Origin of the sequence: Actinomadura livida, assembly GCF_014648675.1 — a bacterium.
Lineage (GTDB): Bacteria > Actinomycetota > Actinomycetes > Streptosporangiales > Streptosporangiaceae > Spirillospora > Spirillospora livida.
Genome location: NZ_BMRO01000002.1, coordinates 540,355 through 652,195, shown reverse-complemented (window position 1 = coordinate 652,195; position 111,841 = coordinate 540,355). Strand labels below are relative to the sequence as shown.

The 111,841-nt window shown below is 73.7% G+C and carries 103 protein-coding genes and 1 tRNA gene (1 of these 104 cut by a window edge); 50 read left to right on the top strand and 54 right to left on the bottom strand.

Annotated elements, in window-relative coordinates; translation table 11 throughout:
* A protein-coding gene (locus tag IEZ03_RS06400) for a GNAT family N-acetyltransferase (protein WP_132045563.1) crosses the window boundary here: on the top strand, positions 1 to 496 show its 3' portion. It extends 110 nt beyond the left edge of the window; only the last 496 of its 606 coding nucleotides appear in the window; its start codon lies off the left edge, out of view; it ends in the stop codon at positions 494 to 496.
* Here the strand turns inward: IEZ03_RS06400 and IEZ03_RS06395 are convergent.
* From IEZ03_RS06395 to IEZ03_RS06370, 6 genes are all read right to left on the bottom strand, one after another.
* On the bottom strand, positions 493 to 1,257 hold the full coding sequence (locus tag IEZ03_RS06395; RefSeq protein ID WP_229808064.1) for an isocitrate lyase/PEP mutase family protein: 765 nt from the start codon (positions 1,255 to 1,257) through the stop codon (positions 493 to 495). The two genes, IEZ03_RS06400 and IEZ03_RS06395, sit on opposite strands and share 4 nt — an antisense overlap.
* Positions 1,258 to 1,402: 145 nt before the next feature.
* Complete coding sequence (locus tag IEZ03_RS06390; protein ID WP_184884915.1) at positions 1,403 to 2,134, bottom strand: aspartate/glutamate racemase family protein; 732 nt, start codon at positions 2,132 to 2,134, stop codon at positions 1,403 to 1,405.
* A gap of 72 nt (positions 2,135 to 2,206) precedes the next feature.
* Positions 2,207 to 4,336, bottom strand: a complete 2,130-nt coding sequence (locus IEZ03_RS06385; protein WP_184884913.1) for an MMPL family transporter — start codon at positions 4,334 to 4,336, stop codon at positions 2,207 to 2,209.
* A 5-nt stretch (positions 4,337 to 4,341) separates the two neighbouring features.
* The gene (locus tag IEZ03_RS06380) at positions 4,342 to 4,575 is read right to left on the bottom strand and encodes a hypothetical protein (protein ID WP_184884911.1); all 234 of its coding nucleotides are present in this window, start codon (positions 4,573 to 4,575) and stop codon (positions 4,342 to 4,344) included.
* 89 nt (positions 4,576 to 4,664) lie between these two features.
* A complete protein-coding gene (locus IEZ03_RS06375) occupies positions 4,665 to 5,351 on the bottom strand; it encodes a response regulator (RefSeq protein ID WP_184884909.1) in 687 nt (228 codons plus the stop codon).
* Positions 5,348 to 6,463, bottom strand: coding sequence for a sensor histidine kinase (locus tag IEZ03_RS06370; RefSeq protein ID WP_229808063.1), 1,116 nt, complete (start codon positions 6,461 to 6,463; stop codon positions 5,348 to 5,350). The genes IEZ03_RS06375 and IEZ03_RS06370 overlap by 4 nt, the downstream gene beginning before the upstream one ends.
* Before the next feature lie 171 nt (positions 6,464 to 6,634).
* On the opposite strand from IEZ03_RS06370, the gene IEZ03_RS06365 reads away from it, so the two are divergent.
* On the top strand, positions 6,635 to 7,006 hold the full coding sequence (locus tag IEZ03_RS06365) for a VOC family protein (protein ID WP_184884907.1): 372 nt from the start codon (positions 6,635 to 6,637) through the stop codon (positions 7,004 to 7,006).
* Between the two features lie 21 nt (positions 7,007 to 7,027).
* Here the strand turns inward: IEZ03_RS06365 and IEZ03_RS06360 are convergent, their stop codons facing one another.
* Entirely contained in the window at positions 7,028 to 7,513 is a 486-nt protein-coding gene (locus IEZ03_RS06360; protein ID WP_184884905.1) for a MarR family winged helix-turn-helix transcriptional regulator, read from the bottom strand.
* A gap of 83 nt (positions 7,514 to 7,596) precedes the next feature.
* Here IEZ03_RS06360 and IEZ03_RS06355 point away from each other — a divergent pair, with 83 nt between their 5' ends.
* A complete protein-coding gene (locus IEZ03_RS06355) occupies positions 7,597 to 9,120 on the top strand; it encodes an MDR family MFS transporter (RefSeq protein WP_229808081.1) in 1,524 nt (507 codons plus the stop codon).
* Here the strand turns inward: IEZ03_RS06355 and IEZ03_RS06350 are convergent.
* The 3 genes from IEZ03_RS06350 to IEZ03_RS06340 are packed head-to-tail and all read right to left on the bottom strand — an operon-like array spanning position 9,117 to position 11,440.
* Positions 9,117 to 9,782, bottom strand: coding sequence for a response regulator transcription factor (locus tag IEZ03_RS06350; protein ID WP_184884903.1), 666 nt, complete (start codon positions 9,780 to 9,782; stop codon positions 9,117 to 9,119). The two genes, IEZ03_RS06355 and IEZ03_RS06350, sit on opposite strands and share 4 nt — an antisense overlap.
* Before the next feature lie 38 nt (positions 9,783 to 9,820).
* Positions 9,821 to 10,249, bottom strand: a complete 429-nt coding sequence (locus IEZ03_RS06345) for a pyridoxamine 5'-phosphate oxidase family protein (protein WP_184884901.1) — start codon at positions 10,247 to 10,249, stop codon at positions 9,821 to 9,823.
* A 51-nt stretch (positions 10,250 to 10,300) separates the two neighbouring features.
* The gene (locus tag IEZ03_RS06340; RefSeq protein ID WP_229808062.1) at positions 10,301 to 11,440 is read right to left on the bottom strand and encodes a sensor histidine kinase; all 1,140 of its coding nucleotides are present in this window, start codon (positions 11,438 to 11,440) and stop codon (positions 10,301 to 10,303) included.
* A 179-nt stretch (positions 11,441 to 11,619) separates the two neighbouring features.
* On the opposite strand from IEZ03_RS06340, the gene IEZ03_RS06335 reads away from it, so the two are divergent.
* Positions 11,620 to 12,258, top strand: coding sequence for a helix-turn-helix transcriptional regulator (locus IEZ03_RS06335; protein ID WP_184884899.1), 639 nt, complete (start codon positions 11,620 to 11,622; stop codon positions 12,256 to 12,258).
* A 33-nt stretch (positions 12,259 to 12,291) separates the two neighbouring features.
* Here IEZ03_RS06335 and IEZ03_RS06330 read toward each other — a convergent pair whose 3' ends face one another.
* From IEZ03_RS06330 to tkt, 9 genes are all read right to left on the bottom strand, one after another.
* Positions 12,292 to 12,624: a cupin domain-containing protein gene (locus IEZ03_RS06330; RefSeq protein ID WP_132045539.1), complete on the bottom strand. Its 333-nt coding sequence runs from the start codon at positions 12,622 to 12,624 to the stop codon at positions 12,292 to 12,294.
* 60 nt (positions 12,625 to 12,684) lie between these two features.
* On the bottom strand, positions 12,685 to 13,893 hold the full coding sequence (locus tag IEZ03_RS06325; protein WP_229808061.1) for a L,D-transpeptidase: 1,209 nt from the start codon (positions 13,891 to 13,893) through the stop codon (positions 12,685 to 12,687).
* 148 nt (positions 13,894 to 14,041) lie between these two features.
* Positions 14,042 to 14,830, bottom strand: coding sequence for a 6-phosphogluconolactonase (gene pgl, locus IEZ03_RS06320; protein WP_184884895.1), 789 nt, complete (start codon positions 14,828 to 14,830; stop codon positions 14,042 to 14,044).
* Positions 14,827 to 15,861 carry a glucose-6-phosphate dehydrogenase assembly protein OpcA gene (locus IEZ03_RS06315; RefSeq protein ID WP_184884892.1) on the bottom strand — a complete coding sequence of 345 codons (1,035 nt, stop codon included), beginning with the start codon at positions 15,859 to 15,861 and terminating at the stop codon, positions 14,827 to 14,829. The genes pgl and IEZ03_RS06315 overlap by 4 nt, the downstream gene beginning before the upstream one ends.
* Positions 15,862 to 15,879: 18 nt before the next feature.
* Positions 15,880 to 17,406, bottom strand: coding sequence for a glucose-6-phosphate dehydrogenase (zwf, locus tag IEZ03_RS06310; RefSeq protein WP_184884890.1), 1,527 nt, complete (start codon positions 17,404 to 17,406; stop codon positions 15,880 to 15,882).
* A gap of 189 nt (positions 17,407 to 17,595) precedes the next feature.
* Positions 17,596 to 19,287 carry a phosphoheptose isomerase gene (locus tag IEZ03_RS06305; RefSeq protein WP_184884888.1) on the bottom strand — a complete coding sequence of 564 codons (1,692 nt, stop codon included), beginning with the start codon at positions 19,285 to 19,287 and terminating at the stop codon, positions 17,596 to 17,598.
* Positions 19,288 to 19,388: 101 nt separating this feature from the next.
* Positions 19,389 to 21,065: a glucose-6-phosphate isomerase gene (locus IEZ03_RS06300; RefSeq protein WP_184884886.1), complete on the bottom strand. Its 1,677-nt coding sequence runs from the start codon at positions 21,063 to 21,065 to the stop codon at positions 19,389 to 19,391.
* Positions 21,062 to 22,177, bottom strand: a complete 1,116-nt coding sequence (gene tal, locus IEZ03_RS06295; protein ID WP_184884883.1) for a transaldolase — start codon at positions 22,175 to 22,177, stop codon at positions 21,062 to 21,064. Before tal ends, IEZ03_RS06300 begins: the two co-directional genes overlap by 4 nt.
* A gap of 21 nt (positions 22,178 to 22,198) precedes the next feature.
* Positions 22,199 to 24,250: a transketolase gene (tkt, locus tag IEZ03_RS06290; RefSeq protein WP_229808080.1), complete on the bottom strand. Its 2,052-nt coding sequence runs from the start codon at positions 24,248 to 24,250 to the stop codon at positions 22,199 to 22,201.
* 694 nt (positions 24,251 to 24,944) lie between these two features.
* Between tkt and IEZ03_RS06285 the strand changes: the two genes are divergently transcribed.
* The 3 genes from IEZ03_RS06285 (at position 24,945) to IEZ03_RS06275 (ending at position 28,255) form a co-directional block, all read left to right on the top strand.
* The gene (locus tag IEZ03_RS06285; RefSeq protein ID WP_229808079.1) at positions 24,945 to 25,868 is read left to right on the top strand and encodes a heme o synthase; all 924 of its coding nucleotides are present in this window, start codon (positions 24,945 to 24,947) and stop codon (positions 25,866 to 25,868) included.
* 95 nt (positions 25,869 to 25,963) lie between these two features.
* Positions 25,964 to 27,199: a PrsW family intramembrane metalloprotease gene (locus IEZ03_RS06280; protein WP_184884879.1), complete on the top strand. Its 1,236-nt coding sequence runs from the start codon at positions 25,964 to 25,966 to the stop codon at positions 27,197 to 27,199.
* A gap of 48 nt (positions 27,200 to 27,247) precedes the next feature.
* Positions 27,248 to 28,255 (top strand): COX15/CtaA family protein, encoded by a 1,008-nt coding sequence (locus tag IEZ03_RS06275; protein WP_229808060.1) that lies wholly within the window; start codon positions 27,248 to 27,250, stop codon positions 28,253 to 28,255.
* 35 nt (positions 28,256 to 28,290) lie between these two features.
* On the opposite strand, the gene polX is transcribed toward IEZ03_RS06275, so the two are convergent.
* The 5 genes from polX to IEZ03_RS06250 all read right to left on the bottom strand — a co-directional run bounded on the left by polX (position 28,291) and on the right by IEZ03_RS06250 (position 33,713).
* A complete protein-coding gene (gene polX, locus IEZ03_RS06270) occupies positions 28,291 to 30,009 on the bottom strand; it encodes a DNA polymerase/3'-5' exonuclease PolX (RefSeq protein ID WP_184884877.1) in 1,719 nt (572 codons plus the stop codon).
* A gap of 60 nt (positions 30,010 to 30,069) precedes the next feature.
* Positions 30,070 to 30,906 carry a proteasome subunit beta gene (prcB, locus tag IEZ03_RS06265; RefSeq protein WP_184884875.1) on the bottom strand — a complete coding sequence of 279 codons (837 nt, stop codon included), beginning with the start codon at positions 30,904 to 30,906 and terminating at the stop codon, positions 30,070 to 30,072.
* A gap of 141 nt (positions 30,907 to 31,047) precedes the next feature.
* Positions 31,048 to 31,986, bottom strand: coding sequence for an EamA family transporter (locus IEZ03_RS06260; RefSeq protein WP_184884873.1), 939 nt, complete (start codon positions 31,984 to 31,986; stop codon positions 31,048 to 31,050).
* 3 nt (positions 31,987 to 31,989) lie between these two features.
* Positions 31,990 to 32,706: an ABC transporter permease gene (locus IEZ03_RS06255; RefSeq protein WP_184890665.1), complete on the bottom strand. Its 717-nt coding sequence runs from the start codon at positions 32,704 to 32,706 to the stop codon at positions 31,990 to 31,992.
* Between the two features lie 80 nt (positions 32,707 to 32,786).
* Positions 32,787 to 33,713 (bottom strand): ABC transporter ATP-binding protein, encoded by a 927-nt coding sequence (locus IEZ03_RS06250; RefSeq protein WP_184884871.1) that lies wholly within the window; start codon positions 33,711 to 33,713, stop codon positions 32,787 to 32,789.
* 231 nt (positions 33,714 to 33,944) lie between these two features.
* On the opposite strand from IEZ03_RS06250, the gene IEZ03_RS06245 reads away from it, so the two are divergent.
* From IEZ03_RS06245 to IEZ03_RS06190, 12 genes are all read left to right on the top strand, one after another.
* A complete protein-coding gene (locus IEZ03_RS06245) occupies positions 33,945 to 35,186 on the top strand; it encodes an arginine deiminase (protein ID WP_184884869.1) in 1,242 nt (413 codons plus the stop codon).
* A gap of 40 nt (positions 35,187 to 35,226) precedes the next feature.
* Positions 35,227 to 36,162, top strand: coding sequence for a carbamate kinase (gene arcC / locus IEZ03_RS06240; RefSeq protein ID WP_184884867.1), 936 nt, complete (start codon positions 35,227 to 35,229; stop codon positions 36,160 to 36,162).
* Complete coding sequence (locus IEZ03_RS06235; RefSeq protein WP_229808059.1) at positions 36,159 to 37,613, top strand: amino acid permease; 1,455 nt, start codon at positions 36,159 to 36,161, stop codon at positions 37,611 to 37,613. The genes arcC and IEZ03_RS06235 overlap by 4 nt, the downstream gene beginning before the upstream one ends.
* On the top strand, positions 37,610 to 38,527 hold the full coding sequence (locus tag IEZ03_RS06230) for a universal stress protein (protein ID WP_229808058.1): 918 nt from the start codon (positions 37,610 to 37,612) through the stop codon (positions 38,525 to 38,527). The genes IEZ03_RS06235 and IEZ03_RS06230 overlap by 4 nt, the downstream gene beginning before the upstream one ends.
* Before the next feature lie 131 nt (positions 38,528 to 38,658).
* The gene (locus tag IEZ03_RS06225; protein ID WP_373293542.1) at positions 38,659 to 39,474 is read left to right on the top strand and encodes a helix-turn-helix transcriptional regulator; all 816 of its coding nucleotides are present in this window, start codon (positions 38,659 to 38,661) and stop codon (positions 39,472 to 39,474) included.
* A complete protein-coding gene (gene sufB / locus IEZ03_RS06220) occupies positions 39,471 to 40,883 on the top strand; it encodes a Fe-S cluster assembly protein SufB (protein WP_132050077.1) in 1,413 nt (470 codons plus the stop codon). Before IEZ03_RS06225 ends, sufB begins: the two co-directional genes overlap by 4 nt.
* Positions 40,883 to 42,031, top strand: a complete 1,149-nt coding sequence (sufD, locus tag IEZ03_RS06215; RefSeq protein ID WP_184884865.1) for a Fe-S cluster assembly protein SufD — start codon at positions 40,883 to 40,885, stop codon at positions 42,029 to 42,031. Before sufB ends, sufD begins: the two co-directional genes overlap by 1 nt.
* Positions 42,028 to 42,345, top strand: a complete 318-nt coding sequence (locus IEZ03_RS06210; RefSeq protein ID WP_184884863.1) for a non-heme iron oxygenase ferredoxin subunit — start codon at positions 42,028 to 42,030, stop codon at positions 42,343 to 42,345. The genes sufD and IEZ03_RS06210 overlap by 4 nt, the downstream gene beginning before the upstream one ends.
* Before the next feature lie 27 nt (positions 42,346 to 42,372).
* Entirely contained in the window at positions 42,373 to 43,134 is a 762-nt protein-coding gene (gene sufC, locus IEZ03_RS06205) for a Fe-S cluster assembly ATPase SufC (RefSeq protein ID WP_184884861.1), read from the top strand.
* Complete coding sequence (locus tag IEZ03_RS06200) at positions 43,131 to 44,450, top strand: cysteine desulfurase (RefSeq protein WP_184884859.1); 1,320 nt, start codon at positions 43,131 to 43,133, stop codon at positions 44,448 to 44,450. Before sufC ends, IEZ03_RS06200 begins: the two co-directional genes overlap by 4 nt.
* Before the next feature lie 97 nt (positions 44,451 to 44,547).
* Positions 44,548 to 45,006 (top strand): Fe-S cluster assembly sulfur transfer protein SufU, encoded by a 459-nt coding sequence (sufU, locus tag IEZ03_RS06195; protein ID WP_184884857.1) that lies wholly within the window; start codon positions 44,548 to 44,550, stop codon positions 45,004 to 45,006.
* Positions 45,003 to 45,347 (top strand): metal-sulfur cluster assembly factor, encoded by a 345-nt coding sequence (locus IEZ03_RS06190; RefSeq protein ID WP_184884855.1) that lies wholly within the window; start codon positions 45,003 to 45,005, stop codon positions 45,345 to 45,347. The genes sufU and IEZ03_RS06190 overlap by 4 nt, the downstream gene beginning before the upstream one ends.
* A gap of 91 nt (positions 45,348 to 45,438) precedes the next feature.
* Here the strand turns inward: IEZ03_RS06190 and IEZ03_RS06185 are convergent, their stop codons facing one another.
* Complete coding sequence (locus tag IEZ03_RS06185) at positions 45,439 to 46,017, bottom strand: hypothetical protein (protein ID WP_184884853.1); 579 nt, start codon at positions 46,015 to 46,017, stop codon at positions 45,439 to 45,441.
* Positions 46,018 to 46,167: 150 nt separating this feature from the next.
* Between IEZ03_RS06185 and IEZ03_RS06180 the strand changes: the two genes are divergently transcribed.
* A complete protein-coding gene (locus IEZ03_RS06180) occupies positions 46,168 to 47,352 on the top strand; it encodes a sensor histidine kinase (protein WP_229808057.1) in 1,185 nt (394 codons plus the stop codon).
* The gene (locus IEZ03_RS06175) at positions 47,349 to 48,017 is read left to right on the top strand and encodes a response regulator (RefSeq protein ID WP_184884851.1); all 669 of its coding nucleotides are present in this window, start codon (positions 47,349 to 47,351) and stop codon (positions 48,015 to 48,017) included. The genes IEZ03_RS06180 and IEZ03_RS06175 overlap by 4 nt, the downstream gene beginning before the upstream one ends.
* A 51-nt stretch (positions 48,018 to 48,068) precedes the next feature.
* Here the strand turns inward: IEZ03_RS06175 and IEZ03_RS06170 are convergent, their stop codons facing one another.
* Positions 48,069 to 48,464, bottom strand: coding sequence for an ABC transporter permease (locus IEZ03_RS06170; protein ID WP_184884849.1), 396 nt, complete (start codon positions 48,462 to 48,464; stop codon positions 48,069 to 48,071).
* Positions 48,465 to 48,531: 67 nt separating this feature from the next.
* On the opposite strand from IEZ03_RS06170, the gene IEZ03_RS06165 reads away from it, so the two are divergent.
* The 3 genes from IEZ03_RS06165 to IEZ03_RS06155 are packed head-to-tail and all read left to right on the top strand — an operon-like array spanning position 48,532 to position 50,645.
* Entirely contained in the window at positions 48,532 to 49,170 is a 639-nt protein-coding gene (locus tag IEZ03_RS06165) for an AIM24 family protein (RefSeq protein ID WP_229808056.1), read from the top strand.
* Positions 49,171 to 49,226: 56 nt separating this feature from the next.
* Entirely contained in the window at positions 49,227 to 49,880 is a 654-nt protein-coding gene (locus IEZ03_RS06160; RefSeq protein ID WP_184884847.1) for an AIM24 family protein, read from the top strand.
* Positions 49,881 to 49,889: 9 nt separating this feature from the next.
* Positions 49,890 to 50,645: an AIM24 family protein gene (locus IEZ03_RS06155; protein ID WP_184890659.1), complete on the top strand. Its 756-nt coding sequence runs from the start codon at positions 49,890 to 49,892 to the stop codon at positions 50,643 to 50,645.
* Positions 50,646 to 50,693: 48 nt separating this feature from the next.
* Here IEZ03_RS06155 and IEZ03_RS06150 read toward each other — a convergent pair whose 3' ends face one another.
* Positions 50,694 to 51,488 (bottom strand): VOC family protein, encoded by a 795-nt coding sequence (locus IEZ03_RS06150; protein WP_184884845.1) that lies wholly within the window; start codon positions 51,486 to 51,488, stop codon positions 50,694 to 50,696.
* A 264-nt stretch (positions 51,489 to 51,752) separates the two neighbouring features.
* On the opposite strand from IEZ03_RS06150, the gene IEZ03_RS06145 reads away from it, so the two are divergent.
* The 3 genes from IEZ03_RS06145 (at position 51,753) to IEZ03_RS06135 (ending at position 54,675) form a co-directional block, all read left to right on the top strand.
* Complete coding sequence (locus IEZ03_RS06145; protein ID WP_132050051.1) at positions 51,753 to 53,351, top strand: ABC-F family ATP-binding cassette domain-containing protein; 1,599 nt, start codon at positions 51,753 to 51,755, stop codon at positions 53,349 to 53,351.
* Between the two features lie 116 nt (positions 53,352 to 53,467).
* Entirely contained in the window at positions 53,468 to 53,680 is a 213-nt protein-coding gene (locus tag IEZ03_RS06140; RefSeq protein ID WP_021596738.1) for a helix-turn-helix domain-containing protein, read from the top strand.
* Between the two features lie 146 nt (positions 53,681 to 53,826).
* A complete protein-coding gene (locus IEZ03_RS06135; protein WP_184884843.1) occupies positions 53,827 to 54,675 on the top strand; it encodes an enoyl-CoA hydratase/isomerase family protein in 849 nt (282 codons plus the stop codon).
* A gap of 68 nt (positions 54,676 to 54,743) precedes the next feature.
* Here the strand turns inward: IEZ03_RS06135 and IEZ03_RS06130 are convergent, their stop codons facing one another.
* Positions 54,744 to 56,666 (bottom strand): Xaa-Pro dipeptidyl-peptidase, encoded by a 1,923-nt coding sequence (locus IEZ03_RS06130; RefSeq protein ID WP_229808055.1) that lies wholly within the window; start codon positions 56,664 to 56,666, stop codon positions 54,744 to 54,746.
* Between the two features lie 278 nt (positions 56,667 to 56,944).
* On the opposite strand from IEZ03_RS06130, the gene IEZ03_RS06125 reads away from it, so the two are divergent.
* Positions 56,945 to 58,930 (top strand): ABC transporter ATP-binding protein, encoded by a 1,986-nt coding sequence (locus IEZ03_RS06125; RefSeq protein ID WP_373293541.1) that lies wholly within the window; start codon positions 56,945 to 56,947, stop codon positions 58,928 to 58,930.
* Between the two features lie 19 nt (positions 58,931 to 58,949).
* Here the strand turns inward: IEZ03_RS06125 and IEZ03_RS06120 are convergent, their stop codons facing one another.
* Positions 58,950 to 59,915, bottom strand: coding sequence for a sulfotransferase family protein (locus IEZ03_RS06120; RefSeq protein ID WP_184884839.1), 966 nt, complete (start codon positions 59,913 to 59,915; stop codon positions 58,950 to 58,952).
* Between the two features lie 122 nt (positions 59,916 to 60,037).
* Here IEZ03_RS06120 and IEZ03_RS06115 point away from each other — a divergent pair, with 122 nt between their 5' ends.
* The 4 genes from IEZ03_RS06115 (at position 60,038) to IEZ03_RS06100 (ending at position 64,082) form a co-directional block, all read left to right on the top strand.
* Positions 60,038 to 60,814, top strand: coding sequence for an SIR2 family NAD-dependent protein deacylase (locus IEZ03_RS06115; RefSeq protein WP_184884837.1), 777 nt, complete (start codon positions 60,038 to 60,040; stop codon positions 60,812 to 60,814).
* 103 nt (positions 60,815 to 60,917) lie between these two features.
* Positions 60,918 to 62,054 (top strand): S66 peptidase family protein, encoded by a 1,137-nt coding sequence (locus IEZ03_RS06110; protein WP_229808053.1) that lies wholly within the window; start codon positions 60,918 to 60,920, stop codon positions 62,052 to 62,054.
* The gene (locus tag IEZ03_RS06105; RefSeq protein ID WP_184884835.1) at positions 62,051 to 62,941 is read left to right on the top strand and encodes a DUF1444 domain-containing protein; all 891 of its coding nucleotides are present in this window, start codon (positions 62,051 to 62,053) and stop codon (positions 62,939 to 62,941) included. Before IEZ03_RS06110 ends, IEZ03_RS06105 begins: the two co-directional genes overlap by 4 nt.
* A gap of 13 nt (positions 62,942 to 62,954) precedes the next feature.
* On the top strand, positions 62,955 to 64,082 hold the full coding sequence (locus tag IEZ03_RS06100; protein WP_184884833.1) for a glycerate kinase: 1,128 nt from the start codon (positions 62,955 to 62,957) through the stop codon (positions 64,080 to 64,082).
* Positions 64,083 to 64,089: 7 nt separating this feature from the next.
* On the opposite strand, the gene yczE is transcribed toward IEZ03_RS06100, so the two are convergent.
* A complete protein-coding gene (gene yczE / locus IEZ03_RS06095; RefSeq protein ID WP_184884831.1) occupies positions 64,090 to 64,746 on the bottom strand; it encodes a membrane protein YczE in 657 nt (218 codons plus the stop codon).
* A gap of 93 nt (positions 64,747 to 64,839) precedes the next feature.
* Between yczE and yczR the strand changes: the two genes are divergently transcribed.
* Positions 64,840 to 66,306: a MocR-like transcription factor YczR gene (gene yczR / locus IEZ03_RS06090; protein WP_229808052.1), complete on the top strand. Its 1,467-nt coding sequence runs from the start codon at positions 64,840 to 64,842 to the stop codon at positions 66,304 to 66,306.
* 38 nt (positions 66,307 to 66,344) lie between these two features.
* On the opposite strand, the gene IEZ03_RS06085 is transcribed toward yczR, so the two are convergent.
* From IEZ03_RS06085 to fdhD, 5 genes are all read right to left on the bottom strand, one after another.
* Positions 66,345 to 66,779, bottom strand: a complete 435-nt coding sequence (locus tag IEZ03_RS06085; RefSeq protein ID WP_184884829.1) for a CBS domain-containing protein — start codon at positions 66,777 to 66,779, stop codon at positions 66,345 to 66,347.
* A gap of 139 nt (positions 66,780 to 66,918) precedes the next feature.
* Entirely contained in the window at positions 66,919 to 68,532 is a 1,614-nt protein-coding gene (locus tag IEZ03_RS06080; protein ID WP_184884827.1) for a phytoene desaturase family protein, read from the bottom strand.
* A 55-nt stretch (positions 68,533 to 68,587) separates the two neighbouring features.
* Positions 68,588 to 70,267 carry an SDR family oxidoreductase gene (locus IEZ03_RS06075; protein WP_184884826.1) on the bottom strand — a complete coding sequence of 560 codons (1,680 nt, stop codon included), beginning with the start codon at positions 70,265 to 70,267 and terminating at the stop codon, positions 68,588 to 68,590.
* 49 nt (positions 70,268 to 70,316) lie between these two features.
* Positions 70,317 to 71,252, bottom strand: a complete 936-nt coding sequence (locus IEZ03_RS06070; RefSeq protein ID WP_184884823.1) for a metal-dependent hydrolase — start codon at positions 71,250 to 71,252, stop codon at positions 70,317 to 70,319.
* Positions 71,253 to 71,405: 153 nt separating this feature from the next.
* Positions 71,406 to 72,218, bottom strand: a complete 813-nt coding sequence (gene fdhD, locus IEZ03_RS06065; RefSeq protein WP_184884821.1) for a formate dehydrogenase accessory sulfurtransferase FdhD — start codon at positions 72,216 to 72,218, stop codon at positions 71,406 to 71,408.
* A gap of 181 nt (positions 72,219 to 72,399) precedes the next feature.
* Here fdhD and IEZ03_RS06060 point away from each other — a divergent pair, with 181 nt between their 5' ends.
* The gene (locus IEZ03_RS06060) at positions 72,400 to 72,723 is read left to right on the top strand and encodes a DUF4333 domain-containing protein (RefSeq protein WP_184884820.1); all 324 of its coding nucleotides are present in this window, start codon (positions 72,400 to 72,402) and stop codon (positions 72,721 to 72,723) included.
* Positions 72,724 to 72,885: 162 nt separating this feature from the next.
* Entirely contained in the window at positions 72,886 to 73,782 is an 897-nt protein-coding gene (locus IEZ03_RS06055) for a sulfotransferase family protein (protein ID WP_184884818.1), read from the top strand.
* 59 nt (positions 73,783 to 73,841) lie between these two features.
* Here IEZ03_RS06055 and IEZ03_RS06050 read toward each other — a convergent pair.
* Positions 73,842 to 73,935: transfer RNA gene (locus IEZ03_RS06050), tRNA-Sec, on the bottom strand.
* Positions 73,936 to 73,961: 26 nt separating this feature from the next.
* The gene (locus IEZ03_RS06045; RefSeq protein ID WP_184884816.1) at positions 73,962 to 75,803 is read right to left on the bottom strand and encodes an AMP-dependent synthetase/ligase; all 1,842 of its coding nucleotides are present in this window, start codon (positions 75,801 to 75,803) and stop codon (positions 73,962 to 73,964) included.
* A 176-nt stretch (positions 75,804 to 75,979) separates the two neighbouring features.
* On the opposite strand from IEZ03_RS06045, the gene selD reads away from it, so the two are divergent.
* The gene (selD, locus tag IEZ03_RS06040; RefSeq protein ID WP_229808051.1) at positions 75,980 to 76,969 is read left to right on the top strand and encodes a selenide, water dikinase SelD; all 990 of its coding nucleotides are present in this window, start codon (positions 75,980 to 75,982) and stop codon (positions 76,967 to 76,969) included.
* Between the two features lie 85 nt (positions 76,970 to 77,054).
* Positions 77,055 to 77,324, top strand: a complete 270-nt coding sequence (locus tag IEZ03_RS06035) for a GlsB/YeaQ/YmgE family stress response membrane protein (RefSeq protein WP_184884812.1) — start codon at positions 77,055 to 77,057, stop codon at positions 77,322 to 77,324.
* Between the two features lie 25 nt (positions 77,325 to 77,349).
* Here IEZ03_RS06035 and IEZ03_RS06030 read toward each other — a convergent pair whose 3' ends face one another.
* Complete coding sequence (locus IEZ03_RS06030; RefSeq protein WP_184884810.1) at positions 77,350 to 79,233, bottom strand: propionyl-CoA synthetase; 1,884 nt, start codon at positions 79,231 to 79,233, stop codon at positions 77,350 to 77,352.
* Between the two features lie 145 nt (positions 79,234 to 79,378).
* The gene (locus tag IEZ03_RS06025; protein WP_184884808.1) at positions 79,379 to 80,809 is read right to left on the bottom strand and encodes an MFS transporter; all 1,431 of its coding nucleotides are present in this window, start codon (positions 80,807 to 80,809) and stop codon (positions 79,379 to 79,381) included.
* A 94-nt stretch (positions 80,810 to 80,903) separates the two neighbouring features.
* On the opposite strand from IEZ03_RS06025, the gene IEZ03_RS06020 reads away from it, so the two are divergent.
* The 3 genes from IEZ03_RS06020 (at position 80,904) to IEZ03_RS06010 (ending at position 84,713) form a co-directional block, all read left to right on the top strand.
* Positions 80,904 to 81,473 carry a MarR family winged helix-turn-helix transcriptional regulator gene (locus IEZ03_RS06020; RefSeq protein ID WP_184884806.1) on the top strand — a complete coding sequence of 190 codons (570 nt, stop codon included), beginning with the start codon at positions 80,904 to 80,906 and terminating at the stop codon, positions 81,471 to 81,473.
* Positions 81,474 to 81,682: 209 nt separating this feature from the next.
* Positions 81,683 to 83,446: a SelB domain-containing protein gene (locus IEZ03_RS06015; RefSeq protein WP_184884804.1), complete on the top strand. Its 1,764-nt coding sequence runs from the start codon at positions 81,683 to 81,685 to the stop codon at positions 83,444 to 83,446.
* A gap of 73 nt (positions 83,447 to 83,519) precedes the next feature.
* The gene (locus tag IEZ03_RS06010) at positions 83,520 to 84,713 is read left to right on the top strand and encodes an RtcB family protein (RefSeq protein ID WP_184884803.1); all 1,194 of its coding nucleotides are present in this window, start codon (positions 83,520 to 83,522) and stop codon (positions 84,711 to 84,713) included.
* Positions 84,714 to 84,772: 59 nt separating this feature from the next.
* On the opposite strand, the gene IEZ03_RS06005 is transcribed toward IEZ03_RS06010, so the two are convergent.
* Positions 84,773 to 85,582 (bottom strand): alpha/beta hydrolase, encoded by an 810-nt coding sequence (locus IEZ03_RS06005; protein ID WP_229808050.1) that lies wholly within the window; start codon positions 85,580 to 85,582, stop codon positions 84,773 to 84,775.
* A gap of 143 nt (positions 85,583 to 85,725) precedes the next feature.
* Between IEZ03_RS06005 and moaA the strand changes: the two genes are divergently transcribed.
* Genes moaA through IEZ03_RS05990 form a run of 3 tightly spaced genes read left to right on the top strand, consistent with a single transcriptional unit; the run spans position 85,726 to position 87,635 of the window.
* Entirely contained in the window at positions 85,726 to 86,715 is a 990-nt protein-coding gene (moaA, locus tag IEZ03_RS06000) for a GTP 3',8-cyclase MoaA (protein ID WP_229808049.1), read from the top strand.
* Positions 86,715 to 87,284 carry a molybdenum cofactor guanylyltransferase gene (gene mobA, locus IEZ03_RS05995; RefSeq protein WP_184884797.1) on the top strand — a complete coding sequence of 190 codons (570 nt, stop codon included), beginning with the start codon at positions 86,715 to 86,717 and terminating at the stop codon, positions 87,282 to 87,284. Before moaA ends, mobA begins: the two co-directional genes overlap by 1 nt.
* Positions 87,285 to 87,332: 48 nt before the next feature.
* Positions 87,333 to 87,635: a DUF6457 domain-containing protein gene (locus IEZ03_RS05990; RefSeq protein ID WP_221480741.1), complete on the top strand. Its 303-nt coding sequence runs from the start codon at positions 87,333 to 87,335 to the stop codon at positions 87,633 to 87,635.
* A gap of 20 nt (positions 87,636 to 87,655) precedes the next feature.
* On the opposite strand, the gene IEZ03_RS05985 is transcribed toward IEZ03_RS05990, so the two are convergent.
* Positions 87,656 to 87,898: a hypothetical protein gene (locus tag IEZ03_RS05985; RefSeq protein ID WP_184884795.1), complete on the bottom strand. Its 243-nt coding sequence runs from the start codon at positions 87,896 to 87,898 to the stop codon at positions 87,656 to 87,658.
* Between the two features lie 82 nt (positions 87,899 to 87,980).
* On the opposite strand from IEZ03_RS05985, the gene IEZ03_RS05980 reads away from it, so the two are divergent.
* Positions 87,981 to 89,402, top strand: a complete 1,422-nt coding sequence (locus IEZ03_RS05980; RefSeq protein ID WP_229808048.1) for a DHA2 family efflux MFS transporter permease subunit — start codon at positions 87,981 to 87,983, stop codon at positions 89,400 to 89,402.
* A gap of 7 nt (positions 89,403 to 89,409) precedes the next feature.
* Here IEZ03_RS05980 and IEZ03_RS05975 read toward each other — a convergent pair whose 3' ends face one another.
* The 3 genes from IEZ03_RS05975 to IEZ03_RS05965 form a co-directional block, all read right to left on the bottom strand.
* Positions 89,410 to 90,720 carry an FAD-dependent oxidoreductase gene (locus IEZ03_RS05975; protein ID WP_184884793.1) on the bottom strand — a complete coding sequence of 437 codons (1,311 nt, stop codon included), beginning with the start codon at positions 90,718 to 90,720 and terminating at the stop codon, positions 89,410 to 89,412.
* Complete coding sequence (locus IEZ03_RS05970) at positions 90,710 to 91,525, bottom strand: tryptophan 2,3-dioxygenase (protein ID WP_184884791.1); 816 nt, start codon at positions 91,523 to 91,525, stop codon at positions 90,710 to 90,712. Before IEZ03_RS05970 ends, IEZ03_RS05975 begins: the two co-directional genes overlap by 11 nt.
* A 132-nt stretch (positions 91,526 to 91,657) precedes the next feature.
* A complete protein-coding gene (locus IEZ03_RS05965) occupies positions 91,658 to 92,188 on the bottom strand; it encodes a MarR family transcriptional regulator (protein ID WP_184884789.1) in 531 nt (176 codons plus the stop codon).
* Between the two features lie 53 nt (positions 92,189 to 92,241).
* Here IEZ03_RS05965 and icmF point away from each other — a divergent pair, with 53 nt between their 5' ends.
* Complete coding sequence (gene icmF / locus IEZ03_RS05960) at positions 92,242 to 95,460, top strand: fused isobutyryl-CoA mutase/GTPase IcmF (protein ID WP_184884787.1); 3,219 nt, start codon at positions 92,242 to 92,244, stop codon at positions 95,458 to 95,460.
* A 6-nt stretch (positions 95,461 to 95,466) separates the two neighbouring features.
* Positions 95,467 to 96,249 (top strand): helical backbone metal receptor, encoded by a 783-nt coding sequence (locus tag IEZ03_RS05955; protein ID WP_184884785.1) that lies wholly within the window; start codon positions 95,467 to 95,469, stop codon positions 96,247 to 96,249.
* Positions 96,250 to 96,280: 31 nt separating this feature from the next.
* On the opposite strand, the gene IEZ03_RS37625 is transcribed toward IEZ03_RS05955, so the two are convergent.
* From IEZ03_RS37625 to IEZ03_RS05930, 5 genes are all read right to left on the bottom strand, one after another.
* Complete coding sequence (locus IEZ03_RS37625; protein WP_221480740.1) at positions 96,281 to 96,889, bottom strand: TetR/AcrR family transcriptional regulator; 609 nt, start codon at positions 96,887 to 96,889, stop codon at positions 96,281 to 96,283.
* A 43-nt stretch (positions 96,890 to 96,932) separates the two neighbouring features.
* Positions 96,933 to 97,688: a 3-oxoacyl-ACP reductase FabG gene (gene fabG / locus IEZ03_RS05945; RefSeq protein WP_184884783.1), complete on the bottom strand. Its 756-nt coding sequence runs from the start codon at positions 97,686 to 97,688 to the stop codon at positions 96,933 to 96,935.
* 29 nt (positions 97,689 to 97,717) lie between these two features.
* Positions 97,718 to 98,869, bottom strand: coding sequence for an acyl-CoA dehydrogenase family protein (locus tag IEZ03_RS05940; RefSeq protein ID WP_184884780.1), 1,152 nt, complete (start codon positions 98,867 to 98,869; stop codon positions 97,718 to 97,720).
* Positions 98,870 to 99,199: 330 nt separating this feature from the next.
* Positions 99,200 to 101,209 carry a substrate-binding domain-containing protein gene (locus tag IEZ03_RS05935; RefSeq protein WP_184884778.1) on the bottom strand — a complete coding sequence of 670 codons (2,010 nt, stop codon included), beginning with the start codon at positions 101,207 to 101,209 and terminating at the stop codon, positions 99,200 to 99,202.
* An 802-nt stretch (positions 101,210 to 102,011) separates the two neighbouring features.
* Complete coding sequence (locus IEZ03_RS05930) at positions 102,012 to 102,344, bottom strand: DUF3099 domain-containing protein (protein ID WP_221480739.1); 333 nt, start codon at positions 102,342 to 102,344, stop codon at positions 102,012 to 102,014.
* A 70-nt stretch (positions 102,345 to 102,414) separates the two neighbouring features.
* Between IEZ03_RS05930 and IEZ03_RS05925 the strand changes: the two genes are divergently transcribed.
* On the top strand, positions 102,415 to 102,627 hold the full coding sequence (locus tag IEZ03_RS05925) for a dodecin (RefSeq protein WP_131952645.1): 213 nt from the start codon (positions 102,415 to 102,417) through the stop codon (positions 102,625 to 102,627).
* Positions 102,628 to 102,708: 81 nt separating this feature from the next.
* Here IEZ03_RS05925 and IEZ03_RS05920 read toward each other — a convergent pair whose 3' ends face one another.
* Together IEZ03_RS05920 and IEZ03_RS05915 are read right to left on the bottom strand one after the other, a co-directional pair.
* Complete coding sequence (locus IEZ03_RS05920) at positions 102,709 to 104,085, bottom strand: metallopeptidase TldD-related protein (RefSeq protein WP_184884773.1); 1,377 nt, start codon at positions 104,083 to 104,085, stop codon at positions 102,709 to 102,711.
* Entirely contained in the window at positions 104,082 to 105,581 is a 1,500-nt protein-coding gene (locus tag IEZ03_RS05915; RefSeq protein WP_229808047.1) for a TldD/PmbA family protein, read from the bottom strand. Before IEZ03_RS05915 ends, IEZ03_RS05920 begins: the two co-directional genes overlap by 4 nt.
* A 161-nt stretch (positions 105,582 to 105,742) precedes the next feature.
* On the opposite strand from IEZ03_RS05915, the gene IEZ03_RS05910 reads away from it, so the two are divergent.
* Together IEZ03_RS05910 and fabI are read left to right on the top strand one after the other, a co-directional pair.
* Positions 105,743 to 106,447 carry a beta-ketoacyl-ACP reductase gene (locus IEZ03_RS05910; RefSeq protein ID WP_132054638.1) on the top strand — a complete coding sequence of 235 codons (705 nt, stop codon included), beginning with the start codon at positions 105,743 to 105,745 and terminating at the stop codon, positions 106,445 to 106,447.
* Between the two features lie 4 nt (positions 106,448 to 106,451).
* Positions 106,452 to 107,234: an enoyl-ACP reductase FabI gene (gene fabI / locus IEZ03_RS05905; RefSeq protein ID WP_184884769.1), complete on the top strand. Its 783-nt coding sequence runs from the start codon at positions 106,452 to 106,454 to the stop codon at positions 107,232 to 107,234.
* A gap of 369 nt (positions 107,235 to 107,603) precedes the next feature.
* On the opposite strand, the gene IEZ03_RS05900 is transcribed toward fabI, so the two are convergent.
* The 3 genes from IEZ03_RS05900 to IEZ03_RS05890 form a co-directional block, all read right to left on the bottom strand.
* Positions 107,604 to 108,242 carry a hypothetical protein gene (locus IEZ03_RS05900; RefSeq protein ID WP_184884767.1) on the bottom strand — a complete coding sequence of 213 codons (639 nt, stop codon included), beginning with the start codon at positions 108,240 to 108,242 and terminating at the stop codon, positions 107,604 to 107,606.
* 120 nt (positions 108,243 to 108,362) lie between these two features.
* On the bottom strand, positions 108,363 to 110,270 hold the full coding sequence (locus IEZ03_RS05895) for a helix-hairpin-helix domain-containing protein (RefSeq protein WP_229808046.1): 1,908 nt from the start codon (positions 110,268 to 110,270) through the stop codon (positions 108,363 to 108,365).
* Between the two features lie 20 nt (positions 110,271 to 110,290).
* On the bottom strand, positions 110,291 to 111,241 hold the full coding sequence (locus tag IEZ03_RS05890; protein WP_132048636.1) for an aldo/keto reductase: 951 nt from the start codon (positions 111,239 to 111,241) through the stop codon (positions 110,291 to 110,293).
* A gap of 130 nt (positions 111,242 to 111,371) precedes the next feature.
* Here IEZ03_RS05890 and IEZ03_RS05885 point away from each other — a divergent pair.
* Positions 111,372 to 111,841: hypothetical protein (locus tag IEZ03_RS05885; RefSeq protein WP_189241163.1), on the top strand; the 470-nt coding region annotated here is incomplete at its 3' end.

Genomic DNA, 111,841 nt, shown 5'->3' with positions numbered 1-111,841 from the left:
CGGCGACCGGACGGTCTCCGCCGCCCAGGTGCGCGAGATCATCGACGCCAGCGAGCGGGACTTCGCCACCGAGGGGTACGGGCTGTGGGCGCTGCGTCCCGCGCGCTGGAGCGGCGGGATCGACGGGCCGGCCCCGGGCGAGCCGCTGATCGGGGTGGCCGGGCTGGGCCACCGCGACGGGCCGCTCGGCCACGGCGTGGACGTCGAGATCCTCTACAGCCTGCAGCCGGACCGCTGGGGCCACGGCCTGGCCGCCGAGGCGTCCCGCGCGGTCCTCGACTACGCCTTCGGCGTGGTCGGCGTGCCCCGGGTCACGGCAGAGATCGACATGGCGAACCCGGCGTCGGCGGAGATCGCGCTGCAGCTCGGGATGCGCCGCGGGCCCGACGGACCGGCCGGTCCCGACGGCGCCGCCTACTACGCGGCCGACCGCTCCCGCTGGGTCGGGTCCAGCCGCGCCGTCGACGCGGTCCCCGGCTCCCTCAGGCCCGCCTAGGGCCGGACGAGCCGCTGGACGTCCCCGTACGACGGCGCGGGGCGGCCGCCGTCATCGCCGGTGACGCCGAGGGCCGCGTTGACGGTGGCCTGGAGCGCGCTGCGGAACAGCAGCGAGCCGGTGCTGACGCGGTGCACGCCGAGGCGGTCCATCCGGGCGTACTCGGTCCGGCCCGGCAGGTACAGCACGTTCAACGGGACGTTCGCGGTGTCGAGGACGGCGCGGATGTCGGCGTCGTCCACGATGCCGGGGACGAAGATCCCGTCCGCGCCCGCCTCCGCGAACGCGCGGGCCCGAAGCAGTGTCTCGTCGCGGTCGGGGTCGCCCAGCCAGAACGTGTCGGTGCGGGCGTTGAGGAAAACCGCCGGCGCGGCCTCCTTCACCGCGGCTATCACGGCGGTCTGGTGGGCGACCGGCGCGAGGGTGCCGTCGGCCCGCCCGTCCTCCAGGTTGACCCCGGCGATCCCGAGCGAGGCCAGTTCGGCGACGAGTGCGGCGACGTCCTCGGCCCGCGTGGAGAACCCGCCCTCGATGTCCACCGTGACCGGGACGGGAAGGCGGGACAGGACCCGGGCCAGCGCCAGCGTCTCCTCCCGCGTGCCCCCGGTCGCGTCGGTCTTGCCCGCCGCCGCGGCGACGCCGAGGCTGGTCGTCCCGATGGCGGGGAACCCGGCCTTGACCAGTGCCGCGCCGCTCGCGAAGTCCCACGCGTTGGGCAGGACCAGCGGATGATCACCGTGGTGCAGTTCGTGGAATCCCACCGGCGGCCCTCCGTCCCGTGTGAACCGCCTGGTTCGCGGCCTGGCGTCCGATGGCGGCATTCCCGCCGGGCCGCGGCGCATGCCGCCGACTCTAGGGCCGCCACGTTTCGACGCCGGCCGAAGTGTCGCGCCGGGGAGCCGGGCCTCAGGCGGCGGAGACCGGGCCGCCGCGCCATTCCGGCAGCGGGTCGCGGCCGGCCGCCACGTCGAAGGCGGCGCGGGCGAGGAGCCGGGTGGAGTCGAGCGTGGGCAGCGGCGAGACGTCGGGCGTCACCAGGAGCGGGATCTCCGTGCACACCAGCGCGACGGCGTCGCAGCCGCGCTCGGCGAGGTCCTCGATGACCCGCACGTACTCCCGGCGGGACTCCTCGGTGAAGACGCCGTTGACCAGTTCCTCGAAGATGATCCGGTGGACGGTGTCCCGGCCGGCGGCGTCCGGGACCTCGGCGGCGATGCCGCGCGCCGCCAGCTCGCGCGGGTAGACCGGGCCGTCCATCGTGTAGCGGGTGCCGAGGACGCCGACGCGCCTGCGGCCGTCCCGCGCGGCCCGGCCGGCGACGACCTGCGCGATGTGCAGGCCGGGCAGCGGCAGGTCGCCGCCGGGCCGTTCGAGGGCGATGTGCGCGGTGTTGTCCGGGCACACGAAGAAGTCCGCGCCCGCCGCCGCCAGGCGCCGGACGCTCTCCGCGAGCGTCGCCCGGATCGGGTCGTGGTCCCCGGCCTCCCACGCGGGCATGCTCCGCGCGAGGGCGATGAGGTCGAGCGTCACGTCGGGATGGTCGTCGGGGCCCAGTTCGCGGAAGCCCTCCTGGCAGAAGGTCCGGAAGCACAGCGCGGCGCCTTCCGCGCTGTGGGCCAGTATGCCGAGGTGCCTCATGGGGCTCCCTTCCGTCGTTCCGGACGATCTTCAACGAGATCCTAGACGTGACGCCCGCCCATCGGCGCCGCGTCAGCTCGGGCGCTCCAGCGCGACCCGCGGGAGGCGCCTGGCCACCGGCCCCGGCAGCCACCAGGCCCACTTCCCGAGGAGCTGCATGATCGCCGGGACGATGAGGCAGCGGATCACCACCGCGTCCAGGAGGACGGCGACCGCGAGGCCCAGGCCGAACTGCTGCAGCATCCGGCCGGGACTCAGGATGAACGCCGCGAACACGACGATCATGATGGCGGCCGCCGCGGTGATGACCCTGCCGGTGGCGGCCAGGCCCTCGCGGACGGCGTGCGCGGGTTCCCCGGTGCGTTCCCACTCCTCGTGGATCCGGGAGACCAGGAACACCTCGTAGTCCATGGAGAGCCCGAACACGATCGCGAAGATCATTACGGGGATGAAAGCCTCGATCGGGCCGGGTTGCGCGCCGAACCGCCCGTCCTGGAAGACCAGCGTGATGGCGCCCAGGGCGGCCGCGATCGACAGCAGGTTGAGCACCGCCGCCTTGATCGGGATCAGCACCGAGCGGAACACCACCATGAGCAGGATCGCGGAGAGCCCGACGACCACGGCGACGAACAGCGGCATCCGCTCCGACACCGAGTCGGCGAAGTCCAGGGTGCCGGCCGTGGGGCCGCCGACGAGGTACTCCGCCCCGGTCTGCTGGGACAGGGCCGGGAGGACGTCGTCGCGCAGGCTGTGCACGAGATCCGCGGTGGCCGCGTCCTGCGGCGCGCTCTCGGGGAACGCGATCACGGTGTGCGCCGCGCCGTCCTTCGACGGCAGCGCCGGGGTCGTGGCCGCGATGCCCTCGGTCTGCTCCAGCGTCGGCTGGAGCTGCGCGGCCGAGCCTTCGGTGACTACGACCAGGGGGCCGCTGAACCCGGGCCCGAACCCCTCCGCGAGCAGGTCGTACGCCTGCCGGCTGGTGGAGGAGGGCGCGTCGTTGCCGGCGTCGGCGAAGCCGAGGCGCATGTCGAGGGCGGGGGCCGCCAGGGCGAGCAGGGCCGCGGTGGCGACGAGCAGCGCGGGGACGGGCCGCCGCTGCACGGCCGAGGCCAGCCGCCGCCAGCCGTCGTCGCCGGTCCGGCCCGGGCGCTTGAGGACGTTCCGCTGGATCCGCTTCCCGAACACCGCGAGCAGGGCGGGCAGCAGGGTCAGCGACGCCGCCATGGTGACCAGCACCATCAGCGCCACGGCGAGGGCCACGCCCTGCAGCGAGCCGAGGCCGAGGACGACCAGCCCCATCAGCGCGATGATCACGGTGCAGCCGGCGAAGAAGACCGTCCGGCCGGCCACGTCCAGCGCGACCCGCGTGGCGGCCGCGGGCTCCGCGCCGTCCCGCAGCTCCTGGCGGTACCGGTAGAAGATCAGCAGCGCGTAGTCCACGCCGACGCCCAGCCCGATCAGCATCATGATCGGCGGGGTGAAGTCGGCGACGGTGAACACGTGGGAGGCGAGCCCGATCAGCCCGACCGCCGCGCCGACCGCGAACACGGCGGTCACCAGGGGGACGGCCGCGGCGATGAGGGACCCGAACAGCAGCACCAGGATGACCAGCGCGGCCAGCATCCCCGCGCCCTCGGCGCCGCCGCCGCCCTCCTCCTGCGCGCCGCGGACGGGATCGCCGCCGAGTTCGATCTGGAGGCCGTCCTGGCTCGCGCCCTGGGCGGTCTCGATGATCTTCGTGACGTGCTCGGACGGCACGTCCTCGGCCGAGCCGTCGAGGGTGACGGTCGCGTAGCCGATGGTGCCGTCCTCGGTGATGGACCCGGGGCCCGGGGGCTGGACGTCGGCGACGCTCGGCAGCGCGCGCACCTTCGCCAGCATCCCGTCGATCGCGGCGCGGTCGCCGCCCAGGCCCTGGCGGTCCTTGAGGACGATCTGGACGGTGGCGCCCGCCTGGAGCGAGCCGTGCTCCTCCATGAGGTCGGCCGCGGCCTGGGAGTCGGTCCCCGGCAGCGAGAAGTCGTTGTGGTAGGCGGAGCCGGCGGCCTGCGACCCGGCCGTGATCGCCACGACCGTCACCGCCCACAGCAGGAGCGCGGCCCAGCGGTGGCGCTGCGACCAGGCGGCCACCCGGCCGAAGACGCCGGTACGGGCCTGCGCGCCCGTGGCGCCCCCGCCGGAGGATTCTGTCTTCGCGGACATTGCGGTCACCCCCCCTGGCGTCCGCCGAGGCGGACGCCGATGACGGCGCCGAGCACGGCGCAGAGGACGGGCACGCCGATGAAGACGGCCAGCAGGGAGCCGGTGCCGTCCACGTCGAGCGTGTGGTCAAGGACGAGATGGAAGAACACGGCCACCGCCTCGGTGAGGACGAACCCCGCCGCCCCGCCGGCGAGGAAGCCGACGACGCCGCCGGTGGCCTGTCTGGACATTGCGCTCATGCCGCCAGGCTCCGATCACGGCATGCCGCGCGGCATCGGCCTCCGGCGGGCACTTGCGGTACCCCGTGGGTTGCGGGGCCGCGGCCCGGCTACCGCGGCGGTTGCGGGTTCCGGGTCAGCCAGCCCGGGTTGACCATGCCGGACTCGTAGGCCAGCACGACAAGCTGGGAGCGGTCGCGCACGTCCAGCTTGGACATGATGCGGCTGACGTGCGTCTTCGCGGTGGCGGGGCTCAGTACGAGGCGGGCGGCGATCTCGTCGTTGCTGAGCCCGGCCGCGACCAGCGCCATGACCTCGCGCTCGCGCTCGGTGAGGGACTTCAGGCGCGGGCCGGGCACGGGCGTCTCGACCCGCCCGGCGAACTCGGCGATCAGGCGGCGGGTGACGGACGGGGTGATCAGCGCGTCGCCCCGCGCCACCACCCGCACGGCGTGGATCAACTCCTCCGGATCGGTGTCCTTCAGCAGGAACCCGGAGGCGCCGGCCCGAAGCGCGCCGTACACGTACTCGTCGAGGTCGAACGTGGTCAGGATGACGACCCGGACGCCGTCCAGCCGCCGGTCGGAGGTGATCCGCCGGGTGGCCTCCAGCCCGTCCGTGCCGGGCATCCGGATGTCCATCAGCGCGACGTCCGGCAGCAGCTCGCGGCACGCGGCGACGGCCTGCTCGCCGTCCGCGGCCTCGCCCACCACCGTGATGTCGTCCTCGTCGTCGAGGATGGACCTGAACCCCGCGCGCACCAGCCGCTGGTCGTCGGCCAGCAGAACCTTGATCATGCAGCTCCGTTCCCATGGGGCAGGCGGGCCCGGACGAGGAAGCCCCCGCCCGGCCCCGGACCCGCGGTCAGCTCGCCGCCCAGCGCGCGGGCCCGCTCCCGCATCCCGTGGACGCCGGACCCGGCCGTGCCGGCGGCGGGGCCCCGCCCGTCGTCGGCGACCTCGATCACGACGTCCCGCGGCCCCCGTTCGATGCGCACGGTGACCGTGCCGGCGGCGGCGTGCCGGACGACGTTGGTCAGCGACTCCTGGACGATGCGGTAGGTGGCCAGCTCCACGCCGGTCGGGGGCGGCTCCCCGTCGCCGGTGATCTCGGCGCGGACCGTGAGCCCCGCCGCCCGCGCCGACTCGACGAGGTCGCCGATGCGGTCGATGCCAGGCACGGGCGCCGTCGGCGCGTCCTCGTCGTCCTTGCGCAGGATCCCGATCGTCGCGCGCAGGTCGCGCAGCGCGTCCCGGCTCGATTCCTTGATCGCCGCGAGGGCGGCCTCGGCCTGCGCCGGATCCCGCTTGAAGCGGTGCAGCGCCGTCCCGGCCTGGACGTTGATCAGCGAGATGTGGTGCCCGGCCACGTCGTGCAGCTCGCGGGCGATGCGCAGCCGCTCGTCGCCCGCCGCGCGCTCCCGGGCCTCCCGCAGGTACACCCGGCGGCTGTGCCGGACCCAGCCCAGCGCCGCCATCGCCACGACCCACCCGGTCAGCATGAACAGGGCGACGCCGTTGACGTCGTCGTTGCCGGAGAGCGTCCCGGCGCCCGTCCCGATGACGATCAGCGCGCCGACGGCGATGGCGGACTGCAGCCGCCCCTGTGCGGCGATCATGTACAGCGCCACGATCGGCGCGATCATCAGCGGGCCGTCGTGCGTGCTCGTGACGTAGTACACGCCCGTGGCCACCACCGACACGAGCGCGGCCGCGAGGGGAGCGCGTTGGCTGAAGAACAGCGCCCCGCAGCCGATGGCGATCAGCACCCAGCTGAGGGCGATGCGCGCCCAGGGCTCGTCCCCGGGGGCGAACACCGAATTGAGGCTGCCGACGGACACCAGCAGCAGGACGCCCACGGCCGCGGCCTTGTCCGTCAGCCGTCCGCGCATCTCCGGCCAGCCACCCATGCGATCAGCCTAGACGGCCTCCCGGCCAGGGGATTCCCCCGCACGTCGCGCCCGCTCCGGCGCCGCCCGCAACTTCTGGAGTACGTCGCGCCGCCCGGCGGCGACCACGGGTGTAGGCCGGAGCCCCTACGGTGTGAGAGGCCGGTGGTGACGAGAATCTGGAGGCGGCCCGTGGCGTGTCGGATCAGTGAGCTCGTGCTCGACTGCCGCGATCCGGAGGCGCTCGCGGAGTTCTGGTGCGCGGCGCTGGGGTTCGTGGTGCTCGGCCGGGACGGCGACGACGTCGAGATCGGCCCCCGCGAGGGGTTCGGCGGGCCGCAGCCGACGCTCGTCCTCAGCCGCAGCGACGATCCCAGGCCGGGCAAGCTGCCGCTGCACATCGACGTCAGCCCCACCGACCGCGACCAGGAGGCCGAACTCGAGCGGCTGCTGGCCGCCGGGGCGCGGCACGCCGACGTCGGGCAGACGGGCGAGGAGAGCTGGTACGTCCTCGCCGATCCCGAGGGCAACGAGTTCTGCCTGCTCCGCAAGCGCCTCACCTGACCACCGGGGCGTGACCGGCGGTCAGCCGTCGTAGGTGCGGACGAAGCGGGACAGGAGGCGCGCGAACTCGGCGCGCTCCTCGTCGGTCCAGCCGGCCATGGCCTTGGCGAAGTGCTCGTGGCGGGTGCGGCGGGTGGCGTCCACGACGGCCTGCCCGGCCGGGGTGAGCTCCAGGTGGATGCGGCGGCCGTCCTCCTGGGACGCCACGCGCCGGACGTAGCCGGCCTTGACCGCCTCGGCCACGATGCGGCTGCCGCGCGACGCGTCCACGCCGAGGCGGGCGGCGACCAGGCCGACGCTCATCTCCTGGCCGTCGTGGTCGGGGCCCTCGTCGACGACGTCCACGACGTGCAGGACCTGGACGTCCACCGGGAGGTTGTGCTCGCGGACCGCCGCCTTGCCGAGCCGCTGCCGCGACATGCCGCGCCGCAGCTTGACCATGCTCCGCTCGACGACGTCGACCGCCCGGTCGTCCCCGGCCCGCTCGTGGCCCGCCTCGTCGCGCATGGGGACCAGTCTAGCTAGGTTGCATTCCACATATGCGTGCGCTTAGCATTCATTTGCTCTAAGCATATAACTGTGAGGTGCACATGAATATGGCGTCCGGGCGGACCGCGCCGATGAGCCGCCGGCACCGGCTGGCGGCGTTCGGCGGGCTGATGCTCGCCGGGCTCATGTCCTCGCTGGACGCGACGGTGCTCGGCACCGCGCTGCCCGCGATCGTCGGGGACCTCGGCGGCCTCGACCGCCTCGCCTGGGTGTCGACCGCGTACGTGCTGGCCACCAGCGTCACCGTCCCGCTGTCGGGGCGGCTGGGGGACCTGTTCGGGCGCCGGCCGGTCCTGCTCGTCGGGCTGCTGGGGTTCCTGGCGGGGTCGGCCGCGTGCGGGGCGGCGCCGTCGATGGGCTGGCTGATCGCGTTCCGCGCCGTCCAGGGCGCCGCCGCGGGATGCCTGATGAGCTCGATGTTCGCGGTGACCGGCGACCTGTTCGAGCCGCGGGAGCGGGCGAAGTACCAGGGCTACTCCGCGCTGATCTTCGCGGTGTCCAGCGTCGCCGGGCCGCTGATCGGCGGCCTGCTCACCGACCACGCGTCCTGGCGGTGGGTGTTCTACGTCAACCTGCCGCTCGGCCTGGCCGCCACGGCCACGACCGTGCTGTTCCTGCGGCTGCCCGCGCCGGAGGGCAGGCCGCGGATCGACTACCCGGGGATCGTCCTGCTCGGCGCGGCCGTCACCTGCTTCACGCTGTTCACCAGCTGGGCCGGGACCCGGTACGCGTGGGCCTCGCCCGCCACCGCCGGGCTCGCGGCGGGTTCGGCGGCGCTGTTCGCGGCGTGGATCATCGCCGAGCGCAGGGCCGCCGAGCCCGTCATCCCGCTGCGGCTGTTCCGCGACCGGTCGTTCGCGGTGGCGTGCGCCGTCGCCGCCGCGGGCGGCGCGACGGGCTTCGGGCTCGCCACCTACCTGCCGATGTTCTTCCAGGTCGTCGGGGGAGTGGGGGCGGCGGACTCCGGGCTGCTCGTGCTGCCGATGATGACCGGCCTCGTCGCCGCCGCCGTGCTCGCCGGACGGCACATCTCCCGGACCGGCCGCTACCGCCGGCTGCCCGCGGCGAGCATGGCGCTCAGCGCCGCCGGGGTCGGGCTGCTCGCGACGATGGACGCCGGCACCCGCCTGTTCACCGCGGGCTGCTACATGGCGCTGCTCGGCTTCGGGGCGGGGCTGTCCCAGCAGGTCGTCGTCCTCATCGCGCAGAACGCCGCGCCGCACCGCGACCTGGGCGCGGCGAGCTCGGGCGTGTTCGCGACCCGGATGCTCGGCACCGCCGCGGGCATGGCGGTGTTCGGCGGCATCGTGTCGAGCCGGTTCGCCGAAGAGGTCACGCACCGCGTCCCCGGCGGCCAGGTGCCCGCGTTCGACGACGCCGTCCGACCGGAGGTCCTCGCCACCCTCCCCGGACCCGTGCGGGACGGCGTCTTGGAGGCGTTCGCGGCGGCCTTCTCCGACCTTTTCCTCACCGCGCTGCCCGTCCTCGCGGTGGGCCTCGCCGCGGCGCTGCTCCTGCGCGACGTCCCGCTGAGGCCGCGCGGGCCGCAGGCCGGGCGGAACTAGTCGTCGAGGGCGGCGTCGTGGACGAGGAGGGCCACTTGCACGCGGTTGTTCAGCTCGAGCTTGGTCAGCAGCCGCGACACGTACGCCTTGACCGTGGCGACGCTGAGCGACAGCTCCCCGCCGATCTCGCTGTTGGTCCGGCCCTGGCCGACGAGAGCCGCGACGGCGCGCTCGCCCTCGCTCAGCCGGTCCAGCAGCTCCCGCGCGCGGGCCCGGCGCGGGTCGGCGCCGGAGCCGGCGACGTAGGACATCATCTTGCGCAGCACCGCCGGGGACATCATCGGCTCCCCGGCCGCGACCTCCCGGATCGCCCGGATGATGTCCGGCGGCGGGGTGTGCTTCAGCAGGAAGCCGCTCGCGCCCGCCCGCATCGCGCGCACGATGTGGTCGTCGGAGTCGAACGTCGTCAGGATGATGATCTCGGGCGGTTCGCGGCGGGAGCGCAGCAGCTCGGTCGCCGCGAGCCCGTCCAGCCGCGGCATCCGGATGTCCATCAGGACGACGTCGGGCCGGTACTGGTTGACCGCGGCGATGACTTCCGCGCCGTCGGCGACGTCCCCCACGATATCCAGGTCGTCGGCGTTCGACAGCATCATCGACAGGCCGGCGCGGACGAGCGCGTCGTCGTCCACGATCAGCACCCGGATGGGCGGGGAGTCCATTGCGCAACCCTATGGCCTCCGGGGGCCCTTCCCGGCGGCTAGGGGCGGTGCACCCGCCGCCCGCTGACCTCCCGCGCCGCCAGCCGGAACCACGCCTCGCGCTCGCCGCCGGGCCACGGCTCGACCTGCGCGGCGGCCGTCTTCTCCTCGTCGCTCAGCGGGTGGACGCCGCCGCGCAGCAGGACGCTCCACCCCTCGCGGCTCGCCTCGTCGTACCGGTCGACCTCGAACGCCGCCCTGACCTCGCCGCCGACCACCGACGTCAGCAGGCTGCGGTTCAGCCGGCCCGAGACCGACGTGCGGAAGACCACCGCGTCCCCGTCGACGGCGTAGTTCACCGGGACGACCGTGGGCCCCTCGCCGTCGTCGAAGGCGATCCGGCCGATGCCGCCCTCGCCGAGGAGCGCCATGCACTGGGCCCGGTCGAGTTCTTCGAGGTCGGGCGAGGACGAGGAGTTCGCTGCCATGCCGGTGACCCTTCCCTCCGTCCGGCGGGGACATGCGTGATCTTAGGCGGTCTAGAGCGGCAGGCGGGCGCGCAGCCGGAAGCGGCCGTCGCCGGTGCGGCCGTGCTCCAGCGTGCCGCCCAGCAGCGCCACCCGCTCGGCGAGGCCGACGAGGCCCGCGCCCGAGCCGGGCATCGCGAGCGCGGGCCGGTCCGGCGGCAGCGCGTTGACGATCTCGATGTCCAGGTCCGTCCCGGCGTCCAGCCGCACCTCGACGCGGGCGCCGGGCGCGTGCTTGCGGGCGTTGGTCAGCCCCTCCTGGACGATCCGGTAGGCGTGCCGGCCCACGCGGGACGGGACCCCGGCCGGGTCCGGTATGCGCTCGTCCAGCGTGACGCGGCTCCCGGCGCGCCGCGACTCCTGGACGAGCCCGGACACGTCGGCGAGCGTCGGCTGGGGGCGCTGCGGGTCCGCGCCGGGCGTGTCGTCGCGCAGCACGCCGATCACCTCGCGCAGGTCCTCCATCGCCTCGTAGGCGCTCTGCCGGATGACCCCGGCGGCCTCGCGCTGGTCGTCGGGCATGTCCGGGCGGAACTCCAGCGCCCCGGCGTGCACCGCCAGCAGCGAGATCCGGTGCGCGAGGACGTCGTGCATCTCGCGGGCGATCCGCTCGCGCTCCAGGAGCCGGGCCTCCTCGACGCGCAGCCGCTGCTCGGTCTCGGCGGCGACGGCCCGCTCCTTCAGCGACGCGATGAGCATCCGCCGGGACCGGACGAGCATCCCCGTCGTGACCGCCACCGCGTACAGCAGCGCGAACACGACCGCGCCCTCCAGGAGGTCCGGGGCCGACACGAGCCAGAACATTGCGATGATCAGCGTCAGGCTCGTGGCGGCGACCGGCAGGGCGACCCGCCAGGGCCGGAGCATCGCCAGGGAGTACACGGCGACCGCGGCCGTGCCGAAGACCGTCGTCGCCGCCCACTGCAGGACGATCATCGTCACCGCGACGGCGAGCGGGTGGCGGCGCCGGAACAGCAGCAGGATGACGAGGGACACCGCGCCCGCCGCCAGTTCGAGGCCGAGGGAGATCTCCTCCTCGGGGTAGGGCGGGTCCTCGATCGTCGCCTGGAGCAGGAACAGGCCGAGCAGGCCGGCCGCCGCGGTGATCCCCGCGTCCCCGAGCCAGTCGCGCCACGAGCGCCTGAGGTTCACGAGGTCAACGGTAGCCACGCCGCCCGTCCCGGTATGCGTCCGCAGGTCGGCCACCGCGTCGACTTTGGTCGGCAGGCGGGCCGGCCGCCGCCGCTCCTCATTCCACCATTAATACAGTAGTATTCGTAAAAACATGGGACGAGGAGCGCGGCGCCACGGCTGCGGGGAGGGGTGACGGCATGGCGAGCGAGCGCGAACGCCCGCGCCGCCGCGAGGTCCTGGACGTCTTGCGCGACGCCCGCGCCCCGCTCGGCGTCACCGAGGTCGCGGAGCGGCTCGGCGTGCACGCCAACACCGCGCGCTTCCACCTGGACGCCCTCGCCGCCGAGGGCGCGGTCGAGCGCACCGTCGAGCAGCCCTCCGGCCCCGGGCGCCCCCGCACCGTCTACGCCGCGCGCCCCGGGATGGACCGCGGCGGCGCCCGCGGCTACCGGCTGCTCGCCCAGATCCTGCTCAGCCGCCTCGCCGCCGACGGTGCGGAGGGCCGCGAGAACGCCGCGCAGGCGGGACGCGAGTGGGGCCGGTTCCTCGTCGAACGCCCGCCGCCGTTCCAGCGGATGACCGAGGAGGAGGCCGCCGACCGGCTGACCGCCCTCCTGGACGACCTGGACTTCGCCCCGAAGCCCGCCGGGGACGTCATCCGGCTGCGGCACTGCCCGTTCCTCGAACTGGCCGAGGAGTACGGGCCGCTCGTCTGCGACGTCCACCTGGGGCTCATGCAGGGGGCGCTCACCGAGCTGGACGCGCCGGTCGAGGCGCACCGGCTGGAGCCCTTCGCCGAACCCGGCGCCTGCCTCGCGCACCTGCGCCGCGGCTGAGGCCCGGCGCGCCGGTGACCGGCAGGCCCCGTCTCAGCGGGTCTTGGCGACCGTGAGCAGGACGGCCGAGTCCTCCAGGGCCTCCAGGCTGTGCCGCGCGTCCGGGATGATGAGGAGGTCCCCGGAGATCCCGTCCCAGGAGTGCTCCCCGCTCAGCAGCCGGACCCGCCCCTGCAGGACCACGATCGTGGCCTCGCCGGGGTTCTCGTGCTCGGCCAGCGTCGTTCCCGCGGTCAGCGCGATCACGGTCTGGCGCAGGACGCGCTCGTGACCGCCGTAGACGGTGTCGGCGCTGCGCCCGGTGGAGCCGGCCGCGGCGCGCTTCAGCTGGTCACGTGCGTGTGCGTCCAACGAGAGCTTCTGCATGCCCCCAGTCTGCCAGTGATCTCACCGGCCGCACGCGAGGCGGGGGTCATCCCGAGGGCGTCACGTCAGCGGGGTGCCGGTGACCGGCTCGCCGGTCGCGCTGCCCGCCAGCCAGTCCTCCCAGGACTTCGCCCACGGCGTCGGCCCGTTGCCGAACCGGAGCTTGCGGGACGTCCCGGTCACCTTGACGATGTCGCCCCGGTTGGAGAAGTCGTAGAACCACTTGGCGTTCCCCGGCGACATGTTGACGCACCCGTGGCTGACGTTGTCGCTGCCCTGAGAGGTGGTCGACCACGGCGCCGAGTGCACGAAGACGCCGCTGTAGGTGAGGCGGACGTTCCACTTCGTCGGGATCCGGTACTCGCCCGGGTTGCCGGTGGTCGCGGAGTCCATGATGATGTCCTTCGCCTTCTCCTGGACGATCATCGTGCCGGTGTAGCTCTCGTGGCCGGGCTTGCCCAGGCTGACGTTGATGCTCTTCACGGTCTCGCCGTTCTTCGTCACCGTCGCGCGGTGCTTGCGGGCGTCCACGGTGGTGATGTGCCGCTCGCCGACCGTGAAGCTCGCGGTGCGGTCCGCGACGCCGTACACGCCGTCGGCGATCTTCACGCCCGCGAGGTGCGCGGTGACCTTCACCTTCTGCCCGGTCGGCCAGTACTCGCGCGGCCGGAACTGGACCTCCTTGTCGCTCATCCAGTACCAGGCGCCCTGGACCGGCTCCGACATCTGGATCTCCAGGGACTTCTCCACCGCGACCTTGCCGGCCTTCGTGGTCACCGGCCTGGACAGCAGCACCTGGACCGGCATGCCGACGCCCACGGTCTCGCCGTCCAGCGGCGACATCCCGCTCTCCAGCTTCCCCTGGGGCTTCAGCGTCGTGAAGGTGGAGGTCTCGGTGACCTGCTTGCCGTCGTCGCCGGCGCCCTTGGCGGTGACCGTGTACGTCGTCGACGGCCTCAGCGACCACGACGACTTCCACGACGTGCCGTCCTTGGCGAGCGTGCCCTCGGCCTTCGCGTTCTTCTTGCCGTAGGTGAGGGTCACGTCGGTCAGCTTGCCGTTGTCCGCCGTGACGGTGACGGGCTTCTCCGGCGCGACCTGCTTGGTGCCGGTCGCGGGCGTGATGGACAGCGTCACCGCGTCCGAACCCTTGCCGCCGCCCTCGCCGGCTCCGCCCCCGCCGTCGCCGCCGGAGGAGCAGCCGGCGACCGCGATGACCGCCGCCCCGATGACCGCCGCGATCCTCGTCCCGGTCCGACCCTTAGCCACCTGCGAACTCCTCACGCTCGACGCGGGCAACCTCATGGTCAGGGTATGCGCGGTTCAGCGGAAGGCATGCGGGAGTCGCGGCACTCTTTCTGTTCCCCATGGTGGAGCAGCGGTTCCGCCAACCCGGGTCAAGGGCGCGGAGGGCCGCTCAGCGCGCGGGGGAGGGGCCCGCCGGGAGGTGCGACGCCGCGGCCTCGTCCAGCAGGAACAGGGTCCGCTCCCGCCCCCGGGCCGCCGCGACCGGCGCCTTCACCGGGTCCGCTCCCGACAGCCCGAGCCGGACGGCCTCGGCCTTCGAGTCGCCCGCCGCAAGCACCCACACTTCCCGCGCGGCCCGCAGCACCGGGAACGTCAGCGAGATCCGCGTCGGCGGCGGCTTCGGGGCGTCGTGCACGGCCACCGCCGGACGCCGCGTCTCCGCCACTTCCGGCATCCCCGGGAAGAGCGACGCGACGTGCGCGTCCGGGCCCACGCCCAGCATCAGCACGTCGAACGACGGGACGGCGAACGCCGACCTGGGCGCCGCTCCGGGATGCGCGGCGAACAGCAGCTCGTCGGCGTACCGGGACGCCGCGGCCTCCGGGTCGGCGCCGTCCGGCCCGTCCGCGGCCGGCATCGGGTGCACCCGCGCCGGATCCAGCGGGACGCGGTCGAGGAGCGCCTCCCGGGCACCGGTCTCGTTGCGCTCCGGGTCCCCGGCCGGAAGGAAGCGCTCGTCGCCCCACCACACGTCCAGGCGTCCCCAGTCGACGGCGTCGCGCGCCGCGCCGCCGCCCAGCGCGGCCAGGACCGCCGTGCCGACGCCGCCGCCGGTCAGCACGACCGACGCCGTGCCCCGCGCCGCCTGGGCGTCCGCGATGCGGGTGATCAGCCGGGCCGCGGCGGCCTCGGCGAGCACGCCCTGGTCGCGGTGGAGGAGGACCTCGGGAACGCTCATGCCCCGTCCTCCTCGCCGGCCTGTTCCGCGGCCTCGCCGTCCCGCTGTTCGGCGGGGCGCGTCCGCGCCGCCTCCGCCGTCGCCGACAGCGGTTCGCTCGCCACGCCGTCCTCCGTCCCGCCCGCGAGGTCCTTCGCGAACCGGACGGCGGACTCGTGGTACACCTCGTCGGGGTCGAGGCGCCGCAGCTCCTCGGCCAGCAGCTCGGCCATCGGGCGCCGCAGCAGCGACACCTGCCGGTCCGGCTGGCCGGGACGGCACAGCGTCGCGACCCGCCCGTCCGGCCGGTGGATCTGGATGTCGCCGCCCGTCGTGGCCAGCCGGGCGCCGGTGAGGCCGGGGCCCTCGGAGACCGTCCGGCTGATCGGGACGCCCAGCCGGATCGACAGCCACGCCGCCAGCAGCTCCGCGCTCGGGCTGTCCGGCTCTGCCTCGACCTCGCCGCCGACGATCTCGTCGTGCGGCTGGTCCAGCGCGGCGGCCAGCAGCGACCGCCACGACGTCAGCCGCGTCCACGCGAAGTCGGTGTCGCCCGGCCGGTACCCCTCGGCGAGCTGCGCGAGGGTGCCGAGCCGGTCGCGGGCCGCGTAGGAGTCGGTCACCCGCCGCTGCGCCAGCGTCCCGAGCGGGTCCTTGCCCGGGACCTTCGGGACCTTGCCGCCCGGCCACCACGTCACCACGGGCGTGTCGGGCATCAGCAGCGGCACGACGACCGAGTCGGCGTGCTCGGCCAGCGGCCCGTACATGCGCAGCAGCACGGTCTCGCCCGGCCCGGTCTCGCCCATCCGGATCTCGGCGTCCAGCCGGGACGAGCCGCCGCGCGGGTCGCGGGAGATGACGGTCAGCACCCGGCAGGGGTGCTCGCGGGCCGCCTCCGTCGCCGCGCGCACCGCGTCGTACTGCGCCGACTCGTCCGTCACGATGATCAGGGTGAGTACCATGCCGACGGCCGGGCCGCCCATCAGGTGCCGCGACTGCGTCAGCGCGTCCTGGATCTTGCGGGTGGTGGTGCCGGTGAGGTCGATGTTCATCTACAGCCCCCGTTTCCTCTAGAGCCGCCGCCAGGAGCGCCCGTCGCGCGCCATCAGCTCGTCGGCGCAGGCGGGGCCGTAGCCGCCGGACTTGTACTGGTCGAGTCCGCCGCGGCTCGCCCAGTACTCCTCGATCGGGTCGAGGATCTTCCAGGACAGCTCGACCTCCTCCTGGCGGGGGAACAGCGGCGGGTCGCCGATCAGGACGTCCAGCAGCAGCCGCTCGTACGCCTCGGGGGAGGTCTCGGTGAACGACTCGCCGTAGGCGAAGTCCATGTTGACGTCGCGGATCTCCATCGAGGTGCCCGGCACCTTCGAGCCGAACCGGACCGTGATGCCCTCGTCCGGCTGGACCCGCATGACCAGGGCGTTCTGCCCGAGCTCCTCGGTGTCGGTCTCGGAGAACGGCAGGTGCGGCGCCTTCTGGAACACCATCGCCACCTCCGTCACCCGGCGGCTCAGCCGCTTGCCGGTGCGCAGGTAGAACGGCACGCCCGCCCAGCGGCGGTTGTCGATCTGCAGCTTGACCGCGGCGTAGGTCTCGGTGCGGGAGTCGGCGGGGATGCCGTCCTCCTCCAGGTACCCCTGGACGTTCACGCCGCCCTGCCAGCCCGCCGCGTACTGCCCCCGCGCGGTGGCGGTGGCCATGTCGCCCGACACCCGGACCGAGGAGAGGATCTTGGCCTTCTCCGCGCGGACGGCCTCGGCGCTGAACGACGTGGGCTCCTCCATCGCCGTCAGCGCCAGCAGCTGCAGCAGGTGGTTCTGGATGACGTCGCGGGCCGCGCCTATCCCGTCGTAGTACCCGGCCCGGCCGCCGATGCCGATGTCCTCGGCCATCGTGATCTGCACGTGGTCGACGAACGACCGGTTCCAGATCGGCTCGAACATGCTGTTGGCGAACCGCAGCGCCAGGATGTTCTGCACCGTCTCCTTGCCGAGGTAGTGGTCGATCCGGAAGATCGACTCCTCGGGGAAGACGCGGTGCACGGTGTCGTTCAGCTCCACCGCCGACTTCAGGTCGCGGCCGAACGGCTTCTCGATGACGACCCGGCGCCAGGAGTCGGGGGTGCGGTCGGCCAGGCCGCAGCGCTGCAGCTGCTCCACCACCTGCGGGAAGAACTTCGGCGGGATCGACAGGTAGAACGCGTAGTTGCCGCCCGTGCCGCGGGTGGCGTCCAGCTCCTTCACCGCCATCGTGAGGGCGTCGAACGCGCCCGGATCGTCGAACGTGCCGGGAACGAAGTGCATGCCCTCCGACAGGTGCGTCCAGACGTCCTCGCGGAACGGGGTCCGCGCGTGCTCCTTCACCGCCTCGTGGGCGATCTCCCGGAAGTCCTGGTGGTCCCACTCGCGGCGGGCGAAGCCGACCAGCGAGAAGCCGGGCGGCAGCAGCCCCCGGTTCGCCAGGTCGTAGATCGCCGGCAGCAGCTTCTTGCGGGACAGGTCGCCGGTCACGCCGAAGAGCACGAGCACGCACGGCCCGGCCACCCTGGGGAGGCGCTTGTCCCGCGGGTCGCGGAGCGGGTTGGCTGGGTCGGTCACGAGGCCCCCTTCGATCGTGCGTGCTCCGGCGCCGCCCGTGGCCGCACCGTCTCCGGTGCCGCGGCGCCCTGTGGTACTACCCCTTCAAGCATCCTGCCCTCTCGTGCCGGCGTGCCGTCCCGGTCCGCGCCGCCGGCAGCGGCCCGCGGGCGGTGGTGGCCGTCTCCCCCGAGACGACGGCGCTGAACGTCACGGCCGGCGCGCCCCCGCCACCGCCCGCATCGCCTCGGTGAGCCTGCCCGCGCCCTCCACCGGGTCGCGCAGGTGCAGCCGGATCACCGGCAGCCTGCGGTCGCGCAGCGCCCGCAGCTCGGCCAGAGCCCGTGCGAGCTGCAGCTGCGCCAGGCTGTACGGCCGGCCGGGGACGGGGTGGGTGGCGAGCGTGTCGCCCGGCGCAGGGTCGCCCGTGATGATGAGGAACGCGCCGTTGCCGGGCCCGTCCTTGTGCACCGGCCCCGTGGCGTGGGGGTATCCGGGGCCCGGTCCGTAGGCGACGGGACGCCCGGACGCGCGGGCCATGGACGGCGCGAGGTACCGGCCGGAGAAGTCGCCCGACAGGTACGTCATGACCGCCAGGTACCCGTCGTTGGGCACCGACGCGACCAGCCCGCCGAGGACGGTCTGCAGCTCCGCGCCCGGCGGCCACGGGAAGTCGGCGTGCACCTCGATGCCGTCCTCCACGTACACCGGGCGCTCCGCGGTGAGCGGCCCGCCGCCCGCCGTGCGCAGCATCGTCGCGGCGTCGTCCTCGGACTCCTGCACGACGGTGCTGCCCGCCTCGAACGGGTTCACGCCGAGCAGCCACCCGGCGACCGCCGTCGCGTACTCCCACAGCAGGAACTGCGCGCCGAGCGGCGCCCACACCGAGGTGTCGGACTCGTCCTGCGCCGCCGACCGCGGGTTGATCGACACGCCGTGCACGTCGGGGAAGTCACCGCGCCCGCCCGGCGGTTCGAACGCCAGCACGCCGCGGCCCCGCTTGCCGGTGCCGACCGCGAGGAGCTGGGAGATCCAGCCGCTCAGCGCGCCCGGCCCGCCGGCCTCGCGCAGCAGCACCTTGTCGCGGGCCAGGCCGCCCGGCCCCTGCTGCGCGCAGCCGCCGAGGACCGCGCCGAGCAGCAGGCCCGGGTTGTCCTCGTCCTTGCCGAGCGACGGCACCAGCGACGCCGCCTCCTCCAGCAGCCGCTCCGCGTCGGCCCCCGCCAGCACCGCCGGGACGAGCCCGTACGCCGACAGCGCGCCGTAGTGCCCCGGAAGGTAGGGGTCGGTGAGGCCGATCCGGTAGCCGCACTGCCGGGCGAAGTCGTGCAGCGGGCTCCCGTGGTCGGTGATCACCAGGAACCGGCCCGCGATCTCCCGCTCCGACAGGCCCCGCTCCCGGAACGCGGCCGCGAAGATCCGCCGGTAGGCGTCGCCCTCCAGGGACACGCCCGCCTTGCTGGCCAGCACGACCAGCGTCCGGTCGAGCCGCTCCATCGCGAACGCGAGCGCCGCGGTGTCGCCGCCGTCGAGGACGGTCAGCTCGCCCGTGGGCCGGTCGCCGGCGCCCCGCTCCGGAGCCCCGGCGGTGACCGAGGCCGCGTGCGCCTCCATGATCGCCTGGGCGGCGAGGCTCTCCGCCCCCACGCCGATCAGCACGATGTGGTCGAGGCCCGACTGGCGCGCCTCGGCGACCATGCCGTCCACCTGGTTCAGCAGCCCGCGGGAGGCGAACGGCAGGTCGAGCCAGCCCAGCCTGCTGTGGTCGACCGCGCGCCGCCCCCACAGCCGCGGATCTTTGGCGGCGAGCGCGCCGGGGACGCCGCAGCTGACGAGGTAGTCCCTCGCCTGCAGCGCCGAGTCCAGCACGTCGCCGCGCGTCAATACGTCGAATCCGGACACCGATCCCTCCTGGCCCCCATCGTTTCAGGAGAGAACGGACATTGGCGACCTCTCCCTCGATCTTCTTCGCGCCGCGAACACCGCGTCAGGCGAACACCGCGTCAGGCGAGCGCCTCGGTGAGCTGGGCGAGGCCCTCCGCGCGGTCCCGCAGATGGAGGCGGAAGGCGGGAGCGCCCAGCGACCGGACCACGCGCAGATCGCCGAACGCCTGCGCGAGCTGGAGCTCCCCGAGGGAGTACGGCCGCCCCGGGACCGGGACGTCGCCGGTGACGGCGCCGGTGACCTGGAGGAACGCGCCGTTGCGCGGCCCGCCCTTGTGGTATTGGCCGACCGTGTGCAGGTAGCGCGGACCCCACCCGAACGTGACGGGGGCCGGATGCCTGCGGGCCTTGGCCGCCCGCGCCGCCAGCAGCGGCCGCAGCCCGGCCGCCGCCGCGTCGCCGCGGCGGTCCAGATAGGCGAGGACGGCGAGGTAGCCGCCCTCCGGGACGCTCTCCAGCACGACTTCGAGCGCCTCGGTGAGGGTCTGCGCGCCCCGCAGCGCGTCCTCCGCGCCGGCGTGCACCTCCACCGCTCCGGAGACCAGCTCCGGCGGCCTCCGCACGACCGTGGGCGCGGTGCCCTCCTCCGAGCGCAGCAGCGCGGCGGTGCTCTCCGCCGACTGGCCGGTGTCCGGCTCGTCGAACGGGTCGACGCCCAGCACCCGGGCGGCCACCGCCACCGCGTACTCCCACAGCAGGAACTGCGCGCCGAGCGGGCCCGCGACGGTCACGCCGGCCTCGCGCCCGGCACCGGGCTCGTCCGGCCGGCTGCCCAGGATGACGCGGCGCAGATCGGCGGTCAGCTCGAAGCCCGGCGCGTCGACGCTCTCCACCACCACCGGCAGCAGGCCCCTGCCGTCCTTGCCCAGCGCGCCGCCGACCAGCTGCTCCGCCCATCCGGCGAAGCCGTGCAGGCCCGAGCCGTGGTCGGCGATCACGAGCTTGTCGCGGGTGCCGAGCGCGGAGGAGGCCAGCACCGCCCCCAGCGCCAGCGCCGGGTTGTCGTAGGGCTGCCGGAGCACCGCCAGCAGCCGGGACGCGTCGTCCAGCAGCGCGGCAACGTCGACGCCGGCGAGCGCGGCCGGCACCAGCGCCCGCGCGCCGAGCGCGCCGTAGCGCCCGTCGACGTCGGGTTCGGCGGGCACGAGGCGGTGCCCCGCCTCACCGGCGGCCTCCGCGAGCGCGGACCCATCCTCCGCCACGACGACGAACCGGTGCGCCAGTTCGGCGCCGTCCAGCCCGGCCTCGGCGAACGCGCGGCCGAAGACGCGGCGCAGCGAATCGGCCTCGGCGCTCTCGCCGACCACGGCCACGATCGTCCGGTGCAGGTCGCCCGCGAGGACGCCCGACACCTCGTGCGGGTCGGTGGTGTCGAGGACGACCAGCTCCGCCGGCGCGGCCCCGTCCCGGAAGTGGGTGCGGTACATCGCCTCGGCGGCGACCGCGGCACCGCCCGCCCCGGCGAGGACGACCCGGTCCAGGCCGCGGTCGCGGGCCTCGCCCGCCGGCCCGGCCGGCAGGTCCGCCGGCGACCGCGAGGTCTCCGGCAGCTCCAGCCAGCCGAGGCGGCGGGCGGCGAGCGCGGCCGCGTCCGGGCCCCACAGCTTGGCGTTGCGCGACGCCAGCGAGCCCGGCACCCCGTCGGAGACGAGCCGGTCGAGGACCGTCTCGCTCTCGTCGAGCACCGGGCCGCGGATGGTGACCGAGATCCCCCCGGCGGTCACCACCGAGGTCACGCGCCGGCCCCCTTGGACTCCAGCTCGCCGCGGATCGAGTCGAGCATCTCCTTCCACGACACCGCGAACTTCTCGACGCCCTCCTCCTCCAGGACCCGCACGACGTCGTCGTAGTCGACGCCGACGTTCTTCAGGGCGGCCATGTGGGCGCGGGCGTCGTCGTAGGTGCCCCGGACGGTGTCGCCGCGGATCTGGCCGTGGTCGGCGACGGCCACCAGCGTCGCCTCCGGCATCGTGTTGACCGTGCCCGGCGCGACCAGCTCGTCCACGTAGAGGGTGTCGCTGAGGTCGGGGTCCTTCACGCCGGTGGAGGCCCACAGCGGACGCTGCGGGCGGGCCCCCGCGTCCTTCAGCGCCTTCCACCGGTCGGTGCCGGACTTCTCCTCGTAGAGGGCGTAGGCGAGCCGCGCGTTGGCCAGGGCCGCCTTGGAGCGCAGCGCCTTGGCCTCGGCGGATCCGATCTTGTCGAGCCGCTTGTCGATCTCGGTGTCGACGCGGCTGACGAAGAACGACGCCACCGAGGCGATCTTGGAGAGGTCGCGGCCGTTCTCCCGGGCCTTCTCCAGCCCCTCGAAGAACGCGTCGATGACCTTGCCGTAGCGCTCCAGCGAGAAGATCAGCGTCACGTTCACGCTGATGCCCTCGGCCAGCGCCTCGGTGATCGCCGGCAGGCCCGCCTCCGTCGCGGGGATCTTGATGTACAGGTTCGGCCGGTCCACCAGCCACCACAGCGCGCGGGCCTCGGCGACGGTGCGGCGGGTGTCGAGGGCGAGCCGCGGGTCCACCTCGATCGAGACGCGGCCGTCCAGCCCGTCCGTCCGGTCGTACACCGGGCGCAGCACGTCGCAGCCCCACCGGATGTCGTAGGTGGTGATCGCGCGGGACGCCTCCTCGACGTCCACCCCGCGGACCGCGAGGTCGCGGACCTGGTCGTCGTAGGCGGAGCCCTTGCTCAGCGCCTTGGCGAAGATCGTCGGGTTGGACGTGACGCCCACCACGTGCTTGTCCTTGACGAGTTCCGCGAGGTTGCCCGTCCGGAGCCGCTCGCGGCTGATGTCGTCCAGCCAGATCGAGACGCCCTCGTCCGACAGCCGCTTCAGGATCTCACTCATCGTGTCCTCCTCGTCGCGTCTTCAGTTGCCGGTGGTCTCGCCGCGCCCGGCGTGCCGGACCCCGGCCTTGATCAGGCTGGCCTTCGCCGCCGCGACGACCCGCTCGGCGGTGATGCCGAACTGCAGGAACAGCGTCTTGTAGTCGGCGGACGCGCCGAAGTGCTCCAGGCTGACCGACTCCCCGGTGTCGCCGACGTAGGTGCGCCAGCCGAGGGCGATCCCGGCCTCCACCGACACGCGGGCGTGCACCCCGGGCGGCAGGACCTCCTGCCGGTAGGCGTCGGACTGCTCATCGAACCACTCGACGCACGGCATCGACACCACGCGGGTCGGGGTGCCCTCGGCCTGCAGCGCCGTCCGCGCCTCCAGGGCGAGCGCGACCTCGCTGCCGGTCGCGATGAGGATCACCTCGGGCCGGCCGCCGTCGGCGTCCGCCAGCACGTAGCCGCCCTTGGCGACGCCCTCCGCGGACGCGAGTTCGCCGCCGCGCTCCAGCGTCGGCAGCTTCTGCCGGGTCAGCGCCAGGCCGGCCGGGCGGTCGGTGTGCCGCAGGATGGTCCGCCAGGCGACCGCGGTCTCGTTGGCGTCCGCAGGCCGGACGACGTCCAGCCCGGGGATCGCGCGCAGCGCCCACAGGTGCTCGACCGGCTGGTGCGTCGGGCCGTCCTCGCCGAGGCCGATCGAGTCGTGCGTCCACACGAACGTGACCGGCAGCTTCATCAGCGCCGCCAGCCGGACGGCCGGGCGCATGTAGTCGCTGAAGACCAGGAACGTGCCGCCGTACGGGCGGGTGCCGCCGTGCAGGGCGATGCCGTTGCAGATCGCGCCCATCGCGTGCTCGCGGACGCCGAAGTGCAGCGTGCGGCCGTAGCGGTGGCCGGGGAACTCCTTGGTCTGGAACTCCTCGGGGACGAACGACGGCTCGCCCTTCATCGTCGTGTTGTTGCTGTCGGCCAGGTCCGCCGAGCCGCCCCACAGCTCGGGCAGCACCGGCGCCAGCGCCGCCAGGACGTCACCGGACGCCTTGCGGGTCGCGACGTCGGAGCCGGCCTCGAACTCGGGCAGCGCGCCCTCCCAGCCGGACGGCAGCTCGCGGGCCGCGATCCGGTCGTACTCGGCCGCCCGCTCGGGGTTCGCCTCGCGCCACGCGTCGAACGAGCCCTTCCACGCGGCGTGGTCGGCGCGGCCGCGCTGGGTCACCGCGCGGGCGTGGTCCAGGACGTCCTCGGGGACGTGGAACGGCTCGGCCGGGTCCATGCCGAGGATCCGCTTGGTCGCGGCGACCTCGTCCGCGCCGAGCGCGGAGCCGTGGATCTTGCCGGTGTTCTTCTTGTTCGGCGCCGGCCAGCCGATGATCGTCCGCAGCGCGATGAACGACGGGCGGGACGTCTCGGCCCGCGCCGCCGCGTACGCCTCGGCGAGCGCGGCGACGTTCTCCTCGTAGTCGCCGTTCTCCGTCCAGTCGACGCGGTGGACGTCCCAGCCGTACGCGGCGTAGCGGGCCTGGACGTCCTCCGACAGCGCGATCGCGGTGTCGTCCTCGATGGAGATGTGGTTGTCGTCGTAGAGCACGACCAGGTTGCCGAGCTTCTGGTGGCCCGCCAGCGCGCTCGCCTCGTGGCTGATGCCCTCCTGGACGTCGCCGTCGGAGGCGAACACCCAGACGGTGTGGTCGAAGGGGGACTCGCCCTGCGGCGCGTCGGGGTCGAACAGGCCGCGCTCGCGGCGGGCCGCCATGGCCATGCCGACCGCGTTCGCGAGGCCCTGCCCGAGCGGGCCCGTGGTCGTCTCAACGCCGGCCGTGTGCCCGTGCTCGGGGTGGCCGGGGGTGAGGCTGCCCCACTTGCGCAGCGCCTTCAGGTCGTCCAGCGTCATCGGGTAGCCCGACAGGTAGAGCTGGATGTAGAGGGTCAGGCTGGAGTGCCCGCAGGAGAGCACGAACCTGTCCCGGCCCGGCCAGTGCGGGTCCGTAGGGTCGTGCCGCAGGAACCGCTGGAACAGAAGGTAGGCGGCGGGCGCGAGGCTCATCGCCGTCCCTGGGTGCCCGGAGCCCGCTTCCTCGACCGCGTCCATGGCGAGCGCGCGGACGACGTCCACCGCCCGCCGATCCTGGTCGGACCACTCAAACGTGCTGTTGTCCCTGCTCACGGAACGCCAGGCTCCTCTCGAACCGGTAGTACTGAACAATCTGTGGTGCCGCGCGCCCGGCGCGCGGCACATCGTTCGCCGCGCCCGCCCGCGGCGCGGCCCTGTCTCCCGTCGGCCCCGTGCGGCGGCGCTTTCCGCGGCCGGCGGAGCCGCGCCGCGCCCGCAGCGAGCCTATCGCGGGGGAGGGCCGCCGCAGGCTGGCGCGAAACGCGACCGCCGGGGGCCGCGCGTCCGGCCACCGCGGTCCGGCCAGGGGGGTCCCGGCCGTCGGGGCCGTACCGCTCATGCACCCTTGCCCGTAGGCATTCGGGACTAACCCCCCGGACGGGTGATCCAGCGGGTGATCCGGTGACCCGGTGCACGGCTCCGGGAGGGGTCGGACTACAGTGATGGCGCGGTTGACGACACGGCCGCGGCAGCAAGACGCAAGTCGAAGTTGCACCACGCCGAGGCCGGCCCGGAACGCGGGGGCGCCGCCGAGGTGGTACGCGATTTCTCATTCCTAGCCAACGTGGACCCGATTGTGACGGTGCTCAGTAACAAGCGCGGGGTCGAGGCCGAGCTCGACGACCCCGGAGACCTCGGCGACGAGGGTCCGGGGGCGCCTCTGGCGGCTCTCGTGCCGGTGCCCGCGGCGCAGGCGGACGCTCCTCCCAGGACGATCGGCGCGAGCGTGCGGGCCTATGTCGCGCTGACCAAGCCGCGCGTCATCGAGCTGCTCCTGATCACCACCATCCCGGTGATGTTCCTGGCGGCCGGGGGAGTGCCCCCGCTGTCCACCGTGCTGCTGACGCTGGCCTTCGGGACCATGTCCGCCGGCGCCGCCAACGCGATCAACTGCTACATCGACCGCGACATCGACGCCAAGATGCGCCGCACCCGGCGGCGCCCGCTGGCCCGCCACCAGGTCACCCCCGCCCGCGCGCTGGTCTTCGGGATCACGCTGGCGGTGCTGTCCACGGCGGGGTTCCTGCTCGCCGTCAACCCGGTCGCCGCGGCCGGGTCGCTGTTCGCGATCCTGTTCTACGTCTTCGTCTACTCGCTGCTGCTCAAGCGGCGCACGTCGCAGAACGTGGTGTGGGGCGGCATCGCCGGGTGCATGCCCGTCCTCATCGGCTGGGCCGCGGTCACCGGCGGGCTCGCCTGGACCCCGCTCGTCCTGTTCGGCGTCGTGTTCCTGTGGACGCCGCCGCACACGTGGACGCTCGCGATGCGCTACCGCGAGGACTACGCGGTCGCCAAGGTGCCGATGCTGCCGGTCGTCGCCGGGGAGCGGCGCGTCGTCACCGAGAGCCTCGCCTACACGTACGCGACCGTGGCCTGCTCGCTGCTGCTGTGGCCGGTCGCGGGCATGGGCCCGGTCTACGGTGCCGTCGCGGTCGTCCTCGGCATGGTCTTCGTCGCCGAGGGGCACCGGCTGCTGAGGGCCGTGCGCGCCGGGGTGACCGGCGTCCATCTCCGGCCGATGCGGTTCTTCCACCTCTCCAACGTCTACCTGGCGCTGCTCTTCACCGCGGTGGCCGTCGACCCGCTGCTGTTCTGACGGCGGCGCGCCCGGACGGCGGCACCGCACGTAAGGTGATCATCCCCTCGGCGGCGGCTTAGCACTTCGCGCTACCGGCCGTTACGCTTCGCGGCATGGCGCGTGTGGACCCCAAGGCGGTGCTGGAGGGGCGGATCCCGGGCAGACCCCCGGTCGCCCTCATCGTCGGCATGACCGTGTCGGGGCTGTGCGCCGCGATCGCGCTCGGCATCACCGCCCTCTACGGAGGGCCGGGATTCTGGGTCGGCGCGCTGCTCGCGATCGTCCCGATCCCGATGCTGATCGCGCTCGCCCTCACGCTGGACCGCCTGGAGCCCGAACCGCCCCGCGCCCTGGCGTTCTCGTTCATGTGGGGCGCGGGCGTCGCCGTGCTCGGCGCGCTCGTGCTCAACACCGCCGGGCTGCTGTACGTCACCGTCCCGATCTTCGGTGAGAGCGAGGGCCACTTCGTCAGCGCCACCTTCGGCGCGCCCGTCATCGAGGAGACGCTCAAGGGCGCCGCCCTGTTCGTCATGCTCTGGGTCCGCCGCAACGAGATCGACGGCTTCGCCGACGGGATCGTCTACGCCGCCATGGTCGGCCTCGGCTTCGCGATGATGGAGAACATCACCTACTACATGCGGGCGTACGAGGAGGGCGGCACGGAGCAGCTCGGTGCGGTGTTCATCCTGCGCGGCCTGATCATGCCGCTGAGCCATCCGCTGTTCACCGCGATGACCGGCCTCGGCGTCGCCTACGCCGCCACGCACCGGCGCGGGCAGCTCGTCGCGCCGCTCGCCGGGCTGCTGGGCGCGATCGTCCTGCACGGCCTGTGGAACGGCGCGGCCACGCTCGGCGGGCTCGGCGGCCTGGCCATCGTCTACGCGCTGGACTTCTGCATCCTGGTCGCCCTGGTCGCCATCGTCTTCTTCGAGCGCCGGAGCACCGTGCGCCGCATCGAGACCTACCTGCCGACGTACGCCGCGACGGGACTGGTGACGCAGCAGGACATCCGGATGCTGCGCTCCCTCCCGGCGCGTCGCGCCGCCCGCCGCTGGGCCCGCCTTGTCGGCGGTCCGGTAGCCGGGCAGGCCATGGCGGACTACCAGCTCGCGGCGACGGAGCTGGTGCTGCTGCACAAGCGCGCCGACCGCGGCGTCGCCGACCCCAACTGGTTCGTCACCCGCCGCGACGCGCTGCTCAGCCTGATGGGCCTGTCGCGGCAGGCGTTCCTGCGCACCCAGGCGGGCGCCAGGGCGCGGCGGGCTGGAGTCCCGCCGTGGGCGGGGCAGGGCCGGTCCGGGTTCCTGCCGCCCCGGCCACCGGATCCTCCCGGCCCGTACGGCAGGTGACCGGGGGCCGGATCACGGCCACCCGGACCCGGCCATACGATTAGTGCCGTGGCAGAGCGATCGTCGTCGAACCTCCCGTCCCGGATGTGGAACGCCGTGTGGCGCCCGACCTCCGGGTCGCTGCGGCTGATCGCGCTGCTCGGCGTCATCGGCAACGTACTGATCGTCGTCAGCGGCGGCGCCGTCCGCGTCACCAAGTCCGGGCTCGGCTGCCCCGACTGGCCCCGCTGCTCCGGCGACAGCCTCGTCCCCACGCACAACCCCGAGCACCACGTGCTGAACATGTCGATCGAGTTCGGCAACCGGCTGGTCACCTTCGTCGTGCTGGCCGCCGGGCTGCTGGTGTTCATCGCGGCGCTGCGGCTGCGCCCCCGCCGCCGGGAGCTCGTCTGGTGGGCGCTGGCGCAGCCGATGAGCGTCGTCGCGCAGGCCGTCATCGGCGGGATCGTGGTCCTGACGAAGCTGCACCCGACGGCCGTCTCCCTGCACTTCCTCGTGTCGCCCGCGCTGCTGGTCTTCTGCGTGGCCCTGTGGATCCGCGCCGGTGAGGGCGACGCCCCGCCCCGGCCGCTCGCGGGCCCGTGGACGCGCCGCCTCACCGCCGCGCTCCTGGTGTCGTGCGCCGCCGTCCTCGTCGCCGGGACCGTCGTCACCGGTACCGGCCCCCACGCGGGGGACGCCGACTCCCGCCGGTACGGCTTCGACATCACCGACGTCGCCCGCGTCCACAGCACGCTGGCCTGGGTGACCACCGCCCTGACCGTGCTCGTCATCATCGCCCTCTACCGGACGGGCGCCCCCGCGGCCGCCCGCCGCCGCGCCCACGAGCTGGCCGCGCTCATCGTCTTCCAGGGCGTCGTGGGCTACGTCCAGTACTTCCTCGGCGTCCCCGAGGGTCTCGTGCTGCTGCACATGCTCGGGTCGGTGCTGATGTGGATCGCGGCCTTCCGCCTGTTCTTCGCCCTCCGCGACCGCGGCGAGGTGCCCGCCGTCGCACCGCCCGCCGCCGGGGCGCCCTCCGCCCAGAGCAAGAGCGAGAGCCCTCAGCCCGCGTAGCGGGTCGGGCGAGTCGAACCTGCGTCGGTGCCGGGTCAGGTCTTGCGGAGGAAGGCGCGGAGGCGGTCCAGCGGCCAGGTGTTGACGACGTCGTCGGGCGTCAGCCAGCCGCGCTGCGCGGTGCCGACGCCGTAGCGGATGTTGCGGTGGTGGCCCACGGAGTGGGCGTCGGTGTCGACGGAGAACTTCACCCCGTACCGCTTGGCGCGGCGGATCAGGTCGGCGGGCAGGTCCAGCCGGTCGGGGAACGAGTCGACCTCCATGGCGGTGCCGGTGCGGGCGGCGCAGCGGAACACCTCGTCCCAGTCGGCGTCGACGGGCGAGCGGCGGCCGATGCTGCGGGCGGTCGGGTGGCCGATCACGTGGACGTGCGGGTTCTCGCAGGCGCGGACGAGGCGCCGGGTCATGGCGTCCCGGTCCTGGGTGAAGTGCGAGTGGACCGAGGCGACGCAGATGTCGAAGCCGGACAGGAAGTCGGCGTCCCAGTCGACACCGCCGTCCGGGTCGATGTTCAGCTCGGTGCCGTGGAGCAGCGTCATGCCGGGGTACTCGGCCTGGAGTTCGGCGACCCGCCGCCGCTGGGCGAGCATCTTCTCGTCCGTCATCCGCTGCATGAACAGGTTCGGCGCGTGGTCGGTGATCGCGTAGTACTCCAGGCCGCGGGCGTGCGCGGCGGCGACCATGTCCTCCAGGGAGGCGATGCCGTCGGTGAGGTCGGTGTGGCTGTGCAGGTCGCCGCGCAGGTCCTCGACGGTGACCAGCCGGGGCAGCTCGTCCGCCAGGGCCGCCTCGATCTCGCCGGTGTCCTCGCGGAGCGCCGGGTGGATCCAGGGGAGGCCGAGCCGCTCGTAGACCTCCTCCTCGGTCCCGGACACGATCAGCTCGTTCGACTCGGCGTGGAACAGCCCGTACTCCGACAGCTTGAGGCCCGCCTTCACGGCGATCTCCCGGGTGCGGATGTTGTGCGCCTGCGACCCGGTGAAGTACTGCAGCGCGGCGCCCCACGACTCGGGCGGGACGACGCGCAGGTCGACCTGGAGGCCCTTGGCGGTGCGGATCGAGGTCTTCTTCTCGCCGCTCGCGATGACCTCGGCGACGAGCGGCAGCGCGGTGAACGCCGCCATGACCGGCCGCGGGTCGCGGGACGCCGCGAGGACGTCCACGTCCCCGATCGTCTCCCGCATCCGGCGCAGGGAGCCCGCGTGCTCGCAGCGCTCCACCTCCGGCAGCGCGGACAGCGCCGCGACGATCTCGTCGGCCACGCCGGCGGCGGCGTCGACGAGCACGCGCTCGCCGGAGCTGCGCAGCAGTTCGATGCCGTGGAGGATGTTCTCCTCCGTCTTCGGGCCGAAGCCCTTGAGGCCGCGCAGGCGGCCCTCGCGGATCGCGGTGGACAGCTCGTCCACCGAGGAGACGCCCAGTTCCTCGTAGAGGGCGAGGGCCTTCTTCGGGCCGAGGGTCGGGATGGCCGTCAGCGCCCTGACCCCGGCCGGGATCTGGGTGCGCAGCTCCTCCACCTGCCGGATGGTGCCGGTGGTGGTGTAGTCGAGCACCTTCTTGGCGATCGCCTCGCCCACCGTGGGGATCTTGCGCAGCCCGGCCAGGTCGAGGCCGGAGATGTCGTCGGGATGCCCGGCGATGGCCCGCGCGGCCTTCTCGTACGCCCTGATCTTGAAGGCGTCGCCCCCGGTGATCGAGAGGAGGTCGGCCAGTTCCTGGATGAGGTCAGCGGCCTCGTCGTTCGCCCGTGCCATGCCCCGAGTCTAGGAGCCGGCACCGACGTTTCCCGTGCCCGCCGGGCCCGGCCCCGGAGGTCAGCGCAGCGGGGCGAGCGGTCCGCCCGGATTGTCCATCCGGCCGCGCAGGACCTCGTCGGCGATCGCGGACACCTCGTCCTGGGGCAGCCGCCGGTAGCCGTCGGCGGTGACCACCGCGATCGTCGGGTAGATGCGCCGGGACTGGTCGGGCCCGCCGGTGGCGGAGTCGTCGTCGGCCGCGTCGTAGAGGGCGTGCACGCAGACGGTCGCGGCGTCCTCCTCGGAGAGGTCGCGCCGGTAGAGCTTCTTCAGCGCGCCCGTCGCGTAGGGGGAGCCGGAGCCGTCCGCGTGGTAGTCGCGTGCCTCCTGCGGGGCGCCGGTGATGTCGTAGGTGTAGATCCGGCCTTCGCCGGCGTCGGGGTCGTACCCGGCGAACAGCGGGACGACCGCGAGCCCCTGCAGCGCCTGCGCGAGGTTGGCCTGGACGACGGCGCCGAGGCGGCGGGCCTTGCCCGGAAGCGACAGCGGGACCGTCTCCATCTTCTCGTAGTGCTCCAGCTCCACCTGGAACAGCCGGACCATCTCCAGCGCGAGCCCGACCGTCCCGGCGAACGCGACCGCGGAGTACTCGTCGCCGCGCTGCACCTTGTCCAGGTCGCGGTACGCGATGCGGTTGCCCTGGGTGGCGCGCCGGTCGCCGGCCATCATGACGCCGCCCGGGAACGTCAGCGCCAGGACGGTGGTGCCGTGCGGCAGCTCGGGGACGTCCCCCTCCGGCACCCGGTTGACGGGCAGCAGCTCCGGGGAGTGGAGGCGCAGGAGGTCCACGAACGACGCGGGCCCCGCCTCGAAGAACTCGGGCGGTATCCCCTGGTCCTGGCTCCGGCCGATCACGGCGGCTCCTCTCCGTTCCGTCGTCCTGACGATCTCGCGGTCCCGATCCTTCCACGCTGCCACACGGACCTGCCACTCACACGCCACCGCTAGGCCTGTGGCTTGTGGGGGGCGCCCCCACACCCCCCGGTTCGCCGGCGCTCAAGCTTCCGGGGCCTCCGGCGGATTCCGCTGCCCGCGGGTGACGCCCACGCAGGCGGCGACCACGCAGCAGACGGCGACCCACTGGCGGAAGGTGAGGAACTCGCCGAGCAGCAGCATCCCCACCAGCGCGGCGGCCGCGGGCTCCAGGCTCATCAGGATCCCGAACACGCGGGCGGGCATGCGCCGCAGCGCCTCCAGCTCCAGCGAGTACGGGATGACCGACGACAGCAGGCCGACGCCCACGCCGATCAGCAGGAGCTCGGGGTCCAGCATGGCGGCGCCGGCGGATGCCGCCCCCGCGGGCAGCACGACCGCCGTCCCGACGATGCTGGCGAACGCGAGGCCGGTGGTCCCGGAGAACCGCTTGCCGGTGGCGGCGGTGAGCAGGATGTAGGCGGCCCAGCACACCCCGGCCAGCAGCGCGAACGCGACGCCGACGGGGTCCAGGCCCTCGGTGCCGCCTCTGGCCAGCAGCACGACGCCCGCCCCCGCCAGCACGACCCACAGCGCGTCCCGCGGGCGCCGCGACGCCACGATCGCCACCGTGAGCGGCCCGAGGAACTCGATCGTGACCGCAGCGCCGAGCGGGATCCGCGCGAACGACTGGTAGATGGACACGTTCATCAGCGCCAGCGCCAGCCCGAAGCAGGCCGCGATGGCGAGGCTGGACCTGGAGTGGTCGCGCAGCACCGTCCGGAGCGCCTTGCGCGCCAGGAAGCCCAGCACGATCGCGGACGTCAGCAGCCGCATCGACACGACGGCGCTCGGCGGCAGCCGGTCGAACAGGTGCTTGGCGAGCCCGGCGCCGACCTGGACGGAGATGATGCCGAGCACGACCAGCGCGGGCGGCGGCACCGAGCCCAGCGACAGGATCCGGGCGCGCCACGACGGGGCGGACGCCCCGCCGAGCGGCTCGGGCGTCTCAGCGAGTGCCATCGGCTACTCCCACCGGAAGAACCGGGCCGCGAGCGCGAGCCCCGCGACCGCCCACACCGCGAGGACGAGCACGGGGCCGGCCGGGAGCGCCGCGCCGTCGCGCAAAACGTCGCGCAGCCCCTCGGCCAGCGCGGAGATCGGCAGCAGCTCCAGGGCGTCCCGGACCGGGGCGGGGAACTCGTCCAGGGGGAAGACGACCCCGCCGACCGCCAGCAGCAGGACGTAGACGAGGTTCGCGGCGGCGAGGGTGGCCTCCGCGCGCAGCGTCCCGGCCATGAGCAGCCCGAACCCGCTGAACGCGGCCGTGCCGAGCAGCAGCAGGACGACCACCGAGAAGGGGTCGCCGTGCGGCTCCCAGCCGAGCGCCAGCGCCACCGCGCAGATCACCGCGGCCTGCAGCGCCTCGACCGCGACCACGGTGAGGGTCTTGGCGGCGATGAGCCCGGCGCGCGGCAGCGGCGTCGCGCCGAGCCGCTTGAGCACGCCGTAGCGCCGCTCGAAGCCGGTGCCGATGGCCTGCCCGGTGAACGCCGTCGACATGACCGCGAGGGCGAGGATGCCGGGGGTGAGGAAGCCGACGCGGGACCCGGCGCCGAGGTCCAGCAGGGACGTGGCGCCGAACAGGACCAGCAGCACCACCGGGATGATCAGCGTCAGCAGGAGCTGCTCGCCGTTGCGGAGCATCGTGCGCAGCTCGTAGCGCGTCTGGGCCAGGACCATCCCCGGCAGCGGCACGGCGGCCGGTGCCGGGGTGAAGTCCAGCGGCGCCGCCTTCGGGGGCGCGGCCTCGTACGGGGTGGTCACGGGCGCAGCTCCCGTCCGGTCAGCTCCAGGAAGACGTCCTCCAGCGTGCGGCGCTCGATGCGCAGGTCCTCCGTCATGACGCCGTGCGAGGCGCACCAGGCGGTGACGGTGGCCAGCAGCTCGGGGCGGACGTCCGCCTCGATCAGGTAGTGCCCGGCGGGCGACTCCTTCGCGGCGCACCCGGCGGGCAGCGCCGACAGCAGCTCCTCCAGGCCGAGGCCGGGCCGGGCGCGGAAGCGCAGCTGCCGCTCGGCGCCGGTCAGCTCCTCGGGCGCGCCCTCCGCGACGACCTTGCCGTGGTCGACGATGACGACGCGGTCGGACAGGTGCTCGGCCTCCTCCATGTTGTGCGTGGTGAGGACGACCGACACCCCGGCGGCCCGGAGCTCCCCGATGAGCTCCCAGGTCGAGCGCCTGGCCTGCGGGTCGAGCCCGGTGGTGGGCTCGTCCAGGAAGACGAGCTCGGGCCGCCCGACCACGGCGACGGCCAGCGAGAGCCGCTGCTGCTGCCCGCCCGACATGCGGCGGAACGGGGTGCGGGCGTGCCCGGACAGGCCGAGCCGCTCCAGCAGGGCCCGCGGGTCGAGCGGCGCCGCGTGGAACGAGGCGACGAGGTCGAGGAACTCCCCGGCGCGGGCCGTCGCCGGCACGCCCCCCGACTGCGGCATCACGCCCACCCTCGGCTTCAGCGCCCGCCCGTCCGCGGCCGGGTCGAGCCCGAGGACGCGGACGGTGCCCGAGTCGGCCCGCCGGAACCCCTCGCAGATCTCGATCGTGGTGGTCTTGCCGGCGCCGTTGGGGCCGAGCAGCGCGGTGACGGCGCCCCGGGCGGCGCTGAGCGACAGGCCGTCCACGGCCGTGACCGCGCCGTAGCGCTTGACGAGCGAGTCCAGCTCGACGGCGCCGCCTCCGGGGGGTGTCATGCCGACGAGTTTAGATCTGGGGCCTGACCGGTTCGTTCCGGGTCCCGCCGGTGCGCCGCGTGAAGATCGGGTAAAGCCGCCCGGTGCCGGGCCCGGCCGCGCCGGTCCGCCGCACACGGCGCGGTACGCGGCAGTTTCGTTCGCGCGGGCCGGGGGAGGTCACCGCCTGTCGCCGGTGGTCCGCGCCGAGCCGGGGCTTCGCGGCACCGCGGCCGCGCCGAGGAGGTGGGGATGCCGTTTCACGTCGATTCGGAGGTCGGGCCGCTGCGGGGGGTCCTGCTGCACCGGCCGGAGCTCTCGCTGAAGCGCCTCACCCCGTCCAACGCCGCCGGCCTGCTGTTCGACGACGTGCTGTGGGTGCGGCGGGCCGTGGAGGAGCACGAGGAGTTCGAGGACGTCCTGCGCTCCGCGGGCGTGCGGACGTACCTGCTGATCGACCTGCTCAGGGAGACGGTCGAGATCCCCGAGGCGCGCAAGCACATCCTCGACGCGGTCGTCGACCCGCACTTCTACGGGCCCCTGGCGACCGACGCCATCCGCAACTGCTTCGACGCCATGGACCTGGACGAGCTGTCGTCGTACCTCGTCGGCGGGGTCACCAAGCGCGAGATGCTGGAGCGGATGCAGGCGCCGGCGTCCATCGCGTTCCACTCGATCGGGCCGGACGGGTTCATCCTCCCGCCGCTGCCCAACCACCTGTTCACCCGCGACCCGTCCTGCTGGATCTACGACGGCGTCTCGATCAACGCCATGCGCAAGAAGGCGCGGATGCGCGAGACGGTGAACATGGAGGCCGTCTACCGCTGGCACCCGATGTTCGCGGGCGGCCACGACGCCCCTGAGGCGGGCGGCTACCACGTGTGGAACCGCGGTACCCGGATGGCCCCGGCGACGCTGGAGGGCGGCGACGTCCTGGTCATCGGCAACGGCGCGGTCCTGGTCGGGATGAGCGAGCGGACGCAGCCGCAGGCGGTCGAGATGCTCGCGCAGTCGCTGTTCGCCGCCGGCTCCTGCTCCCGGATCGTCGCGCTCCGGATGCCGCAGAAACGGGCGTTCATGCATCTGGACACCGTGATGACGATGGTCGACCACGGCGTGTTCACCACCTACGCGGGCCTGGGGCTCCTGCCGTCCCACACCGTCGAGCCGGGCGACACCGAGAAGGAACTGAAGATCACCGACCACCCCCCTGAGGACATGTACAAGGCGATCGCCGCCGCCCTCGGCGTCGACGACGTGAAGGTCCTCACCCCCACGCAGGACGTGTTCGCCGCCGAGCGCGAGCAGTGGGACGACGGCAACAACGTGCTGGCCCTGGCGCCGGGCGTGGTCGTCGCCTACGAGCGCAACGCGACGAGCAACAACCACCTGACCGCGAACGGGATCGAGGTCATCACGATCCGCGGCAGCGAGCTGGGGCGGGGACGCGGCGGACCGCGCTGCATGACCTGCCCGATCGAACGGGACGCCTGAGGGCACCGCCCCGGGAGGGCCGGGGCACGGGGGAGGGGACATGCGCGTCGTCGTCGCGCTCGGAGGGAACGCGCTGGTCAGGCGGGGGGAGACACCGGACGCCGAACCGCAGCGCGGCAACGTCGACCGGGCGGTCCGGTCGCTGGTGCCGCTCGCCGAGCGGCACGAGCTGATCATCACGCACGGGAACGGGCCGCAGGTGGGGGTGCTCGCGCTGGAGAGCCTCAACGACCCCGGCCTGACCCGCCCGTACCCGCTGGACACCGTCGGCGCGGAGACCCAGGGCATGATCGGGTACTGGATGCTGCAGTCGCTGCAGAACGCGCTGCCCGGCCGCCAGGTGATGGCGATGATCACCCAGACGCTGGTGTCGGCGGTGGACCCGGCGTTCGCCGACCCGGCCAAGTTCGTCGGGCAGCTCTACGGCCGGGTGGAGGCCGAGAAGCTCGCCGCGGAGTACGGGTGGACCGTCCGGCGGGACGGGGAGGGCTGGCGCCGCGTGGTCCCGTCCCCGCGGCCGCAGCGGGTCATCGAGACCCGGCTGATCAGGGAGCTGGTCCGGCTCGGGACGATCGTCGTCTGCGCGGGCGGCGGCGGCATCCCGGTCGTCCGCAACGACGTCGGGCGGCTGGAGGGCGTCGAGGCGGTGATCGACAAGGACCACACGGCGTCGCTCCTGGCGGAGAGCATGGACGCGGACGCGCTGCTGATCCTCACCGACGTGCCCCGGGTGATGCGGGACTTCGGCACCGACCGGGAGAAGGAGATCGTCCACACCACCCCGTACGAGCTGCGGGCCGAGCGGTTCCCCGCCGGGTCGATGGGGCCCAAGGTGGAGGCCGCCGCGACCTTCGTCGAGCGGACGGGCGACATGGCCGCGATCGGGCTGCTCGACCAGTGCGCGGAGATCCTCGACGGAACCGCCGGGACGATCGTCACTCCCAGCGGGACCTGGCCGCTTGCGAGCACGCCGTGACCGCCGGGACCGCGCCGGGCTCGTTCGCGCGCAGCCTCCTGCGGACCAAGTCCGTCGACCGGCTCGTCGCCGAGGGCGGGGCCGGCGAGGGCGGCGAGCTCAAGCGCTCGCTGAGCCTGCTGCAGCTCACCGCCATCAGCATCGGCGCGACCCTCGGCACCGGCATCTTCGTCGTGCTCGGCGAGGCGGTGCCGCTGGCGGGCCCGGCGGTCATGCTGTCGTTCGTCCTCGCCGCCGTCACCGCGCTGTTCTCGGCCCTGTCGTACGCCGAGCTGGCCGGGACGATCCCGGTGGCCGGGTCGTCGTACTCCTACGCCTACGCCACGCTCGGCGAGCTCGTCGCCTGGGTGTGCGGCTGGTGCCTGCTGCTGGAGTACGCGGTGTCGGTGTCGGCCGTCTCGGTCGGCTGGGGCTCCTACCTCAACGCGTTCTTCGACGCCGCGTTCGGCTTCACGATCCCGGACGCGGTCAGCAGCCCGCCGGGCGAGGGCGGGCTCGTCAACATCCCGGCGGTGGTCGTGGTCATGCTGGCCACGTTCCTGCTGCTGCGCGGCGCGTCGGAGAGCGCCACCGCCAACACGATCATGGTGTTCCTCAAGATCGCCGTGCTGCTGTTCTTCTGCGCGGTCGCGTTCACCGCGTTCCGGTCGCAGAACCTCGCCTCGTTCGCGCCGATGGGCTGGGCGGGACTCAGCGCCGCCGGCTCCAGGGTCTTCTTCTCCTACATCGGCTTCGACGCCGCGTCCACCGCCGGCGAGGAGGCCAAGGACCCGCGCCGCGACCTGCCGCTCGCGATCATCATCTCGCTGGTCGTCGTGACCGCCATCTACGTGCTGGTCGCGCTGGCCGCGGTCGCCGCGATGCACTGGACGGAGTTCGACATCAGCGGCTCCGAGGCGTCGCTGGCGGAGGTGCTGGACACGGCGACCGGGGCCACGTGGCCGTCGATCGTCCTGTCGCTCGGCGCGGTGATCGCCATCGCCAGCGTCGTCCTCACCGTCATGTACGGGCAGACCCGCATCCTGTTCGCGATGTCGCGGGACGGCCTCGTCCCGCCCGTCTTCCAGAAGGTGAGCCCGTCGCGGCGGGTGCCGGTCGCCAACACGGTCATCGTGGCGCTGTTCATCTCGGTGCTGGCGGCGGTGATCCCGCTCGGCCGGCTGGTGGACGCCACGAGCATCGGGACGCTGTTCGCGTTCGCGCTCGTCAGCGTCGGCGTCATCGTCCTGCGCCGCACCCGGCCCGACCTGCCGCGCGGCTTCCGGGTCCCGTTCTACCCGGTGACGCCGCTGCTCGGCGTCGGGTTCTGCCTGTACCTGATGGTCGGCCTCGGCGGCGTCACCTGGGTGGTCTTCGGGCTCTGGATCCTCGTCGGCCTGGCCGCGTACTTCCTGTACGGGCACCGGCGGTCGCGCCTGGCGGCCGGACCCTCGGGAAGGACGTCGCCATGAGCGGGCGGAACGCGATGCGGGTCCTGGTCGGATACTCGCCCGACGACCGCGGCGAGGACGCCCTCGCCCTCGCGGCCCTGGTCGCCGAGGCCGCGGGCGCGTCGCTCACGGCCGCGCACGTCTACCCGCCCCCGTGGCCCGCCCACGGCCCCGGCAGGGTGGACGCCGAATGGGTCGCCTACCTCAAGAGCCAGGCGGACGAGGCCCTGGCCCAGGCGGCCGAGCGGCTCCGCGAGCTGTCGGTGCCGCAGGAGCGCCTCACCGTGCGCGCCCACCCCCACCGGGGGAGCGGCCGCGGGCTCGCCGAGGTGGCCAGGGAGGTCGGCGCCGGCCTCATCGTCATCGGCTCGGCCCCGCGCGGGCGGCGCGGGCGCATCGCCATCGGCAGCACCGCCGACCAGCTCCTGCACGGCTCGCCCGCCCCGGTGATGCTCGCTCCCCGCGGCTACGCAGGGAACGCGCCCGGCAAGCTGGAGCGGCTGACGATCGCGTACTGGCGCCGCCGTGACGTCGAGGGGCCGCTGCGCACCGCCGCGGAGTTCGCCGGGGTCCTCGGCCTGCCGATGCGCCTGCTCACGCTCGTGCTGCGGCCTCCAGGGCTCGCGGCGCGGTTCCAGGCCGCCGGCGGCGTCCTGGAGCGGCAGGCGGCGCAGGCCGACGAGGACCTGCGCGAGGCCGCCGGGTTCCTCGGCGGCGGCGCGCCGGTGGAGCGGCTGACGGCCGTCGGGACCGGCATCGACAAGGCCCTCGGCACCGTCGATATGCTGCCCGGGGAAGTGCTGGCCTGCCATTCCAGCCATGACGCGCCGCTGCGCAAGGTCTTCCTCGGCGAGAGCTCCGGCAAGATCGTGCGGGCCGCGCCGTGCCCGGTGCTGGTCCTGCCGCGCGCCGCGGGGAAAGCCCAGGTTAGGTAAGGCTTACCTGCGTGAGCTACGACATCGGCGATCCGGTGTTTCTCGGGAAGGAATTACGGCACACTGATGTTGTGAAATACGTGAGCGAGGACCAGACGCATGCCCGGGCCGCCGTCGTGCGGCCTTCCGGCGTGCCGTCCGGCCCCGGTCACGCCGGCTCCGGCGCGTCGCTGACCGGCGCCGGGACCGAGCGCGACACCCGCGCCCGGGTGGCGCGGCTGATCCTCGAGCACGGGCCCGTCACGGCGTCCGCGCTGGGGGAGCGCGTCGGCCTCACGCCGGCCGCGATCCGCCGGCACCTGGACGTGCTGCTGGCCGAGGGCATGATCGAGGTCCGCAAGGCGCGCACGCCCCAGGCCCGCCGCGGCCGGGGACGTCCCGCGAAGTGGTTCGCCATCACCGACGAGGGGCGCAGCGCGTTCGTGCACGCCTACGACGACCTGGCGACCAGCGCGCTGCGGTTCCTCGCCGAGACGGCGGGCGAGCACGCGGTCGCCGAGTTCGCCCGGCGCCAGATAGCCGATCTGGAGCGGCGCTACCGGCCCGTCGTGCAGGACGCCCCGCCCCACCAGCGGGTCCGCACGCTCGCCGAGGCGCTGTCGGGCGACGGCTACGCGGCCGCCGCGGCCAAGGCGCCGCAGCCGGGCGGCGGCGAGCAGCTGTGCCAGCACCACTGCCCGGTCGCGCACGTCGCCGCGGAGTTCCCGCAGCTGTGCGAGGCCGAGACCGAGGCGTTCAGCCGGCTGCTGGGCACGCCCGTCCAGCGGCTGGCCACGATCGCCCACGGCGACGGGATCTGCACCACCCACGTCAGCTCCCGCTCCCTGAGCGGGAAGGACGGGGGCGGTGATCCCGCCGCGAGCGTCGCCCCTGGCGGGGACGCGGGGGAGCGGTCCCCTGAACGAACACACATAAATGACGAGGAGTCCGGAGGGACGCCCCAATGACTACTGCAGCCCACCCTGAGCTGGAAGGGCTCGACAGGTACAAGTTCGGCTGGGCCGACTCTGACGAGGCCGGTGCCTCGGCCCGCCGCGGCCTGAACGAGGAAGTCGTCCGCGACATCTCGGCCAAGAAGGACGAACCCGACTGGATGCTCGACCTGCGTCTCAAGGGCCTGCGGCTGTTCGACAAGAAGCCGATGCCCACGTGGGGCTCCGACCTGTCGGCCATCGACTTCGACAACATCAAGTACTTCGTGCGCTCCACCGAGCAGCAGGCCACGTCCTGGGAGGAGCTCCCCGAGGACATCAAGAACACCTACGACAAGCTCGGCATCCCGGAGGCGGAGAAGCAGCGCCTCATCGCCGGCGTCGCCGCGCAGTACGAGTCCGAGGTCGTGTACCACAAGATCCGCGAGGACCTTGAGGAGAAGGGCGTCCTGTTCCTGGACACCGACACCGGCCTGCGCGAGCACCCGGAGATCTTCCAGGAGTACTTCGGCTCGGTGATCCCCGTCGGCGACAACAAGTTCGCCGCGCTCAACACCGCCGTCTGGTCGGGCGGCTCGTTCGTCTACGTGCCGCCGGGCGTGCACGTGGAGATCCCGCTGCAGGCGTACTTCCGCATCAACACCGAGAACATGGGGCAGTTCGAGCGGACGCTGATCATCGCGGACGAGGGCTCCTACGTCCACTACGTCGAGGGCTGTACCGCGCCGATCTACAAGTCGGACTCGCTGCACTCCGCGGTCGTGGAGATCATCGTGAAGAAGGACGCCCGCGTCCGCTACACGACGATCCAGAACTGGTCCAACAACGTCTACAACCTGGTGACCAAGCGCGCCGTCGCCTACGAGGGCGCCACCATGGAGTGGGTCGACGGCAACATCGGCTCCAAGGTCACCATGAAGTACCCGGCGGTGTACCTGCTCGGCGAGCACGCCAAGGGCGAGACCCTGTCGATCGCCTTCGCCGGCGAGGACCAGCACCAGGACGCCGGAGCCAAGATGGTGCACGCCGCCCCGAACACCTCCAGCACCATCATCTCCAAGTCGGTGGCGCGCGGCGGCGGCCGCACGTCCTACCGCGGCCTGGTCCAGGTCCAGGACGGCGCGGCGCGCAGCAAGTCCACCGTCAAGTGCGACGCGCTCCTCGTCGACCAGATCAGCCGGTCCGACACCTACCCCTACGTCGACGTCCGCGAGGACGACGTGGAGATGGGCCACGAGGCCACCGTCTCCAAGGTGTCCGAGCAGCAGCTGTTCTACCTCATGAGCCGCGGTCTCACCGAGGACGAGGCCATGGCGATGATCGTGCGCGGGTTCGTCGAGCCCATCGCGCGCGAGCTGCCGATGGAGTACGCCCTCGAGCTGAACCGGCTCATCGAACTGCAGATGGAAGGAGCCGTGGGTTGATGGGACTGGAAACCCGGTCTGATCAGCGGCCGCTCTCGACGCTGCACGACAGGTCGTCGTACGACCTGGGCGACTTCGAGGTGCCCGCGGGCCGCGAGGAGGAGTGGCGGTTCACCCCGCTGCGCCGCCTCCGCGGCCTGCACAACGGCACAGCCGAGCCGCACGGCAAGGTCCTGGTCGAGGCCGACGCGGCGCCGGAGGTGACGGTGGAGAGCGTCGGCCGCGACGACGCCCGGATCGGCAAGTCCTACGTGCCGGCCGACCGCGTCAGCGCGCAGGCGTGGAACTCCTTCACCCAGGCGACGGTCGTGACCGTTCCGAAGGAGGCCGTCGCGTCCGCGCCGACCATCCTGCGCGTGCGCGGCGAGGACGCCTCCTCGGCCGCCTACGGCCACACCACGGTCGTGGTGGAGCCGTTCGCCGAGGCGACCGTCGTGCTCGCGCACCGCGGTTCGGCGACCTACGCCGACAACGTCGAGTTCGTCGTCGGCGACGGCGCCCGCCTCTCGGTGATCAGCCTCCAGGACTGGGCCCACGACAGCGTGCACGTGTCGCACCAGCACGCCAGGCTCGGCCGCGACGCCCGGTTCGTGTCGCACAACATCTCGCTCGGCGGCGACGTCGTGCGGATCTCGCCGTCCGTGGCCTACGACCGGCCCGGCGGCGACGCCGAACTGTACGGGGTGTACTTCGTCGACGGCGGCCAGCACCTGGAGCACCGCCTCCTGGTCGACCACGCCGTCCCGAACTGCCGCAGCCGCGTCGACTACCGCGGCGCGCTGCAGGACCAGGACGCGCACGCCGTCTGGATCGGCGACGTGATCATCCGCGCGGAGGCGGAGGGCACCGACACCTACGAGCTGAACCGCAACCTCGTGCTCACCGACGGGACGCGGGTCGACTCCGTCCCGAACCTGGAGATCCTCACCGGCGAGGTCGCCGGCGCCGGGCACGCCTCGGCGTCCGGCCGGCTGGACGACGAGCACCTGTTCTACCTCCAGGCGCGCGGCATCTCCTTCGACGAGGCGCGCCGCATGGTCGTGCGCGGCTTCCTCGGCCAGCTGATCGAGCGCATCGAGGTCGCCGAGGTCCGCGACAAGGTCATCGAGGCGATCGAGGAGGAGCTGGACCGGGGAGCGGCTCGATGAGCTACATCAAGGTGTGCGCGCTCGACGACGTCCCCGCCGACGGCGCGATCGCCGTCGAGGTGGACGACACGCCGGTCGCGATCGCGCGCAGCGGTGACGACGTGTACGCCGTCAACGACATCTGCTCGCACGCCGAGGTCTCCCTCTCCGAGGGCGAGGTCTACGACGGCACCATCGAGTGCTGGCTGCACGGGTCCTGCTTCGACCTGCGCAGCGGCAAGCCCACCAACCCGCCGGCCACGCAGCCGGTCGCCACATACAAGGTCAAGGTCGAGGGCGGCGACGTCTACGTGTCGCTCGCCGCCGGCGACTAGGCCCCACGACGAAGGAACCACGAGCACATGGCCACGCTAGAGATCCGCGACCTCCACGTTTCCGTCGGCGACGGCGCCGACGCGACGGAGATCCTGCGCGGGGTCGACCTGACCGTGCAGGCCGGCGAGACCCACGCGATCATGGGGCCGAACGGCTCCGGCAAGTCCACCCTGGCGTACGCGATCGCCGGGCACCCCAAGTACGAGGTGACGTCCGGGTCCGTGACCCTCGACGGCGAGGACGTCCTCGCCATGTCGGTCGACGAGCGGGCCCGCGCCGGGCTGTTCCTCGCGATGCAGTACCCGGTCGAGGTGCCGGGCGTGTCGGTGTCGAACTTCCTGCGCTCGGCCGTCACCGCCGTCCGCGGCGAGGCCCCGAAGCTCCGCGAGTTCTCCAAGGAGATGAAGCAGGCGATGGACGCGCTCGCCATCGACCCCGCCTTCGCGCAGCGCAGCCTGAACGAGGGCTTCTCCGGCGGTGAGAAGAAGCGGCACGAGATCCTGCAGCTGGAGATGCTGAGGCCGAAGGTCGCCATCCTGGACGAGACCGACTCCGGCCTCGACGTCGACGCCCTCAAGGTCGTCTCCGAGGGCATCACCCGGTTCGCGTCCGGCGACACCGGCGTCCTGCTCATCACCCACTACACGCGCATCCTGCGGTACGTGAAGCCGGACTTCGTGCACGTCTTCTCCGCGGGCCGCCTCGTCGCCGAGGGCGGGCCCGAACTGGCCGACGAGCTTGAGGAAGAGGGCTACGAGAAGTACACCAAGGCGGGCGCATCCCTATGACGCCGAGCGGAGCGCCCCAGGGGGCGCGGGCGGAGGCCGCGCCGCAGGGCGGCCCGGCCCTCCTGCCGGAGGAGCTGAAGAAGGACTTCCCGCTGCTGCAGCGCACGGTGCGCGGCGGGCGCCCCCTGGTGTACCTCGACTCGGGCGCGACGTCGCAGAAGCCGCTGCGCGTGCTGGACGCGGAGCGCGAGTTCTACGAGCGGCACAACGCGGCGCCGCACCGGGGCGCGCACCTGCTGGCCGAGGAGGCGACGGAGGGCTACGAGCAGGCCCGCGCGTCGATCGCCCGGTTCATCGGCGCGGCGCCCGGTGAGATCGTGTTCACCAAGAACGCCACCGAGGGCATCAACCTCGTCGCCTACGCGATGAGCAACGCCGTGACCGCGGGCCCGGAGGCGGCGCGGTTCGCGGTCGGCCCCGGTGACGAGATCGTGGTGTCGGAGATGGAGCACCACGCCAACCTGGTCCCGTGGCAGCAGCTCTGCCGGCGGACCGGGGCGACGCTGCGCTGGTTCGGCATCACCGACGACGGCCGCCTCGACCTGGCCGACCTGGACGGCCTCGTCAACGAGCGGACGAAGATCGTCGCGCTGACGCACCAGTCGAACGTGCTGGGCACCGTCCCGCCGATCGACCTGATCGTGGCGCGCGCCCACGCCGTGGGGGCGCTCGTCCTGCTGGACGCCGCGCAGTCCGTGCCGCACCAGCCGGTGGACGTGTCCGCGCTGGGGGCCGACTTCCTGGCGTTCTCCGGGCACAAGATGCTCGGCCCGACCGGCATCGGCGTGCTGTGGGGGCGGTCGGAGCTGCTGGAGGCGATGCCGCCGTTCATCACCGGCGGTTCGATGATCGAGGTCGTCCAGCTGGAGGAGTCGACGTTCATGCCGCCGCCGCAGCGGTTCGAGGCGGGCGTCCCGATGACCGCGCAGGCGATCGGCCTCGGCGCGGCGTGCGAGTACCTCGCCGAGATCGGCATGGACCGGGTGCACGCGCACGAGGAGGCGCTGGTCGCCTACTCGCTGGAGCGGCTCACCGAGATCCCCGGCGTCCGGATCATCGGCCCCGGCACCACCGAGGCCCGCGGCGGCGCCGTGTCGTTCACCGTCGAGGACATCCACCCGCACGACGTCGGGCAGGTCCTCGACGACCTGGGCGTCGAAGTGCGCGTCGGCCACCACTGCGCGTGGCCGATCTGCCGCCGCTTCGGCATCCCGGCGACCACCCGCGCGACGTTCTACCTCTACAACACCCTCGCCGACGTGGACGCCCTCACCGACGGGGTCCGGCAGGCCCAGAAGTTCTTCGGTACCTCATGATCCCGGGGGATGGCAGGGGGGGCGTCCCCCCTGAAGGGAACTGTGGAACACGCTGGGCCGGGGCCCGGTTGTAGGGATAAAGGCTTGAAAGGACGACATGCAGCTGGAGGCGATGTACCAGGAGGTCATCCTGGACCATTACCGCAACCCCCTTCACAAGGGGCTGCGGGAGCCGTTCGAGGGGGAGGCGCACCACGTCAACCCGACGTGCGGTGACGAGGTGACGCTGCGCGTCCACCTGTCCGGCGACGGTCAGGACGCCACGGTCGCGGACGTCTCCTACGACTCCATGGGCTGCTCGATCAGCCAGGCCAGCGCCTCGGTGATGGCCGACCTGCTGATCGGGAAGTCCGTCAAGGAGGCGATGGCGGTCGGCGAGGAGTTCCTGACGCTGATGCAGTCGCGCGGCCAGGACGCCGACTTCGACGAGGACGTCCTCGAGGACGCCATCGCCTTCGCCGGGGTCTCCAAGTACCCCGCCAGGATCAAATGCGCCCTGCTCGCCTGGATGGCGTGGAAGGACGCGACCGCCCGCGCACTCGGAGAGGCATCATGACCGACACGCCCGCCACCGGCTCGCCCACCACGGGCACCGTCCCCGAGGAGGACATCCTCGAGGCCCTGAAGGACGTCGTCGACCCCGAACTCGGCATCAACGTCGTCGACCTCGGCCTCGTGTACGGCGTCAACCTCGACGACGAGGTCGCGACGCTGGACATGACGCTGACCAGCGCCGCGTGCCCGCTCACCGACGTGATCGAGGACCAGACGCACAGCGCGCTGGAGGGCCTGGTCAAGGACGTCAAGATCAACTGGGTGTGGCTCCCGCCGTGGGGCCCCGACAAGATCACCGACGACGGCCGCGACCAGCTCCGCGCCCTCGGCTTCAACATCTGACCCCGCGTCCCGGCGCGGATCGCGCGTGTGGAAGGGGCCGCACCCCGGTTCGGGGTGCGGCCCCTTCGCATGCGCGGCTCGCATGGGGCGGTCACTTCGGCGCGGTGTGCTCCGCGGGCGGCCGGGAGGCGTCCGTCCTCTTCGGCTTCGCCGGCCAGAGGGTGTGGCTGACGGGCCAGATCGACCAGATCGCCAGGACCATGCCGAGGCGGCCGAGCCAGGCACTGAGGGCGGCGGTGCGATCGGGGTCGTCCACCAGGGCGATCATCGCCAGGAGCAGGCCGCAGGCGATGGCGGTGGCGAGGGCGGCCTTGCCGAACTCCCGCCACTCGTACCGGGTGCGCGCCCGGCCGTACTTCGGTTTGCCGCGGGGCGGCGGGCCGCCCGCGAAGCGGTGCGCGAAACGCTCGTCGGCCCAGCGGACGATGCTGTGGCCGAACGCGACCGAGTAGCCGAGGTAGGCGGCGGCGAGGCCGTGCCCGGTGCCGGCGGTCGCGCCGCCGCGCAGGTCGATCGCCGTGGCGGCCAGCAGGACGAGGTCGATGAGCGGGACGCACAGCAGGAGCGCCGCGCCGGTCCGCCGCAGCCGCAGCGGGTAGCGGGCGAGGAGCCCGGCCCCGAGGACGACCCAGAAGCCGATCTCGCAGCCGACGATGATCGCGATGAGCACGTGGAATCCCTTCTTGCGTCACTCCAGCGTGGCGCGGCGACGGCGCGGGATCGTCGTCCGGTGTGAGGTTTCGCGGGTCGTCCGAAGGATGTACGGAAGGTCCTCACGCGGGTGGAGCGGGCACCCGCGCGGGGATGCTGAGATGTATCCGTGGACAAGGTCCGACGCCTCACGACCCGCCAGGACGTTCTGATCGCCGCCGCGGCGCTGGCCGGCGGGCTGCTGATGCTCGCCGTGCGCGGCTACTCCATCTGGTCGATGGAGGAGTGGAACCCGTCGCGCTGGGTGCGTCTCGTCCCGCTGCTGGGGCTGTGCTCGGCGATGCTGCTGAGGCGGACCGCGCCGCTGGCCGGGCTGGCCCTGGCGACCCCGTTCAACTTCGCCGACGTGGTCCTCGGCCCGAGCATCGCCACCGCGATGATCTACGGGGACGCGCTGTACGCGGCGAGCCTGTACGGGCGGCGGCGGACGGCGGAGTGGCTGCTCGGCGTGACGGTCCTGGCGTCGCTGGCGGTGACGGCCGGCGTCGGGATCGCGATCGGGCAGGTCGCCGGCGGCATCGTCGGCGGCGCGGTCGCCGGGGTCGTCTGGGTGGGGCCGGTGATGACCGCGATGGCCGTCCGGGAGCACCGCTTCCGGGCGGAGGCGGAGCGGCAGCGCGCCGAGCAGGTGGCGCGGCTGGCCGAGATGGACCGGCTCGCCGCCGTGGACGCCGAGCGCGCCAGGATGGCCCGGGAGCTGCACGACGTGGTCGCCAACCACCTGAGCGCCGTGGCCCTGCACTCCTCGGCCGTGCTGAAGGTGCGGGACCTCGACCCTGCGGAGGTCGCGCGGGCCATGGAGGTCATCCGGGAGAACAGCGTGCGGGGCCTCGCCGAGATGCGCCGCATGATCGGGCTGCTGCGGCAGGGCAACGGCGCGGACCCCGCGGCGCGGCCCCGGCTGACGGAGCTGGAGCCGCTCGTCCGGACCACGGCGCGGTCCGACCTGGCGGCGGAGCTGGAGATCGCCGGTGAGCCGGCCGAGCTGCCCGCGGCGGTCGAGCTGGCCGCCTACCGCATCGTCCAGGAGTCGCTGACGAACGCGCTGAAGCACGCGGGGCCGGGCCGCGCCGCGGTGCGCGTCGAGTACGGGCGGCACAGCGTGGTGATCGACGTGCTGAGCCCGCTCGGGCGGAACGGGTCGCGGCTGCCGGGCACGGGCAGCGGTCTCGTCGGGATGCGGGAGCGCGCGGCGATGCTGGCCGGGGAGTTCGAGGCGGGACCGGACGGCGACCGGTGGCGGGTCCACGCCGAGCTGCCGGTCGACCTGCACGGCGCGGAGCGGGCGTCATGATCGAGGTGCTGGTCGCCGACGACCAGGCGGCGGTGCGGGCGGGGCTGGTGCTGATCCTCGGCGCGGCCCCGGACGTCCGGGTGGCGGGGGAGGCCGCCGACGGGGCGGAGGCGGTGGCGATGGCCCGCGAGCTGCGCCCGGACGTGGTGCTCATGGACGTCCGCATGCCCCGGCTGGACGGCATCGCCGCGACCCGGGAGATCGCGGGCTTCACCGACGTGCTGGTGCTGACGACCTTCGACATGGACGAGTACGTGTTCGGCGCGCTGCGGGCGGGCGCCGCCGGGTTCCTGCTCAAGGACGTCGACGCCGACCGGCTGGTGGAGGCGGTGCGGACCGTCGCGGCGGGGGACGGGATCATCGCGCCGCAGGTCACCCGGCGGCTGATCGGCGCCTTCGCGGGCCGGCCGGCGTCCCCGGCGGAGCCGCCCGGCCTGGCCGACCTCACGCCGCGGGAGCGGGAGGTGTTCGCGTGTCTCGGCGAGGGCCTGTCGAACGGGCAGATCGCGGACAGGCTGCGGATGGCCGAGACCACCACCAAGACGCACGTGAGCCGCATCCTCGGAAAACTCGGGCTCGCCAGCCGCGTCCAGGCGGCCATCCTCGCCCAGGAGACGGCCCTGCCCGGCATTTCGGGGGCGGCCCCTTCCCGAGAGATCCCCTGACGCGGCCGGCGCCGCAGAAACCATCTCAGCGCGGCGGGGAGTCCGTCCGGCTCACAGGCCCCGGCCGCCGGCGAGGGCGGACAGGAGGTAGGTGACGCCCGCCAGGGCGGCCAGCCACGCGTAGGCGGTGATGTCGGCGCCGCGCAGCGCCTGGACGATCAGCGCGCCGACGACCGCGACGGTCAGCACGTCCCCGGTCATCGCGGCGGCGCGCAGGTGCGCGCGGGCCCGGGTGCCGGATCCGAAGCCCTCGCTGAGCGGCAGCGCGGGCTCGTTGCGCCGGTAGGCGAGGTAGGCCGCGTAGCCGGCGAGCGCGGCCAGCGCGACGAGGGCCGTCCCGGACCGCCCGTCGGCGGCGAGCACGGCCCCGACCACGACCCCGGCGCTCAGCACGATCCCGGGTACGGCCCACCGGCCGAGACTGCGGCGTTCGGGAGCGATCCACATGGTGCCATCCTCTCCGATCCGAGCTCAGGGCGTCCCTCAACGCGCCGGGCCTGTATCTTCTCGCTTCGTGGCGCAATTTCGGATGAACGGCTCGAAGATGCTCGCCGTCGACCTCGCCGGCGAGACCATCAGGGCGCTGAACGGGTCCATGGTCGCCTACGAGGGCGAGATGGCGTTCAAGCGGCAGGGCATGACGGGCGGAGAGGGCCTGCGCGGCGCCCTCAAGCGCAGGATCGCCGGTGAGGGCATGACCCTGATGGAGGTCACCGGGCACGGCACGGTGTACCTGGCGAGCGAGGCGGCCGAGGTGACGCTCGTCCAGCTCACCGGTGACACGCTGTACGTGGAGTCGGAGAGCCTCCTGGCCCTTGAGGGGACCCTGCAGACCGGGGTCCACTTCGTCGGATTGCGGGGGATGGGGACCGGCCAGGGGCTCGCCACGACCAAGGTCGACGGGCACGGGACGGTCGCGATCCTCTCGGACGGGGCGGCGATCGCCCTGGAGGTGACGCCCCAGATGCCGCTGTGCGTCGACCCCCACGCCTACGTCTGCCATCACGGGCAGCTCCAGCAGGACGTTGTCACCGACGTCAACTGGCGCACGGTGCTCGGTCAGGGGTCGGGGGAGAGCGTGCAGTTCCGGTACTCAGGACACGGGCTGGTGTACGTACAGCCCTCTGAACGCGGTGGGATTCTGGAGATCTGATGCCGACGGAGTCGGCTCGGGGGGCGTGGGGGGTCGTCCCCCCTCGGGAGGTATAGATGCCGGGCTATCAAGCGATCAACTCGAAGATGCTCCAGGTGCCGATCGGGCCTGGCCAGGAGGTCTACAGCAAGCGCGGGGCCATGCTCGGCTACACGGGGCAGGTGTCGTTCGCCCCGTCCACGACCGCCGGGCAGGGCATCGGCGGCACGATCGGGCGCGCCGTCGCCGGCGAGCGCACCGCGATGATGCACGTCACCGGCCACGGGAGCGTGCTGTTCGGCCACGGCGGGCTGGAGATCACGGTCGTCGACCTGCACGGCGCCGACACCCTCTACGCGGAGGCCGACCGGCTCCTGGTCCACGACGCGTCCCTCCAGGTGGGGACGATGTTCATGGGCGAGCAGGGCGGTGTGCGAGGCATGGTCCGGGGCGCGGTCACCGGGCAGGGCCTGTTCACCACGACGCTCATGGGCCACGGCTCCTGCGCGCTGCTGTCGCACGGCGGCGTGATGGAGATGCCGATCAGCCCGCAGCGCCCCGTGCACGTCGACCCGCAGGCGTACGTCGCGCACCGCGGCCAGGTGGAGAACAGGCTCACGACGGCGGTGGGGCTGCGCGAGATGATCGGGCGGGGCTCAGGCGAGGGCTTCCAGCTCCAGCTGAGCGGCAACGGCGTCGTCTACGTCCAGGCCAGCGAGAGGAAGATCTGACCCGTGGGCATGTTCGGCACGCAGACCTGGAACGCCGGGACGCTCCCGTCCAACGACAACGTCAACCCCTACGCCTTCAGCGTCGACCTCAACGGTCAGTGGTTCGCGCAGAAGGGCAAGATGATCGCCTACTACGGGCAGATCAGGTTCGAGGCGCTGTCGGCGGGGCCGCTGGACTCCCTGGTCGCGCACACCTTCAACTCCCCGCTGTACGCGCAGGACTGGATCGTCGCTCAGGGGCAGGGCAAGCTCGTCCTCGCCGACCGCGGGTTCGACGTCAACTCCTTCGATCTCGACGACGGCAACCTCACCGTCCGGGCCGGGAACCTGCTGGCCTTCGAGCCGGGCCTGGAGCTCAAGCAGTCGATCATCCCCGGGTTCCTGACGCTGATCGGCACGGGGCGGTTCGTGGCGGCCTCCAACGGCCCCGTCCACTTCGTCGAGCCGCCGATCAGGGTCGACCCGCAGGCGCTGCTCGGCTGGGCCGACTGCCCCTCGCCGTGCCACCACTACGACCACACCTACATGCGCGGCGCGTTCGGCGCCGCCCGGATGGCGTTCGGGATCGGCGGGCGGTCCGGCGAGGAGCACCAGTTCGACTTCACCGGCGCCGGCACCGTGCTGATGCAGTCGTCGGAGGTCGTGATGAACGAGGACGTCCTGCTGCGCGACCTCGAAGGCCAGATCGGGCTGGTCGGCACGTCCGGGCTCCAGCGGCTCCACCAGACGATCACCCAGCGGCTCGCGGCCGAGCGTCAGAGCTGACCGGGCGGAGCTGACCGGGCCGGGGGACGCGGCCGGGCGCCCGCCCGGTCACGTCCCCGATTCGGGCGCGGGCTTCATCACGTTGAACGGCACCCCGAACGGGTCGCGGACGGAGGCGTACCGGCCGTACGGGCTGTCCTGCGGCTCCGCGTCGACCGTGCCGCCGCCGTCCCGGACCGCGCGGACCGCCGCGTCGGCGTCCTCGACCGCGAACGTCGTCGTCCAGGACGGGACCGGGTCGCCGCCGCCCCCGAGGACGAGCCCCCGCCCGCCCTCGACGCCGCCGACGTAGCGGCCGTCGGGGCGGCGCAGGACGGCGTACTCCATGTCGCCCGGCATCGGCTCCGTCTCGAACCCGAACAGCGCCCCGTAGAACTCGGCGGCGGGCTCCAGGTCGGGCGTGACCAGTTCGTTCCAGACGAACGACCCCGGCTCGTTCACGATCTCCGACCCGTGGTGCGCCCGGCCCTCCCATAGGGCGAAGTGCCCGCCCTGCGGATCCTTGAGGATGGCCATTCGGCCGAGGTCCATCACGTCCATGGCCGGGACGACGACCTCCGCGCCGGCCTCCGTGGCGCGCTGGACGACGGCGTCGCAGTCGTCGGCGGCGAAATAGACCGACCACCAGTACACGTCGGGCTGGTCCTCCGGGTTCTGCATCATCCCGGCGACGGGCATCCCGCGCAGCGTGCACTGGTTGTAGTGGCCCGCCTCGGGGCCCGAGTCCTGGAACTCCCAGCCGAGGAGCGTCCCGTAGAACGCCTTGGCCCGCTCGATGTCCGGGACGCCGATGTCGAGCCAGTTCGGCGTCCCCTCCGGCGGATTGCTCGTGACCTGCGTCATCTCGCTCACACTCCCCGTGGCGTCCGTCGCTCGCCCCCGCCCCTCATCCTGGCCCCGGGCTGCGGCTTCACACATCGATCTTGCCGGGACAGGCCACGGGCGCCCGCTCGCCGGGCGGGGAGCGGGCCGCGGTCGCGTACACTGGGCGGATGGTTCCGCTCCCGAACTGACAGTGCGCCCCAGCGCGCCCCGGTCGTCCAGGACCGAGAGGCGCGCTTCTTCGTGCCTGTCCTCCGAGCCGTCCGTCAGGGGAGCCCTGTCACTGTGATCATCGCGAAAGACATCGAGCTGCGCGCCGGGCCGAGGCTGCTGATCGAATCCGCCACGTTCCGGGTCAACCCCGGCGACCGGGTGGGCTTCGTCGGCCGCAACGGCGCGGGCAAGACCACCCTCACCAGGGTGCTGGCCGGGGAGGCCCTGCCCGCGCAGGGGGCCGTGACCTCCTCCGGCACCATCGGCTACCTCCCGCAGGACCCCCGCGACGTCGACCTCGCCGAGCTGGCCCGCGACCGGATCCTGTCCGCCCGCGGGCTGGACGAGGTCATCCGGCAGCTGCGCGCCGCCGAGGACGCGATGGCGTCCGCGGCGGGCGCCGACCGCGACAAGGCCGTCCGCCGCTACGGCCGGCTGGAGGAGCGGCTGCACGTGCTCGGCGGCTACTCCGCCGAGGCCGAGGCCGCCTCGATCGCCTCCAGCCTCGGCCTGCCCGACCGGGTGATGACCCAGCCCCTCGGGACGCTGTCGGGCGGCCAGCGGCGCCGGGTGGAGCTGGCGCGCATCCTGTTCTCCGGCGCCGACACCCTCCTGCTGGACGAGCCGACCAACCACCTGGACGCCGACTCCATCGTCTGGCTCCGCGACTTCCTGAAGGGCCACCAGGGCGGGCTCGTCGTCATCAGCCACGACGTCGAGCTGCTGGACGCGGTCGTGAACCGGGTGTTCCACCTGGACGCCAACCGCAGCGTGATCGACATCTACAACGTCGGCTGGAAGAAGTACCTGGAGCAGCGCGAGACCGACGAGCGGCGCCGCAAGCGCGAGACGGCCAACGCGCAGCGGCAGGCGTCGGCACTGCTGTCCCAGGCCGACAAGATGCGCGCCAAGGCCACGAAGGCGAAGGCGGCGCAGCAGATGGACCGGCGCGCCCGGCAGCTCCTCGCGGGCGTGGAGGGCGAACGGCAGGCCGACAAGGTCGCCAAAATCCGCTTCCCGGATCCGGCACCGTGCGGCAAGACCCCCCTCACCGCGGAGGGTTTGTCGAAATCGTACGGATCTTTGGAGATTTTCACCGACGTGGACCTCGCCGTCGACCGGGGCAGCCGCGTGGTCGTCCTGGGCCTGAACGGCGCGGGCAAGACGACCCTCCTGCGCCTGCTGGCGGGCGTCGACGAGCCCGACACCGGGTCGGTCGTGGCCGGGCACGGACTGCGCGTCGGCTACTACGCCCAGGAGCACGAGACCCTGGACGTCGGCCGGTCCGTCCTGGAGAACATGCAGTCGGCCGCGCCCGGCATGGCGCCCGTCGAGGTCCGCAAGATCCTGGGCTCGTTCCTGTTCTCCGGCGACGACGTCGACAAGCCCGCGGGCGTGCTGTCCGGCGGCGAGAAGACCCGGCTGGCACTGGCGATGCTCGTGGTGTCCAGCGCGAACGTCCTGCTGCTCGACGAGCCCACCAACAACCTCGATCCCGCCAGCCGCCAGGAGATCCTGGGCGCGCTGCGGACGTTCGCCGGGGCCATCGTCCTGGTGACCCACGACGAGGGGGCCGTGGAGGCGCTCGCACCGGAAAGAGTGATTTTGCTGCCGGATGGGGTGGAAGACATCTGGAGTGACGAGTTTGCCGATCTGGTGGCGCTCGCGTGACCTGGGGAGTGACTTCCGCAGATCTTTTCTGGCCGAGTGGGTAGCCGAACCGGCGGGAATGACTGATCATGGCGGGGGATAACGCAGCGGTCACCACATCACTACGGGAGGTACTCGTGGCCGAGACCCTTAAGAAGGGCACCCGCGTGACCGGTGCCGAGCGCGACAAGCTGGCGGCGGACCTGAAGAAGAGGTACGACTCCGGCGAGAGCATCCGCGCCCTGGCAGCCGCCACCGGCCGCTCGTACGGTTTCATCCACCGGATTCTGACCGAGTCCGGCGTCAACCTGCGCGGTCGCGGCGGCGCGACCCGGGGCAAGAAGTCCTGAGCGGACACCGGCCCCCGGATGAGCGCACCGCCTGAACCGGCGCCGCGACCGGCCGAGTAAGGTTCGGTCGCGGCGGCGGGACAGGCGCCGGGCCCCGCTCCGTGGACGGCGGGGCGGGCCCGTCGCGCTCATCGAAAGGGAGGCCAATGGCGGACGCGAACACGGACGGGCGGCCGGAAACGGTCACGGACCGCGCGGATGGCGGGACGGCTCCGGGCGGTACCGCTCCGGACGGGGCGGCCCTCAAGGAGGCCGGTCTGCGCCTAGAGGTGGCCGGTGCCGTCGCGACCGTGACGCTGGACCGGCCCGAGCGGCGCAACGCCATGACCTTCGCCACCTGGCGCGGTCTCGCCGCCATCGGGCGCTCGCTGCCCGCGGACGTCCGCGTGGTCGTCCTGCGCGGCGCGGGCCCGAGCTTCTCCGCGGGCATCGACCTCGGCATGTTCTCCGGCGAGGGCGGCGGCGGTGGCTTCACCGACGGCTCCGACGCCGCCGGCACCGACCGGTTCATCGCCGAGTTGCAGGAGGGCTACACCTGGCTGCGGCGCCCCGAGATCGTCACCGTCGCGGCGGTGCACGGCCACGCCATCGGCGCCGGGTTCCAGCTCGCCCTCGCCTGCGACATCCGCGTCGTCGCCGACGACGCCAGGTTCTGCATGAAGGAGCCCGCGCTCGGGCTCGTCCCCGACCTGACCGGCACGAAGCCGCTCGTCGAGATCGTGGGCATCGGGCGGGCGCTGGAGCTGTGCCTCACCGCCCGCACCGTGCACGCCGAGGAGGCCGCGCGGATCGGGCTCGCCGAGATCTCCGTCCCGCGCGACGGGCTGGACGGGGCCGTCCAGGACCTGGTCACCGCGCTGCTGGCGGTGAACCCGGGGGCGGCCGTCGCGACCAAGCGGCTGCTGTGGGGGGCGCCCGGCAACAGCCTCGACGAGCAGTGCGCCGCCGAGCGCCGCGAGCAGATCGGCCGGCTGCGCGAGGTCTTCGGACGCTGACGCGCCCGGCCGGCGGCGGCCCGCTCTGGGAGTCTCCCCGCGGCGGTCCGCCACCGGCCGGGCCAGGACTACCTCAGGGCCTTGCGGTCGCCCCTGGCGAGGGGCAGCAGGACCCGGCTCACGCCCGGCTCCACGGTCACCTTCGTGCCCGCGGGGTACCGGAGCGTGTAGTCGTAGTCGGTGGACAGCACGATCACGCCGAGCCGGTGGCCGGATTCGACCGTGTAGTCGGTCGGCTCGAAGTCCCAGCGGAACGTGTAGGTCCTGCCGGGGCTTATGGGCTCGGTGCGGGCCGGGTCGCGCCGGTTCCGCGCGTCCAGCCACCCCCGCGTGATGATCTTGAAGGGGGCCGTCGCGGTCTCCAGCGCCTGGCGCGTCGTGCAGCCGTCGTCTCCCGGGACGCCCTGGCCGTAGCAGACCCGCTCACCGGTGTCGGTGCGGCGGCCCGTGGGCCGGGCGGCGGTGCCGTAGTCGACGAGCAGCGCCGTCAGGTACGGCGAGCGCCCGTCCAGCGAGGCCCGCAGCGTGATCTTCGGCGTGCCGTTCACCCGCAGCGGGGCGGGCAGCGGCCTGGTCAGGTAGGCCAGGCGGCCGGGATCGGCCGCGTCCTCGTTCGCGAGGAGCTGCTCGGCGGTGCGGGTCTTCCCCTCGTCGGTGAACGACTGCGTCGCGCCGTGCCGGGGCAGCAGGCCCAGCCGACCCGGCTGCCCGGAGGGGCCGGCGTTCAGGCTGAGCGGCACGGTGGTGGTCCCGGGGACCGGCCAGTCGCGCGCCGTCTCCCATGTCCCGTCCGCCTGCTGGACGTCCACGCGGGGCTCGCGCTCGATGCCGTTGCGGATCCCGTACAGGTAGCGGTCGAACCAGCGGTGCGTCTGCCGCAGCCACTCCTCCAGCCGCCAGCGGAACGGCGTCGCGTGGTCGCCCTGGTGCAGCCACAGCTTGCGCGGCACCCCGGCCTCCTTGAGGGCGTTCCACCACTGGACGGAGTTCTTCACCTTGACGTTCCAGTCGTTCACGCCGTGCACGACCATGACGGCGGCCCGCACCTTCCGCGCCTGGCCGACGTAGTCGCGGGCGGCCCAGACCTCGCCGTAGTCGCCGGTCTCCCGGTCCTGCGTCGCCTCGATCTCCTCGATGACCTTCGCGCAGACCTCCGGGTTCTCGCGGGTCAGCACGTACTTGGCGAGGACGTCCAGGTCCTCGCCCTGGAAGCCGCCCGGCGCGACCACGCCGCCGTTCGCGCGGTAGTAGTCGTACCAGCTGGAGATCGCCGCGACCGGGACGATGGCCTTCAGCCCCGGCACGCCCGTCGCGGCGGCCATGTTCGGCAGCGTCCCGTTGTAGGACTGTCCGATCATGCCGACGTTCCCGGTCGACCAGTCCGCCCGGACGGGCGTCCCGTCCGGCGCCCAGCCGCGGGCTCGGCCGTTCAGCCAGTCGACCGCCGCCTTCGCGCCGGCCTGCTCGGCGCGGTCGCCGGACGTCGGGCAGCCGGTGGAGCCGCCCGTCCCGATGCTGTCCAGATGGGCGACCGCGTACCCGCGCGGCAGGAAGTAGTTGTCGTAGTAGCCGGAGAAGACCGCCGCGAGGTCGCGCTGCGGCGCGGCGAACGCCCTGGCCCGGGCGTCGTCGATGTCGACGGGGTGGTTGGTGACGGGGTTGCCGCCGGCCCAGTACGGGCTCGGCTCCACGATCACCGGGACCTTGAGGCCGGCGGTGTCGGTCTCCTTCGGGCGCATGATCCGCATCTGCACCCGGTCCCGGACGCCGTCGCGGTCGCTGTCGGCCGTGGTCTCGATGTCGACGGTCTGGGTCACGGCGTCGGCGCGGGAGAACACCGGCTGGGTCTCGCCGCCCCGCACGGTGAGCGCGGAGTAACCGCCGGAGGAACCGCCGGGGGAGCGCTGGCCGGGCGGGGCGGACGCGCCGGGCACGGCCGCGCCGGCGGGGAGGGCGGTGAGGGTGAGCAGCGCGGCGGTGATGGTGATCACGCCGGCGCCACCGCGCGGGAGGCGTCGTATCACTGGGGCTCCTGGGGGGTATGAGCCTGACGTAAGGGGTTGATCACTTTTACTCCGCGCGTGGAGCGAAGTCCATAAGCGCTTCGCGGGCCGCCGCGCGCACCGCCGGTTACGCCAGGAGCGGACGCGGGAAGGCGGCCCGCCGGACGTGCGTTGTGCCCGCCGGGTACTGAGATGCTTACTTGATTACGTCGATGCGCGCGGCGGCCCCCGCGGCCGCGCGGCGGACCTCGGAGGCGTGTGTGGGAATGCCGGGAATGCCGGGCAACGGCTGGCAGGTGATGGCCTCGTTCCGCAGGGACAGCTCCGTCACCCGGCAGAAGCTCAAGCCCGGCACGGTGAAGCGGATCGCGGGGTACGCCCGTCCCTACGTCCGCGAGCTGGTGCTCTTCCTCGCCCTCAACTCGCTGTCCGCGCTGATCGTCGTCGCCAACCCGCTGCTGCTGAAGTCGATCATCGACAGCGGCATCGTCGCGGGGCGGCAGGGCCTGGTCGTCTGGCTCGCCCTCGCCGTCGCCGGGCTCGCGCTGGTGGAGGCCGTGCTCAGCCTCGTGCAGCGCTGGTACTCGGCGCGGGTGGGGGAGGGGCTGATCTACGACCTGCGCAGCCAGGTGTTCGCGCACGTCCAGCGGCAGCCCGTCGCCTTCTTCATGCGGGCGCAGACCGGCTCGCTCGTCAGCCGGCTGAACAACGACGTCATCGGCGCCCAGCGCGCCCTCACCACCACGCTGTCGTCCGTGGTGTCCAACGTGATCAGCCTGGTCCTGGTGGTGGTCACCATGCTGATCCTGTCGTGGCAGGTCACCCTCATCGCGCTGCTGCTGCTCCCGATCTTCATCCTGCCGGCCAAGTGGGTCGGCAAGCGGCTCCAGCGCGTCAGCCGCGAGCAGATGGTGCTGGACGCCGAGATGGGCTCGCTGATGACCGAGCGGTTCAACGTCGCGGGCGCGATGCTGGCCAAGCTCTACGGGCGGCCCGCCGAGGAGGAGGAGAACTTCTCCGGGCGCGCCGCGCGGGTCCGCGACGTCGGGATCGTCGCCGCCATGTACGGGCGGGTCTTCTTCACCGCGCTGACGCTGGTCGCCGCCCTGGCCACCGCCATGGTCTACGGCGTCGGCGGCGTCCTCGCCGTGAACGGCGCCCTGGAGCTCGGCACGCTGGTCGCGCTCGCCACCCTGCTGACCCGGATGTACGGGCCGCTCACCGCGCTGTCCAACGTCCACGTCGACGTGATGACCGCGCTCGTCAGCTTCGACCGCGTCTTCGAGGTGCTCGACCTCAAGCCGCTCATCCGCGACCGCGACGGCGCCCGCACCCTCGGCGAGGTCCGCCCGTCCGAGAAGGACGGGCCCCTCGACGGCCGGGAGGCGGCCCCGGGCAACGGCGTGCGGCTGACCAAGCCGGACGCCCCGTCGATCGAGTTCGACCACGTCCGCTTCGCCTACCCGTCGGCGGAGGAGGTGTCGCTGGCCTCGCTGGAGTCGATCGCGCGGACCGACACCGCCCCCGGGCGCGCGGTCCTGCACGACATCGACTTCACCGCGGCCCCCGGGCGGATGGTCGCGCTCGTCGGCCCGTCCGGCGCGGGCAAGTCGACGATCACGCACCTGGTGTCGCGGCTGTACGACGTGACCGGCGGCGCGGTGCGGATCGGCGGCGTCGACGTCCGCGACGTCACCCTCGCCTCGCTGCGCGGCGAGGTCGGCGTCGTCAGCCAGGACGCGCACCTGTTCCACGACTCGATCGGCGCGAACCTGCGCTACGCGCGCCCGGACGCGACCGACGAGGAGATCCGCGCGGCGCTGGAGGCGGCGCAGATCGGCGACCTCGTCGAGGCGATGCCCGAGGGCCTCGACACCGTCGTCGGCGACCGCGGCTACCGGCTGTCGGGCGGAGAGAAGCAGCGGATCGCGATCGCGCGGCTGCTGCTCAAGGCGCCGTCCGTGGTCGTGCTGGACGAGGCGACCGCGCACCTGGACTCCGAGTCCGAGGCGGCCGTCCAGCGGGCGCTGCGCACGGCGCTGGCCGGGCGGACGTCCCTGGTGATCGCGCACCGGCTGTCCACGATCCGGGAGGCCGACCAGATCCTGGTGATCGACGACGGCCGGATCGCCGAGCGCGGGCGGCACGAGGAACTGCTGCTCCAGGGCGGCCTCTACGCCGAGCTGTACCGGACGCAGTTCGCGCACCAGCGCGACGAGGAGCGGCCGACCGAGCCCCTCGGGGCTGAGTGACGGGCCCGCGCCCGGCGGCTCAGGCGTCGGCCGGGCGGTAGCCGAGCCGCCGCAGCTCGGTCCCGGCGACCTTCTCGACCTGCGCGACCTGCCGCGGCGTCAGCCGGTCGCGCCACGAGCCGACACCGTGGTCGGCGGCGTCCGGCGCCCCGGCGCGGACCAGCCCGGACAGGGCGGTCTTCGGCAGCGGAGCGTCCAGGTACTCCGCCAGCTCCGCGGTCACCCGGCGCGGCCGGGCCACCATCTCCTCGTAACGGACGGTGAACAGCTGGTCCTCCGGGACCTGGCGGCGCAGCCGCGCGCTGAGCCGCACCGAGCCGCGCCAGCGCAGCGCGCACTTGACCGCCGCCGCGGCGCGCGGCCACCGGTTCCGCTCGGTGTGGTCCTCGACGCCGAGGAAGGGGTTGGGGAACACCGTGTCCAGGTTGGCCAGGCCCGGCTTGAACCAGGCCAGGCAGCGCTCGTCGTCCAGCATGTCGGCGACGACGTCCCGCCCGTCCCGGATCACCTGGACGAGCTGCGCGTCGGGGAAGGCGTCCAGCAGCACGTCGGCGCTGTAGATCAGGTCGGGGGAGGCGTCGGCGAACCGGGCGAGCCCCTGCGGCTCGACGCACGGCTCCTGGCGGGCGCCCTGGTCGGCGGGGCGACCGGCCGCGGCGGGCGGGCGGGGCGGCAGCCCGGCCAGCTCGCGGCAGTCGTCCGGGCACTGCGCGCACGCCCGGCCGGACACCAGCCACGCCTCCGCGTAGGCGTCCCGGATGACCCGCGCCGCGCCCTTCCCGCGCTCCGTCGCGATCGACGGCTGCCGCGCGAACGCGTAGGTGACGCGCAGCACGCCGGGGCGGCTCGTGGTCAGGTGGAACCCGGGGGAGCGCTTGACCGCGCGCGCCAGCGGCACCGCACCCGAGTGCGGCGCCCCCAGGATGAACACCGGGCGGCGCACCTTGGTGCCGTTGATCACCAGGATGTGCGGCGTCGACCTCATACGGGGCCAAGTTTGTCACCTTTTATGGCCCGGTCGGTCCGTGACGCTCCGTAAGGGGCGACCGATACCCATCTGTTAAGCAGGCCCTCCGGCCGGACGGGCATGCCCGTCCGGCGCCTACCATGGGGACGGTGGACGCTCCCCTGACGCTCGCCGAGCTCTTGCCGAACGCCGCGGCGATCACCGTGCTGACCGGCGCCGGGATCTCCACCGACAGCGGCATCCCGGACTTCCGCGGTCCCCAGGGCGTCTGGACGAAGGACCCGGCGGCGGAGGCGATGTCCACGATCGGCGCCTACCTCGCCGACGCGGAGGTGCGGCGCCGCGCCTGGCGTTCCCGCCGCGACAACCCGGTCTGGCACGCCGAGCCGAACGCCGCGCACGCCGCCCTCGTCGAGCTGGAGCGGGCGGGACGGCTCCGCGCCCTGATCACCCAGAACATCGACGGCCTGCACCAGCGCGCCGGATCGGGCGCGGGGACGGTGCTCGAGATCCACGGCACCATGCGGGACGCGGTCTGCCTGGCCTGCGGCCTGCGCACCCCGATGCCCGAGATCCTCCGGCGGGTCGACGCCGGCGAGGACGACCCGCCCTGCGCCGAGTGCGGCGGCGTCCAGAAGTCCGCGACGATCTCCTTCGGCCAGGCCCTGGACCGGGACGTCCTGGACGCCGCCGTCGCCGCGGCGCGCTCCTGCGACCTGTTCCTCGCCGTGGGCACCTCGCTGACCGTGCAGCCCGCCGCCGGGCTGTGCCTGGAGGCCGTCGAGCACGGCGCCCGGCTGGTGATCATCAACGCGGAGGAGACGCCGTACGATGGCCTGGCCGACGCGGTCCTGCGCCGGCCGATCGGGGAGACGCTGCCGCGCCTGGCCGGGATCGCGCTCGGCGGCGGGCGGTGATCCGGGGGCCGATGATCTGTTGGCGGGTCGTGACCGTGCGCCTCTTCCACTGGCGTCCGGATCCTGACAAGCTCTATCCGTCGCGGTGCGAGGAGGGATCGGGTTGAGAAGCGGGGGCGCCCGCGCGGAGGCGGTCGAAGGGACCGCCGACGCGCCCGCCGTCGGCATGCCCGGCGGACGACCGCGAACGCGACATACCCGCAGGTACGGGCGGTTGCGCCCCGGCGACCGGGTCGCCGTCGTCGCGCCCAGCGGCCCCGCCGCGCCCGCCCGGCTGGAGGCCGGCTGCGCCGTCCTCCGTGACCTCGGTCTTGACGCGGTGGTCGGAAAGCACGCCCTCGACCGTGTCAACCTCGGCGCGCCGGGCCCCGTCCGGGACGGCTGGCACCGGCTCGCCGGAAGCGACGCCGACCGGGCCGCGGACCTGCAGGCCGCCTGGTGCGATCCCCGCGTCCGCGCGGTGGTCTGCGCGCGGGGCGGCTACGGCGCCACCCGCGTCCTGGACCACCTCGACTGGGACGCCCTGCGCGCCGCGTCGGACGAGGCCGCCGGGTCCGCCCGCGGCCCGAAGATCCTGCACGGATCGAGCGACGTCACGGCCCTGCACGCCGCTTTTGGAACGCGCCTAGGCGTCACGACGTCCTTCGGCCCGATGCCCGCCGGGGTGCTCGCCGACCTCGGCCCGGCCCCCGCCGACGCAGACACAAGTGCAGACGCGGGGGAGGGCTCCGCCACACTGGACGGCCTGCGCACCGCGCTGTTCGGCGGCACCGTCGCCCTCCCCGGCACGCACGCGCTGCGGCCGGGCCGCGCCGAAGGACCGCTCACCGGCGGCACCCTGTCGCTCCTGACGGCCCTGCTCGGCACCCCGTACGCGCCGCCGCCCGCCGCCGGCCACATCGTCTTCCTGGAGGACGTGGACGAGGCCCCGTACCGGGTCGACCGCATGCTCGTCCAGCTGCTCCAGTCGGGCCGGCTCGACGCCGCCGCGGGCATCGCCCTCGGCACCTGGCGGAACTGCGGCGACCCCGAAGAGCTCGACTCGGTCTTCGCCGCGCGGCTCGGGCCGCTCGGCGTCCCCGTCCTGGCGGGAGTCCCCGCCGGGCACGGCCCCCACCAGCGCACCCTGGAACTCGGCGCGCCCGCCGTCCTGGACACGGCCGCGGTGACCGGCGGCACGGACGCGGCCGCGCCGGACGCGGCCGCGCTCACCCTCCGAGCGCCGGGAGGTGCACGATGAGCGGCCGGCACGCCCGCCCCGACCCATGGGACGACGGGACACTCGACTCGCTGCTCGTCCTGGTGGCCGAGAGCCTCGGCTACTCCTGCCACCACGCGCCCGGCGAGGTCGTCATCCTGGAGGGCGCCAAGCGGCTGCCGGTCAGTATGCGCGACCTGCGGCAGCTCGCGCGGCTGGTGCCCCGCGACGACTGGCCCGCGCTGGTCTCCGACCACGTCACCACGATCGTCACCGCGATGGAGGAGCCGCTCGACCTCAGCGACTTCGACCTCGCCCAGCACCTGCTGCGCACCCGCATCTACCCGGCCGAGGCCGACAACGGCGTCCTGGCCGCCCGGCCGTTCGCGCCCGGCCTGATCGAGGTCGTGGTCGTCGACACGCCCACGTCGGTCCGGACGGTCAGCACCGAGGAGATGAACGGCTGGCCGGTCTCCGGCGACGCGCTGTTCATGCTCGGCCGCGCCAACGTCCGCGGCGACGGGCCGCTCCAGGTGGACGAGCAGGACCTCGGCGGCGTCCGCGTCTCCGTCCTGCACGGCTGGACGTTCTACGCCGTGACCCACCTGGCCTGGCTGGAGGAGTACCTCTCGATCGGCCCGTACGGCGCGCTGGTCATCGCCCCGAACCGCAGCCTCATCGTCGCCCACCCGCTCCGCCTGAACGAGGGGTGCCCGAGGGCCCGCTACCGCGCCGCGGTGGCCGCGGCCAACGAACTGCAGGCCCAGGCGCACCGCGCCTACGAGGAGGGGCCGGGCTCCCTCAGCCCGCACCTGTACTGGTGGCGGGGCGGGGAGCTGACCTACCTCGAGACCCGCTACGAGGGCGACTCCCTGGTCCTGCCGGAGGAGTTCTCCTCGGTCCTCGCCACGCTGGCCGCGGAACACTGAGCGCGGGCCGCCGGTGCGGGTCGTCGTAGCGCCCGATTCGTTCAAGGGCAGCCTGTCCGCCGCGCAGGTCTGCGCCGCCGTCGCGGAGGGCGTCCGCCGCGCCGTGCCCGGCGCCCGGGTGACCGCGGTGCCGATGGCGGACGGCGGCGAGGGGACCCTGGACTGCTTCCGCACCGCCCGCGCGGGCGAGCTGGTCGAGACGGCCGCCACCGACCCGCTCGGGCGGCCGGTGGCGGCGCGCTACGCGCTTTCCGGCGACGGGCGCTCCGCCGTGGTGGAACTCGCCGCGGCGTCCGGGCTGCCGCTCGTCGCGGACGTCCCGCCCGATCCGCTGCGCGCCGACACCACCGGCACCGGCGAGCTGATCGCGGACGCGGTCCGGCGCGGCGCCCGGGAGGTCCTCGTCGCCGTCGGCGGCAGCGCCAGCACCGACGGCGGCACCGGGCTGCTGCGCGCCCTCGGCGTCCGCTTCCTGGACGCCGCGGGCGCCGAGCTGCCGCCGGGCGGGGCGGCGCTCGCCCGCCTCGCCCGCATCGACGGCTCCCGGCTGCCGCACGCGGTGCGCGCCACCCGCTTCCGGGTGGCCTGCGACGTGACCAGCCCGCTCGTCGGGCCGGCCGGCGCCGCCGCCGTGTTCGGCCCGCAGAAGGGCGCGTCCCCCGCCCAGGTGCGGGAGCTGGACGCCGCCCTCACCGTGTTCGCGGACGTGCTGGCCGCCCACTCGGGCGTCCGGGTCCACGACCTGCCCGGGGCGGGCGCGGCCGGCGGCACCTGCGGCGGCCTCGTGGGCCTCCTCGGCGCCGAGCCGTCCCCCGGCGCGCCCCTGGTGGCCGAGGCCGTCGGCCTTCCCGCCGCCCTCGACGGCGCCGACCTGGTGCTGACCGGGGAGGGGCGGGTGGACGGGCAGAGCGCGGCGGGCAAGGTCGTCTCCGCCGTCGCCGCGCTCGCCGCGGAGCGCGGCGTCCCGTGCGTCGCCCTGGCCGGCGGGGTGGCCGGGCCGCTGGACGAACTGCACGCGCTCGGGCTCACCGCCGCGTTCAGCATCGCCGACGGCCCCCGCGACCTGGCCGGGCTCAAGGCCGGGGCCGCGCCGCTGCTGGCCGCGCTGGCCGAGCAGGCCGTCCGGCTCTTCGCCCGCTGATCCCGGGTCAGGAGCGGCTGGGCTCCGCCTGCGCCGCCGGGCCCGTCTCGGCCGGTGCCGTCTCGGGCGTCGCCTCGGGGGTCCGGGGCCGGATGGTCAGCGCGGGCAGGAAGACGTGCGTGAGCGGGCCGATCGCGACCGCGTACAGGACCGTTCCGACGCCGACCGTTCCGCCGAGCAGCCAGCCGCTGGCGAGCACGGTCAGCTCGATCCCCGTCCGGACCGCCCGGAGCGAGTGGCCCCGCGCGGCGATCCCGGTCATCAGGCCGTCGCGCGGCCCCGGGCCGAGCCCGGCGCCGATGTAGCAGCCGGTGGCGAAGCCGCCGACCAGCACGGCGGTGATCAGGTAGGCCCAGCGCGCGCCGGCCGCCTCCGGCGCGGGCAGCAGCCAGAGGAACAGGTCGGCGAAGACGCCGATGAGCAGGGCGTTGCTGACCGTCCCGATCCCGGGCCGCTGGCGGAGCGGGATCCACGCGAGCATCACCACCGCGCCGGCGATGACGACCCAGGCGCCGATCGACAGGCCGAGGCGGCGCGACAGTCCCTCGTGGAGGACGTCCCAGGGCCCGTTCCCGAGGCCCGACGACACCTGCAGGGCGATCCCGAGCCCGTACAAGGCCAATCCCGCGTAGAGCTGCACCAGGCGGCGCACCATCAAGGCCATTTACCTACTCCTCGCAACGATCGGCCAGCTATCGATCCACTCTGACGGAAAGTGGCCTGGTAATGATAGGTCCAATGTGCGAAAGTGGTTTGCGTGAGCACTCGATATGTGAGCGGGCAGCACCTGGCGCGGCTGGTGGGCGACGTGTCGGGCGAGCGCCCCGTCTACGGCGCGCTGGCCCGGTCGGTGCGCGGCCTCGTCCTCGACGGGCGGCTCGCGCTGCGGACCCGGCTGCCCGCCGAGCGGGACCTGGCCGCCGCCCTCGGCGTCAGCCGGACCACGGTCACCGCCGCCTACGACCGGCTCCGCGACGAGGGCTACATCCAGAGCCGCCAGGGCGCGGGGAGCTGGACGGTGCTGCCCCCGGTGCGGATGTCGTCCGCCGATCCGCGGACCGCGCAGGCGGGCGCGCGCTTCGGCAAGGCGCACCCGCCGCCCGACGACGCCGACTTCATCGACCTCGGCTGCGCCACCCCCGCCGCCCCGGCGATCTTCGGGGAGGCCGTGGCCGCCGCCGTCGACGAGCTGCCCCGCTACAGCTCCGGCCCCGGCTACGAGCCCGCCGGGCTGCTGGGCCTCCGCCGGATCATCGCCGACGGGTACACCGCGCGCGGCGTCCCCACCGGCCCGGACCAGATCGTCGTCACCACCGGCGCGCAGCACGCGTTCACGCTGCTGACGCAGACCCTCATCGAGCCCGGGGACGCCGTCATGATCGAGCGTCCCACCTACCCGCACGCGCTCGGCACGCTGCGGCGCCGCGGCGCCCGGCTCGTCCCCGTCGGCGTCAACGAGGGCTGGGACGTCGAGCTCGCCGCCGGCGCGATGCGGCAGGCGGCCGTCCGGATGGCCTACACGATCCCGGACTTCCAGAACCCCACCGGGCACCTGATGCCGGCCGCCGGCCGCGCCGCGCTCGTGGACGCCGCCCGCCGCGCCGACGCGTTCCTCGTCGCCGACGAGACCTTCGCCGACCTCGCGCACGACCTCGACGCGCCGCGGGAGCCGCCGCTGGCGGCCTTCGACTCCGGCGGGCGGGTCATCACCATCGGCTCGGCGTCGAAGCTGTTCTGGGGCGGCCTGCGGATCGGGTGGATCCGCACGACCGCGCCGCTGGCGCGCCGGCTGGTGCTGGCCCGCGAGCCGTTCGACATGGCGAGCCCGGTGCTGGAGCAGCTGATCGTGCGCGAGCTGCTGCTGCGGGTGGCGGAGGTGCGCACCGAGCGCGCGGAGGGCCTGCTGCGCGGCCGCGACGCGCTCGCGGGGGCGCTGCGCGCGCTGCTGCCCGGCTGGGAGTTCCGGCTGCCCGCGGGCGGCATGTCGCTGTGGGCGCGGCTCGGCGCGCCGATCGCCACCCCGCTCGCCGAGACGGCCGAGCGGCTCGGCCTCCGCGTCGTCGCCGGCCCGGTCTTCGGCGTCGACGGCGTGCTGGAGGACTACGTCCGGCTGCCCTACGTCCTGCCCCCGGAGACGCTGCGCACGGCCGTCGAGCGCCTGGCGCTGGCCCACCGGGAGGCCGAGTCCGCCCCCGCGACCCGGTCCCTCCCCGCCTACGTCTGAGCGCCCTCTGAGCGCTGTCGGAGCGGCGTTCGCGCCGGCTAGGGGGCGCGCTGGATGTAGTCGACCAGGTGCTCGCGCTCGCTCTCGAGCTCGTCGATGGCGCTCTTGACCACGTCGCCGATGCTGACGATGCCGGTGAGCCGCCCGTCCTCGACGACGGGCACGTGCCGGAACCGGTGCTCGGTCATGGCGCGGCGCAGGTCCTCCACCTTGTCGGACGGGCCGCAGCTGCGGACCTCCGCGGTCATGATGTCGGAGACGGGGCGGTCGAGCAGCGCGGCGCCGCGCTCGTGCAGCGACCGCACGACGTCGCGCTCGGAGGCGATGCCGGCGATCGACGTGCCGTCCGGCGAGACCACCGCGGCCCCGATGTTGTGCTCCGCCAGGACGGAGAGCAGCTGCCGCACGGTGGCCTCGGGCCGCACCGTGGCCACCGCGTCTCCCTTCCTCCGCAGGATGTCGCGAATCCGCATTCGTCACGCTCCGGTGCCGGTTCGGGTGCCCGGGGGGCGACGCCCGCCGGGGGCGGGCCGGTCGCCGGGCTTTCTGCAAAGGTCGCACGTTCCGGCGCCGGGGAAAACCCCGCGGCGGTAAACCTCGCGGTTGGAGAGGCTACGGCGCGAGCAGGCGGCCGAGGGCGCCGAGGGCGGGCGTCAGCAGGCGGCCCGCGGGGGAGGCGTGGGCCAGTGCGGCGCGGGCGGCGTTCGCGCCGCACGCGCCGTGCACGCCGCCGCCCGGATGGGCGGACGCGGACGCCAGGTACAGGCCGGCGACCGGGGTCTCGGCGCGGCCGAGGCCGGGCACGGGCCGGAACACGAGCTGCTGGTGGAGCATCGCGGTGCCGCCGTTGAGGGCGCCGTTCCGCAGGTTGGCGTCGTGCTCCCGGAACGCGGGCGGGGCGGTGATCCGGCGGTCGGCGATCAAGGAGCGGAAGCCCGGGGCCAGACGCTCCAGGGCGTCCTTCAGGCGCGCGGCCATGGCGGCCCGTTCGCGCTCGTCCCAGATGCCGGTGATGCCGTCCGGCCCCGCGTCGGCCTTCACCCGCTGGGGGACGTGCGTGTAGGCCCAGGCCGATTCGGTGCCGGCGGGGGAGCGGGACGGGTCCGCGGTCGTGAGCTGCCCGAGGATCGCGAACGGCTCGGCCGGGACGCGGCCGGTGGCGAGCTGCGCGCTGTAGTCGCTCATCGCGTCCATGCCGGGGGAGAGGTGGACGGTCCCGGCACGGGCAGCGCCGGGCGACGCCCAGGGGATCGGGCCCGACAGCGCCCAGTCGACCTTGAACGTGGCGTGGTCCCAGTCGAAGCGGTCCATGTCCGCGCGGAGCGTGCCGGGCAGGTCCTGCCAGCCGACCAGCCCGCCGTAGAGGAGGGGCGCCGCCACGTCCGCCAGCACCGCCCGGGTCGCGCGCACCGGCTCGCCCGACGCGGTGCGGACGCCGAGCGCCCGGCCGCCGCGGACGACGACCGACGCGACCGGGGCGCCGCAGCGGACCCGCCCGCCCCGGGACTCCAGCCGCCGCACCAGCGCCGCCGTCAGCTCGCCCGCGCCGCCCTCGGCCACCGGCCAGCCGTACCGCTGCCCGATCATGGCGAGCAGCCAGCCGAACAGCGCCCCGCCCGCCGTCTCCGGGGCCATGTCGGTGTGCAGCGCCCCGCCGGCGAGCATCACCGGGCCGCCCGGCCCGGTGAACTCGTGCTCGCCGAACGTGCGCGCGGGCGACAGCAGCGAGCGCAGGACGCGGAGCCCGCCCGCGCGCCGCGCCGCCGCGGCCAGCGGGAGCGCGCCGCGGACGGGCGGGAACGGTGTGAGCAGGGCGTGCAGGAGCGGGTCCCCCAGCTCGTCCCAGAGCCTGCAGAGGCGCAGCCACGCCTCACCGTCGCCCTGCGCGAACGCGTCGAGCCCGGCGGCGGTCGCGTCCCGGTCGCGTTCGAGGACGGCGCACCGCCCGTCCGGCAGCGGGTGCGCGAGGACGGCGGGCGCGTGCCGCCAGCGCAGCCCGTGCCGTTCGAGGCCGAGGGCGCGCATGGCGGGGGACGCGACACCGAGGGGGTAGAACGCGCTGCACACGTCGCTGACGTAGTCCGGGTGGACGCCCCGGTCGCTGCGCACGGCCCCGCCCGGTTCGGGCTGCGCTTCGAGGACCACCACGTCCCAGCCGGCGTCGGCCAGCACGTTCGCGGCGACGAGCCCGTTGGGCCCCGCTCCGATGACCACGGCCTCCGCCATGGGGCACCGTCCCTCCCGGTGGGCGACGCCCTACGGGTACCCGGGACGGCGGTGTTCAGCCCCGGCGGGCCAGCAGGCGCACGATGCGCGGGCACACGCGGTAGGCCGCCCGGCGCAGCCTCGCCCCGGCCGTGACCGGCACGACGGCCCGGTCGGCGCGGACCGCGGCGACGATCCGCTTCGCGACCTCGTCCGGGCCGGGCCCGCGCCCGGCGCCGCCGCCGGGCACGCAGACGGCGCTGACCCCGATGCCCTTGCCCTTCAGCTCGGCGCGCAGGCATTCGGACAGCATCAGCGCGGCCGCATCGCCGGTGGCGGCGGCGGGCAGCGCGCGCGACGGCGCGAACGCGGCGGCGGACAGGGTGTTGACGATGTGGCCGCCCTGCTTGCGCTCCGCCATCTGCGCGGCGAACAGCCGCGAGCCGTGGATGACGCCCCAGAGATCGACGTCCAGGGCCGCCTTCCAGTCCTCGGCGGAGTGGTCGAAGAACGCCCCGGCCGTGGGGGCGCCCGCGTTGTTGACGACGACGTCCGGCACCCCGTGCTCGTGCAGCACCGACTTGGCGAAGTCCTCCATGGCGGCGGGGTCGGTCACGTCCACCGTGTAGGCGTGCCCCGCCGGGCCGAGCAGCCCGGCGAGTTCCGCGGTCCGCTGCGCGGCGGCCGGGGCGATGTCGGCGGCGACGACCTCGGCGCCGCGCTCGGCGAACGCCAGCGCGGTCGCGCGACCGGTGCCGCCGCCCGCGCCGGTGACGACGACGAGCGAGCCGTCGAAGGCGCGCCGCCCCTCGGCCACCCTGGCCCCGCGCAGCGCGCGGGACTCGGCCGCGGAGAGCGGGCCGCCCTGGACGCCGGTGACGTGCTCGCCGATCCAGCGAGCGACGGCGTCCGGATGGCTGCGGGGCACCCAGTGGCCGGCGGCTACGGGCCGGACCGACAGGTTCGGCACGCGGCCGGCGAGCCCTCCCACCAGGTGCGGTGAGACGAACAGGTCCCGGGTGGGGACGATGACCTGCGTCGGCACGTCCGTCCGCCGGTCGAGCGGCCCGCGCAGCCGCCGCAGCATGTTCGCCCGGTACAGCCCGGTCCCGGACGCGCCGTCGCGCGCCAGGCTCTCGGCCGGATGCCCGGGACGGGCGGGGACGCCCTCACCCCGCTCCAGCGCGCGGGTGAACACCCGGGAGAACCCGGCCCGCCACATCAGTTCCGGCAGCAGCGGCGTCTGGAAGACGTAGATGTACCAGGACCGCGCCGCCTGCCCGGCCGCCCGCCGGAGGTTCGACGGCGCAGGACGGGTGAGGTTGCGGCGCATCCAGTGCCCCACATGGTCCAGGCACGGCCCGGAGATCGAGGTGAAGGAGGCGAAGCGGTCCGGCATCGTGCAGACCGCCTCCCACGACTGGATGGAGCCCCAGTCGTGCCCGACCAGGTGCACCTTGCGTTCGGGCGCGGTGGCGTCCAGCACGGCCTGCATGTCGCCCATCAGGTACTCGAACATGTAGCGCCGACGCCCGGCCGGCCTGGAGGACGCTCCGGCGCCGCGCACGTCGTACCGGACGACGTGGAACCGCTCGGCGAGCCGCTCGGCGACCTCGTCCCAGACGGCATGGGTGTCGGGGTAGCCGTGGACGAGCAGGACGGTCGGGCGCGACCGGTCGCCCTGCTCGTAGACGGCGAGGTCGACGCCGTCGCCGCGGACCCGCCGCCGGATGACGGGGGACGCCGGGGGTGTCATGTCGTTGTGTCTCTGGAGGGGCTAGGGGGTGAGGGGAGTCTAGAGGACTCTAGTAGGGGTCGTAACCCGCCGCCCTCGCGGCGGGGGACTGCATCAGGTACTCCAGCGCCCGCGGCGTCGAGCAGACCTTGGACGGGTGGTGGCCCGGCCGGAGGTAGACGGGCGCCTCACCGAGCAGCAGCCGGACGATGCCGGGGACGTGCCCCAGCCGCACGGACCGCCGGTACGACCGGTACACGCGCAGCGGCGTGACCCTCTTCTTGATCGTGGGGTCCTGCTTGAGCAGGTACAGGGACCCGCCGATCAGCGCCCAGTACAGGAAGAACAGCGACACCACCCAGGCGGCCACGCGGGTGAGGTAGCCGCCGCCGACCGCCTTGTACACGTCGAACACGACCGACCGGTGCTCGACCTCCTCCGCGCCGTGCCAGCGCAGCAGGTCCAGCATCGTCGGGTCGACCCCGGCCTTCTCGAACCTGTCGTTGTCCATGATCCACTGGCCGAGGACGGCGGTGTAGTGCTCGATCGAGGCGACCGCGGCCAGTTCGAAGCGCAGCCGGCGCCGCCACACCCGCGGGTTCTTCTCCTTCAGCGCCGCCATCTGCGCTGGCCGGTCCGCGTTGCCCTTGGCCGCCGCGTCGGTGATCTTGGAGACGTCGATCCCGTTGGCCTCCAGGATCTGGTCGAGGACGCCCTGGTGGGAGCGGGCGTGCACCATCTCCTGCCCGATGAAGCCCTTGATCTCCTCCAGGAGCCGCTCGTCCTTGATGTAGGGGCGGGCGTCCTTGACGCACTGGATGAACCACTTCTCGCCCTCGGGCAGGACGATGTGGAACGAGTTGATGATGTGGGTGGCGACCGGGTCGCCGGGCACCCAGTGCAGCGGCGTCTCCGACCAGTCGAAGGACACGCGCCGAGGCTTGATCGGCGGATGGCGCTCGTCGATCCCGGACGCCGGTCCGCCGCCTGTCAGGGGCCTCGTCATCCCGTCCCTCGCTTCCGCATGCCGGCGCGCGGCGCGGGGGCGCGCACGCGTGTGTCCATTGGTGGACGAGTCAACTGGAGTGGGCCGCAGGTTTCTTGAGAAGGACCCAACAAGTTACCGTCTGGTTTTCGCCCCGTGATGACAAGTGGGCGCTTATGGGGCGAGGCGCTCGGCTCCCGTGTAGACGTTCATCGTCTCACCCCGCAGGAACCCGACGAGCGTCATTCCCGCGTCCTCGGCGAGATCGACCGCGAGCGACGACGGCGCGGAGACCGCCGCCAGCACCGGCACGCCCGCCGTCATCGCCTTCTGCGTCAGCTCGAACGACGCGCGCCCGCTCACCATCAGGACCGTCCCGGCGAGCGGCAGCCGCCCCTGGCGCAGCGCCCACCCGATCACCTTGTCGACCGCGTTGTGCCGGCCCACGTCCTCCCGCAGCGCCAGCAGCTCGCCGCCGGCGTCGAACAGGCCCGCCGCGTGCAGGCCGCCCGTCCGGTCGAAGACCCGCTGGGCCTTGCGCAGCCGGCCGGGGAGCGCCGCGAGGACGCCGGGGGTGAGTCGCACCGGATCGGCGCCCACCTCGTAGGGCCGGTCGGCGCGCAGCGCCTCCACGCTGGACTTCCCGCAGACCCCGCACGCGCTCGTCGTGGTGAAAGCCCTGGTCATGGAGTCGTCGGGTGGCGGCACTCCCGGCGCGAGCGCGACGTCCAGCGTGTTCTGCTCCGCGGTGTCGGCGCAGTAGCGCATCGTCGCCAGGTCGTCCGCGCTCCCGATGACGCCCTCGGCAGCCAGGAAGCCGGCGACGAGGTCGAAATCGTGCCCCGGCGTCCGCATGGTGATCGTGAGGGGCTTGCCCGCGACGCGGATCTCCAGCGGCTCCTCGACCGCGAGCGTGTCCGGGCGGCGCCCGCGCGACCCGGAGGTACTCAGCCGCAGCACGGGCCTGCGCACGGTGATCCGCCCCATGGCGTGAACGTACCCGGGAAACCGGGCGGTAACGAAAAGTTCTCTCCGAAACGTCCTGATTTGTGTCCCCTTTTTCTCGGGACCGGGCACCCTGGTCCGGGCCCGCCCGGGAGATCGATCATCAGAGTGCATCAGGCGGCCCACGGGGGGACGCCGCTGGCACACAGGAGTGAAGACACCGATGCGCAAGTTCCTTGTCCTGCCCGTCCTGCTCGGTGGCCTCGTGCTCTCCACCGCCGGATGCGAGGTCTCCAAGACCGTCGAGGTCAGCAAGACCGTCTCCGCGGCCAAGGTCGAGGAGCAGCTCGACGCCAAGTTCGGCCCGCCGTTCGACGACGCCGGCATCGGCCCGGCCACCAGCGAGTGCCCGGAGAGCCTCAAGGGCGAGGTCGGCGCCACGCTCGAGTGCACCGTCCGCGACGCCACGGGCCGCGAGTACCGCATGATCGTGACCGTGACCTCCGTCGAAGGGGACCAGGTCAACTTCACGATGAAGGAGGCGTAGCGGCGCCGCCGGCCGGGCGAGGGGGAGCCCGGCCGGCGCCCCGGGCGGGTGAACGGGGTTCAGCTGGGAACCGGGAGGTGTATGGGCCTCCTGGCGAGGAACCGTCTAGATTTGGGTCCTTACCCCTTCCGCCCAGCAGAGAGTGGTATCCGGCACCCCATCATGAGCACGTCACCAGGGAAGAAGAACCAGGTCGCAACCGGACTCAAGCGCCGAGGGACCCTCCTCGCGGCGGCCCTGCGGCCGCCGGGCCGCGCGCAGGGGCCGGAGGGGGCGTCCGACGCGCCCCCGGGCGAGGACGAGGCGGGCGCGATCGTCCCCTCGAAGGTTCCCCGGATCGTGGAGTCGCCGGTCTTCGTCCTGTGCTCGGTGCGTTCGGGCTCGACGCTGCTCCGCGTGCTCCTCAACAGCCACTCGAAGATCCGCGCCCCGCACGAGCTCCACCTGCGCCACCTCAAGGTGAAGCCGGGCCGCGAGTTCACCTACGACATCATGGGCGAACTGGGGCTGGACGTCCGCGAGCTGCAGTACATGCTCTGGGACAACGTCCTCTCGTACGAGCTCCAGCGCAGCGGCAAGACGCAGATCGTGGAGAAGACGCCGTCCAACGCCCTGATCTGGCGCCGGCTGGCCGCCGCGTGGCCGGAGGCGCGCTACCTCTTCCTGCTCCGCCACCCCGCCTCGATCGTCGAGTCGGTCCTGGCCAGGCGCAAGGGCTCGGTCCCGGAGACGGTCGTCCCGGAGATCCTCCGCTACGCCGAGCACATCGAGGAGGCCAGGAACGCGCTCTCCGGCCTCACCGTCCGGTACGAGGAGCTGACGGCCGAGCCCGAGCGCGTGACCACGGAGATCTGCTCCTACCTCGGCGTGGAGTGGGAGCCGGGGATGCTGGACTACGGCCGGCTCAGCCACGGCCCCTACCGCGCCGCCTTCGGCGACTGGGGCGCGAAGCTCAAGTCCGGCGAGATCCAGCCGGCCCGCCCGCTGCCGCCCGCCGACGATGTCCCGCCCGAGCTGCGGGAGATCGCCCGCGCCTGGGACTACGTCGGCGCCCGGTGACCGCGCGGACGTGAGGACGCCGGGCCCGGGCCGTGACGGCCCGGGCCCGGCGGAGGCCCGCGGAGGCGTACGGGAATCGAACCCGCCGTCCCGAGATCCTCGGGACCATCGGCTTTGAAGGCCGGGGAGGCCACCAGGCACTCGCACGCCTCCGCCGACGATCTTAGCCGTCGCCGGTCTCAGCCCTGGTAGAGGTCCTCGATGGCCGCGGAGTACTTGGTGTGGACGACGCGCCGCTTGAGCTTGAGGGTCGGGGTGAGCTCCTCGCTCTCGGCGGTCCACTCGGCGGGCAGCAGGCGCCACTTCTTCACCTGCTGGACGCGGGCGAGGCGGGCGTTGGCGTCCTCGACGGCCTTGGCGACCTCCTCCAGGACGAGGGGATTGTCGGCGAGGGCGGCCAGGTCGGTGGTGTCGACGCCGTGGGCGGCCGCCCAGACGGGGGCGACCTCGCCGTCGAGGGTGATGAGCGCGACGACGTAGGGGCGCCGGTCGCCGAAGGCGAGGGCCTGGCCGATGAGCGGGTGCTCCTTCAGATGGTTCTCGATCATGGACGGGGCGATGTTCTCGCCGCCGGCGGTGATGATGAGCTCCTTCTTGCGGTCGACGATCTTGAGGAAGCCGTCGTCGTCGAGGCGGCCGACGTCGCCGGTGTGCACCCAGCCGCCGGAGTCGATCAGCTCGGCGGTCGCCTCCGGGCGGCCCAGGTAGCCGGGCGTGCAGGTGCGGCCGCGGACGAGGATCTCGCCGTCCTCGGCGAGCTTCAGCTCCACGCCGGCGAAGGGGCGGCCGACCGTGCCGAGCTTGAAGGAGTCGGCGAGGTTGGCGGTGATGGCGCCGGTGGTCTCCGTCATCCCGTAGGCGTCGAAGATCTTCAGGCCGAGGCCCGCGAAGAACCGGGCGACGTCGACGGGCAGCGGGGCGGCGGCGCTGGACGCCTGCATCACGCGGTCCAGGCCGAGCATGGCCCGCATCGGGGTGAGCACCGCCGCGTCGGCCTTCTCGAACGCGGCGGTGATCTCGGGGGTGGGCGTGTTGCCGAACTCCTGGGCCTGCACGTAGGCGCGCCCGGCGTCGAGGGCGGCGGCGACGGCCTGCTTCTTGGCCTGGTCCTGCTCGGCCGACAGGACCGCCTGGATGCCCGCCATGATCTTCTCCCAGACGCGGGGCACGCCGAAGAACGAGTGCGGCCGGACCTGGGGAAGGATCGAGGTGAGCTGGGCGGGGTCGGGGCAGAAGTGGATGTGGGAGGCGAGCCCCACCGGCAGGTAGTAGCTGAGGACGCGGTCGGCGATGTGCGCGAACGGCAGGTAGGAGACGCCGGCCGGGTGGTCGGGCAGCACCGAGCTGCGCTTCACCATCGCGCCCTCGTGCAGCACCATCGAGTGCGTGATGAGGACGCCCTTGGGGTCGCCCGTCGTGCCGGACGTGTAGAGCAGGGTGACGGTGTCCTCGGGCTTGACGGCCTGCCAGCGACGGTCGATGGCGGCCGGGTCCGCGGCGAGCTCCCCGCGGCCGAGCTCCGTGAGCGCGTCCCAGGTCATGAAGCGGTCGCCCGCGGGGCAGTCGGCCGCCTCCACGACGATGACCTTGCGCAGCTCGGGGAGGCGGTCCAGGACCGGCTCCCAGCGGTCGAGCTGGTCCCTGCCGTCGAGGACGGCGTACTTCGCGGAGCAGTCGCCGGCGACGAACGCGATCTGGTCCGGCGCGAGGGTGGCGTACACCGTGGTGGGGATGCCGCCGGCGTGCACGGCGCCGAGGTCGGCCAGGATGTGCTCGGAGCGGTTCGGCATCATCAGCGCGACCACGTCGCCCGCCTGGAGGCCGAGGGCGGCGAAGCCCGCGGCCGTCTCCAGCGCGCGGGTGCGGGTGGCGGCCCATGTCAGCGTCTTCCACTCGCCGTCGACGCGGTCGGAGTAGGCCGGCAGGTCGCCGTGCCGCTCGGCGGTCTCGGCGAGGCCGGTGCAGATCGTCTGTCCCGCGAGGGCCTGATCGAGTTCGGCCCGGTCTTCCTGGATCCCCATGTCGCCCCTACTAGTAAGTGATGACTTGCAGAGTCAGATCGCACCATGCCGAACACCGTTCGGACAAGTCTTTCCGGGATTTCGGGGCTGGTCGGAGAGCGATCCGGGCCGTGGGTGACCACCCGGCCACTGTCCGTTTCTTGATCATTTGCGATGGTTGTGCGTTAAATCATGCGGTGACTCGCCTCGCCCCCGTCGCCCGCCTCACGCAGTACGCGCACGGCGGTGGCTGCGCGTCCAAGATCCCCCCGGCGGAGCTGGAGCGGCTGGTGACCGGCCTCACCGGCGGCGACGCGCTCGTGCTGGGCGGCCCGGACGGCGACGACGCCGCCGTGGTGCGGATCGAGGGCGGCCGCGCGGTGGTCTCCACCGCGGACTTCTCCACCCCCGTCGTCGACGACGCCTACGACTGGGGCCGCATCGCCGCGGCGAACGCGCTGTCGGACGTCTACGCGGTCGGCGGCACGCCGGTGATGGCCCTCAACCTGCTCGGCTGGCCGAGCGACGCGCTGCCCGCCGAGCTGGCCCGCGAGGTCCTGCGCGGCGGGCGGGACCAGGCCGCGCTCGCGGGCTGCGCCATCGCGGGCGGGCACAGCGTCGACGACCCCGAGCCCAAGTACGGCCTCGCCGTGACCGGCGTCGCCGACCCGGGCCGGCTGCTGCGGCTGGACGCCGCGCGCCCCGGCCTCCCGCTGTCGCTGACCAAGCCGCTCGGCGTCGGCGTCCTCAACGCCCGCCACAAGACCACCGGCGAGTCCTTCCCGCACGCGGTGGAGACGATGACCGCGCTCAACGCCGACGCCGGCCTCGCCGCCCTGGAGCGCGGCGTCGCCTGCGCGACGGACGTGACCGGTTTCGGGCTGCTCGGCCACCTCTACAAGCTCGCGCGGGCGAGCGGCGTCACGGCCGTCGTGAACGCCTCCGCCGTGCCGTACCTGGACGGGGCGCCGGCCGCCGTGCGCGACGGCTTCGTCCCCGGCGGGTCGCGGCGCAACCTCGCGTGGGTCACCCCGCACACCGACTTCCGCCGGATCGGCGAGGAGGAGCGGCTGCTGCTCGCCGACGCGCAGATCTCCGGCGGCCTGCTGATCGCCGGCGAGATCCCCGGCGCGCGCGTCATCGGCGAGCTGGTCCCGCCGGGGCGCCGCACGCTGGTCGTGAGCTGACCCACGCGTCCCGGCACCCGTGTCGCCGATCCCGCCGCGGGTAGGGCACCGCCGTGAGGACTCCGGAGCGGGGGAGGGAGCGCACATGACCATCGGCGGGCTCGTCGCGGCCGTCGTGCTGGGCGCGGCCGTCGGGACGCTCGGACGGCTGATCGTGCCGAACCGGGAGAGCATGCCGGTGTGGTTCGGGATGGCGGCCGGCATCGTCGCGGCGTTCGCCGGGACGGGCCTGGCCGACGTGTCCGGCGTTACGGACGGCGGCTGGAGCTTCGGGGAGACGGCCCTGCAGGTCGCCGCCGCGGTCGTCGGCGTCCTGGTGGTGACGGTGCTCTGGCCGAAGCGGACCCGCCGCTAGGACCCGCCGCCCCCGTCCCGGATGGCTAGGGCGCCTTCCGCAGCACGGGACGGAGGGTCTCCAGGACGTCCGGATCCTCGATCGTGGACGGGACGGTGACGTCCTGCCCGTCGGCGATGCCACGCATCACGCCCCGAAGGATCTTGCCCGACCGCGTCTTCGGCAGCGCCGGGACGATGCTGATCTCCTTGAGGGAGGCGACGGGCCCGACCTGCTCGCGCACCATCCCGATGAGCTCGGGGCACAGCTCCTCCGGCTCGGCGAGTACGCCGCTCTTCAGCACGACCAGCCCGCGCGGCACCTGCCCCTTGAGCGCGTCGTGGACGCCGATGACCGCGCATTCGGCGACGGCCGGGTGGGAGGCGATGACCTCCTCCATCGTCCCGGTGGACAGCCGGTGCCCGGCGACGTTGATCACGTCGTCGGTGCGGCCCATCACCCAGACGTAGCCGTCCTCGTCGATGTGCCCGCCGTCTCCGGTCAGGTAGTGCCCGGGGAACTTGGTCAGGTAGGACTCGACGAAGCGCTCGTCGTCCTGCCAGAGCGTGGGCAGCGTCCCGGGCGGCAGCGGCAGCCGGATCGCGATGTCGCCGTCCGTGCCGGGCGGCAGCGGCGAGCCGTCCGGGCCGAGGATCCGCACGTCGTATCCGGGGACCGGCACCGACGGCGACCCGGGCTTGACCGGCAGGGGCTCGAGCCCGCGCAGGTTCGCCACGATCGGCCAGCCGGTCTCGGTCTGCCACCAGTGGTCGATGACCGGCCGGTCCAGGACCCGCGACGCCCACCGGTACGTTTCGGGGTCGAGCCGCTCCCCGGCGAGGAACAGCGTGTCCAGCGCCGACAGGTCGTGCCCGGCGAGCAGCGCGCCCTCCGGGTCCTCCTTCTTGACCGCGCGGATCGCGGTCGGCGCGGCGAACAGCGCCTTCACCCGGTGCTGCGCCGCGACCCGCCAGAAGGCGCCCGCGTCCGGGGTGCCCACGGGCTTGCCCTCGTACAGGACGGTCGTGCAGCCGGTGAGCAGCGGCGCGTACACGATGTAGGAGTGCCCGACGACCCAGCCCACGTCGGACGCGGCCCAGAACACGTCGCCCGGCCCGACGCCGAACACGTTCTCCATGGACCAGCGCAGCGCCACCGCGTGCCCGCCGTTGTCGCGCACGACGCCCTTGGGCCGCCCGGTCGTCCCGGACGTGTACAGGATGTAGAGGGGGTCGGTGGCGGCGACGGGCACGCACTCGGCGGGCTGCGCGGCGGCGACGGCCTCGTCCCATTCCACGTCCCGCGGGCGGACGAGGTCGGCGTGCAGCTGCTCGCGCTGCCGGATGACGCACCGGTCGACCTTGTGCCTGGCCATCTCCAGCGCCTGGTCCAGCAGCGGCTTGTAGGGCACGATCCGGCCGGCCTCGATGCCGCAGGAGGCCGACACGACGGCCTTGGGCCGGGCGTCGTCGATGCGGACGGCCAGCTCGCGCGCCGCGAACCCGCCGAACACCACCGAGTGCACCGCGCCGAGCCGCGCGCACGCCAGCATCGCGATCACGGCCTCGGGCACCATCGGCAGGTAGATCACCACCCGGTCGCCGCGGTCGACGCCCTGCGCCCGCAGCGCCCCGGCGAACCGCGCGACCAGGTCGGTGAGCTCGCGGTAGGTGTAGGTCCGCACCGTCCCGGTGACGGGGCTGTCGTAGATGAGCGCGGCCTGGTCGCCCCGCCCCTCCTCGACGTGCCGGTCCAGGGCGTTGTCGCAGGTGTTCAGCTCACCGCCGGTGAACCACCGGTAGAAGGGGGGCGCCCCGTCGTCCAGGACCCGGTCCGGCGGGACGAGCCAGCGCACGTCCCGCGCCGCCAGGCCCCAGAATCGGGTCGGATCGGCGATGCTGCGTTCGTACGCGGCCGCGTAGGCGCCCATGTCGTCCTCCCGGTTGCGGGTCCCGTGCCCGACTGCGATCCGGCCCGGACTGGATTCGGGCCCACCCCTATAGGGCATGGCGCGGGTGCCGTTCGTCAAGGCCCCCCGCCGCCGCGTGTGCCCGGGACGGCCCGGAACGCCCCGGTCAGCGGGGGTGGCGCAGGCCGTGCGCGAGGGCCACCGCGGCGGCGACCGCCGCGCCCGCGCCGACGATCCAGAAGCACAGCTCGTACGCGGCGAGGGTGGGGACGGCGGTCCCCGCGAGCACCTGCCCGGCCAGGACGGACGCGGTGACCGCGCCGGCGATGGCGCCGCCCGCGGTGCGCACCAGCGAGTTGATGCCGCTGGCGATGCCGCTCTGGTCCATCGGGACGTGCCGGATGGCGAGCGTGCCGAGCGCCGCGTAGGCGATGCCGAACCCGACGCCCTGGATGGAGCTGAAGGCGACCATGTCGAGCGGGTGGGAGTTCGACACCGCCAGCCACACGTAGCACAGGCTCGCGAAGAGCGACCCGATGGCGAGCGTGAACGCGGGGCCGATCCGGGCGGCGATCCATCCGGCCAAGGAGGAGAAGACCAGCATCGTGACCGTGTTCGGCAGCATGTAGAGGCCGACGTCCAGCACCGAGCCGTTCAGCCCGTACCCGACCTCCTCCGGCCTCGCCTGCACGAAGCCCGCGATCAGCGTGAACGCGGCGAACATCGAGAAGCCGAGCAGGGCGGAGACGACGTTGGCCGACAGCGACCGCGCGCCGACCAGCAGGTTCAGCCGGACGAGCGGGGCGCGGACGCGCCGCTCGATCACGACCCACACGGCGCACAGCACGGCCGCCGTGCCGAAGAGGCCGAGGACGCCGCCGGACGTCCAGCCCCACATGTTGCCCTGGCTGATGCCGAGCAGCAGGCAGGTCAGCCAGACGGCGAGGACGGCCACCCCCGGGTAGTCGGGCCGCCCGCCCGCGCGGACGCCGACGTCCCGGGCGGCGGCCGCGACCAGCACCAGCCCCGCGGCGGCCATCGCGCCGGCGACCCAGAACACCGGGCGGTGGCTGTCGGTGCGGGCGGCGATCAGCCCGGTCACGATCATCCCGGCACTGCCGCCGGCGCCCATGGTGGCGCTGACGACGCCGATCGCGGTGGTCACCCGCTCGGGCGGGAACGTGTCCCGGATCATGCCGATGGCCAGCGGGATCAGCGCGGTCGACACGCCCTGCAGGGCGCGCCCGGCGATCAGGACGACGAGCGAGCCGGAGAGCGCGCAGAGCACCGAGCCGGCCCCCAGCAGGGACAGCGACAGCAGGAGCATCCGCTTCTTGCCGTACATGTCGCCGAACCGGGTCAGCAGCGGGGTGGCGACGGCGCCGGCCAGCAGCGAGGCGGTGAACACCCACGTCACGTCGGTGATCGGGGCGTCGAAGATGTGCATGAGCTGGGGCAGCAACGGCAGCACGAGGGTCTGCTGCACCGCCACGGTCATCCCGGCGAACGCCAGGGCGAGCAGGGTGCGCCCGGTGTGCCCGGGGCGCGCGGCGGGCCGCCCGGCCGCCTCGCGCGCCGTGGTGGGGGCACCCGTCATGCGAAACCTCCATCGACCGGTCGGCGGAGGGGCCGGCCGATCGGCAAATCCTGTTAATTAACTTAAGTAATAGTAGAGCGGTAGGTTGGATGACATGTCAGCACGGGTGCCGTCGGACATCGTGGAGATCGAGCGGGCGATCAGCCGGGTGGCGCACATGCTCACCCGGTTCAGGCAGCACGACCGCACCGTCGTCGCGGCGGGCGTCCCGGTCGACCGCGCGGCCGTCCCGCTGCTGCGCGCCCTCGCGGAGAACGAGGGGCCCATGCGGCCCGGCGAACTCGCCGTCCGGCTGGCCGTGGAGGCGCCGCACGTCACCCGGCAGCTGCAGCGGCTGGAGCGGGCCGGGTACGTCGAGCGGGTGCCCGACCCCGACGACCGGCGGTGCCTGCGGGTCGGGCTGAGCGGCTCCGGGAGGGCGGCCGTGGAGTCCATCCGGGCGTCCGGGCGGCGCTGGATCGGCGAGGCCCTCGCGGCGTGGTCGCCCGCCGAGCGCGAGCGGCTGGCCGGGCTCGTCAACCGGATGGTCGACGACTTCGAGTCGCACTCCGCCGCCACCTCCGCGACCGACTCTGCCGCCGGTGATCCGGACCCCGGTCCGCCGGCCTCCGGCGGTACGGAAGCGGCGGCGCCGACCGGCCGCGCCGGGTCCGGCCGGCACTGAACCGCCGACGATTCCTCCTCGTTCGTGGTGTACGTGAGCTTGGTGAGAAATTGCAGGCCGCGGTGTGGGGACGGCCGGGTTTTGCCGCGGGCACCGGCCTCCATAGGGTTGCCTTCCGTGGACCTCCGTCTGCACAACCCCCGCGATGACTCCCCCCGCACGGGCCGCCGGCCCGCGCCCTTGCGCGTCCCTCCCCTGGAGGGGCCCTGATGCAGGTCGTCACCACCGCCGGCCACGGTGGGCACGGCAAGTCGGCGCTCGTGCGCGCCCTCACCGGCAAGGAGCCCGAGGAACCGGGCGCCTGGACGGAGCTCCCCTCCGGAAGGCGCGTGGCGTTCGTCGACGTCCCCGGCGGCGAGCGCTCGGTCCCGGCCATGCTCGCGGGCGCCGCGTCCGCGCCCGCCGTCCTGCTGGCCGTCGCCGCCGACGAGGGCTGGATGCCGGGGACGCGGGAGCATCTGCAGGCGCTCGGCGCGCTCGGCGTCCGCTTCGGGGTCGCCGCGGTCACCAAGGCCGACGCCGCCGACCCGAAGCTCGCGCTCCGCCAGGTCCGCGAGCGGCTCGCCGGGACCGCGCTCCGCGGCGTGGAGGCGGTCGCGGTCAGCACCGTCACCGGCGCCGGGATGGACGGCCTCGCCGCCGCCCTCGACCGGCTCGCCGGCCGGCTCCCCGTCCCCGACCCCGCCGCCCCGGTGCGGCTGTGGATCGACCGGGCCTTCACCGCCGGGCGGCAGACCGTCGTCACCGGCACCCTCGCCGCCGGGACGATCACCGTCGGGGACGAGCTGCTCCTCATGCCCGCCGGCGCACGCGTCCGCGTCCGCACGATCGGCCGCGCGGGGGAGCCGTGCGAGTCGGTCGGCGGCGTCTCGCGGATCGTGCTGACCCTGCGCGACGCGGGCCGCGTGGACGCCGGCATGGCCCTCGTCACCGCCGGCGCCTGGACCCACACCACCAGCGTCGACGTCCGCACCCGCTTCGGGGAGGCGTCCGGCCGGCTCGCGCGGCGGATGACCCTGCACCTCGGCTCGGCCGCCGTCCCGGTCCGGCTGCGGCCCCTCGGGCCCGACACCGCCCGCCTCACGCTGAACCAGCGGCTCGCGCTGCACCTCGGCGACACCGGGATCCTGCGCGACCCGGAGCGCCGCTCGATCGCCGGGGTGAGCGTCCTGGACGTGCGGCCGCCGACGCTCGTGCGGCGCGGCGCCGGTGCCGCCCGCGCGCGGGAGCTGGCGTCCTGGCCCGACCGGCCGGACGGCGCGATCGTCCTGCGCCGGCACGGCGTGCTCCGCAGGTCCGAGCTGTCGGTCATGGGGTGCGCGGCGCCGCCGGACGCCGTCGCGCTGAACGGCGAGTGGCTCGCCGACCCCGCGCACTGGGACTCGCTTTTCCGGCGCCTCGCCGAGGAGACGGCGCGGCACGCCGCCGAGAGCCCCCGCGCCCCGGGACTCCCGCTGGAGACCGTCCGGCTGCGGCTCGGCCTCCCGGCACGGCAGCTCGTCGCGGCGCTCGTCCGGCCGCCGCTGCGCGTCGAGGCCGGCCGCGTCTACGGCCCGGCCCCCGCCCCCGAGGCGCAGCCGGCGGCACCGGCGGCGGTCGCGGCGACGCCGCCGCCCTGGGCGGAGGCCGTGGAGCGGCTCCGCGCCGATCTCGCGGACGCCCCCTTCGCGGCCCCCGGCCCCGACCGGCTCGCCGAACTCGGCCTCACCGGCCCGCTCCTGGCCGCCGCGGCGAGCGCGGGCGCCGTCCTGCGGATCGACGACCCCGCCTCCGGCGACGGATCGGGGGACGGCAGCGGGGACGCGATCGTCCTGCTGCCGGGCGCCGATCAGGAGGCGCTGCGCATCCTGTCCGCCCTGCCGCAGCCGTTCACCCCCGGGCAGGCCGGGGACGCCCTGTCGGCCAGCCGCCGCGTCGCCGTCGCCCTCCTGCGCCACCTCGACGGACTCGGCCTGACCGAGCGGCGGACCTGAAAACCGGTTGAGTACGCGTGGCTAGTCTGGCGTCATAGATCACGGTTCGGATCCCGTCGATCAAGGAGAAGGCATGCCGTACCAGACCATCAAGGGCGGCCGCGTTCCCATCCGGATGTGGACCGACCCCGCCACCGTCGAGGACCAGGCCCTCGACCAGCTCCGCAACGTCTCCGCGCTGCCGTGGGTGGAGGGCCTCGCGGTGATGCCCGACGTCCACTACGGCAAGGGCGCCACCGTCGGCTCGGTCATCGCGATGAAGGACGCGGTGTCCCCGGCGGCCGTCGGCGTCGACATCGGCTGCGGGATGACCGCCGCGAAGTCGTCGCTCACCGTCGAGGACATGCCCGACGACCTGTCCCGCCTGCGCGCCGGGCTGGAGAAGGCGATCCCCGTCGGCCGCGGGTCCCACCGGGAGGCCGTCGACCCGTCCGCGCTGCCGAACCTGAAGGAGCGGGGCTGGTACGACTTCTGGGACGCGTTCGACGGCCTGCACCGCGGGGTGCAGTCCCGCCTCGGCCGGGCCCGGAGCCAGATGGGCACGCTCGGCGGCGGCAACCACTTCCTGGAGCTGTGCGCGGACGACCACGGCGCGATCTGGCTCGTCCTGCACTCGGGGTCCCGCAACATCGGCAACGAGCTGGCCGAGCGGCACATCGAGGCCGCCCGCAAGCTGCCGCACAACCAGGACCTGCCGGACGACGACCTCGCGGTGTTCATCGCGGGCACGCCGAAGATGGACGCCTACCGCCACGACCTGTTCTGGGCGCAGGAGTACGCGCGCCGCAACCGCGCCGTCATGATGGCGCTCGCGCAGAACGTGGTGACCGGGCGGTTCGCCGGGCGGCAGTGCCGCTGGGAGCAGGCCATCTCCTGCCACCACAACTACGTGGCGGAGGAGGAGTACGGCGGCGTCGAGCTGCTCGTCACCCGCAAGGGCGCCATCCGCGCGGGGGCCGGCGATCTCGGCATCATCCCGGGCTCGATGGCGACCGGCACCTACATCGTGCGCGGCCTCGGCAACGAGACCGCCTACAACTCCGCCTCGCACGGCGCGGGCCGCCGGATGAGCCGCAACAAGGCCCGCAAGCACTTCACCGTGGACGACCTGGTCGAGCAGACGCGGGGGGTCGAGTGCCGCAAGGACAGCGGCGTCATCGACGAGATCCCCGGCGCCTACAAGGACCTGGAGACGGTGATCGAGGCCCAGTCCGACCTGGTCGAGGTCGTCGCCCACCTCCGCCAGCTCATCTGCGTCAAGGGCTGAGCTCATTCAGTAACGGCCCACTGCGCTCGCGTGCGTGGTCGAGGTCTCTTGTCCGGCGGCTACTTCGGCAGCTGCCTCTCGATGAAGCCGGTCACGTCGGTGAGGACCTCGTCGCGGTTGGTCTCGTTGAAGACCTCGTGGCGCGCGCCGGGGTAGATGCGCTCGGTGAGGTCTTCGCCGCGGACGGCTTCGATGCCGACGCGGGTGGCGTCGGGCGGGACGAGCCGGTCGTCCTCCCCGTGCACGTAGAGGGTCGGGAGCGCGCCGAGGGAGCCGTGCTCGCCGATGCGGCGCATGGCGGTGTCGAGGGCCCGCACGGTGGTCTTCTTGAACGGGCCGTGCCAGACGAGCGGGTCCTCGGTGTACGCCTTGCCGACGGACGGGTCGCGGGACAGCGTGGCCGTGTCGATCGGCACGTCGGGCATCTCGTCCAGCGGCAGCAGCTGCTCGGCGACGTGCCAGTTGCCGAGGACCGGCCCGGACAGCACCAGCGCGGTGAGGAGCCCGCCGTGCAGCTGGGCGTACCGGGTCGCGATCAGCCCGCCCATGGAGTGCCCGATCATGACGACGGGCAGGCCGGGATGGTCGCCGCGCGCCGACTCCACGAGCGTGTGCAGGTCGGCGACGACGTCCTCGAAGTCCTCGATCAGCACGCGTTCGCCCGCGGAGCGGCCGTGGCCCATGTGGTCGGGTCCGCAGACGACGGCGCCGTGCCGGACGAGGACGTCCGCGACGTGGTCGTAGCGGCCGAGGTGCTCGCCGTAGCCGTGCACGAGGACCGCGACGTACCGCGGCTCCCCGCCCGCCCAGATCCGCGCGGTGACCGCACCCCGCGTCCCCGCGAACTCCCACTCCCGCGACGTGGTCACGCTGGCCTCCTCGATGGTCGACGCAACGTAACCGTCTCCCGTGAGGCGACGGAACGTCAACCACCGGAATAGGGTGGACAGTGCGACCGCAATCCCCGGCCGCCCGCGAGCGTGGACGGCCGGTCTGCAGGAAAGGGGCGCCCGTGCTGGTCGACACATTCGGCCGAACCGCGACGGACCTGCGGGTCTCCCTCACCGACCGCTGCAATCTCCGCTGCTCGTACTGCATGCCGCCCGAGGGCCTCGACTGGCTCCCGAAGCCGGAACTGCTCACCGACGACGAGGTGCTGAGGCTCGTGGGGCTGGCCGTCCGGGACCTCGGCGTCACCGAGGTCCGCTACACCGGAGGCGAGCCGCTGCTGCGGCGCGGCCTCCCGGACATCGTGCGCCGGACGGCGGAGCTCGATCCCCGGCCGCAGGTCTCGCTGACCACCAACGGGATCGGGCTGGACCGGCTCGCCGCGCCGCTGGCGGAGGCGGGGCTCGACCGCGTCAACGTCTCCCTCGACACCCTCGACCGCGACACGTTCAAGCGGCTGGCGCACCGCGACCGCCTGGACGACGTCCTCAAGGGCCTCGCCGCCGCGCAGGCCGCCGGCCTGGAACCGGTCAAGATCAACGCCGTGCTGATGCGGGGCGTCAACGACCACGAGGCCGCCGCGCTGCTGCGGTACTGCCTGGACCGCGGCTACCGGCTGCGGTTCATCGAACAGATGCCGCTGGACGCCCAGCACGGCTGGACCCGCGAGAACATGATCACCGCGGACGAGATCCTGGAGCGGCTGTCGGCCGAGTTCGACCTGGCCCCGGACGCCGAGCACGACCGCGGCAGCGCGCCCGCCGAGTCGTTCACGGTCGGCGGCGGCCCCGCGACGGTGGGCGTGATCGGCTCGGTGACGCGGCCGTTCTGCGGCGCGTGCGACCGGGTGCGGCTCACCGCCGACGGGCAGGTCCGCAACTGCCTGTTCGCCACCGAGGAGTCCAACCTGCGCGACGCGCTGCGGGACGGCGCCGCCGACGCAGAGCTCGCCGACCGCTGGCGCAAGGCGGTGTGGGCCAAGCGGGCCGGGCACGGCATCGACGACCCGTCGTTCCTGCAGCCGGCGCGGCCCATGTCGGCGATCGGCGGCTGATGGGCCCGGGCGCCGGGCCGTTCGACGCCGTGGTGCTGGCCGGCGGGCGCGCCCGCCGGTTCGGCGCCGACAAGCCCGCCGCGCCGCTCGGCGGCCGCGCCCTGATCGAATGGACGGCCGCGGCCGCGTCCGGGGCGTCCCGGCTGATCGTCGTGGGGCCGCCGCGGGACGTGCTGCCCGGGGCCGTGCTCGTCCGCGAGGACCCTCCGGGCGCCGGGCCGCTGCCCGCGCTGCGCGCCGGGCTGGCCGAGGTGCGCGCGCCGCGGCTGGCGCTCCTGGCCGCCGACATGCCGTTCCTGCGCCCCGCGCACCTGGCCCGGCTCCTGGACGCGATGGGCGGGCGGCGGGGGGCCGTGCTGGTCGACGAGGACGGCCGCGAGCAGTGGCTCGCCGGCTGCTGGCGCGCCGACGCCCTGCGGACGGCCCTCGGCGCCTACACGGGCGCGTCGCTGCGCGGGCTGCTCGGCCCCCTCGGCCCCGCCGCGGTGGCGCTCCCCGCGGGGACGCGCCCCGCCTGGTTCGACTGCGACACCCCCGAGGAGCTGGCCGCCGCCGAGCGCCTGCTTTGATCGTGCGAGAGTGGGCAGGTTCGCCGAGACCATGCGTGAGGGGGACCCATGTCTGTGCTTGAGGACTGGATCAACGCTGCCTGCGGGGAACTGGGCCTGGAACGCTGCGAGATCGACCGCGACCTGGTGCTGGACCTGGCCCGCGACGTCGCGCACGGCGTCGCGCGCCCGGGCGCGCCGCTGACCGCGTACCTGCTGGGGCTCGCGGTCGGGCGGGGCGTGCCCGCGCGGGACGCCGCCGCCAGGCTGACGGAGATGGCCGAGACCTGGAACGCCGGGGCGGCGGAGAAGGCGGAGGTCCCCCGCCGGGAACGCGGCCAGGAGGGAGAACCGGTCCTCGACGACGCCTGACCCGGGCGCCGGGAGGGCTGCTAGCCCCCGGCCGGGGGAGCCTCCCGGTCCGCGACGGGCACGACGTCCTTCAGGAAGTCGCGGCGGGACAGGAACGCCGACAGGCTCTCGCGGTGCGCGTCGCAGGCGAGCCAGATCTTCCGCCGATCCGGTGTGTGGATCTTCGGGTTGTTCCAGCGCAGCGCCCACACGGCGTCGGCGCGGCAGCCCTTGGCGGAGCACAGCATTTCGTCGGGGCCGGTTCCCGGAGCGGAGTCGGTCATCGGCCAACTGTGGCACAGCCGGACGCGCGGGAGGCTCCCGGGCTCGTGTTTCACCCATCGGCCTCACGGTTAGGACGCTGCAGTGCGGAGCGAGCCCACCGACACCTCCGGCTGGGACCGGCGGCGCCGCTGGCAGGCGCTCTCCGTCTGCCTCGTCGCGGCGTTCATGACGCTGCTGGACGTCAGCATCGTCAACGTGGCGCTGCCCTCGATCCGCGACGGGCTGGACGCGTCCGAGGCGGGGCTGCAGTGGATCCTGTCGGGCTACGCGCTGACGTTCGGCCTCGTCCTGGTGCCCGCCGGGCGGCTCGGCGACGCCCGCAGCCGCCGCGCCGTGTTCATGTTCGGCCTCGCCCTGTTCACCGCGGCGAGCGCCCTGGCCGGGATCGCGCAGTCGGTGCTGATGCTCGTCCTGGCCCGGCTCGTGCAGGGCGTGGCGGGCGGCATCATCAACCCGCAGGTCGCGGGCCTCATCCAGCAGCTCTTCCGCGGGGCCGACCGGGGGCGGGCGTTCGGCGCGCTCGGCGCCGTCATCGGCATCGCGACCGCCGTCGGCCCGATGCTCGGCGGCGGGCTGATCTCCCTCGCCGGCCCCGAGGAGGGCTGGCGCTGGGTGTTCTACGTCAACGTCCCGGTCGGAGTGGTCGCACTGGTGCTGGCCTGGCGGCTGCTGCCCGCCCCCGTCTACGGGGAGCGGCAGGGCCTCGACCCGATCGGGGTGCTGCTGCTCGGCGCGGGCGTCGTGTGCCTGCTGCTGCCGCTCGTCCAGGAGCAGCAGTGGCGGAGCGACCTGAAGTGGCTCCTGGTCCTCGCGGGCGCGGTGCTGATCGCCGCGTTCGCCGCGTGGGAGCGCCGGGCCAGGACGCCGATGATCGACCTGGCGCTGTTCCGGTTCCGCTCGTACGCGCTGGGCTCGACGATCGCGCTGCTGTACTTCGCGGGGTTCACCGCGATCTTCTTCATCCTCACCCTCTACCTGCAGAGCGGGCTGGGCTACAGCGCGCTCGGCGCGGGCTTCGCGATGACGCCGTTCGCGGTGGGATCGGGGTTCGGGTCCCTCGCCGGGGGACGGCTCGTCGCGCGGTTCGGGCGCGCGATCGTCGCCGGCGGCCTCGCGCTCGTGGTGGCGGGCATCGCCGCGGCGTGGGTGGCGGTCGAGCTGAACCCCGGGAGCGGCGTGGCGTGGGCGATCGCGGCGCCGCTGCTGGTGGCGGGCCTCGGCAGCGGCCTCGTCATCGCGCCCAACCAGACGATCACGCTGTCGGAGGTGCCCTTCACCGAGGGCGGCAGCGCGGCGGGCGTGCTGCAGACCGGCCAGCGCGTCGGCACGGCGGTCGGCATCGCCGCCGTCGGCTACGTGTTCTTCGCCGCCCTCGCCGGGACGGGCGGGGACTGGGCGGCCGCGTTCCGGCGCGGGCTGGTCGTCATCCTGGTGTTCGTGCTCGCGGCGCTGGCGGCGGCCGTCGCCGACCTGCTCGCCGACCGCCGCGCCCACCGGGGCTGACCCCGGGTCAGCGCCGCCGGCGGAGCGCGCGGGCGGTCAGCGCGAGGAGCGCCGCGGTGCCCGCCGCGGCGCCGGCGAGGACCAGGTTCTGGCGCCTGAGCCGCGCCGGGATCCGCGCGTACGGCATCGTCGAGAACGAGACCAGCTCGTAGCGGGACACGTACCGTCCGGCCAGGCGGCGCTCCAGCGCGTGCGTCGCGGCCTGCTTCGCCCGGTGCACCGGGGACGCCACGCGGTCGCGCATCTCGATGAAGTTGTCGAGCGCCATCTCGGCGATCGCGTCGGTGTTGGCCTTGCGCCGCTCCTGGTAGCGCTCCAGCGCCCGCGTCCAGTCGCCGCCGGTCTCGGCGAGGCACCGGTCGATCTCGATGCAGTCCTCGAACGCGCAGTTGGCGCCCTGCCCGTAGAACGGGACGATCGCGTGCGCGGCGTCGCCCAGCAGCGCGACGACGGCGCCGTCGCCCCGCCGCGTCCACGGCCAGGACCACACGGTCACCAGCGACCCGATCGGATTGTGCGCGTAGTCGTCCAGCAGGGCGGGCATGAGGCCCGCGGCGTCGGGATAGTGGCGCTCGAAGTACGCGGTGACCTTCTCCGGCGTGTCGAGCGCGGCGAAGTCGTCCTTCGGCCAGAACAGCGTGCAGGTGAACGACCGGTCGAGGTTCGGCAGCGCGATCATCATCGAGGTGCCCCGCGGCCAGATGTGCAGCGCGTCCGGGTCGAGCGCGAACTCGCCGTCCCTCGGCGGGATCGTCAGCTCCTTGTAGCCGTGCTCCAGGAAGTCGGTGTCGACGTCCAGGTCGAGGGACCGGCGGACCGCGCTGTAGGCGCCGTCCCCGGCAAGGATGACGTCGGCCCGTTCGGCCGGGGCGTCCTGGAACAGCACCGTGCCGGCGTCGATGTCCACGCCGGTGACGCGCGAGGAGAACCGGAGCGTGACGCCGGGCGTGGCCTCGGCGGTGTCGAGCAGCGACCGGTTGAGGTCGGCGCGGCCGATGGAGTTGATGGCGCGCTCGCCGTCCGCGCTGTAGGGCTGGAAGTTCGTCGCCCCGACCGGCGGGTGCACCATCCGCCCGTGCATCGGCAGGGCCAGTTTGAGGCACCGGTCCCGCAGGCCCACCTCCTCCAGCGCGGCGAGGCCGCGGGCGGAGATCGCCAGGTTGATCGACCGCCCGCGCTCGGCGCCGGAGACCCGCGGGTCGGGACGCCGCTCGTACACCGTCACCGGGACGCCGCGCCGGCCCAGCAGCACCGCCAGCAGGCAGCCCGCGAGGCCCGCGCCGACGATCGCGATCCGCTCGCCGCCGTCAGCCGCCATCGGCGGGGACCTCCGCGCCGCCCGGCGCCTCGGTCTGCGAGCGGACCTCCCACAGGTCGGGGAAGGAGGGGGCGAACAGCGTGCGGCGCAGGTAGTCGGCGCCGGCCGACCCGCCCGTGCCGATCTTCGCGCCGATCGTCCGCTCGACCATCTTCAGGTGCCGGTACCGCCACTCCTGGACGCCCTCGTCCACGTCGACGAGCGCCTCGCAGACCTCGGCGGCGGGCCCGGACTCGTCGGCGTAGACGGTGAGCAGCGCCTTCTGCACCCCGGGGTCGGGCTCCCAGGGCCGGGACGTGTCGCGTTCCAAGGCCTCGCGCGGGATGGGGAGGCCGTGGCCGTCCAGGTAGCGCAGCAGGGAGTCGAACACGGACCGGCGCGCCACCGCGGCCTGGAGCCGCTCGTCGTCGCGCAGGTCGGAGGCGGGGAACTTGCGCCGCCCGAGGACGGCCTCGATCTCGCGGAACTGCTCGCTCTGGAACCCGCTGGACGATCCGAGGACGTCGCGGAACGCGGCGAACTGCCGGGGCGTCATCGTCTCCAGCACGTCCAGCTGCCCGACGACCGTCTTGAGGATCTTGGCGATCCGGCGGGCGGTGTGCAGCGACCCGGCGCTGTTGCCGTCCTCCAGCCTGCGCTGCAGGAGGTCCGCCTCGTGGAGGATCTGCTTGAACCACAGCTCGTAGACCTGGTGGATGATCACGAAGAGCAGCTCGTCGTGGGCCCGGGTCTTCGGCTCCTGGCAGGCCAGCAGATCGTCGAGCTTCAGGTAGCCGCCGTACGTCATTGTCGGCGAATCCGCCATCACGCCTCCTTGCGACACAACGGATGTGTCCGCAGCATAAGGGATGTCATTCCGGGCATCCGCGGCCGGTCCCGCAGGTACCCGCGGCGCTGCCGCCGCTTCCGTCCCGGCAGGGTCAGTCCCCCGGCAGGTTCAGTCGAGGTCCCCGGCGGAGACGCGGACGGCGCGCAGCGCCGTCGTGATCTCCGCGGCCTGCCCGGCGGGCAGGCCGGCGATGCCGAAGCCCGACTCGTTGAGGGCGAGCGTGGCCTCCTCGGCGAGGTCGCGCCCGGCCTGGGTGATGGTGGCCAGCACGACCCGGCGGTCGTCGGGGGAGGGGCCGCGCCCGACGAGCCCCCGCTGCTCCAGGCGGCCGATCACGTTGGTGACCGAGGCCGGGTGGACCATGAGGCGGGTGCCCATCTTGCCCATGGGGAGCGTCCCGGTCCGGGTGAAGGCGAGCAGGCGCAGCGCCTCGTAGGCCGCGAACGTCAGCGCGTACGGTTTGAGGACGGCCTCGATCCGGCTCAGCAGGAGTTGCTGCGCCCGCATCACGGAGGTGACGGCCGCCATGTGGTCGGCGTGGTCGGGCCAGCGCAGGCTCCACTGGCGGTGGGCCTCGGAGATCGGGTCGGGGGTGTGAGGCACCGCCCCACCGTATGCGGTCTTGACCGGCTCGCGCATGCAAACTACTTTAACTTCCAAATATTGGATGTCCAAGGTTTGGGGTGGGGACGGTGACGGGGGAGCTTCACACGCCGGTGCACCCGGTGCGGTTCGTGACGGCCGCGGCGCTGTTCGACGGCCACGACGCGGCCATCAACATCATGCGGCGCATCCTGCAGTCCCAGGGCGCCGAGGTGGTGCACCTGGGGCACGACCGCTCGGTGCGCGAGGTCGTCGGCGCCGTCCTGGAGGAGGACGCGCAGGGCGTGGCGATCAGCTCCTACCAGGGCGGCCACGTCGAGTACTTCGAGTACCTGTCGCGCAGCCTCAAGGAGGCGGGCGCCGAGCACGTCAAGGTCTTCGGCGGGGGCGGCGGGGTGATCGTTTACGAGGAGATCGCCCGGCTGTCCGGGGCCGGCGTGCGGATCTTCTCGCCCGAGGACGGGCAGCGCCTCGGCCTGCCCGGCATGATCAACGAGCTGGTGCGCGACTGCGACGTCGACCTCGCCGCCGAGCCCGTCCCCGCGGACGCCGTGCTCGCGGGGGACCGGCGCGCCCTGGCCCGGACCATCACCTGCCTGCAGGCCGGGAAGCTCCCGGCCGAGGCCAGGTCCGCGCTCGCGGAGGCGGCGCGCGGGCGGCGCGTCCCCGTCCTCGGCATCACCGGGACGGGCGGTTCCGGGAAGTCGTCGCTCACCGACGAGCTGGTGCGGCGGCTGCGCGTCGACCAGCGGGACGGGCTGCGCGTCGCGGTGCTGGCCGTCGACCCCACCCGGCGGCGCGGCGGCGGCGCGCTGCTCGGCGACCGGATCCGGATGAACGCGCTGGACGGCGACCGCGTCTTCTTCCGCTCGCTGGCCACCCGCGGCGCCCGGGAGCTGCCCGACGGCATCGAGGACATCGTCACCGCGTGCAAGGCCGCCGGCTACGACCTGGTCGTCCTGGAGACCCCCGGCATCGGGCAGGGCGACGCGGCGATCGTGCCGCTGGTCGACGTCTCGCTGTACGTGATGACGCCCGAGTTCGGCGCCGCGTCCCAGCTGGAGAAGATCGACATGCTCGACTTCGCCGACGTGGTCGCGATCAACAAGTTCGAGCGGCGCGGCGGGGCGGACGCGCTGCGGGACGTGTCGCGGCAGCTGATCCGGAACCGGGAGGCGTTCGGGCGGCGGCCCGAGGACATGCCGGTGTTCGGCACCAGCGCGGCCACGTTCGACGACGACGGCGTCACCGCCCTCTACCAGCACCTGGGCGGGCTGCTCGGCGAGCACGGGCTGGAGCTCGCGGACGGCGCCCTGCCCAAGGTCGCGACGAAGGTCTCCACCGGCGCCGCGACGATCATCCCGCCCGGCCGGGTGCGGTACCTGTCCGACATCTCCGAGACCGTGCGCGGATACCACGCCGCGACCGTCCGGCAGATCGAGGCCGTCCGGCGCGTCCAGCGGCTGGACGAGGTGCGCGCGGAGCTCGCCGACGCGTCCGAGGTCGAGGGCCTGCTGGAGAACGCGCGCCGCGACGTCGCCCCGGAGAACGCCGCGCTGCTGGAGGAGTGGCCCGCGGTCGTGGAGGCGTACTCGGGCGACGAGCAGGTCGTCCGGATCCGCGACAAGGAACTCCGCACGGTCCTGACCCGGGAGTCCCTGTCGGGCAGCCGCATCCCGCGCGTCGCGCTCCCGCGCTACACCGACCACGGCGAGCTGCTGCGGTTCCTGAGGAACGAGAACCTGCCGGGCCGCTTCCCGTTCACCGCCGGCGTGTTCCCCTTCAAGCGCGACAACGAGGACCCCGCCCGCATGTTCGCGGGGGAGGGCGATCCGTTCCGCACCAACCGCCGCTTCAAGCTGCTGTCGGAGGGCCAGCCCGCGACCCGCCTGTCGACCGCGTTCGACTCGGTCACCCTGTACGGGCGGGACCCGGACGAGCGTCCCGACGTGTACGGCAAGGTCGGCACGTCCGGCGTGTCCATCGCCACGCTGGACGACGTGAAGGCCCTGTACGACGGGTTCGACCTGGTGGCGCCGACGACGTCGGTGTCGATGACGATCAACGGCCCCGCGCCCACGATCCTCGCGTTCTTCCTCAACACGGCCATCGACCAGGGGCTCGACGCCTTCTACGAGGGGCACGGGCGGGAGCCGTCCGCGGAGGAGGCCGCCGCCATCCGCGCCCGCGTCCTGTCCACCGTGCGCGGCACCGTGCAGGCCGACATCCTCAAGGAGGACCAGGGGCAGAACACCTGCATCTTCTCCACCGAGTTCTCGCTGCGGATGATGGGCGACATCCAGGAATGGTTCATCGCCAACAACGTCCGCAACTTCTACTCGGTGTCCATCTCCGGCTACCACATCGCCGAGGCCGGGGCGAACCCCATCAGCCAGCTCGCGTTCACCCTCGCCAACGGCTTCACGTACGTCGAGTCGTACCTGGCGCGCGGGATGGACGTGAACGACTTCGCCCCCAACCTGTCTTTCTTCTTCTCCAACGGCATGGACCCCGAGTACAGCGTCCTCGGACGCGTCGCCCGCCGCATCTGGGCCGTGGCCATGCGCGACCGGTACGGCGCCAACGAGCGCAGCCAGAAGCTCAAGTACCACGTGCAGACGTCCGGGCGGTCCCTGCACGCGCAGGAGATGGCCTTCAACGACATCCGCACCACGCTCCAGGCGCTCATCGCCATCTACGACAACTGCAACAGTCTGCACACCAACGCCTACGACGAGGCCGTGACCACGCCGACGGCCGAGTCGGTGCGGCGCGCCCTGGCGATCCAGCTCGTCATCAACCGCGAGTGGGGCCTCGCCATGAACGAGAACCCGCTGCAGGGGTCGTTCATCATCGACGAGCTGACCGACCTCGTCGAGGAGGCGGTGCTGGCGGAGTTCGACCGCATCAGCGAGCGCGGCGGCGTCCTCGGCGCGATGGAGACCGGCTACCAGCGCGGCCGCATCCAGGACGAGTCGATGCTGTACGAGCAGCGCAAGCACGACGGCTCCCTGCCGATCGTCGGCGTCAACACGTTCCGCGGCCCGGACGCCGCCGACGGGACGCCGGACACGATCGAGTTGGCCCGCGCCACCGAGGAGGAGAAGCGGTCCCAGCTCGACCGGGTCCGCGGCTACCAGGAGGCGCACCGCGACGAGGCGCGCGAGGCGATCGCCGCGCTCAAGGACGCGGCCCGGTCCGGCGGCAACGTGTTCGCGGTGCTGATGGACGCCGCCCGCGTCTGCAGCCTGCAGCAGATCACCGACGCGTTCTTCGAGGTCGGCGGGCAGTACCGCCGCAACGTGTAGCCGCCGATGGCCCCGCTGACGGCCCCGCTGGACGACACCGGCCACCCGGTCCCCGTCCCGGACCGGGTGCGCCGCGTCGTGTCGATCGTCCCGTCGCTGACCGAGACCGTCGCGGTCACCGCGCCCGGCCTGCTCGCGGGGGCCACCGACTGGTGCACCCACCCGGCGGACCTGGACGTGCCGCGCGTCAAGGGGACGAAGAACCCCGACCTGGACCGCATCGCGGAGCTGCGGCCCGACGTCGTCCTCGGCAACACCGAGGAGAACCGGCCCGCCGACGTCGCGGCGCTGCGCGCGGCTGGCATCGCGGTGTGGATGACGGAGATCCGCACCGTGGACGAGGCGCTGGCGTCGCTGCGCCGCATGCTCGCCGAGGCGTGCCGGGTCCCGGTGCCGGGCTGGCTGGACGAGGCGTCCCGCGTCTGGGCGGGCGTCGCCCCGGGCACGCGCCGCAGGGCCATCGTCCCGATCTGGCGGCGGCCGTGGATGGTCGTCGGCCGCGACACCTTCACCGGGGACGTCCTGTCCCGCCTGGGCGTGGCCAACGTGTACGCGGGCCACCCGGAGCGCTACCCGAAGATCGCCCTGGCGGAGCTGAACGCGGCGGGCGCCGACCTGGTCGTCCTCCCCGACGAGCCCTACCGGTTCACCGAGGACGACGGCCCCGAGTCCTTCCCCGGGACCGACGTCGCGCTCGTCGACGGCCGGCACCTCACCTGGTACGGCCCGTCCCTCGCCGAGGCCCCGGCGGCGCTGGCGCGGCAGCTCGCCGCCGCCCGGGTCCGCTGACCGCGGCCCCCTCGGGGCCGCCCGCCCGGGACTACTCGCCGTCGCGGGCCGGCGAGCGCGTGAACATCGCCTCCACGCACGCGGCCATGCGGCCGTCCAGCTCCGCCGCCGGCAGGCCGATCTCCCGCGCCAGATGCTCGCGCAGCAGCGTGTACCCGTAGATCGTGGACGCGATCGCCGCCTGCACGGCCTCGACGTCCTCGACCGGCAGCTCGCCCCGCGCCGCCTCCGCGGCGAGGTCCGCCCGGCCCGCGCCCCGGTTGAGCAGCACCCGGGGCCGGTCGTCGCCGTCCAGCACCAGCAGCGACGCCAGGACGACCGGCTCGGGGTTGCGCAGGCTCTTCCAGAACAGCCGGGACAGCCGCTTGCGCAGCGGCAGGCCCGCCGCGTCCACGGCGTCCTCGGCGTTGGGGCGGGACCGGTGGAACAGCGCCGAGCGCAGCAGCGCCCGCCGCGACCCGAAGTACTGGTAGACCAGCCCCCGGTTCACCCCGGCCTCGTCGGCGACCTGGCGCAGGTTCAGCCCGGCGAGGACGCCGCCGCGCCGCAGCAGCGCGATGGCCGCCGCGCGCAGCGACTCCTCGGTCGCCGCCCGGTCCCCGGCCGGGCCCGGCCGGCCCGCCGTCCGCGGTGCGGTCACGGCCGGGCCCCCGGCCGGGGACCGGCCGCCCGCGGCGCGCGGTTCATGCCCGGGGGCCGCCCGCGACGTAGATGACCTGCCCGGACACGAACGACGCGTCGTCGCTCACCAGGAACGCGACGGTCCCGGCGATGTCCTCCGGGGTGCCGACGCGGCGGACGGGGATCTCCTTGGCCGCGGCGGCCTTGAAGTCCTCCCACTCGACGCCGACCCGGGCGGCGGTCGCGGCGGTCATCTCCGTCGCGATGAAGCCCGGGGCGATGGCGTTGGCGGTCACGCCGAACTTGCCGAGCTCGATCGCGAGGGTCTTGGTGAAGCCCTGCAGCCCCGCCTTGGCGGCCGAGTAGTTGACCTGCCCGCGGTTGCCGAGCGCCGACACCGACGACAGGTTGACGATGCGGCCCCACCCGGCCTTCGTCATGTGCTCCTGGGCTGCGCGGCTCATCAGGAACGAGCCGCGCAGGTGCACCGCCATGACGGTGTCCCAGTCGTCGTCCGACATCTTGAACAGCAGGTTGTCGCGCGTGACGCCGGCGTTGTTCACGAGCACGACCGGCGGGCCGAGCTCGGCGGCGACGCGCGCCACGGCGGCGGAGACCCGCGCGGAGTCGGCGACGTCCACGCCGACGGCGAGCGCCTTCCCGCCGTTCTTCTCGATCTCCTCCACGGTGCCGGCGCAGGCGGCCTCGTCGAGGTCGCAGACCGCGACCGCGAAGCCCTCCCGGCCGAGCCGGACGGCCGTGGCGGCGCCGATGCCGCGCGCGGCGCCCGTGACGATGGCGACCCTGGTGTCGGTCATTTCGTGCTCCTCCCTGGGCACCGGCCCGTTCAGACCTGGATGTCCTTGGCGATGATCGTCTTGAGCACCTCGCTGGTGCCGCCGTAGATGCGGGTTACCCGCGCGTCGGCGTACAGCCGCGCGATCGGGTACTCAAGGATGTAGCCGTAGCCGCCGTGGAGCTGCAGGCACTTGTCGACGACGCGGGCCTGGACCTCGGTGCAGAACAGCTTGCACATGGCGGCGTCGGCGGGGGTGAGCTCCCCGGCGTCCAGCGCCTCGATGCAGCGGTCGACGAGCGAGCGCGCCGCCTCGACCTCGGTGGCGCACTCGGCGAGGACGAACTTGGTGTTCTGGAACGACGACACGGTCTTGCCGAAGACGGTCCGCTCCCGGACGTACCTGCGCGCGAACTCCACGGCGGCCGCCGCGGACGCGTAGGAGCTGGTCGCGATGCCGAGGCGCTCCTCGGCCAGGTTGTGCGTCAGGTACTCGAACCCGCGGCCCTCCTCGCCGAGCAGGTCCTCGGCCGGGACGCGGACGTCGGTGAACGACAGCTCGGCGGTGTCGGAGCTGCGCAGCCCGATCTTCTCCAGCTTGCGGCCGACCGCGTAGCCCTCGCTCCCGGTGTCCACCGCCAGGATGGACAGGCCCGCCCGCCGGTTCTCCGGCGTGGCCGGCGACGTGCGCGCCACGACGAGCACCCGGTCGGCGAGGACGCCGCCGGTGATGAAGGTCTTGGCGCCGTTGAGGACGTAGTGGTCCCCGTCGCGCTTCGCGGTGGTCTGCATCCCGGCGAGGTCGGAGCCGGTGCCGGGCTCGGTCATCGCGATGGCCGTCATCATCTCGCCGGACACGAACGGCGGCAGCCAGCGCTTCTTCTGCTCCTCCGACCCGTACTTCAGCAGGTACGGCAGGACGAGGTTGACGTGCACGCCGTAGCCGCCGAAGCTCACCCCGGCGCGGGCGCACTCCTCGGAGATCACGGCCTGGTACTTGAAGCTGGTCTCCCCGGCGCCGCCGTACTCCTCGGGGACCTGGATGCCGAACACCCCGAGCTCCCCGAGCTTGTTGTAGAAGTCGCGCGGCGGGTGGCCCGCCTCCTCCCACTCCCCGTAGACGGGCGCGACCTCCGCCTCGATGAACGCCCGGATCGTCTCCCGGAACGCCTCATGGTCCTCGTCGAACACGGTGCGGCGCACGCTCTCGACCCCTTTCGCTGCACGGTTAACAGAACGCTAACCTAACTCGAATCCAGTTCTAGAATCAAATACGGGTCGGGCGGGCGCAGCGGTCGGGCCCGGCGGGCGGGAGCGGCGGTCCGGCCTCTCGAAACCGTCGAACGGCCCGCCGGGGCATGCCGCGCCGGAGAAGTCCCATCGACTCATGAGACGAAAGTCAAGCATTGTCTCATTGTCCAGATAGTGGGCGGTGTTGTTGGCTTTCTGTCGAATAGTGCGCCGGGACCGGAATCGGACGGCGGCGCGGGGCCGGGCATTTTCCCCGGCCCCCGGAAATCGCAATGCGGCGGATCAGCAGTCGGGTTCGCAGACCCGCTGGGACAGCGCCTTGAGGAACAGGGCCTGCACCTGCCCCGGCGTCTCGGCCACGTACGCGTCGCCGTTCGTCAGCCGGGCGATCCGCCGGAGCTCGTCCACGTCCACGCCGCCGCCGAGGCCGAACATGTTGATCTGGACGGGCCGTTCCGAGTCGTAGGCGCGGCGGATGTGCTTCAGCGTCTCGTCCAGGGACGGGCCCTCCCGGTCCTGGTTCTTCCCGTCCGTCCACAGCAGGATCGAGTTCACGTACTCGGGCTTGTAGGTCCGCTTCATGTGGTCGAACGCGGCGATCGTCGTCTCGTACAGGCCCGTGCCGCCGTTCTCCTTCACCCTGATCTGCGCGAACGCGCTCAGCACGAGCTGGCGGCGGGTGGCCGAGCCGAGCCGCTCGTTCAGCGGCCCCACGCTGACCAGCTCCCGCCAGTCCTGCCCGCCCTGCAGCCTCGTGGAGAACACCCACTGGCCCAGCTCGCTGTCGTCCGGCAGCAGCGACAGGCCGTTCTGCGCCGTGCGGATCGTCGACTGCAGCCGGCTCGCGCCGGGCGCGATCCGCCGGTCCATGGAGCCGGAGACGTCGATGATGCTCAGCATCCGGATGCTCAGCGAGAGCTGCGCCCACCGCTGCGTGATGCGCTTCACCCGGTCCGCGTCCGGCGCGGGCAGCGCCTTCGGCGGCCTGGCGCTCAGCCCGGTCTTCTCGGTGAACCCGGCCTGCGCGGCGCCGTCGGGACTCCGGAAGCCCAGCCTGCGCACGTCCTCGCGGGTGGTCACGGACGAGAGCTCCCTGCCGAGCAGGCGGCCCGCGTTGAGCTTCGCCGGGTCCCGGGCCAGGACGGTGACCGGGTGGTCGAGGAAGACCGTCCCCTCCGCCGGGTAGACCGCGGCGGCGAGCTCACCGGGACGCTTCGCGTTGTAGGAGTACACCGCCTGCTCCGGCGCCAGCGCGACGGGGTACCGGTCGCCCGCCTCCTGCCCGAGCACCGCGAACTCCGCGTTGACCGACGGGACGATGCCCTCCCGGAACGTCCGCACCGCGCCGGTGAACAGCGCCTGCCCCCGCGGGTCGCCGCCCACCAGCGCGTCGGCGAGCACCAGCACGCCCATGCCGGTGGCGGTGCGGTCGGGGTCGGGCACCTGCAGCCGGATCAGCCGCGGCGGGATCGCGCTCCGCCGCGCGCCGCCGGGCTCCTGCTCGGCGTTCGCCGCCGTCCCGGCCGCGGCGAGCAGGTCCTTCCAGGACGGCTGCGCGGGCGCCCCGAGGTTGCGCAGCTGCAGCGCGAGCGCGCTGGGCATGGCCAGCACGATCGGGGTGGACGCCATGCCGCCGAGGGGGGTGAAGCCCGGGGCTGCCCCGTCCCGGCCCGATCCCGCCACGAGGCTGGTCCAGAGGGACGAGTCGGGGATCCACACGTCCGGCTTCTCGGTGATGCCGGAGACGCCCTTGCCCGACAGGAGCGTCGCGACCGCGGCCGGGTCGGCGGACCGCACGTCCGCGCGTGCGCACTTGCCGGCGACCTCGTGGCGGGCGTCGTTGAAGCGCCTCGCCGCCCGGATGACGGCGGGGGCGATCTCCGGTGCCGCCGCGACGCCGATGGACAGGGCCTCGTCGCCGGAGCACTCGTCGCCCGTCGAGGTGAGCGCGTACGCGCCTAAGCCCGTCAGCAGCACCAGCCCGACCGCGCCCGCCAGCGGGCCGAGCAGGACGCCGCCGAACCGCTGCGGCGGCCGGAACCTGCGGCGGCCCTGCCCGGCCGCGGCGTGCGCCGGGCCCGGCGGGCGGGCCGCGGGGCCGGGCCTCTCGAAGGGCTCGAACGGCCGGCCGCCCGGCGGGGTGCCGCCCGCCGGACCGGGAGAGGAGGAGGGGGAGGGGAGGGGCGCGCCGCCGGGTTGGGAGGCGCCGAGGAACGTGTAGGGCGCATCGGGCTCGCCGCTCTCCGGCAGGTTGCGCGGTGCCCACTCGGGCACGTCGTCGTGTCCGCTCATCGCCGTTCTCCGTTTCCCGGGCGGGGGCGCCGGGTGCCGTCTCGCCGCGTCGTGGCGGCCCGCCGGTGAGACACATGGGGAATATGTCTCAAGAGGGCCAGATGTGATGTTCGTCTCATCGGCGTCCTCCGTCAAGTGTTTCGGCGGCTCAGGAACGGATTGGGCCTCCGGTGCGCGCCCGGCCGGCCGCCGGGGGCGGCTGCGGGGTGCGGCCGGCCGGGCAAGTGCGCGGCCACTGGGCGCGGTGGGGCCGTTCGGCGCGGTGCTCCATCCGCGTGCGGCCGTCCGGCCGGAGACCTGGGTCCACGGGACCTCCCCTCGAGGCGCGGGGGCGGGGTTGCCGCCGTTCATCAGTACGCGGCGCGGACCCGGAATGGCTCGGTGCGCGTCCAGGTGTTTCTGACGGACGGTGCCCGCCCGGAAACGCCGCGCTGCCCACGGATTCCCGGGCGAAAAGTTCGCTTCGGCGGGTTTTCGGACTGTGGCCGAAGCAGGCCACGGCCGGGTCTTGCCTTTTCGCCGGGATGTGCTCAGGCCTGCCGCGGGCGGTCAGGGCCGGGTCGCGGGGGCTGGTGCGGGGCAAGCGCGGGGCAAGCGCGGCTCCGCGCGGAGCCGGGGAAGTACCAGGGAAACCCCCTGGATATGAAAAGCGGCGCCGGGTGGATACGGGGGCAATCCACCCGGCGCCGCATCATCGGTGTTCCGACGGGGGCCCGGAACACCGGCACGGGCGCTCCGACGGGGGACCAGAGCGCCGGTACAAATCGTACACCGAAACCCCCCGCGGTTAGTCAAGAGAATGTCACGACCCGATTTCCGGTCGCTGTCCGGAAACCGGCTTCTGTCCCTGCTTCGCGTGGTCGCCGAAGCTCGCGGGCGCCACCGGCTCCCGTCCGCCGTTGGCGACGACCACCGCGACGTAGGGCAGCACCAGTGCCCCGGCCACGAGGATCAGCACCGCCCACGCCGGCGCACCGGCCACCGCGGCCAGTATCGCGCCGACGAAGCAGACCGTCCGCGCGCCCATGGACACCAGGTACCGCCGCTGCCGGTGCTCGATGTCCTCGGACATGGGGCGGGGAGCGTCGGTGACCGTGTAGACCTCCGGCCCACGCTGGTGATTGACCTTCACCATTCCACGGTAAGCCCATGGGGTCCGGCTGGCGACAGCAGTGCGGGTCAAATCATCGCATCGGAGGAACGACATGACCGATCGCACGTACCGGGTGACGGAGATCGTGGGCACCTCGCCGGAGTCGGTCGAGAGCGCCGTCCGCAACGGCGTCCGCCGCGCCGCGCAGACCCTGCGCCACCTGGACTGGTTCGAGGTGACCGAGGTTCGCGGCCAGATCGAGGACGGGGAGGTCGCCCACATTCAGGTCACCATGAAGGTCGGCTTCCGCCTGGAAGACGCCTGAGCCGCCGCTGAGGCCCCGCTGGGGCCCGCCCCGGACCGGAGCCGGGCCCCAGCGGGGCGTCAGCCGGGAATGAGCCGGAGATCAGGTCGCCTGGCTCACCGTCGACATGTGGAAGTCGGGGACGCGCACGGCCGGCATCGCGGCGCGGGTGAAGTAGTCGGACCACTCGCGCGGCAGCGTCGGGCCCGTCTCGCCGACCTCGGTGAGGCGGGACAGCAGGTCCACGGGGCTCTCGTTGAACCGGAAGTTGTTCACCGCCCCGACGACCTCGCCGTCCTCGACGAGGTAGACCCCGTCGCGGGTGAGGCCGGTCAGCAGCAGGCTCTGCGGGTCGACCTCGCGGATGTACCACAGGCACGTCAGCAGCAGCCCCCGCTCGGTGCGGGCGACCATCTCCTCCAGCGACGCGCCGCCGTCCGGCCCGGCCATCGCCAGGTTGTCGACGGCCGGGGTGACCGGCAGCCCGGTGCGCCCGGCCGAGTGCCGGGTCTGGGTGAGCGAGGTGAGCACGCCGTCCCTGATCCAGTCGGTGGCGCCGAGCGCGAGGCCGTTGTCGAACACCGACGACTCGCGGCCGGAGGCGTGCGCGACGACGAACGGGGCGCACTCCAGGCCGGGCGCGGCCGGGTCGCTGGACAGCGAGACCGGCAGGTCCGCGAACCGCTCCCCGACCCGGGTGCCGCCGCCCGGGGCGCTGAACACCGTCCGGCCGTCGTGGGCGTCCTGCGCGCCCGCCGACCAGTACAGGTAGATCATCAGGTCGGCGACCGCGGACGGCGGCAGGATCGTCTCGTACCGCCCCGCCGGCAGGTCCACCCGCCGCTCGCCCCACTCCAGCCGCCTGGCGAGGCCGCCGGTCAGCGCGGGGACGTCGACGTCGGTGAAGTCGCGGGTGGCGACCCCCGCCCACGCCGAGCCGCCCGCGCCCTTGGCGTTGACCTCCAGCAGCCCGGTCGGCTGGTCGTGCCGCAGCCGCAGCCCCGCCGAACTGCCCAGGAACGTCGACGTCAGCATGTGGTTCGCGAACCCGTACAGGCGCCGGTCCCCGGCCTCCGCGGCGGCGAACGCCTCGCCCAGCGCGGGCGCGAACCCCTCGAACACGCCGATGCCGGTCTCGGCCGGGTCGTCGTCCCACCCGGCCGCGGGCGGCCCCTCGGTGATCAGCGGGGCGGCGTCCTCGGCGGGCTCGTTGCCGGCGGCGTCGGCCTCGGCGGCGCGCACCAGGTCCTCGACGCCGTCCGCGCCGACGGCCGACCGCGACACCACGCCCGCCGCGACGCCGTCCGCCGTCCGGCGCAGCGCGATGACCGTCAGGCGGCTGGACCGGGTCACCCCGTTGGTCGTGAGCGTGTTGCCCGCCCACCGCAGGTTCGCGGTGCTCGACTCCTCGGCGATGACGACGCAGTCGTCGGCCCGCGACGCGGCCAGCGCCCGCTCGACGGCCTCCTGAGCCCTCACTGGCCCGCCTCCTTCAGGGTGTTGAGGATGCTGACGCCGCGGAACAGCGCCGACGGGCAGCCGTGGCTGACCGGCGCGACCTGCCCCGGCTGGCCCTTTCCGCAGTTGAACGCGCCGCCCAGCACGTACGTCTGCGGGCCGCCGACGGCCTCCATCGAGTTCCAGAAGTCGGTGGTGGTCGCCTGGTAGGCGACGTCGCGGAGCTGCCCGGCCAGCCGCCCGTTCTCGATCCGGTAGAACCGCTGGCCGGTGAACTGGAAGTTGTAGCGCTGCATGTCGATCGACCAGCTCTTGTCGCCGACGATGTACACGCCGCGCTCGACACCGGAGATCAGCTCGTCGGTGGACGGGCCGTCCTCGGCGGGCCGCAGCGAGACGTTCGCCATCCGCTGGATCGGCATGCTGGACGCGGCGTCCGCGAACGCGCACCCGTTGGAGCGCTCGGCGCCGGTCAGCCGGGCGATGCGGCGGTCGGTCTGGTAGCCGGTGAACAGCCCGCCGGAGATGATGTCGAACGACTGCGTCCGCACGCCCTCGTCGTCGTAGCCGATGGTGGCCAGGCCGTGCTCGGCGGTGCGGTCCCCGGTGACGTTCATGACCTCCGAGCCGTACCGGAGCTTCCCGAGCTTGTCGGGCGTGGCGAACGAGGTGCCCGCGTACGCGGCCTCGTACCCGAGCGCCCGGTCGAGCTCGGTGGCGTGCCCGATCGACTCGTGGATCGTCAGCCACAGGTTCGACGGGTCGACCACCACGTCGTACACGCCCGCCTCGACCGACGGGGCGGCGAGCTTCTCGGCGAGCAGCTCCGGGATGCGGGCCAGCTCCCCGTCCCAGTCCCAGTGCTCGCCCGACAGCCACTCCCACCCGTACCCGGCGGGCGGCGCGAGCGTCCGCATCGTGTCGAACAGGCCGTCCCTGATGCCGACGGCGTTCACGCCGGGGTGCACCCGGACGCGCTGCTGGGTGGTGACGGTGCCCGCCAGGTCGGCGAAGAACTTGTTCTCCCTGACCTGCAGCAGCGTCGCGTCCACGTGGTCGACGCGGTCGTCGCCGAGCAGCCGGCGGCTCCAGTCCGCCAGCAGCGCCGCCTTCTCGGCGGTCGGCACGTCGAACGGGTCGACCTCGTACGCCGAGACCCAGGTGCGCTCGCCGTGCACGGGCTCGGGGGCCAGCTCGATCGGCTCCCGGTTGACGGGCCTGGCGACCGCGGCGACCTCCACCGCGCGGGCGGCCAGCCCGGCGGCGCCCTCGGGCGTCAGGTCGATGCCGGCGGCGAAGCCCCAGGTGCCGTCCTTGACGACGCGGACCGACAGGCCGACGTCGTCGGCGTCCAGCGCGGTCTCCAGCGCGGCGTCGTGCAGGCGGAGGGTCTGGCTGCGGATGCGCTCCAGGCGGAAGTCGGCGTGCTCGGCGCCCAGCTCCCGGGCCCGGGACAGGGCCGCGTCGGCCAGCGCGCGAAGCGGCAGCGCGGTGAAGGCGGGATCGATGTCATGCACCCTTGGCAACCTACCCGCCGGGTACGGCGCGCGGCCGAACAAACACGGATGGCGGATCTTGTCGGTTCGGCACATCCGCAGGCTGCGGGAAGGCCGCTAGTGTCGTGCGCTGTCATCACCGTGCGACGCGGTGCACCACGAACAGCAACGAGAGGGTCGTGATGAGTCGCTCTGTCCTCGTCACCGGGGGGAACCGGGGCATCGGCCTGGCGATCGCCCGCGAGCTCGCCGCCGCGGGCGACGCGGTCGCCGTCACCTACCGGTCCGGCGAGCCCCCCGAGGGCCTGTTCGGCGTGCGCTGCGACGTGACCAGCGCCGAGGACGTCGACGCCGCCTTCGGCAAGGTCGAGGCGGAGCAGGGCCCGGTCGAGGTGGTCATCGCCAACGCCGGCATCACCAAGGACACCCTGCTGGCGATCATGAGCGAGGAGTCGTTCACGTCGGTGCTCGACACCAACCTGACCGGTGCGTTCCGCGTCGCCAAGCGCGGCGTGAAGGGCATGATGCGCAAGCGCAGGGGCCGCATCGTGCTGGTCTCCTCGGTCGTCGGGCTGTCGGGGTCGGCGGGGCAGACCAACTACGCCGCGTCCAAGGCCGGCATGGTCGGCTTCGCGCGGTCCCTCGCCCGCGAGCTGGGCTCGCGCGGCATCACCGTGAACGTCGTGGCGCCCGGCTTCGTCGAGACCGACATGACGGCCGTCCTCAGCGAGGACCAGCACAAGGCCGTCACCGCGGCGATCCCGCTCGGCCGGATCGCGCAGCCGGACGAGATCGCCAAGGCCGTGCGGTTCGTGGCGAGCGAGGACGCCGCCTACATCACCGGGGCCGTGATCCCGGTCGACGGCGGCCTGGGAATGGGGCACTGACGGCATGGGAATCCTCGAAGGCAAGCGCATCCTGGTCACCGGCGTCCTCACCGACGCCTCGATCGGCTTCCACGTCGCGCGGGTCGCGCAGGAACAGGGCGCCGAGGTGGTCCTCACCGCCTACCCCCGCCCGACCCTCACCGCCCGCACCGCCAAGCGCCTCCCCTCCGGCCCCGACTCGCCGCCCCCGGTGATCGAGCTGGACGTCATGAACACCGAGCAGCTCGACGCCCTGGCCGGGAACCTGCGCGACAGCGGCTTCGACCACCTGGACGGCGTCGTCCACGCGATCGGCTTCGCGCCGCAGAGCGCCCTCGGCGGCAACTTCCTCGAAACGCCCTGGGAGGACGTCGCGACCGCCGTGCACGCCTCCGCCTACTCCCTGAAGTCCCTGACGATGGCCTGCCTGCCCCTCATGAAGGACGGCGGCTCCGTCGTCGGCCTGGACTTCGACGCCACCAAGGCATGGCCCGTCTACGACTGGATGGGCGTCGCCAAGGCCGGCCTGGAGTCGTGCGCCCGCTACCTCGCCAAGTACCTCGGCCCCCAGGGCATCCGGGTGAACCTCGTCGCCGCCGGCCCCCTCGCCACCATGGCCGCCAAGAGCATCCCCGGCTTCGAGGGCATGACCGACATGTGGCCGAAGGCGGCCCCGCTCGGCTGGGACATCAAGGACAGCGACCCCACCGCCCGCGCCTGCGCGGCCCTCCTGTCCGACTGGTTCCCCGCCACCACCGGCGAAATAGTCCACGTAGACGGCGGCATCCACGCCATCGGCGCGTACTGATTGCATTGCCCTTGGCGGTCAGGCGCTAGAGCGCCTTCCCTTCGGCGGGCAATGCGCGCGATCGCTGCATCGCTCCGGCTCGCCTGGCGGCTCGCTGCGCGATCAGGTTTCTTGCTTCGCTCGAAACCTGCCTTCGGACGCGATCGCAAGCGTCGAGGTTGTTGCGGGGTTGCTGCGGTGGCTGGGGTCGGCGAGCAACGGACCGTGGGTTTGGCGTGGCGGGCTCGCCCTGGGGGAGCTTGCTGCGCGACGAGGTTTCTCGCGGGCTCGAAACCTTGCCTTTGGGCGCGATCGCAGGTGTTGGGGCCGTTGCGTGGTTGGGGTGGTGGCTGGGGTCTGCGAGCAACCGGCCGTGGGCTTGAGTCTTGGTCAGCGGGTGTGGCGGCGGCGTAGGGTTCGGGCGGCGACGGTCAGGTTCAGGGCCGTTGCGGCGCCGGTTATGCCCGCGGCCGCGGCGATCAGGAGGATGTGGCGGTTGTCCTGCTGGGGGACCGCGGCGGGGGAGATGAGGCGGGTCTGCGGCATCGCGGCCGCATTCGCCTGCAGGAGCTGGTAGGCGTTCGGATCGGCGGCGATCTCCGGGGTGGGGAGGACGCCGGGGAGCCCGGGGGTGGCCGGTGTGCCCGGGTGCACCCGGACGCTGCCGGGGGCCGTCATCGGGGCCGGGGCGTTGCCGGACGGGGCCTGGGCCCTGGGGGCCGACGACTGCTTGCGGGGCTTGGCCGCCGGGGCCTGGGTCGTCTTCTTCGTCGTCTTGCTCGGGGCGGTCTTGGCCGGGGCCTTCGACTGGGTGGGGGTGGGCGTCGGCGTCGGGGTCTTGGGAGTGAGCGCCTCGCGGAGGTTGCCGAGGTTGCACTTCCAGTTCTCGATCGTGGTCTCCGGGTCGACGCCCTTCTTGCACTCCTCGGCCGCCGCGGCCGGCTGCGCGGGGGCGGCGAGGACCAGGACGAGCGCGCCCGCCGAGACCGCCGCCGAAGCCGTGCCCGCCCGCCTGAGCCGCTGAGGCATGTCGCTCCTCCACCCGCACCGATGCCGCCGCCCCTGTGAGCGCTGACCCTGTTGACATCGTGTCCCATACGGACGGGCACGTAAACCGCGACACGGGGGTTTGTTTACCTCGCCCCGGCCTCAGTGGACCACCAGTTTCGCGAGCCTGGTGCGGCGCGGGGGCGCGCCGTCCTCGCGGACGGCCCTGGCCAGTGCGGGGCCGGCCGCCTGCACGACCGACAGGTGCCGCCTCGCCAGGCCGAACGCCGTGGCCACCAGCGGCCGTGACAGGCCGTCCGGCGACATGACCGCGACCACGGCGGGGCGCCGCGTGCCGCGGGCCTGCGCGACCGTTACCGCCCAGCCGTGCCGCAGCCGGGACGCGTCCGCCGGGGCGATGACGGCCGGGCCGCCGGGGAAGTCGACGTCCAGGCCGTGGGGGCCGCCGCCGGTCACGACGCCCGTCTCGCCGAGCGGGGCCTGGGGGAGGGGCGCGGCGACCACCACCCGGTCGCCGGGGTCCAGCCCGCCGAACCGGCCGGGCCCGGGGTTCAGCCGCTCCTTCAGCGCCGCGTTGAGGGCGCCGGTCCCCGCCTCACCCCTCGCGGCGGGCGCGACGACCTGGACGTCCTCGGCGGCGATCCCGAACGTGCGGGGGATCGAGTCGGTGACGAGCTGCACGGCCCGGTGCACCGCCTCGCCCGGGCTCGCGGCGGGCACGATCACGACCTCGCGCTCGGGTGCGTCGACGGCGGCCAGGTCGCCGCCGCGCACGGCCTCGGTCAGCGTGCCGAGCGGGCCGGACGGCGCGGCGTCCAGCGTGACGACCGGGACGGTCTCGGACTCCTCCAGGTCGTCCAGCGGGCGGCCGGGCCCCGAAGGCGGCGGCGCGCCCGGCTCGGCGCACAGCACCAGGTGGGCGCCGTCGGGGCACGCCTCGACCAGCACGGCGCACAGTTCGGCGTCGAGTGCCGAGGCGTCCGCGACGACGACCAGGTCGAGGTCGAACGGGTGCGGCTCGCCGCGCCCGTACACGACGGCGCCGGGCGCGGCCGAAGGGTCGTCGCGGGGCTCCAGCAGCCGGTGCAGGCTGCTGACGGCGACGTCCGCGGCGTCCTCGGGCAGGGCGCCGCGCAGGTCGGCGGCGGCGCGGTCGGTCGGCGCGGCCACCGCGGCCCGCACGCCCCGGCCCGCGGCCGCGGCGGCGATGCCGACGGCCGCGCTCGCGAGGTCGCCGGGCGTGCCGCGCAGGATGCTGACGCCGGTGCGCAGCGCGGCGGTGAGCGCGAGGGAGCGGTCCTCGGGCAGCCCGTCGCGCAGCTCCTTCAGGGCCGCGTCGTCCAGCAGCGGCGCGGCGGTGAGGCTCAGCCGCTGGAAGCCCTCGGCGGCCGCCTCCTCGGGGAGCGCCCACCGGGCGGGCCCGAGCGTCTCCTCGGGTTCGGGGAGTTCGGCGTCCTCGTCGAACTCCTCGCCGGCGAAGTCGGGCTCCTCGGTCAGGGTGAGGACCTCCGCCTCGTCCAGCGCGGCCTCCACGGCGCCCTGCGGGTCGGGGACGTTCGCGCGCTCCAGCGCGGACAGCACGTCGGCGGCGGGCGTGACCGTGTGGCCGTCGCGGGCGGCCTCGGTCAGCAGGTGCAGCACCAGCGCGCGGCCGCGCCGCGGGTCGCCGGGCCGCGCGTCCGGTCCGAGGACGGCGCGGGCGAAGTGGTCGGCCTGCGGGGGCCGGACGCCGGGGACGCGCAGCAGCCGCCACGGGTCGGCGCGCAGCCGGGCCGCGGCGTCGGGGCCGAGGCGGGCGGCCGCGCGGGCCGTGAGCGGCGCGGGGACGCCGGTCGCGGCGAACAGGTCGGCGAGGGCCCGCAGCCCGTCCCGCGCGTCCGTGCCCGCCGCGGAGGCGTCCGCCGCGGGCGGGGCGGGAGCGGGTGGCGCGGGCGCGGCTGCTGCGGGTGATCGCCCTGCGGCGGCCTCGGCGGCGCGCAGGGCCTCCGCGGCGCGCGCGGCCCGCTCGGCGGACGTGGGGGCGGAGGCGGGTTCAGGTGTGTCGGTCACAGGCTTCCCGTCGCGGCCGGTCAGGGAGCGGACGAGGTGTCGGAGACGTCGTCCAGCGCGCCGCGGATCTCGTTCGGCAGGGTCAGGTCCTCGCTGTCCAGTATGGCGGTGAGCTGCGCGGCGGTGCGCGCGCCGACGATCGGCGCGGCGACGCCCTCCCGGTCGCGCACCCACGCCAGCGCCACGGCGAGGGGGGAGCGGCCGAGGCCCTCGGCGGCGGTCACCACCGACTCGACGATGCGGGCGCACTCCTCGTCGAGGTAGGGCTGGACGAACTCGGCGAAGTGCGGGGCGGCGGCGCGGGACCCGGCGGGGATGCCGGTGCGGTACTTCCCGGTGAGCACCCCGCGCCCGAGCGGCGACCACGGCAGCAGCCCGGCCCCCGCGTCCAGCACGGCGGGCACGACCTCCCGCTCGATGTCGCGGCGCAGCAGCGAGTACTCCAGCTGCGCGGACACGATCGGGGCGCGGCCCGGCCAGGCCCGCTGCCAGGCGGCGGCCTTGGACACCTGCCAGCCCGCGTAGTTCGACACCCCGACGTAGCGGGTCCGGCCGGACGCGACGGCCTCGTCCAGCGCCGACAGCGTCTCCTCCAGCGGCGTCGCCGGGTCGTAGACGTGCAGCTGCCACAGGTCGACGTGGTCCAGGTCGAGCCGGTCGAGGGAGGCGTCCAGGGCGCGGAGCAGGTGCCGGCGGGAGCCGTCGTAGCGGCCGTTCGGGCGGATCGCGGCCTTGGTCGCGATGACCAGGCCGTCCCGGTCGACGGTCTCGCGCAGCAGATGGCCGAGGATCTGCTCGCTGGCGCCGTCGGCGTAGACGTCGGCGGTGTCCACCAGCGTGCCGCCGGCCTCGGCGAACGCGGCGAGCTGCGCCGCCGCCTCGTCCGGGTCGGTGTCCTGCCCCCAGGTCATGGTGCCGAGGCCCAGCCGGGACACCAGCAGCCCGCTCCGCCCGAGGTGACGCTCCTTCATAGGCGGTCAATGTAGCGCTCCGGGGGAGCCGGGCGGGAAGCGGGCGAGCGGCGCGCCCGGCCGCGCGGCCCGCGCATAGATCCTGGTGAGGTCTACTGCCGGGCCCGGCGCCCGGCTAGAGTTTTCGGCCATGGCGCCACCCCCGTTCTCGATGTACTCACCGAAGACGCCGGACGGCGACGGCGGGCCGGACATGACGCCGAGGTTCGGCGCGTCCGCCGCCGACGACCCGGGCTATGTCGCCTCGCTGCGCGGCGGGACCGAGCTCGGCCGGATGCGGGCGATGATGCTGTTCCTGCTGGGCGCCCCCGTCCTGATCCTGGCGATCACCCCGCTGATCGTGGCGGACGGCCCCGGCGACGACGTGCAGCCGTGGATCTACCTCCCGCTCGTGGCCGGTGCGCTGGTGGCGCTGCTGGCCGGGCCGCGGGCACCGCGCCCGATGACGCCCGAGCCCGACCCGCGGCGGGCGGCGCGGACCGCGCTGATGGTGTTCCGGCAGGCGGTGCTGCTGCGGTTCGCGCTGGCCGAGGCCGTGATCCTGATGGGCCTGCCGCTGGCGATGGTCGGCCACAGCGAGCTGGTGTTCGCCGCAGGGTT

What these genes read in the sequence shown, in the direction of transcription:
- yczE (WP_184884831.1), bottom strand. Translation starts at nt 64,746, where the DNA reads ATGGCCTTGATGGTGCGCCGCCTGGTGCAGCTCTACGCGGGATTGGCC.
- IEZ03_RS06135 (WP_184884843.1), top strand. Translation starts at nt 53,827, where the DNA reads ATGGCGGACGCGAACACGGACGGGCGGCCGGAAACGGTCACGGACCGC.
- IEZ03_RS05975 (WP_184884793.1), bottom strand. Translation starts at nt 90,720, where the DNA reads ATGGCGGCTGACGGCGGCGAGCGGATCGCGATCGTCGGCGCGGGCCTC.
- IEZ03_RS06075 (WP_184884826.1), bottom strand. Translation starts at nt 70,267, where the DNA reads ATGACACCCCCGGCGTCCCCCGTCATCCGGCGGCGGGTCCGCGGCGAC.
- IEZ03_RS05970 (WP_184884791.1), bottom strand. Translation starts at nt 91,525, where the DNA reads ATGGCGGATTCGCCGACAATGACGTACGGCGGCTACCTGAAGCTCGAC.
- IEZ03_RS06335 (WP_184884899.1), top strand. Translation starts at nt 11,620, where the DNA reads ATGGCGAGCGAGCGCGAACGCCCGCGCCGCCGCGAGGTCCTGGACGTC.
- IEZ03_RS06080 (WP_184884827.1), bottom strand. Translation starts at nt 68,532, where the DNA reads ATGGCGGAGGCCGTGGTCATCGGAGCGGGGCCCAACGGGCTCGTCGCC.
- IEZ03_RS06370 (WP_229808063.1), bottom strand. Translation starts at nt 6,463, where the DNA reads ATGGGTGGCTGGCCGGAGATGCGCGGACGGCTGACGGACAAGGCCGCG.
- IEZ03_RS05955 (WP_184884785.1), top strand. Translation starts at nt 95,467, where the DNA reads ATGGCCCCGCTGACGGCCCCGCTGGACGACACCGGCCACCCGGTCCCC.
- IEZ03_RS06035 (WP_184884812.1), top strand. Translation starts at nt 77,055, where the DNA reads ATGACCATCGGCGGGCTCGTCGCGGCCGTCGTGCTGGGCGCGGCCGTC.
- tal (WP_184884883.1), bottom strand. Translation starts at nt 22,177, where the DNA reads ATGAGTGAGATCCTGAAGCGGCTGTCGGACGAGGGCGTCTCGATCTGG.
- IEZ03_RS06010 (WP_184884803.1), top strand. Translation starts at nt 83,520, where the DNA reads ATGCCGTACCAGACCATCAAGGGCGGCCGCGTTCCCATCCGGATGTGG.
- sufC (WP_184884861.1), top strand. Translation starts at nt 42,373, where the DNA reads ATGGCCACGCTAGAGATCCGCGACCTCCACGTTTCCGTCGGCGACGGC.
- arcC (WP_184884867.1), top strand. Translation starts at nt 35,227, where the DNA reads ATGCGCGTCGTCGTCGCGCTCGGAGGGAACGCGCTGGTCAGGCGGGGG.
- IEZ03_RS06160 (WP_184884847.1), top strand. Translation starts at nt 49,227, where the DNA reads ATGCCGGGCTATCAAGCGATCAACTCGAAGATGCTCCAGGTGCCGATC.
- IEZ03_RS05890 (WP_132048636.1), bottom strand. Translation starts at nt 111,241, where the DNA reads ATGAAGGAGCGTCACCTCGGGCGGAGCGGGCTGCTGGTGTCCCGGCTG.
- IEZ03_RS06210 (WP_184884863.1), top strand. Translation starts at nt 42,028, where the DNA reads ATGAGCTACATCAAGGTGTGCGCGCTCGACGACGTCCCCGCCGACGGC.
- IEZ03_RS06245 (WP_184884869.1), top strand. Translation starts at nt 33,945, where the DNA reads ATGCCGTTTCACGTCGATTCGGAGGTCGGGCCGCTGCGGGGGGTCCTG.
- IEZ03_RS06360 (WP_184884905.1), bottom strand. Translation starts at nt 7,513, where the DNA reads ATGCGCGACGAGGCGGGCCACGAGCGGGCCGGGGACGACCGGGCGGTC.
- IEZ03_RS06390 (WP_184884915.1), bottom strand. Translation starts at nt 2,134, where the DNA reads ATGAGGCACCTCGGCATACTGGCCCACAGCGCGGAAGGCGCCGCGCTG.
- IEZ03_RS06330 (WP_132045539.1), bottom strand. Translation starts at nt 12,624, where the DNA reads ATGCAGAAGCTCTCGTTGGACGCACACGCACGTGACCAGCTGAAGCGC.
- IEZ03_RS06085 (WP_184884829.1), bottom strand. Translation starts at nt 66,779, where the DNA reads ATGCGGATTCGCGACATCCTGCGGAGGAAGGGAGACGCGGTGGCCACG.
- IEZ03_RS06260 (WP_184884873.1), bottom strand. Translation starts at nt 31,986, where the DNA reads ATGGCACTCGCTGAGACGCCCGAGCCGCTCGGCGGGGCGTCCGCCCCG.
- IEZ03_RS06015 (WP_184884804.1), top strand. Translation starts at nt 81,683, where the DNA reads ATGCAGGTCGTCACCACCGCCGGCCACGGTGGGCACGGCAAGTCGGCG.
- IEZ03_RS05990 (WP_221480741.1), top strand. Translation starts at nt 87,333, where the DNA reads ATGTCTGTGCTTGAGGACTGGATCAACGCTGCCTGCGGGGAACTGGGC.
- IEZ03_RS06345 (WP_184884901.1), bottom strand. Translation starts at nt 10,249, where the DNA reads ATGGCAGCGAACTCCTCGTCCTCGCCCGACCTCGAAGAACTCGACCGG.
- IEZ03_RS06070 (WP_184884823.1), bottom strand. Translation starts at nt 71,252, where the DNA reads ATGACGAGGCCCCTGACAGGCGGCGGACCGGCGTCCGGGATCGACGAG.
- IEZ03_RS06045 (WP_184884816.1), bottom strand. Translation starts at nt 75,803, where the DNA reads ATGGGGATCCAGGAAGACCGGGCCGAACTCGATCAGGCCCTCGCGGGA.
- IEZ03_RS05930 (WP_221480739.1), bottom strand. Translation starts at nt 102,344, where the DNA reads ATGGTGAAGGTCAATCACCAGCGTGGGCCGGAGGTCTACACGGTCACC.
- IEZ03_RS05900 (WP_184884767.1), bottom strand. Translation starts at nt 108,242, where the DNA reads ATGCCTCAGCGGCTCAGGCGGGCGGGCACGGCTTCGGCGGCGGTCTCG.
- sufU (WP_184884857.1), top strand. Translation starts at nt 44,548, where the DNA reads ATGCAGCTGGAGGCGATGTACCAGGAGGTCATCCTGGACCATTACCGC.
- IEZ03_RS06355 (WP_229808081.1), top strand. Translation starts at nt 7,597, where the DNA reads ATGAATATGGCGTCCGGGCGGACCGCGCCGATGAGCCGCCGGCACCGG.
- IEZ03_RS06170 (WP_184884849.1), bottom strand. Translation starts at nt 48,464, where the DNA reads ATGTGGATCGCTCCCGAACGCCGCAGTCTCGGCCGGTGGGCCGTACCC.
- IEZ03_RS06025 (WP_184884808.1), bottom strand. Translation starts at nt 80,809, where the DNA reads ATGACGGGTGCCCCCACCACGGCGCGCGAGGCGGCCGGGCGGCCCGCC.
- IEZ03_RS06385 (WP_184884913.1), bottom strand. Translation starts at nt 4,336, where the DNA reads ATGTCCGCGAAGACAGAATCCTCCGGCGGGGGCGCCACGGGCGCGCAG.
- IEZ03_RS06230 (WP_229808058.1), top strand. Translation starts at nt 37,610, where the DNA reads ATGAGCGGGCGGAACGCGATGCGGGTCCTGGTCGGATACTCGCCCGAC.
- IEZ03_RS06315 (WP_184884892.1), bottom strand. Translation starts at nt 15,861, where the DNA reads ATGAACATCGACCTCACCGGCACCACCACCCGCAAGATCCAGGACGCG.
- sufD (WP_184884865.1), top strand. Translation starts at nt 40,883, where the DNA reads ATGGGACTGGAAACCCGGTCTGATCAGCGGCCGCTCTCGACGCTGCAC.
- IEZ03_RS06030 (WP_184884810.1), bottom strand. Translation starts at nt 79,233, where the DNA reads ATGGGCGCCTACGCGGCCGCGTACGAACGCAGCATCGCCGATCCGACC.
- IEZ03_RS06125 (WP_373293541.1), top strand. Translation starts at nt 56,945, where the DNA reads ATGCCGGGAATGCCGGGCAACGGCTGGCAGGTGATGGCCTCGTTCCGC.
- IEZ03_RS06190 (WP_184884855.1), top strand. Translation starts at nt 45,003, where the DNA reads ATGACCGACACGCCCGCCACCGGCTCGCCCACCACGGGCACCGTCCCC.
- IEZ03_RS06350 (WP_184884903.1), bottom strand. Translation starts at nt 9,782, where the DNA reads ATGGACTCCCCGCCCATCCGGGTGCTGATCGTGGACGACGACGCGCTC.
- IEZ03_RS05935 (WP_184884778.1), bottom strand. Translation starts at nt 101,209, where the DNA reads ATGAGCGGACACGACGACGTGCCCGAGTGGGCACCGCGCAACCTGCCG.
- IEZ03_RS05965 (WP_184884789.1), bottom strand. Translation starts at nt 92,188, where the DNA reads ATGCGCGAGCCGGTCAAGACCGCATACGGTGGGGCGGTGCCTCACACC.
- fabI (WP_184884769.1), top strand. Translation starts at nt 106,452, where the DNA reads ATGGGAATCCTCGAAGGCAAGCGCATCCTGGTCACCGGCGTCCTCACC.
- mobA (WP_184884797.1), top strand. Translation starts at nt 86,715, where the DNA reads ATGGGCCCGGGCGCCGGGCCGTTCGACGCCGTGGTGCTGGCCGGCGGG.
- IEZ03_RS06200 (WP_184884859.1), top strand. Translation starts at nt 43,131, where the DNA reads ATGACGCCGAGCGGAGCGCCCCAGGGGGCGCGGGCGGAGGCCGCGCCG.
- IEZ03_RS06060 (WP_184884820.1), top strand. Translation starts at nt 72,400, where the DNA reads ATGCGCAAGTTCCTTGTCCTGCCCGTCCTGCTCGGTGGCCTCGTGCTC.
- IEZ03_RS06105 (WP_184884835.1), top strand. Translation starts at nt 62,051, where the DNA reads ATGAGCGGCCGGCACGCCCGCCCCGACCCATGGGACGACGGGACACTC.
- IEZ03_RS06250 (WP_184884871.1), bottom strand. Translation starts at nt 33,713, where the DNA reads ATGACACCCCCCGGAGGCGGCGCCGTCGAGCTGGACTCGCTCGTCAAG.
- IEZ03_RS06255 (WP_184890665.1), bottom strand. Translation starts at nt 32,706, where the DNA reads ATGGTCCTGGCCCAGACGCGCTACGAGCTGCGCACGATGCTCCGCAAC.
- IEZ03_RS06155 (WP_184890659.1), top strand. Translation starts at nt 49,890, where the DNA reads ATGTTCGGCACGCAGACCTGGAACGCCGGGACGCTCCCGTCCAACGAC.
- IEZ03_RS05985 (WP_184884795.1), bottom strand. Translation starts at nt 87,898, where the DNA reads ATGACCGACTCCGCTCCGGGAACCGGCCCCGACGAAATGCTGTGCTCC.
- pgl (WP_184884895.1), bottom strand. Translation starts at nt 14,830, where the DNA reads ATGAGCGTTCCCGAGGTCCTCCTCCACCGCGACCAGGGCGTGCTCGCC.
- IEZ03_RS06055 (WP_184884818.1), top strand. Translation starts at nt 72,886, where the DNA reads ATGAGCACGTCACCAGGGAAGAAGAACCAGGTCGCAACCGGACTCAAG.
- IEZ03_RS05925 (WP_131952645.1), top strand. Translation starts at nt 102,415, where the DNA reads ATGACCGATCGCACGTACCGGGTGACGGAGATCGTGGGCACCTCGCCG.
- sufB (WP_132050077.1), top strand. Translation starts at nt 39,471, where the DNA reads ATGACTACTGCAGCCCACCCTGAGCTGGAAGGGCTCGACAGGTACAAG.
- fabG (WP_184884783.1), bottom strand. Translation starts at nt 97,688, where the DNA reads ATGACCGACACCAGGGTCGCCATCGTCACGGGCGCCGCGCGCGGCATC.
- IEZ03_RS05910 (WP_132054638.1), top strand. Translation starts at nt 105,743, where the DNA reads ATGAGTCGCTCTGTCCTCGTCACCGGGGGGAACCGGGGCATCGGCCTG.
- fdhD (WP_184884821.1), bottom strand. Translation starts at nt 72,218, where the DNA reads ATGGGGCGGATCACCGTGCGCAGGCCCGTGCTGCGGCTGAGTACCTCC.
- IEZ03_RS06280 (WP_184884879.1), top strand. Translation starts at nt 25,964, where the DNA reads ATGGCGCGTGTGGACCCCAAGGCGGTGCTGGAGGGGCGGATCCCGGGC.
- IEZ03_RS06020 (WP_184884806.1), top strand. Translation starts at nt 80,904, where the DNA reads ATGTCAGCACGGGTGCCGTCGGACATCGTGGAGATCGAGCGGGCGATC.
- IEZ03_RS06150 (WP_184884845.1), bottom strand. Translation starts at nt 51,488, where the DNA reads ATGACGCAGGTCACGAGCAATCCGCCGGAGGGGACGCCGAACTGGCTC.
- IEZ03_RS06375 (WP_184884909.1), bottom strand. Translation starts at nt 5,351, where the DNA reads ATGATCAAGGTTCTGCTGGCCGACGACCAGCGGCTGGTGCGCGCGGGG.
- IEZ03_RS06115 (WP_184884837.1), top strand. Translation starts at nt 60,038, where the DNA reads ATGGGGACGGTGGACGCTCCCCTGACGCTCGCCGAGCTCTTGCCGAAC.
- IEZ03_RS06120 (WP_184884839.1), bottom strand. Translation starts at nt 59,915, where the DNA reads ATGAGGTCGACGCCGCACATCCTGGTGATCAACGGCACCAAGGTGCGC.
- IEZ03_RS06175 (WP_184884851.1), top strand. Translation starts at nt 47,349, where the DNA reads ATGATCGAGGTGCTGGTCGCCGACGACCAGGCGGCGGTGCGGGCGGGG.
- tkt (WP_229808080.1), bottom strand. Translation starts at nt 24,250, where the DNA reads ATGGACGCGGTCGAGGAAGCGGGCTCCGGGCACCCAGGGACGGCGATG.
- polX (WP_184884877.1), bottom strand. Translation starts at nt 30,009, where the DNA reads ATGGCACGGGCGAACGACGAGGCCGCTGACCTCATCCAGGAACTGGCC.
- IEZ03_RS06380 (WP_184884911.1), bottom strand. Translation starts at nt 4,575, where the DNA reads ATGAGCGCAATGTCCAGACAGGCCACCGGCGGCGTCGTCGGCTTCCTC.